Genomic DNA, 113,726 nt, shown 5'->3' on the forward strand with positions numbered 1-113,726 from the left:
GAGCCTAGGCGCTGCGGCGCTCGATCATCAGCGCCAGACGCCCGCCGATCTGATCATCCTCGACATCGGGCTGCCGGACATCAGCGGTTTCGAAACCTGTAAGCAATTGCGCCGATTCAGTGAAGTGCCGGTGATGTTCCTCAGCGCTCGCGACGGAGAAATAGATCGGGTCGTGGGCCTGGAAATCGGCGCAGACGATTACGTGGTCAAGCCTTTCAGCCCACGGGAAGTGGCAGCGCGAGTCCGGGCGATTCTCAAGCGCATGGCGCCGCGCGCGGTGGCCGAGCCGTCGTCGGCGCTGTTTCGCATCGACAGCGAGCGGGTGCAGATCAGCTATCGAGGTGAATTACTGACCCTCACCCGCCATGAGTTCCGCCTGTTGCAATGCCTGCTCGAACAACCCGAACGCGTGTTCAGCCGCGAGCAGTTGCTCGATGCGCTGGGCGTCGCCGCCGATGCCGCTTACGAGCGCAGCATCGATAGCCACATCAAAAGCGTGCGCGCCAAACTGCGGCAGGTGAAGGGCGATGCCGAGCCGATTCAGACCCATCGCGGCCTCGGCTATAGCTATAGTCCGGGGCGCAGCTGATGCCAATGGGGATACGGATTTTCCTGGTCTATGTGCTGTTCATCGGCCTGACCGGTTACTTCGTGCTCAATACCGTAATGGAGGAAATCCGCCCCGGCGTGCGCCAGTCCACCGAAGAAACCCTGGTCGACACCGCCAACCTGATGGCCGAAATCCTGCGCGATGACTTCAAGGCCGGCACCCTCAACCAGAACCGCTGGCCGGAACTGCTCAAGGACTACGGCGAACGGCAACCGGCGGCGAACATCTGGGGCCTGCCGAAGAATCAGGTCAACCACCGCATCTACGTCACCGACGCCAAGGGCATCGTGGTGCTCGATTCCAGCGGCGTGGCGGTTGGCCAGGATTACTCACGCTGGAATGACGTTTACCTGACCCTGCGTGGCCAATACGGCGCCCGCTCCAGCCGTAGCGATCCTGACGATGCCAACTCATCGGTGATGCATGTTGGCGCGCCCATTCGCGATAACGGGCAGATCATCGGCGTGGTCACCGTGGCCAAACCCAATAGCTCGTTGCAGCCTTATGTTGATCGCACGGAGCGGCGACTGTTGGCTTACGGCGCAGGGCTGATCGGTCTTGGCCTGCTGTTCGGCGCGCTGTTGTCATGGTGGCTGAGCCATGCGTTACGGCGTTTGACCGCTTACGCCCAGGCAGTGAGCGAGGGGCGGCGGGTCAAGGTGCCGCATTATCGCGGCGGCGAACTGGACCAACTGGCGACGGCAGTGGAACAGATGCGCACGCAGCTTGAAGGCAAGGCGTACGTCGAGCGTTACGTGCACACCTTGACTCATGAATTGAAGAGCCCGCTGGCGGCGATTCGCGGTGCGACGGAGTTACTGGAAGGCGAGATGCCGTTGGCTCAGCGGCAGCGTTTTGTCAGCAACATCGACAACGAAAGTGCGCGGATGCAGCAGTTGATCGAACGGTTGTTGAACCTGGCTCAGGTTGAACAGCGCCAAGGGCTGGAAGAGCGGGTGAGCGTGCCGCTGGCGGCATTGGTGGATGAACTGTTGATCGCTCAGGCTGCGCGAATCGAAGGCAAACAGTTGCGTGTTGAACAAAGCATGGCGGCGGATCTGACGCTGATGGGTGAGCCATTTCTATTGCGGCAGGCGCTGGGGAATCTGTTGGAGAATGCGCTGGATTTCACTCCGGCTCAGGGTGTGTTGCGATTCACCGCGGAACGGATGGGCGAGCAGGTCGAGTTCACACTGTTCAATCAGGCCGAGGCGATTCCCGACTACGCACTGCCGCGATTGAGCGAACGTTTCTATTCGCTGCCACGTCCGGACAGTGGGCGCAAAAGCACTGGGCTCGGGCTTAACTTTGTCGAGGAAGTGGTCAAGTTGCATGGTGGGCAGATGAGCGTCGGTAATGTTGAGGGCGGGGTTGAAGTCAGGTTGCGTCTGGCTTAGGACCGAGTCGCGGCCATTCGCGAGCAAGCCCGCTCCCACATTTGACCGCGTTTTTCTGAGGGAACTCGACCAAATGTGGGAGCGGGCTTGCTCGCGAAGAGGCCGGCGCAGTCTCCACATAATCTCCATACTCCCCACATAAAGCCCACACACATCCATCCCAGACTTTCCCCATCCAAACAGGGAGAGTCCCATGAACCGCAGCCTGACCCTAAAACTCGGGGCTATTGCCCTGCTGATTCTGTTATTGCTGATCCCGCTGTTGATGATCAACGGCGTGATCCAGGACCGCCAGCAAATGCGCGACGGTGTGCTCGAAGACATCGCCCGCAGCTCCAGTTACAGCCAGCAACTGAGCGGGCCGTTGATCGTGGTGCCGTATCGCAAAGTGGTGCGCACCTGGAAAACTCACGAAAAAACCAACGAGCGCTTTCAGGAGATCCGCGAAGAGCGCGGTCGTTTGTACTTCCTGCCGGAGCGCTTCGAGCTCGACGGCAATGTCCAGACCGAACTGCGTTCACGGGGCATTTATCAGGCGAGGCTGTTCCATGCCGACAACCGCATCAGCGGTCATTTTTCACTGCCGGCACAACTGGGTATCAAGGAAGACTTCGCCGATTACCAATTCGATCAACCTTTCCTCGCCGTCGGCATCAGCGACATTCGCGGCATCGAGAATGCGTTGAAACTCGAACTCAATGGTCAGAACCTGGACTTCATTCCCGGTAGCCAGGTCGGCTGGCTGGGCGAGGGCGTCCACGTGACGCTGCCGGCGTTGGACGCGAAGCAAAATACAGAACTGGCCTTCGGCTTTGACCTGAAGCTGCAAGGCACTGGCCAGTTGCAAATCCTGCCGGTGGGCAAGACCAGCAAAGTCTCGATGACCGCCAATTGGCCGCATCCCAGCTTCATCGGCAACTACCTGCCAGCCCAGCGTGAAATCACCGATCAGGGTTTCACCGCCAATTGGCAGACCTCGTTTTTCTCCACCAACCTGCAAGAAGCTTTGAGCAGTTGCGTATCCCGTAGCAGCTGCGAGGGGTTTTCTGGCCGCAGCTTCGGCGTGAGCTTCATCGATCCTGTGGACCAGTATTTGAAAAGCGACCGGGCGATCAAATATGCGCTGCTGTTCATTGTCCTGACTTTCGCTGGCTTCTTCCTCTTCGAGGTGCTGAAAAGCCTCGCGGTGCATCCGGTGCAATACGCGTTGGTGGGTGTGGCGCTGGCGTTCTTCTACCTGTTGTTGCTGTCGTTGTCCGAACACATCGGCTTTGCCCTGGCGTATCTGCTGTCGGCCAGCGGTTGCGTGTTGTTGATTGGGTTCTATGTCTGCCATGTGCTGCGCAGCGTGCGTCATGGGTTGAGTTTTTCTGCGGGGTTGGCGGCGTTGTACGGGCTGCTTTATGGGTTATTGAGTGCCGAGGATTACGCGCTGTTGATGGGGTCGTTGTTGCTGTTTGGGTTGTTGGGTGTGTTTATGGTGCTGACGCGCAAGCTGGATTGGTATGGGGTTGGGCAGAACAGTGCGAAGCCGGTTGGGTTTGATATTGGAGCGGTGGAATGAGCCGGTGGGTGGGGTTGTGGGAGGATCAGCCGACAGGCTACAAATTAGCCAGGCAGGTTGCTGCACTGTTTCAGTGCATTGAAACTAAACCTTCAAGTCTTCGGCCCATACGTCCAGTCGTACGGGCTGAAGAGTTTGGTCGATTACATTCCACCAGATCTATATAAAAAACGGTTGGGATCCGATGGCATTTTTTCCGCGTTTCGATATTTCGCCATACTTATTTCACTTTTGCGAATGGCTTTTTGTTGATTTTTTAGAATTGTTGGATGGGACGTTCGATTGATCGCATGCATGCCGATTGGGCTGCCTAAGTCGAGCTGGTGCTGTATTCTATTTACGTATTCATAAGTCGAGCGGGAGGTACGTTGTAGATTTTCAATTGGTGTGATGGAAGTTAATATTTCTGGTGATAACTGCTTAGCCTCGGAGCTGATATTTGTGATGGAGGTGAATGAAAATTTATCGTTTTTGACATTCCGGTGGTGCTGCAGTGTGTTCATTTTTTTATTATATATAAGTGAATCAATTTGCCGTGGCTCTCCAAGTTTTGCTGCTTTTTTAAGAGCGTCATTTGCAAATAGTCTGGATGAGCTTAATTGTCCGTAATCAGCGTTAAAAGTGTTGGCAAATTTAGCCTTGTTTGATGTTCTTAATCCTAGACCTCGACCTATTTCTTTCAGGAAGCCCCAAGCATGTCCAGTCGGATCAACCCGATTAATCGGATCGCATTCGCAATACGCATAGGCATTTAACCAGCCCGCTCCAAACGGACTCAAACTATCCGGAATTAAAAATCGCCCCAATCTCGGACTATACATACGATAACCATTACCCAGCGGATAATAACCTGTTATCAACTCCTGACATTCACCGTTAAATCGAAGCTGACTTCGCGGGTCATCGCCCATTGGGCTATCACCGTAGGGGGTATAGGCAATGGCATTATTCTGGGCCGCGTCGACAGCATTCAACACCGAGTTCTGCCGATCAGTTGCTAACAAGATTGTTTTGCGAGAGTGCGTAGGCATTGGCTGATCTCCGAACCCAGATCCAAAAGGAGCAGGTCTCAGTGTCGGAGTTTTTTCAGCCTTTGCCTACTATCAGAACTGCTAGTCTTTTGCCCTTGCCAAACTCAAACCTTCGGCATCGTCGCCAACATCGAAGGTCGCTGGCTCACCTCGAAATACCACGCCGCCAAGTGCGGATTTGCCTCGCGCCACTCCAGATCCGGATGACGCAAATCCAGATACCCCAACGCACACGCCACGCTGATCGCTGCCACATCAAAATGGCTGGTCAGTTCGGCAATCGCGTCTTTTTCCAGGAGCGCCAGGGCACGGCTGATTTTGTCGCGTTGGCCGTCGAGCCACGTGTCCCAGTGTTTTTCCGGGGCGCGCAGGGCGACTTCGTAGCGCACCAGTACGGCGGCGTCCATGATCCCGTCGGCCAGGGAGGCCAGAGTCAGGCGCCGCCAGCGGGCGGAGCCTTCGCGGGGGATCAGCGGGTTGCCGACGTGCTGATGGTCGAGGTAGTCGAGGATTACGCGGCTGTCGTGGATGACGTTGCCGTCGGCCAGGCGCAGGGCCGGGATCTTGCTCAGGGGGTTGTCGTCGATCAGCGTTTTGTCCGGGTCGACCGGCGTGAGTACGCAGTTCTGCAGGGCCACGCGGTTCTGTTGACCGGTTTCGTGCAGCAGCACCATGACTTTGCGAACGAAGGGTGAGAGCGGGTTGTGGTACAGGGTCATGCTCGGGGCGGACATGGCAACGTCTCGGTCGGTGGCAGTGTCGGGCAGCATAGCGCGTTGGAGGGATTGCTCAATATCCCAAAAAAAGCAGACCTTCTGTAGGAGCGAGCTTGCTCGCGATGGTCGTCAACGATGACGCTGTAAACCTGACACCCCACGGTGCTCTCAGGTTCATCGCGAGCAAGCTCGCTCCTACAGGGGATGAGTGTTCAGTGGCGTTGGAGGAGGCCGCGCAAAGCGAGGATGGCCGGGATGCCCAATCCGAGCCAGCTCAGGGCGTCCCATATGCCATCGCCGAGTAGCGCGGCGAACAGTCCTGCTGCGCTGAACAGGGCGATGACTGTGGGGTGGCGAAAACATTCCAGAAGTTCGACTGCCGGGGCTTCATGCCACGCTCTCCGCTTTTTCCCGCATGGGTATGGCAGCCTTGCGCCGCACCACCCACAGGTAAACCCCGCTGCCGAGCACGATGATGGTCAGCACATCCAGTGTCGCCCAGAGGATTTTCATCGGCATGCCGCCGTAATCACCGAAGTGCAGCGGCTGCGACATGCCCATGGCGTCCATGTACCACGGTCGCTCGGCCACGGCGGTGACTTGCAGCGTGCGGGCATCGATCAACACTGGCGTCAGCAGGTGCGACGTCAGGTGCGTGCTGCCTTTCATGAATACCGCGTAGTGGTGCTCACTGGAAAAACGGGTGCCGGGGAAGGCGATAAAGTCCGGCTGCATGCCCGGTGCGACTTCCTCGGCGATGTCGAGTAAGCGGCTGGCCGGTGCCAGTTGCGTCAGCGGCGGCGCGTCACGGTATGGCGCGACCATTGCGCTCAGGCTGTCGTTGCGCCAAGCGGCGATCAGCAAGTCGGCGCAGGCGCTGATGACACCGGTCACACCGACCACCAGGGCCCAGGTCAACGTCACGACGCCGATCAGGTTATGCAGGTCGAGCCAGCGCAGGCGGGTGGATTTGTCCTGGCGCACGGTGGCGAATTTCAGGCGACGCATGAACGGCAGGTACAACACGGTGCCGGAGACAATAGCGACGACGAACAGCAATCCCATGAACGCCAGCAACAACTTGCCCGGCAGCCCGGCGAACATGTCCACGTGCAGACGCAGCATGACCATCATGAAGCCGCCATTGGCTGACGGCATCTCCAGCGCTTCGCCGGTGCGGGCGTCGAGCATGAACGTGTGGGACGAATTCGGTTCGGTGCCGGCAGTGGGCGCCATGATCGCGATTGCGCCGTTGGGCTCGTCTTCGTCGAAGCCGAAGTACTGCATGACCTCACCGGGGCGATGCTTTTCAGCGGCCTGCACCAGCTGCTGCAAATTCAGCTGCGGGGTGTCCGCCGGCATTTGCTTCAATTCGGCTGCATCGCCCAGCAGATGGTCGATTTCGTGGTGGAAGATCAACGGCAGGCCGGTCAGTGCCAGTAGCAACAGGAAGACCGTGCAGATCAGGCTGGTCCAGGTGTGGACGAAGGACCAGCGGCGAATTGTTTTACTTTTCATTTCTTAGCCTTCAGAAATACCAAAGCCGTCCACAAAGGACGGCCTGGGTATTGGGCGTATCAGATCAAGCCGTTACCACTTGTAGGTGGCACTGGCGACGACACTGCGTTGGTCGCCGTAGTAGCAGTAAAAACCGTCGCAGGTGGAGATGTAGTCCTTGTCGAACAGGTTGGTCGCGTTCAGCGCCAGCGAGGCGCCTTTCAGGCTGTTGTCGAGACGACCGAGGTCGTAATGGACCGCCGCGTCGAACACGGTGTAGGCGTTAGCCTTGCCCAACTCGGTATTGGCCTGGTCGCCATAGGTGTTGCCGGTATAGCGAGCGCCGGCGCCGAGGCCGAAACCGTCCAGCACGCCGTTGTGCCAGGTGTAATCGGCCCACAGCGAAGCCTGTTGGTTGGGCATCAGTTGCAGGCGATTGCCTTTGAAATCGCCTTTTTGCACTTCGGATTTGGCCAAGGTGTAAGCGGCGATGACCTTGAGGTTATCGGTCACGTCGGACACCGCTTCCAGCTCCAGGCCTTTGACTTTCACTTCACCGGTCTGGCTGGTGATCGTGACGCTGTCGGAGTTGGTGGTGGTGACGGAGACGTTTTTCTGGGTCAGGTCATACACTGCCGCGGTCAGCAACGTGTTGCTGCCAGGCGGCTGATATTTGATACCCAGTTCCCACTGCTCGCCTTCGGTCGGCTTGAACGAGTCGGTCGGCGTGGCCGTGGCATTGCTGGTCGGCTGGAACGACTCGGCGTAGGACAGGTAAGGCACGACACCGTTGTCGAACACGTAGCTGATCGCCGCGTTGCCGCTGAAGTTCTTGTCGCGCTCAGTATTGGTGGCATCGCCGTGGTTGAAGAACTTGGTGCCGGTGTGCACCCAGTCTTCACGACCACCCAGGGTCAGGCGCCATTGGTCGAGGGCCATCTGGTCCTGGACATACAGACCGGTCTGATGGGTCTTCTGGTTGTAGTCATAGAATGCAGACGAACGCGGTGGACGAACGATCGGCTGTCCGTAGATCGGATTGAGCACGTTGGTGCTCAGGCCATCACCGAAAATCGACGTGTAGTTGGTGTTGTTGCGCTGGTGATCGAGGCCGATCAACAGGGTGTGACCGATGTCTCCGGTGGCGAAGTCGCCCTGGAAGTTGTTATCCACGGCGAACTGGCTAATGTCCTCGTCGACACTGGTGCTCGTGCGACCAACGTTGCCATTGGCGTCGACCTGGGTGAACGGATAGGCGCCGGGAGTGAGGACCTGGAAGGACAGATCGGTTTTGGTGTAACGCAGGTTCTGCCGGAACTGCCAGACATCGTTCAAACGATGTTCGAAGGCGTAACCCAGTGCGTAGTAAGTGCGGTCGTAGAATTCCCAATCCGGGTCGCCCAGGTTTTTGTGATGGGAAATTTCACCCAGTGGTGAATGGATACGGGTGCCCTGGATCGGCAGGAACTGGCTGGTGATGCCAGTATCGTCACGGGTGAATTGCGTGAGCAGAGTGAATTTGGTGTCTTCGTCGATGTTCCAGGTCAGGCTAGGCGCAATGTTGTAGCGCTTATTGTCGATGTGGTCGATCTGCGTGCCGCTGTCGCGTACCACGCCGCTCAGGCCATAGAGGAATTGACCTTCCTCGTCGATCTTGCCGGTACTGGCGAAATTGATCTGGCGATAATTGTCGCTGCCGTACTGCACCTGGATTTCATTGCTCGATTCAGCGCTGGGACGGCGGCTGACCATGTCCAGCAGGCCGCCCGGCGGGTCTGGCCGTACACGGACGAGGCCGGACCACGCAGCAGGGCGAGGCGGTCGAGGTTCCAGGTTTCCTGTTTCGGGTTGGCGTACACGCCTTTTGGCAGTGGCAGGCCATCGAGGAACTGGGTCGGCTCGAAGCCGCGTACGCGCAACCAATCGGCGCGGGTGTCGCTGCCGAAGCTGCTGGCGGTGATGCCCGGCATGTAGCGCACGGCGTCATCGAGGTTGTGCACGCTGCGATCGTCCATCTGCTCGCGTGTTGCCACCGAGATCGAGCGTGGTACTTCGACCAGCGCGGTATCGGTCTTGGTGCCGGTGGCGGTGCGCTTGGCCACGTAGCCTTCTACCGGGCCCCATGCGCTTTCTGTGTCTTGCACACCGATCACGCTGGTCGCCGGCAGGGCCATCACGCCCTCGGGTACGGCCACCAGGGAGTAAGTGCCGGTGCCACTCTGCTCCAGTTGCAGACCGGTGCCGCGCAAGGCTTCGCGCAGGGCGCCGGCCGCATCGTACTGGCCGTTGACCGGTGCCGAAGTCTTTCCAGCAGCCAGCGATGGATTAAACGACAGCGCCAGACCGGCCTGGCTGGCGATCTGGTTCAATGTGCTGGCCAATGGCGCGGGTGGCAGGTTGTAGGCGCGAACGCTGGATGCTTGTTCAGCTGCGATCAGTTGGCTGCTGGCCAAAGGGGTGCAAAGGGCAATGGCAACCGCCAGCAAACCGGGGCGCAAGGTGTCTAGCGAACGGGACATACAGCGGCTCCTGAAAGTGAATACTTCTCAATTGCCTACGTGCCGGACGAGAATCAAAAAGTGATAGGGCGGGATGAAAATAATTTCGAATTAGCAATTGCGGGGAGGTTGAGGGCCTCTTCGCGGGCAAGCCTCGCTCCTACAGATTTTGCGTCGGTCGATGGAGCGACGACATCCTGTAGGAGCGAGGCTGAACTGGCCTAATAATTCCGGACACCTCTTAAGGGCGATATGATTTCGCCAATTTGGAGGTTCCATGAACGAAAGAAAGGTCTATTCGCGCGAGTTCAAGCTGCAGGCTGCCAGCATGGTGATCGATGATGATTGCTCCGTGCCCGACGTCTGCGCATCGCTGGGCATTGGACCTACCGCTTTGCGGCGGTGGGTTGAACAGGTACTCAAGGAGCGAGAAGGACAACCCGTCAAAGGCACCAGAGCGATTACCGAGGATCAACGCCAGATTCAGGAGTTGAAAGCCAAAATCAAGCGTATGGAAATGGAGGCCGAGATTTTAAAAAAGGCTACCGCTCTCTTGATGTCGGATCCCGATCGTTTTCGATGATCGCGGAGCTAAGAGAGTCATTCCCGACGGCCATCCTGTGTCGCGTTTTTGATGTGAAGCGCAGCAGCTTCTATGAGTGGATTCAGCGTCGCGCCAAGCCCAGGATCAAACGCGAGGAGCTCAAAGGGAAAGTGGTTGAGTTGCACAGCGAAAGCCGGGAAGCCATGGGCTCCAGAACGATCAGCAAGAATCTGCAGGCCAATAACATTCCTGCCGGAAGAGGCCTTGTTAGAACACTGATGAGGGAAGCCAACATTGTCAGTAAACAACGCCAGCCTCATCCATTTAGATCCAAAGGCTTTGAATCATTTGTCGCGCCCAATCTGCTCAAGCGCAATTTCAAGCCGACTGCAGTCAATCAAGTTTGGTGCGGCGATGTTACAAGCCTGATGGTCGGTAAGCGCTGGGTTCATCTGGCCATCGTGATCGACTTGTTTGCCCGCCGGGTCATTGGTTGGGCATTTTCTTTGGTCAATGACGCCAACTTGGTGAGTAAGGCGCTACGCATGGCGGCAGAGCTTCGAAAATGCACGCCTGGGTTGATGTTCCATTCGGATCAGGGCTGTCAGTACACCAGTCGCAAGTTTCAAGAAGAGCTCAAACGCCACGGCATTTTACAAAGCATGAGTCATCGTGGGCAGTGCTGGGACAATGCCCCAACAGAGCGTTTCTTCGGCACACTGAAGTCAGAATGGGTCCCTCGTGGCGGCTACGACGTGATCAAGGAAGCACAAACCGACATGGTGCGCTTCTTCATGTACTACAACCGCACCAGGCTCCACAGCTACAACAACTACCTGTCGCCAATAGCTATGGAGCAAAAAGCGGCATAAACACCGTAACCGGTGTCCGGAACTACTTGACCAGTTCAGGCTTGCCCGCGAAGGCGTCACATCATGCGCACCAGAGATCAGGGGTTGGCCTCGGTCTTCGCCGCCACCGTCACCCACCATTGCGTGTGATGTTCGATCTGCACCGGTAGGGTCGGCAGCAGGGCGCTCAGGGCCAGGTCGGTGTCTTTCAGCGGGAAGCTGCCAGTGATCCTGAGGTCGGCTACTTGCGGCGCAACACCCAGATGCCCACGGCGATAGCGACCGAGTTCGTTCACCAGATCTTCCAGCCGTGCGTTGTCCACCACCAGCATGCCGCGAGTCCAGGCGTCTGCACCGAGGTTAACGGCCAGAATCGGCCCAAGGCCGCCGTTGCGGATCAGCACTTGCTGGCCTTCGCGCAGAATCTGTTCGTCAGGGCTGGATTGCGGATGGGCGGCCACCGCGGACTGCAGCACACTCAGGCGCGTGCCCTGTTCTTCGCGCTTGACCAGGAACCGCGTACCCAGTGCGCGCATGCTGCCTTCGCGGGTTTCGACGATAAACGGCCGGGCGTCGCCATGACCGGTTTCGACGAGAATTTCCCCTTCCTGCAGGACGATCAGCCGCTGCTTCTCTTCGAAACGCACGTCCACGGCACTGTGGGTATTGAGGTTGATCAGCGTGCCGTCAGTCAGGCGAATGGTGCGTTGTTCGCCGGTGGCGGTGCGCTGGTCGGCCAGCCAATAGTCGACCGGCAAGTAGTGCTCGCCGGCAAACAATGCAAGACCAATCACGGCGACGACACTGGCCAGTCCGCTGCCGAGCTTGCGCATCCGCCGGCGAATGCCTTCGCGCGACTGCAACAGAGCGGTGCGGGCCGGGCCGCTGGCGACGCTGAAGCGTTGGTCGAGCATGCCCAACTGGCGCCAGGCGCGGGCGTGTTCCTCATGGGCGCAGTGCCATTTGGCGAACTCTTCGCGCTCCACCGGGTTGCCGGAGTCCAGGGACAATTGCCAGGCGATGGCGGCATCAAGTACCTGCGTCGACACCGGCTTGGAACTGACCGGCCTCATGTCGGCTCCCCATACAACGCGATGTAGCACTGACGGATGCCCTGGGCCAGGTACTGGCGCACGCGCGGCACAGACACACCGAGGCGTTCGGCGATTTGCGCGTGGCCAAGGCCATCCAGACGGTTGTAGAGAAACGCTTCCCGAGCCTTGCTCGACAACTTGCCGAGCAGGCGATCAATGTTTTTCAGGTCTTCGAGGATCATTTGCTGCTCTTCCACCGACGGTTGCTCGGCTTCGGGAATCAGCATCAGTTCGGTGAGGTAGGCCTGTTCCAGCGCGGCGCGACGGAAATAGTCGAACAGCAGGCCTTTGGCAATCGCCACCAGAAACGCCCTCGGTTCGCGGGGTTCCTTCAGTTCTTCACGGCCCAGCAAACGTACAAAGGTGTCCTGGCTCAGGTCTTCGGCCCGTTGCGGGCAAGCGACATTGCGCCGAAGCCAGGCCAATAGCCAACCGCGATGGTCACGATATAACGCACCGACGAGCTCACTTTGAGGGCTTGGGACTGACGACACGCAGCATCACCGATTGGGAAATATTAACTAACGAGAATTGTTCGCGATTGTGTCAGAGGCGAGGAGGGTACGCAATTGGCGCTGGTCGGGTGGGATTCAGGAGAGGTACGCGTAGGACCGTGTCATCGTTCTTCGCGGGCAAGCCTCGCTCCTACAGGGTTTTGTTGTTCACGAAATAAATGGACGACCCAAGACCCCGTAGGAGCGAGGCTTGCCCGCGAAGAGGCCGGAACAGGTACCGAAGATCAGAAAGACGGCATATTTTGTCGCCGCTTCCACTGATTCAACCGCTGTTGCAAATTCATCGGGCTATGAACCTGCTGCTGCCGCGCCCGGCTGAACAGGATCAATGCCAGTTCGGCGGTGGCCAGGGCATCGGCGCTGGCGTTGTGGCGCTCGAAGACTTCCAGCTTGAACCAGTCGATCCACTCGTCCAGCCCTGCCTCGCGGATGTTGGCCTGCGGACACAGCAGCGGTGCGATGTCCGCCACATCCAGAAAGGCGTGCTGCAACTTGTAGCCCAGATGATCTTTCAGTGCGCGCCCGAGCATGTGCTGGTCGAACGGCGCATGAAAGGCCAGCAGCGGACTGTCGCCGACGAACTCCATGAACTCGAGCAACGCCTGGGCCGGGTCGCTGCCGGCGGCAATCGCACTGGGCCCCAGGCCGTGAATCAGCACGCTGGGGCTGAGTTTGAGTTCGGCGCATTGCAGGGTGCGTTCGAACTGCTGACTGAAATCGATTGCACCATCCTCGATCACCACTGCGCCGATGGACAACACCCGATCCTTGTTCAGGTTCAGCCCGGTGGTTTCCAGGTCGAGCACCACCCAGCGCTGTTCGCGCAGGCTGCATTCGCCGAGCGCGGTCGACGCCGGCAAGCGTTGCAGACGTTGTTGCAGTTCACCGGTCAGGATCGGGGTGGCCGGGCGCAGCCATGAAAACAGGCTCATAGCTGATACCGCAGGGCCAGACTGCTTTGCAGGCGTTGCGCCTGGCGCAGGGATTCTCGCAGGATTCGCCGATCCAGATGATTGAGACTGTCCGGATCGACCCGGTTGGAGTAGGGCAGATTCTCCCGGGTTTGTAGTTGATGTTGCTGCATGCGGGTTTGCTGAATGAAGTGATACGCCTCTTCGTACGCGGCGCCATCCAGCGGCTCGATGACTTCTTTATCCACCAGTTGGCGGAAACGCTCCAGGGTATTGTTGGCCTCGATACCGTGGGCCAAGGCCAGCAATCGGGCCCCGTCGACAAATGGCGTCAGGCCCTGAATCTTCAGGTCCAGTGTGGCTTTCTCGCCATTTTTCCGCGCCAGCACAAACTCGCGGAAACGCCCTACAGGCGGTCGATTACGCAAGGCGTTCTCGGCCATCATGCGCTGGAACAGACGGTTGTCGCCGACCTGGTCGAGAATCCCGCGACGCAACTGCTCACAGCCTTGCTCGCTGCCCCAGACCACGCGCAAATCGAAATAGATGCTTGAACCCAGCAAATTCTCCGGCGTGGCCTCACGAATGAACGCGCCGAAGCGTCGAGCCCATTCGACCCTGGACAAGCACAGCTCGGGATTGCCGGCCATGATGTTGCCCTTGCACAAAGTGAAGCCACAGAGCGCCAGGCTCTGATTGATTTGGTGGGCGATGGGCAACAACTTTCCGCGAATTTCTGCGGCGTGTGCCGCGTCCCGGGCTTCGAACAGAATGCCGTTGTCCTGATCGGTGTGCAGTGTCTGTTCGCGGCGACCTTCGCTGCCGAAGCACAGCCAACTGAACGGCACGCCGGGGTCGCCTTTCTCCGCCAGGGTCAGTTCGATCACCCGGCACACGGTGTGGTCGTTGAGCAGGGTGATGATGTGGGTGATCTGTGTCGAAGACGCGCCGTGGGCCAGCATGCGCTCCACCAGCTGGCCGATCTCGCCACGCAGTATCACCAGGTTTTCCACGCGTTGGGCGCTGCGAATGGTACGGGCCAGGTGCACCAGATCAACCCGTTGCAGGGAAAACAGATCCCGTTCGGACACCACACCGCACAGGCGCTGATCCTTGACCAGGCAGACGTGGGCAATATGCCGCTCGGTCATGGAAATCGCCGCATCGAAAGCACTGTGGTCCGGGGTCAGGTAGAAGGGCGCTTGAGTCATGTGCCGCTCGATGACCTCGTTGAAATCACCGATGCCGTTGGCCACCACCTGGCGTAAATCGCGCAGGGTGAAAATCCCCAGCGGCGCTTTGTGTTCGTTGACTACCACAATGCTGCCGACCTGCTGCTCATGCATCAGGGTCACGGCTTCACGCAGAGGCGTGGTCGGGCTGCACGTCACCGGATGGCGCATGGCCAATTCACCCAGGCGAGTGTTCAGCGAGTACTGGGTGCCGAGGGTTTCCACGGCTTTTTGCTGGACTTGCTGGTTGACCTGATCCAGCAGGCTGCTCACACCGCGCAGGGCAAAGTCGCGAAACGTGTGGGAAATGGCGAATAGCTTGATGAACGCCAGCTTATTGAGCTGTAGGCAAAAGTGTCTTCGGCGGCCAGGTGTTCGGTACGGGTGGCACGCTCTCCCAACAGCGCGGCGAGAGGGAAGCACTCGCCAGTGGTGATTTCGAAGGTAGTTTCGGTGCCACCCTTGGCCGAATGCGGACGCTCGCCCACCACCCGACCCTGTTTGACGATGTAAAAGTGCTCAACCGGGCCATCGGCGGGCTTGATGATGCTTTCGCCGGGCCCATAAAAACGCAACTGACATTGCTCAACCAGGTACGCCAGATGGGCGTGCTCCATCTGATTGAAGGGCGGGAACCGCTGAAGGAATTGCAAAGTGCCCTGGATGTTCTGCAACACCGCAGTTTTCCCTGCCTGTGTGAAGGCGTCCGCATTACTCATAACCATTACCGCAGTCTTTTTTGGATTTGTTGTTGTCGGATGACTCACCCATGGTCGACCCCTGCGGTCTGGGTGCCCATTGGACGTAAGTCTAGGTAGGTAATCAGTGTGATGGAATGTCGGAAAAACCTTACGCAAATGCGGGAAAAATCGCTCTATTCTGCGCTTGGAAAATTGTCCGACGAAGTGCACATTGAAGGTCTGCTTAGCGATGTCTCACCAATGTGCTAGGGAACCGAACTGAACATGTAGAGAGCGCCATGTCCGACCACGATATTTTGAGTGACGCCGAGCGCGAAGCGCTGAGTGCCGTCATGCTGGAACCCGACCTGCCGCCGCAGCGGGTGCTGATCGTTGACGACGACAAGGACGCCCGAGAGTTGCTGTCAGAGATTCTGGCGTTGGACGGCATTCGTTGCATGACAGCGGCCAGTGGTGAAACTGCACTCAAGATGCTGGAAGAGAAACCCTCGATCGGCCTGGTGATTACCGATCTGCGGATGAGAAATGTCGATGGCCTGGACCTGATCCGCCAGGTGCGCGAATCGGTGCGGGCGGCGATGCCGTTTATCATTGTTTCCGGCGATGCCGATGTAAAAGATGCCATCGCCGCGATGCATTTGAGCGTGGTGGACTTTCTGCTCAAGCCCATCGATACCGTCAAGTTGCTGGGGTTGGTCAAACATGAGTTGGGGATGGAGTCTTAAGCAAGATCGTTCCCATGCTCTGCGTGGGAATGCCTCAATGGACGCTCCGCGTCCGCTTCGGCAGGGACGCGGAGCGTCCCGGGCTGCATTCCCACGCGGAGCGTGGGAACGATCAACACAGGATCGTGAATGACCGCCATTCTGTAGGAGCGAGGCTTGCCCGCGAAGGCAGCGCCGCAGGTTCCAAGCGAACAAAAAAAGCCCTGATCGAAAGATCAGGGCTTTTTCATGTCCGGCACCAGCGCTCAGTTACAGGCCATTGGCAGCCTTGAACTCGCGACGACGACGATGCAGAACCGGCTCGGTGTAGCCGTTCGGCTGTTTGGTGCCTTCGATCACCAGTTCGACCGCCGCCTGGAAGGCAATGTTGCTGTCGAAGTTCGGCGCCAGCGGGCGATACAGCGGGTCGTTGGCATTCTGACGGTCAACCACCGGCGCCATGCGCTTGAGGCTTTCCATCACCTGATCTTCGGTGACGATGCCGTGACGCAGCCAGTTGGCGATGTGTTGGCTGGAAATACGCAGCGTGGCACGGTCTTCCATCAGGCCGACGTCGTTGATGTCCGGCACTTTCGAACAGCCGACGCCCTGGTCGATCCAGCGCACTACATAACCAAGGATGCCCTGAGAATTGTTGTCCAGTTCGTTCTTGATCTGCTCGGCAGTCCACTGCGGGTTGACCGCCAGTGGGATGGTCAGGATGTCGTCCACTGACGCATGTGCACGTTTGGCCAGCTCGGCCTGACGGGCGAACACGTCAACCTTGTGGTAGTGCAGCGCGTGCAGTGCAGCGGCGGTTGGCGAAGGTACCCAGGCGGTGTTGGCGCCGGCCAATGGGTGAGCGATTTTTTGTTCGAGCATCGCCGCCATCAGGTCAGGCATGGCCCACATGCCTTTACCGATCTGCGCACGGCCTTGCAGGCCGGTGCTCAAACCGATATCGACGTTGGAGTTCTCGTAGGCGCCGATCCATTTTTCCGCCTTCATGTCCGCCTTGCGCACCATCGGGCCGGCTTCCATCGAGGTGTGGATTTCATCGCCGGTGCGGTCGAGGAAACCGGTGTTGATGAACACTACACGCTCGCTCGCCGCCTTGATGCAGGCCTTGAGGTTGATCGTGGTGCGACGCTCCTCGTCCATGATCCCGACTTTGAGGGTGTTGCGCGGCAGGCCCAGCACGTCTTCGATGCGCCCGAACAGCTCGTTGGTGAACGCGGCTTCTTCAGGGCCGTGCATCTTCGGCTTAACAATGTAGACCGAGCCGGTGCGCGTGTTTTTGCGCGACGTATTGCCATTCAGGTTGTGCATGGCCGCCAGGCACGTCACCAGGCCATCGAGGATGCCTTCCGGCACTTCGTTGCCGTCTTTATCGAGGATCGCGTCGATGGTCATCAGGTGACCGACGTTGCGCACGAACAACAGCGAGCGACCGTGCAGGCTCAGTTCGCTGCCGTCGACAGCGGTGTAGGTGCGGTCGGCGTTCATGGTGCGGGTGAAGGTCTTGTCGCCTTTGGCGACTTCTTCAGACAAATCACCCTTCATCAGGCCGAGCCAGTTGCGGTAGATCACCACTTTGTCATCGGCATCGACGGCGGCGACGGAGTCTTCGCAGTCCATGATGGTGGTCAGCGCGGCTTCCATCAGGATGTCTTTGACGCCGGCAGCGTCGGTCTGGCCGACCGGGGTGCTGGCATCAACCTGGATTTCGAAATGCAGGCCGTTGTTTTTCAGCAGGATCGCGGTCGGTGCCGAGGCTTCGCCCTGGAAGCCGATCAGCTGTGCATCGTTGCGCAGGCCAGTGTTGCTGCCACCTTTCAGGGCGACCACCAGTTTGCCGTCGACAATGCTGTAGCGGGTGGAGTCGACGTGGGAACCAGCTGCCAGTGGCGCCGCTTCGTCGAGGAAGGCGCGGGCGAAGGCGATGACCTTGTCGCCGCGAACCTTGTTGTAGCCTTTGCCTTTTTCCGCGCCGTCAGCTTCGCTGATGGCGTCGGTGCCGTAGAGCGCGTCATACAGCGAACCCCAGCGGGCGTTCGAGGCATTGAGGGCGAAACGGGCGTTCATCACCGGTACCACAAGCTGTGGACCGGCCATGCGGGCGATTTCGTCATCGACGTTTTGCGTCGTAGCCTGGAAATCGGCCGCTTCTGGCAGCAGATAACCGATGTCTTGCAGGAAGGCTTTATAAGCCACGGCGTCGTGTGATTGACCGGCACGCGCTTGGTGCCAGCCGTCGATACGAGCCTGGAAATCATCGCGTTTGGCGAGTAGGGCTTTGTTCTTCGGTGCCAGGTCATGAATGACCTTGTCGGCACCGGCCCAGAACTGATCGGCGCTGAGGCCGGTTCCGGGAATGGCTTCGTTGTTCACGAAGTCGAACAGGACTTTGGCGACCTGCAGGCCACCGACTTGAACGTGTTCAGTCATTGCTTGCCTCACTCTGCTCAGCTATTTCGCTTTTCAGCTCTTCAATTTAACAATGAAGCCCCTGGCATTTAAACCACAAACCCTGCGACCAGTGCATGCCATTTCTGACGGCTGGGTTGGGACCAGTCAAAGGCTTTTAATGCCTTGCTGACGGGGCTTTCAGGGATGTGACTGCGCCTGTGGCAGACATCGAACCAACGTTATGTAGTGCGCGCTGCGGCATACTACATGATGAATTGCGCTTGTGAAAATCAGACTAATTACGTCGTTCTGCGACCCCATGACGCATTGCGGTCACGTCGGGGATCGGGATGTTCTCAAAAAAACATGAGATTGTTCCAGTTAAATATAAAAAGTTGTACACGATTTGTGGTTTTCTGTTCTGTCGGTGGTGCGCCATTCGCCTGTAGGAGCGAGGCTTGCCCGCGAAGGCGTCAGACCTGTCAGCGCAAGATGAACCCTTGCCTATACTTGCCTTTCCATAACAAAAATCATGACCAGAGGGCTGCGCCATGGATCACCTCGTACTCACTGTTTTCGCTCCGGACAAGCCCGGGCAGGTTGAGCGCATTGCCCAATGCATTGCCGAGCATGGCGGTAACTGGCTGGAAAGCCGCATGTCGCGCATGGCTGGGCAATTCGCCGGGATTCTTCGGGTGGGCGTTCCGGCCGAAGGCTACGACGAGCTGGTGAATGCACTGCTAGCGTTGTCTGCCCAAGGCATTCGCGTGATGATCGCCGAAAGTGGCATCGAGCAATCCTGCACCTGGAAACCGATTGCCATGGAACTGGTGGGCAATGACCGGCCGGGGATCGTGCGCGATATCACCCGGTTGCTGAGCGAGCAGGGCGTCAATCTGGAGCGGCTGGTAACGGAAGTGCGCCCGGCGCCGATGAGCAGCGAGCCGCTGTTCCATGCCGAAGCGATCCTTGCGGTGCCGTTGACGCTATCCCTGGACGTGCTGCAATCACGTCTGGAAACCCTGGCCGACGACCTGATGGTGGAATTGGTTCTGCGCAGTGAACCTTGATCGTGTTATCCAGATTTAACGTGCACCTGCCTGTGGATAACCTGTAGAGACAGCCCGCCAGGCCACATCCGCTGTGGCTTGGCGAGTGTTGATCAAAAAATCACCACTATTCAGTGACTTGCGCACAAACGCCGGGGATGACGCTGTGGATAACCTTGGGACGGAACGATACAGGCCACGCGAATTCTGGCCTGTAGGGTTTTGTACGTTTTTTGATCAGCTGCGACGGCGCAGACTTATCCACGCATCAATGCTGTAAACCGCCAGACCGGCCCAGATAAAGATGAACGCCGTCAACGTGCTGGATGACAAGTGTTCGCCAAACAGCAGCACGGCTTGCAGCAACACCAGCGTTGGCGCCACGTACTGAAGGAATCCCAAGGTGGTGTAGGGCAAATGCCGGGCAGCGGCGTTGAAACACACCAGCGGTACCAGCGTCACCGGGCCAGCGGCCACCAGCCACCAGGCCTCGGATGTGGTCCAGAACTCGGCTTGGGCGCTGTGGGCGGTTGGATTGAACAGCAGCCACGCGATGGCAATCGGCACCAGCATCCAGGTTTCCACCACTAGGCCCGGCAGCGCCTTGACCGGTGCTTGCTTGCGGATCAGTCCGTAAAACCCGAAGGTCAGAGCCAGCACCAGCGAAACCCACGGCAGACTGCCGACCTGCCACACCTGTTGCGCCACACCGATGGTCGCCAGAGCCACGGCAATCCACTGCATGCGTCGCAGCCGTTCGCCGAGGATCAGCATGCCCAGCAGTACGTTCACCAGTGGGTTGATGTAGTAACCGAGACTGGCTTCGAGCATGCGTCCGTTGTTCACTGACCAGACGTAGGTCAGCCAGTTGGCCGCGATCAATGTACCGCTCAAGGCCAGTATCGCCAGCCGTCGCGGATTCTCGCGCAGCTCGCGCCACCAACCCGGGTGCTTCCAGACCATCAGCAACAAGGCACCGAACAGCGCCGACCACAGCACGCGGTGGATGATGATCTCCACGGCGGGCACGCTGGCGATAGCTTTGAAGTAGAGCGGGAAAAGTCCCCAGATGATGTAGGCGGTCAGGCCCAGAATGTACCCGCGACGCGGGTTGGCAGCTTGCATGCAGAATCCTTGCTTAGGCAGCTAACAAAGAAACGATTGTATAGATGTATGAGGCTTTTTGTAGGAGCGAGGCTTGCCCGCGAAGAACGATAATGCGGTTTGTCTGTGGTACCGAGTTATCGTTCTTCGCGGGCAAGCCTCGCTCCTACGGGGGGTGGTTTTCAGAAGAGTTTTAGGGGTTCTTCGTTGAGTGCCGCAAGTTGTTCACGCAACGCCAACACCTGATCACCCCAATACCGCTCGGTGCCGAACCACGGAAAGCTGCGGGGGAATGCCGGGTCGTCCCAGCGGCGGGCGAGCCAGGCGCTGTAGTGCATCAGGCGCAGGGCACGCAAAGGTTCGATCAGCGCCAGTTCTCGCGGGTCGAAGTCGTGGAACTCGTTGTAGCCGTCCATCAATTCCGACAGCTGCCCCAGACATTCCTGGCGGTCACCGGCCAGCATCATCCAGATGTCCTGCACTGCCGGACCCATGCGGCAGTCGTCGAGGTCGACGATGTGGAACATCTCGTCGCGGCACATCATGTTGCCGGGGTGGCAATCGCCGTGCATGCGGATGTTCTGGTGCGGCGTGTCGTTGTAAACCTGTTCCACACGCTTGAGCAGATCGCGGGCCACGGACTCGTAGGCTGGCAGCAGGCTCTTGGGTACGAAATTGCCTTCGAGCAATGTAGTCAGCGAGTCATGTCCGAAGTTTTTTACCGCCAGTGCTTCACGGTGCTCGAAGGATTTGGTGGCACCGACCGCATGCAGTCGACCCAACAGTTGCCCCAGTCGATACAGCTGATCGAGATTGCCCGGCTCCGGCGCACGACCGCCCCGACGAGGAAACAGGGTGAAACGGAAACCGTTGTGTTCGTGCAGGGTTTCACCGTTGTGGATCATCGGCGCAACGACCGGCACCTCGACCTCAGCGAGTTCGAAGGTGAATTGGTGTTCTTCCAGAATCGCTTCGTTGGTCCAGCGTTGCGGGCGATAGAACTTGGCGATCAGTGGCTCGGAGTCTTCGATGCCGACCTGATAGACGCGGTTCTCGTAGCTATTGAGCGCCAGGATGCGGGCGTCACTCAAGAAGCCGATGCTTTCGACGGCATCGAGTACGAGGTCTGGGGTGAGGGTTTCAAACGGGTGGGCCATGCTGACTCCTGCGCGCAGCAGGCTGCTGCGTCCGGCCAGGCATGGTAGCGCAGACGGGCCGTCTTTAGTGGGTGGGGTTGGGATGTGGGGTGTTTGGGCTGACGCCTTCGCGGGCAAGCCTCGCTCCTACAGGGAGGTGTATACGATCTGTAGGAGCGAGGCTTGCCCGCGAAGAGGCCGGGTCAGGCGCCGACGATCCCGCCATCCTCACGGGTAATGGCAATCACCGATGACCGTGGCTTGCCGTTGGGCAAGTGCTCGGGGAAGGTCGAGCCACCGTTTTCACCTGGATGCTGAATCCCGACAAACAACGTCTTCTGATCCGGCGAGAAGCTGATGCCTGTCACCTCGCAGCCAATCGGCCCGACCATGAAACGGCGAATTTCGCCGGTCGCCGGGTCGGCGCAAAGCATCTGGTTGTTGCCCATCCCGGCAAAGTCCCCGGCATTGCTTGCATCGCCGTCGGTGAGAATCCACAAGCGTCCGGCGTCGTCGAAGCCCAGGCCATCCGGGCTGTTGAACATGTTCTGCGGCGTGATGTTCGGCGAGCCGCCCTTCGGCGTGCCGGTATGCACTTGCGGGTTGCCGGCGACTACGAACAAATCCCAGGCAAAGGTCTTTGAGCCGTGATCGTCGCGGTCGGTGTGCCAACGCAGGATTTGCCCGTAGACGTTCTTCTCCCGTGGATTTGGTCCACCCACCGGTTGCCCGTCTTCGCCGCGTTTGGCGTTGTTGGTCAGAGTGCAATAAACCTGACCATCCTTGGGACTCACCACGATCCATTCCGGGCGATCCATGCGCGTGGCCTTGACCACGCTGGCCGCCAGGCGCGCATGAATCAGCACCTCGGCTTGATCGGCAAAACCGCTGCCGGCATCGATACCGTTTTTGCCATGGCTCAGTTCGATCCATTCGCCCTGGCCTTTGGGGTGATCGGCGTTGCCGTCGCCGGCGTCGAAGCGCGCTACGTACAAAGTGCCCTGGTCCAGCAGGTCGTGGTTGGCCTTGGGGTTTTTGTGGTTGATCTTGTCGTGGCTGACGAATTTGTAGATGAACTCGCCGCGCTCATCGTCGCCCATGTACACCACGGCATGGCCGTCACTGGTTTCAGCCAGGGCGGCGTTTTCATGTTTGAAGCGACCCAGCGCGGTGCGCTTGACCGGGGTCGATTGCGGATCGAACGGGTCGATCTCGACCACCCAGCCGTGGCGGTTGAGTTCGTTGGGATTGTTCGCCAGGTCGAAGCGCGGATCATGTTGATGCCAGTTGATGTCTTTGCTGGCCGCCACCGCACCGTAGCGTTTCTGTGCGGCGTCGAACTTTTGCTCGGCATTGCTGCTGCCGAAGCAGTCGGTGAAGTTCTCTTCGCAGGTCAGATAGGTGCCCCACGGTGTCTTGCCGTTGGCGCAATTCTGGAAGGTGCCGAGGACTGTTTTACCGTGCGGATCGGCACTGGTTTTCAGCAGATCGTGACCGGCGGCCGGACCGCTCAGGCTGATCGGCGAATGACCATGAATACGTCGGTTGAAGCGCGAATCCTGGACGAACTGCCAGTGACCGTTGTTGCGCTGCACTTCGATCACCGTCACGCCTTCGGCGGCCAGCGCCTTGCGCACTTCTTCGGCCGATTGTGGTATGCCGCCATGGGGGAAGAGGTAGCGGTAATTGGTGTATTCGTTGTTGATCGCCATCAGCGCCCGGTTGTGGTCGTCGGGAAAGGCGAACAGGCTCATGCCGTCGTTGTTGTCGCCGAACTGGACTTCCTGATGCCCGGCGCTGCCATTGCCGCTCGGGTCGAAGGCCGGGCCGTTCTTGTGCAGGGGCTGGCCCCAACTGATCAACACCGAAGATTTGTAGCCGGGCGGCAGGCTGATGCTGTCAGCGGTGGCGGCGGGGATGCTGTCGAAACCCAGCAATTGGCTGGTGCCAGCGCTGACACTGGCGGCCAGCACACTACGGCTCAGCAGATTACCGCCAAGAAACATCGCGGCGCCGCACAGGGCGCCGGCGCTGATGAATCCACGACGGCTGAGGCCGACCATTTGTTCGAGGTCGGTGGTTTGGTTTTCTTCCAATAGGCTCACATCAGGCTCCCTGCGGTTTTTGCAGTCACCTTAATGATGCTTGATGAAAATTTTGTTGCAGTGCGTTTACAGCGGCGTGCCTAGCAGCACGTTGGACGGTGAAAATTGCACACTCACCGGTTTTCCGGCACTCAGTCCCCGGGATCGCAGATGCTCGGGTTCGGCCAAGGCGCAGAGTGTCTGGCCATTGGGCAGGCCGATGCGCACCTCGCTGGGGCCGTTTTCGGCGTCGAGAATTTCTTCGACAGTGCCTTTGAGGCAACTGTATCCGGGTGTTGCGATGTCGTCGGCTCCCAGCAGGTCGAGCCAGCCGGCCTTGATCAAAGCCACCACTTCAGTGCCCGGTTGCAGCTCCAGGCGCAGGGTGCTGTCGTGGGTGATTTGCGCATCGATGCTCAAGCCTTCAGCCAGTTCAAGGCGAATCCTGTCGTTGTGTCCCTGGGTTTCGATGGCCGCAATCTTGCCGTGCAACTGATTGCGCGCGCTGGTGCGCAGCATCAAGCGGCTGAGCAGGTCGAGGTCGCTGGCGTCTTCGGCGGCTTCCAGCACCTGGGCCTGTAACGCTTGCAGCTTTTGATACAGGCGCAAAACCCGCTCGCCTTCGCTGGACAGCTTGGCGCCACCACCGCCCTTGCCGCCGACACTGCGTTCCACCAGTGGTTTGTGCGCGAGGTTGTTGAGTTCATCGATGGCGTCCCAGGCGGCCTTGTAGCTCAGGCCTGCGCTTTTCGCCGCACGGGTGATCGAACCCTGTTCGGCAATGTGCTGCAACAGGGCGATGCGTTGTGGGCGGCGGACGATGTGCTGGGACAGCAGCGTGGGCAAGGACATGGCAGGGCGCTTTGTTTGTGTCGGTGGTGAGGACGTTGGCTGCTGGAGGCACGGGAGTCAAGTCGAGCCACAATCCCTGTAGGAGCGAGCGTGCTCGCGATGGTCGATAACGATGACGCGGGAAGCCTGTTTCCCCGTGGCGCTCTCGGGTTCTTCGCGAGCATGCTCGCTCCTACAGGATTGGTTTCAACCGGGTTTGGGAGTGCGGGCCAGGCAATAGACGTCGACCCGGGCGGCGCCTGCGTCCATCAGCAGGCGGGCCAGTGCCTGCGCCGTGGCGCCGGTGGTCAGCACGTCGTCCACCAATGCCAGGTGAAGTCCTTTGAACGATGCGTCGGGTGCTAGCGCAAAAGCATTGCGCAGGTTTTTCCGTCGTTCGTTGGCGTTCAACGCTTGTTGCGCGCCGGTGTCCTGAATTCTCAGGAGCAACCGTTCGTCGCAAGGTAAGTCAAGGCGGGTGCTGAGCCAGCGCGCCAGCATCGCGGCCTGATTGAACCCCCGTTGGCGCAGTCGTCGTATGGCCAGTGGTACGGGCAGCAGCAAATCGGGCCGCGGCAGATCATCATTGAAGCGATGTTGCAGCGCCTGAGCGACAAGTTCGGCAAGCAGGTGGCCAAACGGCCACTTCGCGCTGTGTTTGAAGCGGGTGATCAGGCTGTCTATCGGGAAGCTGTAAGACCAGGGTGCTATGACCCGTTCGAAGGCCGGCGGTAGCTTCAGGCATTGCCCACAGGTCAGGCCCGCCGCGGGTAATGGCAGGGCGCAGGTCTGGCAGTGATCGCCGAGCCAGGGAAGCTCGGTTTCGCAGGCCATGCACAGAGGCGTGGCGCCATCGGCGTCCTCATCGCAGAGTAGGCAGGATTGTTTGTTTTTTAACCAGATGTAAACCTGCCCTTCGTGTCGTGGTTGACAGCGCATCGCTCTTCCTTAAATATGCCGAACATCCGTGTAGCGTCTGTGGCTATTCCATCCCTCAGCCGCTTGCCCAGCATAAAACCTTGCCCTGCTTAAAACAAAGGTAACGCCCATGAGCGCCAGCACCACTGCAACCCTGCGTCATGACTGGTCTTTGGCCGAAGTCAAAGCACTCTTCGTTCAACCATTCAATGACTTGTTGTTCCAGGCGCAGACGGTGCACCGCGCGCATTTCGACGCCAACCGCGTCCAGGTATCGACACTGTTGTCGATCAAAACCGGCGCCTGCCCGGAAGATTGCAAATATTGTCCGCAGTCCGGTCACTACAACACCGGTCTGGAAAAAGAAAAACTGATGGAAGTGCAGAAGGTCCTCGAAGAGGCCGCTCGTGCCAAGGCCATTGGTTCGACCCGTTTCTGCATGGGCGCGGCGTGGAAGCATCCGTCGGCCAAAGACATGCCATATGTACTGAAAATGGTCGAAGGCGTGAAGGCTCTGGGCCTGGAAACCTGCATGACCCTCGGTCGTCTCGATCAGGAGCAGACCGAAGCGCTGGCCAAGGCCGGCCTCGATTACTACAACCACAACCTCGACACCTCGCCGGAGTTCTACGGCAGCATCATCACCACCCGCACCTACGGCGAGCGCCTGCAAACGCTGGCCTACGTGCGTGACTCGGGGATGAAGATCTGCTCTGGCGGCATCCTTGGCATGGGCGAGTCCCTCGATGACCGCGCCAACCTGCTGATCCAGTTGGCCAACCTGCCGGAGCATCCGGAGTCGGTGCCGATCAACATGCTGGTGAAAGTGGCCGGCACGCCGTTGGAAAACGCCGACGACGTCGACCCGTTCGACTTCATCCGCATGCTCGCTGTCGCCCGGATCCTGATGCCGCAATCGCACGTACGGCTGTCTGCCGGCCGCGAAGCCATGAACGAGCAAATGCAGGCCCTGGCCTTCTTCGCCGGTGCCAACTCGATTTTCTACGGCGAAAAACTGCTGACCACCGCTAACCCTCAGGCCGACAAGGACATGCAGCTGTTCGGGCGCTTAGGGATCCTGCCGGAAGCCCGCGAAGAGCATGCCGATGAAGTGCATCAGGCGGCTATCGAACAGGCGCTGGTGGAGCAGAAGAGCAGCGAGCAGTTTTATAACGCCGCTGTTTGATCTTTCCCCCGCCCTGTAGGAGCGAGGCTTGCCCGCGAATGAGACGCCGTGGTCTTTCTGACCGATCGCGGTGAGGCCTTCGCGGGCAAGCCTCGCTCCTACAGAGGTTATTTGTGTTTCCTTCTCGCGAGGCCTGCATGTCTTTCGATCTCGCCGCACGCCTGGCTGCCCGTCGTGCCGAAAACCTCTACCGCCAACGCCCGCTACTCGAAAGCCCGCAAGGCCCGCAAGTCGTGGTCGATGGCCAGCCGTTGCTGGCGTTCTGCAACAACGACTACCTGGGTCTGGCCAATCACCCGCAAGTGATTGAAGCCTGGCGCGCGGGTGCTGCGAAGTGGGGCGTCGGTGGCGGTGCCTCGCATCTGGTGATCGGCCACAGCGCCCCGCACCATGCCTTGGAAGAAGCCCTGGCCGACCTGACCGGGCGCCCGCGAGCGCTGCTGTTCAGCACCGGTTACATGGCTAATCTGGGCGCGGTCACGGCGTTGGTGGGGCAGGGCGATACGGTGCTCGAAGACCGCCTCAATCATGCCTCGCTACTGGATGCGGGGTTGTTGTCTGGCGCGCGTTTCAATCGCTACTTGCACAACGACTCGACGAGCCTGGCCACACGCCTTGAAAAAGCCACCGGCAATACGCTGGTGGTTACCGACGGCGTATTCAGCATGGACGGCGACATCGCCGACCTGCCGGCGCTGGCCCGGGTAGCCAAGACCAAAGGTGCGTGGCTGATGGTCGATGATGCTCACGGTTTTGGTCCGTTGGGCGCCAACGGTGGCGGCATCGTCGAGCATTTCGGCCTGAGTATGGAAGAGGTGCCGGTTCTGGTAGGCACCCTCGGCAAGGCGTTCGGTACGGCGGGGGCTTTTGTCGCCGGCAGCGAAGAATTGATCGAGAGCCTGATCCAGTTCGCCCGGCCCTACATCTACACCACCAGCCAACCTCCGGCCCTGGCTTGCGCCACGCTGAAAAGCCTGGAACTGCTGCGCAGCGAGCATTGGCGTCGTGAACATCTGCAGACCCTGATCCGCCAGTTCCGCCACGGCGCCGAGCAGATTGGCCTGGAGCTGATGGACAGCTTTACGCCGATCCAGCCAATCATGATCGGCGACGCCGGGCGCGCGGTGCGCTTGTCGCAGATGCTGCGCGAACGCGGTTTGATGGTGACTGCGATCCGCCCGCCAACCGTGCCTGCCGGCAGCGCCCGTCTGCGCGTGACGCTGACCGCCGCCCACAGCGAAGCACAGGTGCAGCTATTGTTAGAGGGATTGGCCGATTGTTTCGAGCAACTGGGACCGGAGCCAAGCGATGCGTGATCAACTGATTCTGCTGCCCGGTTGGGGCCTCGGGATTTCGCCGCTGGAACCGTTGGCGGTGGCCTTGCAGGGCCTGGATGAACACCTGCGCGTGGAAATCGAGCCATTGCCGGAACTGGAATCGAGCGACCTTGAAGAATGGCTCGATGAGCTCGACTCAACGATCCCTCAGGACGCCTGGCTCGGTGGTTGGTCTTTGGGCGGCATGCTTGCGTCGGAGTTGGCGGCGCGTCGTGGCGATCGTTGCTGCGGCTTGTTCACTCTGGCGAGCAATCCCTCTTTTGTCAGCCATGAGCAGTGGCCGAGCGCGATGCCCGGGGAAACCTTCGATGCGTTTCTGGCGGGCTGTGCCGCCGATCCGCGCACGACGCTGAAACGCTTTTCGTTGCTCTGTGCACAAGGTGCCGAAGACCCGCGTGGGTTGTCGCGATTGCTGCTTGGTGGTGCGCCGCATAGCGCAGCGCCCGTGTTGATAAGCGGTCTGGAAATGCTCGCGCAACTGGATACCCGGCAAGCCTTGCAAGCCTTTCGCGGTCCGCAATTGCATTTGTTTGCCGGCCTCGATGGTTTGGTGCCGGCCGAAGCGGCGGGGGACCTGCTGACGTTGCTTCCCGATGTAGAGATTGGCCTGATTGAACAGGCCAGCCACGCGTTTCTTCTGGAAGACCCCCACGGTGTGGCGGGGGCGATCCAGGCTTTTTGCATGAGTGCGGCGATGACTGATTTATCCCTTGTGCTTCCCCCTCCAAAGCAGCCCGGCGGTTTGCCCGACAAGCGCCAGGTAGCGGCCTCCTTTTCCCGTGCGGCAGCGAGTTACGACAGCGTGGCCCAATTGCAGCGTGATGTTGGCAGTCAACTGCTGCGCCGTTTGCCGGAAGATTTCGTACCGGAGCGTTGGCTCGACCTGGGTTGCGGCACCGGGCATTTCAGTCGCGCGCTGGGTGATCGGTTCCCTGCCAGTCATGGGGTGGCGTTGGACATCGCAGAAGGCATGCTCAATCACGCCCGACCATTGGGCGGCGCCACGCACTTCATTGCCGGGGATGCCGAGCGATTGCCGATGCGCGACTCGACTTGCGATCTTATCTTCTCCAGTCTGGCGGTGCAGTGGTGCGCGGATTTCACTTCGGTGCTCAGCGAGGCCCATCGCGTGCTCAAACCTGGCGGAATTTTCGCGTTTGCTAGTCTGTGCGTGGGCACGTTGTTTGAACTGCGTGACAGTTGGCGGCAGGTGGATGGCATGGTTCATGTCAACCGTTTCCGTGAATTCGCGGTTTATCAGCAGTTATGCGCGGCCAGCGGTTTGCAGGCGATCAGTCTGCAAACCCGTCCCCATGTGCTGTATTACCCGGATGTGCGCAGCCTGACCCATGAACTCAAGGCCCTGGGCGCACACAACCTCAACCCAGGTCGGCCGGGCGGATTGACTGGCCGGGCGCGGATTCTGGGTTTGATTGAGGCTTATGAGCAGTTTCGTCAGGCCCAGGGCCTGCCGGCGACTTATCAAGTGGTGTACGCCATGATGGAGAAACCCTTATGAGATCAGCCTATTTCATCACCGGCACCGACACCGATGTCGGCAAAACCACGGTGGCCACCGGTTTGCTGTACGCCGCGCGGTCGGCAGGCCTTAGTACGGCGGCGGGTAAACCGGTCGCCTCGGGTTGCGACGTGACGCCCAAGGGCTTACGCAACGCTGATGCGCTGGCGCTGTTGGCTGAATGCTCGGTGCCGTTGACTTATGCACAGGTCAACCCGGTGGCGTTCGAGCCCGCAATCGCCCCGCATCTTGCGGCGCGCGAGGCGGGTGTGACGTTGACGGTGCAGTCGTTGTTGACGCCCATGCAGCAGATTCTCGAAATGCAGGCCGATTTCACCTTGATCGAGGGCGCCGGCGGCTGGCGCGTGCCTCTGGCGGATCAGGACAACCTGTCGGACCTGGCGATGGCGTTGGATCTGCCGGTGATTCTTGTGGTCGGCGTGCGTCTGGGGTGCATCAGCCATGCGTTGTTGACGGCTGAGGCGATTGCTCAGGACGGTTTGCAACTGGCGGGGTGGGTGGCCAACATCATCGATGCGAAGACCTCGCGCCTGGAAGAAAACCTGGCGACCCTCGCCGAACGAATCCCGGCGCCATGCCTTGGGCGGGTGCCGAAACTCAAAGTAGTGACGGCCGAAGCAGTGGCGGAGCATCTTCAGCTGGATTTGCTGGACTGAAGTTTTGGAAAGGGCTTTGTCTATGATAAGGCACTGTGCCATTAGTGTTTTTGACGGGCGTTTCTCAGGCGGGTCTGCTTCAATGGCCGCTGTTGATCCTTTACAAGGACGAGTTCTCCCATGGAAATCTCAGGAAACACCGCTTTTTATGCCGGTTTGAGCACTATTCAGACAGGGCAGAACCGCGTCGATCAAGCCGCCGGGCAAATCGCCAACAATACGCTCGAGCGTTCGGTCACCAGCCAATCTTCCGAGCTTCAGGCTGATCGCCTGCGTTCGGTTGATCGCAGCCAGCAATCGGACCTGACCAGCAACATGGTGGAAATGGCCCAAGGCAAACTGCAGGTGGAGTTGGGCGCCAAGGTCGCCAAGGCATCCGATGAAGTGCTCGGTACGCTGATCGATACCTTCGCCTGATTCTCTTCCCTGAACCTGCACCACTGACGCCGCGATCATTCGCGGCGTTTTTCTGCGTAAGTCCTTCTCTGCAAACTATTCTTTCCTACACGGCGTGTTGCTTGTTCAGCGCCATTGCACGGCTGCGCGTCCCTGCATGGCATGGGGCGATGACGAGCGGCAAAAGATCGAAGCTTGACAAGCTTTTGGCGTAAACGTATGTTTCAAACAACTGTTTGACCGCCACAACAAATCCACGCGGTCGTTCATTCACGGTTACATCAGCAGAGGTTTATCGCTATGCCTGACTACAAGGCCCCCTTGCGTGATATTCGCTTCGTTCGTGACGAACTGCTCGGCTACGAAGCGCACTATCAGAGCCTTCCGGCTTGCGCAGACGCAACTCCGGACATGGTTGACGCCATTCTCGAAGAAGGCGCCAAGTTTTGTGAGCAGGTGCTGGCTCCGCTGAACCGCGTGGGCGACCTCGAAGGCTGCACCTGGAGCGAGTCCGGCGTTAAAACCCCGACTGGCTTCAAAGAGGCCTACAAGCAATTCGTCGAAGGCGGCTGGCCAAGCCTGGCACACGACGTGGAGCACGGCGGTCAAGGCCTGCCGGAGTCCCTCGGCCTGGCTGTAAGCGAAATGGTCGGCGAAGCCAACTGGTCGTGGGGCATGTACCCAGGCCTGTCCCATGGCGCGATGAACACCATCTCCGAGCACGGCACGCCTGAGCAGCAAGAGGCTTACCTGACCAAACTGGTTTCCGGTGAATGGACCGGCACCATGTGCCTGACCGAACCTCACTGTGGTACCGACCTGGGCATGCTGCGCACCAAGGCCGAACCACAGGCCGACGGCTCCTACAAAGTGTCCGGCACCAAGATCTTCATCTCGGCCGGTGAACACGACATGGCCGATAACATCGTCCACATCGTGCTGGCCCGCCTGCCGGATGCACCGGCCGGTACCAAAGGCATCTCGCTGTTCATCGTTCCGAAGTTCCTGCCGAACGCTGATGGTTCGATCGGCGCCCGTAACGCAGTGTCCTGCGGTTCCCTGGAACACAAGATGGGCATCCACGGCAACGCCACCTGCGTGATGAACTTCGACGCGGCCACCGGTTTCCTGATCGGCCCGGCGAACAAAGGCCTGAACTGCATGTTCACCTTCATGAACACCGCACGTCTGGGTACCGCGTTGCAAGGCCTCGCCCACGCTGAAATCGGCTTCCAGGGTGGTCTGAAATACGCTCGTGATCGCCTGCAAATGCGCTCGCTGACTGGCCCGAAAGCACCGGAAAAAGCCGCTGACCCAATCATCGTGCACCCTGACGTACGCCGCATGCTGTTGACCATGAAGGCGTTCGCCGAAGGCAACCGTGCGATGGTTTACTTCACCGCCAAGCAGGTCGACATCGTCAAGTACGGCGTGGATGAAGAAGAGAAGAAGAAAGCCGACGCACTGCTGGCTTTCATGACGCCAATCGCTAAAGCCTTTATGACCGAAGTCGGTTTCGAATCGGCTAACCACGGCGTGCAGATCTACGGCGGCCACGGCTTCATCGCCGAGTGGGGCATGGAGCAGAACGTTCGCGACAGCCGCATTTCCATGCTGTACGAAGGCACCACTGGCATCCAGGCACTCGACCTGCTGGGCCGTAAAGTGTTGATGACTCAAGGCGAGGCTCTGAAAGGCTTCACCAAGATCGTGCACAAGTTCTGCCAGACCAACGAAGGCAACGAAGCGGTCAAAGAGTTCGTCGCACCGCTGGCTGCTCTGAACAAGGAATGGGGCGAGCTGACCATGAAGGTCGGTATGGCCGCCATGAAGGATCGCGAAGAAGTGGGCGCGGCCTCGGTGGACTACCTGATGTATTCCGGTTACGCCTGCCTGGCCTACTTCTGGGCCGACATGGCGCGCCTGGCGGCCGAAAAACTGGCTGCTGGCACTTCCGACCAGGCGTTCTACACCGCCAAGCTGCAGACTGCGCGCTTCTACTTCCAGCGCATACTGCCGCGTACCCGCACTCACGTTGTAACCATGCTGTCGGGAGCCAACAACCTGATGGACATGAAAGAAGAAGACTTCGCACTGGGTTACTAAGCCTTAATACAGTCCTTAAAAAAACCGCCGCTCCCTCGGGAGCGGCGGTTTTTTTTTGCTCGGTCGTCAGACCCATGATCACCATGGCGTTGGGGCTAAAGGACCGACACCGCCTGGAGAATTCGCGCCCTCTCCGTTACGTATGAATGGCAGGTGCCAGAAATCGTTCGGTACAACGGGATCGCCAGGCTTGACGCCTTCCGGAAAGATGAACTCAAACACGGGCGCCACGTACTGTCCAGCGACCAATCCATTGGCTACCGTCAGCCTGCTGGCGTTCTGGATGCAACTGTCTACGACGGTTTGTGAGGCCGTTTGCTGTGGAACACACAGTGAGCGCGCAACTACACGCAAGGTTCGGGTCGGCTGACTGAGAAGGCCAGTGGGTGCCTTGGTCGCCCGTATCCTGGCGCGTTGTGGCTGAGGTCCGACGTTCTGCGTGGTAATACCGCCCGAGGCGCCCAGGCAACTTGCCGCAAGACCCAGGGCAGGGTCGCATTCACCAGTCATCTCAAAGGGTGTAACCCAGCGATTGGTTTGTACGCCTGTCGACGGATTGACATCTATCAGATAAATGTCGACCGGGGTCTTTATATCGGTTGTCGAGGCTTCAAGAACCAGCCGGTCCTGCGTTTCCTGAGCTACACCGTTGATGGCTGTTGCCGCTGGGTCCGCAGTGCCGATACCGAACTCCCCGATAGACAGGTAGCTGGGCTGGGTACCGGGCTGAGTGTAGATGCCGACGTTGGCTTCAATCGTATGCGCAGAGATGAAGTCCGGAGCTCCGGATGTGGTTGATTTGAACAGTGTGCCGGAATAGCTGATGAAGTCGCCCACCTCGAACGGTGCCTGTTGCGTCGGGTCTGGGTCCGTTGCAGTGCGCGAAGCATCGCTGAATCTCTTCATGACGTATTGGCTGCAATAGGTCTGGCCCGTCACCGGAGGGGAAAGCTCTCCACTGACAGGAGGAGTTACGCCAGCCTGGCTGAAATTACGGCAGTTATTGGTCGTTGTCGGGGTGACCACTTTCGGGCGGTTTTTCTGTGGGCAGAGTGCGTCTTCCCCGGAAATGCTGCGCGGCACGCACATCGGGTAGCCGGTGGCGGCGTGGATAGTCGGGTTCGCATCATCGACGGAGAAGCGTGGGTCGGGGCTTTGGGCGCGGCCAAAACGTCCATTCGGGTCGTTGATCTGGATGATCGTCGGTTGCGACGGGTTGCCACTGTCAACTTCGAGGTTGCCATTGGTGAAGTCGATCCGGGTGATGACCCCACTACCAGCGTTCGCTGCTTGCTGGGAGACAAAAATCAGCCCGGCTATTTGCTTGTTGGAGACAGTATTACCTACCACGTGGATCTCGAACGAGGGATATGAAGTCGGTCCCTTGTTGAGTGCCAGCGATCCGCCCTTGACGAATTCTGCCCAGGTCAGGGTGTTGGCCGGCATCTGCATAATCGTATTGCAAGGGACGGTAATGGTAACGCCGTTCAGTTGGACAGTACCCCCAAACGCCCAGGATCAGTGGTGCCAGGGCAATTAACATTAGTGGGATCCAGCGTCATGTTCTGGATAAAACCTGTAACGTCAAAGCCATGAATTGCAGTGGGGTTTGCGAAAACCGGATCAGGCAGCGTGGGTGTCGTGAATGGCGAGGGCGCGCCCTTGACGGGTTTCGCCGTACCCCCTTTAGCAAAGGCATCACCTCCCCCAGCAACGGTCAGTGCGACAGCGACGACACTGGCGAGCAGCGCGTAGCGACCGAAAATACCATTTAAGGGCTTGGGGAGCGGTGGTGTCGCGAGCGCTCTTTCGTGTACGAATAAGCTCATGGTTCTCTCCAATATATTGCAGGACCTGTTGCCGGCCAATCGATTCACGGATCTGCTGCTGCGCTGAATCCTGCGCAAGAAAAGCGCAAAGCTGTGAGTGTCGAAGGGGCTCGATCCAACGGGATAAGTGCCTGTGTACGGTCGACACTTACCGTTCGGATGCTTTCATCCTGCATTGCGTCGGCCGGTTACGGACGCAATCGCTATAGACATTTCCTTGAGCCTGAGGCCTGCAAAGCAGTTGGCGTGCCTGAATGGAATAATTAGTCACAAATAGTCGCCGGCGCACTAGAACTGCGGGCTGCGCAGTCAGGGAGGATATTGCGCACAACACTGCCGAATTGATATTCACCAATATAGGGGGGATATATACCCATGTTCGGGAACCTGCGGAGTTGAAGTTGTGGTGCTCGCTGGGTGCGCTCAGTCATAAGTACTAATTGAGAAGTATTGTCTATATCTACGCCAGGTGGGAGAGGCGTTACAAGAAAAATATACTGAGGTGTTAGTTGTAAAAATTGATTGTGTTTCGATATGAAAATAAACATAGCTTGCGCGGTGCAACTTGCGCACGAGTGGAGTATCTGTATTTGATTTCTGTTTCTCCCTTGCACAAAGTTAGATTGGTAGGCGGTCTCTTAGATGTCCGCTTACCCTGTGTTGTATGAGTTAGCAATTACTCTGCCAGTTTATTTATAAACGCCGGTTGGTGCGCTAGGCCCTTTAAATATTGGCCTTTGCGATGTACTGATGAACGCCCTGTATGTGTTGTTGGGGAATGTTCCCCGATAGTGGGGGAAACTACACCGGAATTGAGGGGTAAGTGAAATTACTGTTGAGGCTGATTGCCCAGCATTCTCGTTCGGCAATTTTTAACTGGGGCAGAATTAAAAAATATTGAAATTTGGCTGTTGAAATTTTTTGTTACGGCTAGAGTAGGTTAAGCACCCCTCGGAGGTGCGACATAACAATAATTAATCAAGCCTGAGCCAAGAGAGTACTTTGCCTGTTATGCCTTGCTGTGCCAGGCCAACTTGTGTTGGTGTTATTACGGGTGCGAGCATTAGGTTTCATGGCGATGAGTTCATCTCGCAACAGGAGAATCACGGAGCCTGGCTACTCCGTACTGGGAGAATGTCATCATGGATAAGTACTTGAGCATCTTTCGAACCACTCGTAAGTCCCATGCGATGGCGGGCGCTCTGCTTGCCATCGGTCTGCCGGTCGTGAATGCCTGGGCTGCTGACCCGGTAGTGGTCAATCCGGTAGTGCCAGACGTGCCCTCACTGCAATCGCTGCGCGGTATGACGCCACCCGACCCGTCGGGCACCGAAGGCGGGCGCAAAGTCGATCTGATGACGGACTACGTGCTCAACCGCTCGGCAGCGGTTCTGCTGGGCAAAGCGCTGTTCTGGGACATGGATGTCGGCAGCGATGGTTCTACTGCTTGCGCCTCCTGCCACTTCCACGCGGGCGCCGATCATCGGACTACCAATCAGATCAACCCCGGCCTGGCGAATACCAACGCGAACGTCTCGTCGATCTTCAACAAACCGTTTGCCGCCTCCAACATTCCGGGGGACGTGTCGAGCTACACTACCAAATCCGGTGGCAAGGGCGGGCCCAACTATCTGCTGAAGAAAAACGATTTTCCGACCCATGTATTGGCCGATCCAATGGATCGCAACTCGGCGATTCTCTATTCGACCGACGACGTGATCGGTTCACAAGGCGTATTCGACGCCAACTTCGTCAAGCCTCAACAGACTCGTTTCGATAAATGCATCCAGCAACCGGACGGCATCTTCCAGGTAGGCGGCATCAATGTTCGCCGCAGCACCGGGCGTAACGCGCCGACGGTGATCAACGCTGCGTTCAACGTGCGCAACTTCTGGGATGGTCGGGCCAACAATGTGTTCAACGGCTTCTCGCCCTTCGGCAATCGCGACCCCGATGCCGGATCTACGTGACCAAGGACGCCAGCGGCGTGGCGCTCAAAGTACGACTGGCGCTTAAAGATGCTTCCGCCGCCTCGCAATCGGTAGGGCCTCCAGGCAGCCCGGTGGAAATGTCCTGCGGCGGTCGTACCTTCGCTGACATTGGCCGGCGCATGCTCGACTCCCTGATGCTCAGGCAGCAGCGGATCTCCTCAACCGATTCAGTACTGGCATCAGTGTCCGGCGCCCGTCGGCCGACGTACCGCGAGCTGGTTAAGGCTGCGTTCCAGCCACGCCTGTGGAACGCCACGCAGCAGGTTTCCTTGGGCGGCGCGCCGTACACCCAGATGGAAGCGAACTTCCCGTTGTTCTTCGGGTTGGCGATCCAGATGTATGAGTCCACGCTGATCTCGGACCGGGCACCATTGGATGCCTATTTGCAGGGCGATCACACGGCTATGAACGACCAGCAGGTCCAGGGCATGAACCTGTTCCTGGGTAAGGGCAAGTGCATCAGTTGCCACGGTGGCGCGGAATTGACCAACGCCGGCAGCCGTTTACTGTTCCAGCCTCGGGAACGTATCGAGCGCATGGTCATGGCAGATGGCCTGACCACGTTGTATGACAACGGCTTCTACAACACCGGGGTGCGTCCGGCCTCGGAAGACTTGGCGGTCGGTGGGTCGGATGCCTGGGGCAACCCATTGTCTTTCACCCGCGAGTACAACACCGTACTGAAGGGTGGCTCGATCCCTGACCCGCTGGATGTCGATGTGTGCACCTTCGAAGCGCGTTTGAGTCCGGCGATTCCTTGTGACCCAACGCTCAAACCCAATGTCGGTTTCCGCGACTCTGTCGATGGCGCCTTCAAGACTCCGACGTTGCGCAACATTGCGCTGACCGGGCCCTACTTCCACAACGGCAGCCGCGCGACGCTGCAGCAGGTCATGGAATTCTACAACCGTGGCGGCGACCGGCGTGGCGAAGATGCGAGTAACACCAGCGGATTCGACCACCCGGCGGTCAATCAGCACAACGCCTCAAATCTTGATCCGGACATGACCCGACTGAACCTCACCCCGGATGAAGTGGATGCACTGGTCAAGTTCATGGAAGTCGGGTTGACCGACCCTCGGGTCGCATGGGAACGGGCACCGTTTGATCATCCATCACTGATACTCCCACAGGGCGAAAAGGGTGACGAAAACGCCGTTGTACAAAAAGCGGCCGGTCCGAATGTCACCACCCGCCAGGCGCTGGACGCCAATATCTTGCTTCAACCGGTCGGTGCCGAAGGACGCACTGCTCTACAAGGGCCGCTGCAACCGTTCAACAACGACCTCTAACATTACTCCCCTTGCGTCACTGGCGACTCTGATGGTCGCCAGTGACGATCTTTTACAAATACCTCAGTATTTTCACTCAGCAAATCCGGATTTCTGCCGTTAAAGTGCTGGGCACAATGCCATCAATCGCTTTGACGGTCGGAGCTTTACCCTTGCCGCGTTCTTCCGCTGTACGTTTCAGTCATTTCCTGCCGTCATTACTGCTGTTGCTGGCGGGGCTCGCGGCTGCGTACGTCAAGGATCTGAACGTGTTCTTCACGTCACTGTTCAACGTGCTACCTACCCTGGTGCTGTTGCTCGGTGGTGCTTACTGCGCGGTTTACCGACGTCAACGTGAGCTGTTTCTGATGGTCACGGTGTACATCGCCTACTTCCTGCTCGACACCCAGACCGACTATTACCGCGACAACGGCAAGGTTCGCGAAGACGCCGCGGTGGTCTTTCATTTGTGCTGCCTGCTGCTGCCGCTGCTGTTTGGTGTGTTCGCCGCATGGCAGGAGCGAACACATCTGTTCCAGGACATGGTGGCGCGTTTCGCGGTGTTGCTGGCGGTGGGCAGCGTGGCGTTGGGGCTGGAGCAAAGTTACCCGCAGGCGTTGCTGATGTGGTTGTCGGAGATTCGCTGGCCGGCCTTGCACGGCGCCTGGATGAGCCTGATCCAGTTGTCGTATCCGGTGTTCATCGCATCATTCCTGCTGTTGGCCGGGCAGTATTGGCGCAACCCGAGACCGCTCCACGCTGCGCAACTGGTGGGCTTGCTCGGGCTGTTCTGGATGCTGCCGAAAACCTTCATTCTGCCGTTCACCCTGAACATCATGTGTAGTCAGGTGATGTTGATGATCGCTGCCGCCGTTGCTCATGAGGCCTATCAAATGGCCTTTCGTGACGAGCTGACGGGGCTGCCGGGGCGCCGCGCCCTGAACGAACGTATGCAGCGCCTGGGGCGTAACTATGTGCTGGCGATGAGCGACGTCGACCACTTCAAGAAATTCAACGACACCCACGGCCACGATGTCGGTGACCAGGTGTTGCGACTGGTCGCCAGCAAACTGTCGAAAATCGGAGGCGGCGGTAAGGCGTATCGCTACGGCGGTGAGGAATTCGCCCTGGTGTTTGCAGGCAAGACCCTCGAAGAGTGCTTGCCGCATCTCGAAGTAATCCGCGAATCCATCGCCACCTACAACATTCATCTACGCAATCAGGACAGCCGTCCGCAGGATGATAGTCAGGGGCGTCAGCGCCGCTCCGGTTCCGCCGCTTCGAGCGTGTCGGTCACTGTCAGCATCGGCGTCGCCGAGCGGGTGGAGCAACGCACCCCCGAGGAAGTGCTCAAGTCCGCTGACCAGGCGCTCTATAGCGCCAAGGGCGCCGGGCGTAACTGCGTGGTGGCATTCGGGCAGAACCGCCGCGGGGCCGTGCGCATGGACGCCGCTGCGGTTGGGTGATGATGGCGCATTCAGCGTATATACAGTGATTGTGAGGCGTGATTGCCAGCAGTAGGTTGAAGAAATCTGCCGCCGGAGAAATGACCATGCCCGAGTACAAAGCACCCCTGCGCGACATGCGCTTTTTGATCGACCACGTCTTCGATTTCACAGCAACTACGCGGCGCTGGGTGCTGCGGACGCCAGCCCGGACATGATCAGTGCGATCCTCGAGGAAGGCGCAAAATTCTGTGAGAACGTCCTGTCGCCACTCAATCGCAGCGGCGACGAAGAGGGCTGCCATTTCGACAATGGCGTGGTGACAACACCTGCAGGCTTCAAGCAGGCTTTCGCACAATATGTGGAAGGCGGCTGGCATGGCCTGGCGGCGGATCCGGCTTACGGTGGCCAGGGTCTGCCCAGCTCTTTGGGGCTGGTCATCAGCGAAATGGTAGCTTCAAGCAACACATCGTGGGGCATGTACCCCGGCCTGACCCACGGCGCCATGTCGGCGATCCACGCCCATGGCACCGAAGACCAGAAACAGACCTACCTGAGCAAGCTCACCGCCGGCCAATGGACCGGCACCATGTGCCTGACCGAAGCCCATTGCGGCACCGATCTGGGCATCATCAAGACCCGCGCCATACCCCAGGCCGATGGCAGTTATGCGATCTCCGGCAGCAAGATTTTCATCTCAGCCGGTGAACACGACATGAGCGACAACATCATTCACCTGGTGCTGGCGAAACTGCCGGATGCACCGGCCGGGACCAAAGGCATTTCGCTGTTCATAGTGCCCAAGTTTCTGCCCGATGCCGGGGGCGAAGCAGGCGCGCGCAATGGCGTGTCCTGCGGTTCCATCGAGCACAAAATGGGCATCAAGGCCTCGGCCACCTGCGTGCTGAACTTCGACGCAGCCAAGGGCTTTTTGATCGGTGAAGCAAACAAGGGCCTCAATTGCATGTTTACCATGATGAACCACGCGCGGCTGGGCACCGGCATGCAGGGTTTGTGTCTGGGCGAGGCGAGTTTCCAGGGGGCGATCAAGTACGCCAACGAGCGTTTGCAGATGCGCGCGTTGACCGGCCCGAAAGCGCCGGAAAAAGCCGCCGACCCGATCATTGTTCATCCGGATGTACGCCGGATGTTGCTGACCATGAAGGCCTTCAACGAAGGCAACCGGGCACTGACCTATTTCACCGCGCAGTTGCTGGATGTCGCCCATCTGAGCTCCGATGAAACGGCGCGTCAGGACGCCGAGGACCTGTTGGCGTTTCTGACTCCGATCTGCAAAGCCTTCATGACCGAAACCGGCCTGGAAGTGACCAATCACGGCATGCAAGTGTTCGGCGGCCATGGCTTTATTCGTGAATGGGGTATGGAGCAGTTGGTTCGTGACTGCCGGATTGCACCGATCTATGAAGGCACCAACGGCATTCAGGCACTGGACCTGCTGGGGCGTAAAGTCCTTGGCAGCCAGGGCAAACTGCTGCGTGGCTTTACCAAAATCGTTCACAAGTTATGCGCGGTTAACGCCGAGCATCCGCAATTGGCCGAGTATGTGGCTCAGCTCAATGAGCTGAATCAGCAATGGGGTGAATTGACGACCCGGGTTGGCATGGCCGCGATGAAGAATCCGGATGAAGTCGGCGCCGCATCGGTGGATTATCTGATGTACAGCGGCTACATCATTCTCGGCTATTTGTGGTTGCGAATGGCATTGGTGGCGCAGGCACAGCTTGAGTCAGGCAGCGGTGACGCGGATTTCTGCCGGGCGAAACTGGCGACCTGCGAGTTTTACTTCAAGCGACTGTTGCCCCGCACTTCCGCGCATCGGGCGGCGATCGAGGCGGGGAGTGATTGTTTGATGCAGCTGCCGGCGGAGTTGTTTGCGCTCTGACGCCTCCCCCTGTAGGAGCGAGCTTGCTCGCGATGGTCGTGAACGATAACGCGTAAAACCAGATGCCAAACGGCGCCTTCGGGTTTTTCGCGAGCAAGCTCGCTCCTACAGTCGTCGTCGAACGCAAATTGTGTGACCGACAAAAAACTGTAGGAGCGAGGCTTGCCCGCGAATGCATTCTGAAGGTCACTACGCCAGTGACTAAAAATTACAAATCGGTCATGTGCTGACCCTATGTGTTACAAAAGTTGTTGGGTTACACTCGGACCCATCCAAAGCACCATTCCTGTGAATCACCTGTATTAGATCTTGCGAGGTTTGCCATGGCTGACTACAAAGCGCCCCTGCGCGATATGCGCTTCGTCCTCAATGAAGTTTTCGAGGTCGCCAAACTTTGGGCCGAGCTGCCGGCGCTGGCCGATACCGTCGATGCTGAAACGGTCGAAGCCATTCTCGAAGAGGCTGGCAAGGTCACCAGTAAAAGCATTGCTCCCCTGAGCCGCGCGGCGGACGAAGAGGGCTGCCACTGGGCAGACGGAGCTGTCACCACGCCGGCCGGTTTTGCGCAGGCTTATCAGACCTACGCTGAAGGCGGTTGGGTCGGTGTCGGTGGCGATCCGGCCTACGGCGGCATGGGCATGCCCAAAGCGGTTTCGGCTCAGGTCGAAGAAATGGTCAACTCCGCCAGCCTGTCGTTCGGTCTGTACCCGATGCTGACCGCCGGGGCCTGCCTGTCGATCAACGCCCACGCCAGCGAAGCGCTGAAAGCCGCTTACCTGCCGAACATGTACGCCGGTATCTGGGCCGGCTCCATGTGCCTGACCGAGCCGCACGCCGGCACCGACCTGGGGATCATCCGCACCAAGGCCGAGCCCCAGGCCGACGGTTCTTACAAGGTCAGCGGCACCAAGATTTTCATCACCGGCGGTGAACACGACCTGACCGAAAACATCATTCACCTGGTACTGGCCAAGCTGCCGGACGCACCGGCGGGGCCCAAAGGCATTTCGCTGTTCCTGGTGCCCAAGTTCATGGTCAATGCCGATGGCAGCCTGGGCGAGCGCAACCCTTTGAGCTGCGGTTCGATCGAACACAAGATGGGCATTCAGGCCTCCGCGACCTGTGTGATGAACTTCGACGAAGCCGTGGGTTATCTGGTCGGCGAGCCAAACAAAGGTTTGGCGGCGATGTTCACCATGATGAACTACGAGCGTCTGGGCGTTGGCATCCAGGGTCTGGCCACCGGCGAACGCTCCTATCAGAACGCCGTCGAATACGCCCGGGATCGCCTGCAAAGCCGTTCGCCGACCGGCGCGCAGAACAAGGACAAAGTGGCCGACCCGATCATCGTCCACCCGGACGTGCGTCGCATGTTGCTGACCATGAAAGCCTCGAACGAAGGCGGCCGTGCCTTTTCCACTTACGTCGCCATGCAACTGGACACCGCCAAGTTCAGCGAAGACGCCACGACGCGTAAACGTGCGGAAGACTTGGTGGCGCTGCTGACACCCGTCGCCAAGGCGTTTCTGACCGACCTCGGCCTGGAAACCACGATCCACGGCCAGCAGGTGTTCGGCGGCCATGGCTACATCCGTGAATGGGGCCAGGAGCAACTGGTGCGCGACGTGCGCATCACCCAGATCTACGAAGGTACCAATGGTATTCAGGCGCTCGACCTGGTCGGGCGCAAGATTGTTGGCAGCGGCGGGGCGTTCTATAACCTGTTCGCCGACGAGATTCGTCACTTTACCGCGACTGCCAGCGCTGACCTGGCGGAGTTCACCAAACCGCTGAACGATGCCGTGACAACCCTCGATGAACTGACCGCCTGGTTGCTTGACCGGGCGAAAAACAACCCGAATGAAATCGGCGCGGCGTCGGTCGAGTACCTGCAAGCTTTCGGTTATGTGGCCTATGCCTACATGTGGGCACTGATGGCCAAGGCTGCCATGGGCAAGGAAGCGCAGGACGACTTCTACGCGAGCAAAATGGGCACCGCACGTTTCTACTTTGCCCGCCTGCTGCCGCGGATTCACTCGTTGAGCGCATCTGTGAAGGCGGGAAGCGAGTCGCTGTTCCTGCTGGACGCAGCGCAGTTCTGAGAATGTAACGGCATGTAAGCATTCTCTTACATGCCGTGCTGCTGTTCTCCCATAGAAGCAAATTGGATCCACAGCTAATCTACTTCACATGGACGTAGCGCAGGAAGCGCAAAGCAACAACACGGACACGTAGGATTCTGCCAGGATGGCGGAATGAAAAGGATGTCAGGGAAACAGTCTGCAAAGCCCCGCTTCGGCGGGGTTTTCTTATGCCTGCGAAAAAGTATTCAGTTCAGGCCATCCAGTTCCGAAGCGCTATTCAAGCGTTCATCCGGCCGATTCATCACTTCCTCAAGCAAAGTACTCAACAACGCCAGCGAGGCTTGTTGTCGTTGCTGTTGACGTTGTGCGGTTACATTCCGGGGATCGTGCATGCGGTGTATATCATCGCCAAGCGTTGAGTTCAGCTGCGTCAGGTAAATCGCTTTCGCGGGCAAGCCTCGCTCCTACAAGGGTGCCATAAACCTGTAGGAGCGAGCGGTGCGACGATTCGACTTGCCCGCGAAAGGAAGCCACAGTTTCTGAGCCAGGCGCAGACTTCAGTCCACCTGATCCATCACCCGCCGATAAAACAACCACTCCTGCTCCAGCGCATGGGCCTGATTGCCGGCCTTGCGGAAGCCATGGCGTTCGTCCGCATAGTAATGGGCCTCGGCCAGAATGCCATTGTTCTGCAGCGCTTCAACCATGTCGCGGGTCTGCTGCGGCACTACCACGGCGTCCAGTTCCCCTTGAAAGAAGATCACCGGCACGCAGATGTTGCCAGCGTGCAGCAGCGGCGTTCGTGCGGCGTAGCGCTCGGCGTCTTGCACGGGATCGCCGATCAACCAATCGAGGTAGTCGCCTTCGAACTTGTGCGTTGACCGAACCAATGCAACTGGGTCGCTGACCCCATACAGGCTGGCGCCGGCCCGAAACACGTTGTGGAAGGCCAGCGCGCACAGTGTGGTGTAACCACCGGCACTGCCGCCGCGAATGAACGCCTTGTCGGCATCGATCAATCCGCGATCGGCGAGATGGCTGACCACCGCGCAGGCGTCTTCGACATCGACATCACCCCAACTCAAATGCAGAGCCTGGCGGTAAGTACGGCCGTAGCCGCTGCTACCACGGTAGTTGAGGTCGGCCACGGCGAAACCGCGTTGGGCCCAGTACTGGATGCGCGGGTCGAGCACCGGATAGCACGCCGAAGTCGGGCCGCCGTGGATGAAAACCACCAGTGGCGGTTTTGCTTCGCCTGTCATTGCCGGGTAGAAGAAACCGTGGGCTTCGCCAGAACCGCTTGGATAGCGCAGGGTTTGCGGGCGGCTGATCTGCTCGGCGGGCAATGGGCTGATGCCACCAGCCAGCACCTTGACCTGCCGGGTCTGGCGGTCGATGGCGATCACCGACGAGGAACTGATCGGCGATGCCGCGATGCAATAAATGAATTGCTTATCCAGGGCGAGACTGCGCAAGCGGGTGTAGTCGCCAGTGAACTCTTCACAAGTTTCCCCGCAAATACCCAATCGACCGAATCCGCCTTCGGTCCAACTCGCCAGATAGCGGTCTTCGCTCAGCGGCAACCAGGTGCATCCACCGAGCTGCCAAGGGGCGGGACCATAATCTGCGCCAGCGCTCGGCAAAGGGGTCAGACCGTTTGCCGATTCCACCCAAGGCTGCCAGTAACCGCCACGATCCGTCAGGCAAAACAATCGACCGCTGTTATCAAATCGCGGTTGCTGCAGGGACTCTTGAATCCCGTCACCGGCCACGCAACGGGCTGGGCCAAAACCACCGTCGCTCTGGCGTTCGGCAACCATCAAACGGGTTGCGGTCCATGGCTGATCCGGGCGACTCCACTCGATCCACGCCAGGCGTTGCGAATCAGGACTGAGGGTTGGGGCGGCGTAGAAGTCGGCGCCTTCGGCCAGCAAATGGCGCTTGCCATCAGCCAGATCGATCACCACCAGACGATGCCGGTCGCGGTTCTCTTCAACCGCCAGGATTTGCCCGTTGGCGAACTGCAAGTCGCCATAGCGGCATACACCGGATGTCAGCACCTCGGGTGCCTCGCGCAGTAGCGATTGACGATATAGCTGCTGGTCAGCCTCGTTGACGAAAACCACCCCGTCATCGGTCAGACAAAACGCACCACCGCCATATTCGTACACCCGGCTGCGCACACTGAATCCCGGCGGCGTCAGGCAGTTCGCGACGCCATCGCGCCAATGCCAGATGCGACATGCAGCATCTTCAGGGCGGTATTCGTTCCAGAACAGGCCATGTCGGCCTACCTGCAGTTCAGCAAAATCGATGCCGGCCGCAACGGCCTTGGCAGCGCTGAAGGGTTCAGCTTTTGGCGATAAGGCGTGAGTTTCGTTCATTGCGAAAGGCCAGTTGTTCGATGGACTGGGTGGCGTGCTCGGCTTCTTCGCGAGCCTTGAGGATCACGTCGTGATGGTGCGATTTGCTGCACACCGGGTCGGCATTGCTCGCGTCACCCGTGAGCATAAACGCCTGGCAGCGACAGCCGCCGAAGTCTTTTTCTTTCTCGTCGCAGGAACGGCACGGCTCGGGCATCCAGTCGTAACCGCGAAAACGGTTGAAGCCGAACGAGTCGTACCAGATGTGCTGCATGCTGTGGTCGCGCACGTTGGGAAATTGCACCGGCATCTGTCTGGCACCATGACACGGCAGCGCCGTTCCGTCCGGCGTGACGGTCAGAAAAATACTGCCCCAGCCGTTCATACAGGCTTTCGGACGTTCTTCATAATAGTCCGGCGTGACAAAAATCAGTTTGCACGGATGCCCTTCGGCTTCGAGTTTCGCGCGATATTCATTGGTGATGCGCTCTGCTCGAACGAGCTGTTCCTGGGTCGGCAACAGCCCGACCCGATTGAGCTGCGCCCAACCGTAGAACTGGCAGGTGGCGAGTTCGACGAAGTCCGCCTCAAGGGCGATGCACAGCTCGATGATGCGGTCGATCTTGTCGATGTTGTGCCGGTGGGTGACGAAATTCAGCACCATCGGATAGCCGTGGGCTTTCACTGCGCGGGCCATTTCCAGCTTCTGCGCGAAGGCCTTTTTCGAGCCGGCGAGCAGGTTGTTCACCTGTTCGTCGCTGGCCTGGAAACTGATCTGGATATGATCGAGGCCGGCCTTTTTAAAGTCGCTGATTTTTTGCTCGGTCAGGCCGATGCCGGAGGTGATCAGGTTGGTGTAGAAACCCAGCTGGCGCGCCTCGGCGATCAGCTCGGCGAGGTCCTGGCGCACCAGCGGTTCACCGCCGGAAAAACCCAACTGCGCCGCGCCCATTTCCCGCGCTTCGCGAAACACCTTGATCCACTGCTCGGTGCTCAATTCCTTGCCTTGCTCGGCGAAGTCCAGCGGATTGGAGCAGTACGGGCATTGCAGCGGGCAACGATAGGTCAGCTCGGCCAGCAGCCATAGCGGCAGGCCAATTTCCGGTTTGGGCGGTAACTTGTCCGACACGTGGTCAGGCAAGTTCGATCCAGTGCTGAGCACGAGCGACCTCCATGAATTGCTCGATGTCTTCACCGAGCTCCGGCACGCCGGGAAACTGCTTGTCGAGCTCGGCGATGATCGCCGTGACATCGCGTTGGCCATCGATCAGGCCGCCGATCAGCGCGGCGCTTTCATTGAGTTTAATCATGCCTTCCGGGTACAGCAGCACGTGGCCTTTCTGTGCCGGTTCGTATTGGAAACGGTAACCGGTACGCCAGCTCGGAGTCTTTCTGCGATCGAAACTCATAACGTAATTCCTTTATGCCAGACCCGTTGCCCGGTCACGCTGTGATACGGCGGGCGATTCAACTCGTAAGCCATGCTCATGGCATCGAGCATGCTCCAAAGAATGTCCAGTTTGAACTGGAGAATTTCCAGCATGCGCTCCTGGCCTTCACGCGTCGTGTAGTGCTGCAAGGTGATCGCCAGACCATGCTCGACATCCCGTCGCGCCTGGCCCAGGCGTGTGCGGAAATATTCGTAGCCGGCCGGGTCGATCCACGGGTAATGCTGCGGCCAGCTGTCCAGGCGCGACTGGTGGATCTGTGGCGCGAACAGTTCGGTCAGCGAGCTGCTGGCGGCTTCCTGCCAACTGGCGCGGCGGGCGAAGTTGACGTAGGCGTCGACGGCGAAACGTACGCCGGGCAGTACCAGCTCCTGGGAGCGCAGCTGATCCGGGTCGAGGCCGACCGCCTGGCCCAGACGCAGCCAGGCTTCGATGCCGCCGTCCTCACCGGGGGCGCCGTCGTGGTCCAGCAAGCGCTGAATCCACTCGCGACGGATCTCGCGGTCCGGGCAGTTGGCCAGAATGGCGGCGTCCTTCAGGGGAATGTTCACCTGATAGTAAAAGCGGTTGGCGACCCAGCCCTGGATCTGCTCGCGGGTTGCCCGGCCTTCGTACATCGCCACGTGGTACGGGTGATGGATGTGGTAATAGGCGCCCTTGGCGCGCAGGGCGGCTTCGAATTCGGCGGGGGACATTGGGGTGTCGGTCATTGCGGTTCTCCGGGTATTACCGGTGGATTCTTGGGTGTCGGGTCGGACGCCTTCGCGGGCAAGCCTCGCTCCTACAGGGATTGATGGTGTCCTTGTAGGAGCGAGGCTTGCCCGCGATGAGGCCATCCGCTACAGCACAATACTCATGCCGTCATACGCCACTTCAACCTGGCGCCGATCCAGCTCCGCGCGTTCCGGCGAATCCTCATCGAGAATCGGGTTGGTGTTGTTGATGTGGATAAGCACCTTGCGCTGCGTGGGCAATTGCTCAAGCACTTCGAGCATGCCGCCGGGGCCGTTCTGCGCCAGATGCCCCATCTCACGACCGGTGCGGGTGCCGACGCCACGGCGCTGCATCTCGTCGTCGTCCCACAGCGTGCCGTCCACCAGCAGGCAATCGCTGCCAGCCATGATCTTCAGCAACGACGCATCGACCTTGCCCAGACCGGGTGCGTAGAACAGTTTACCGCCGGTGCTCAGGTCCTCGACGACCAGGCCGATATTGTCGCCCGGATGCGGGTCGAAACGGTGCGGCGAATAGGGTGGCGCGGCGCTGCGCAATGGCAACGGTGTGAAACGCAGGTTCGGGCAGGCCGGGATGCTGAAGCTCTGGTCCAGTTCGATGCGGTTCCAGGTCAGGCCGCCGTTCCAGTGGGTCAGCATGTTGAACAGCGGGAAACCGGTGCTCAGGTCTTCATGGACCATGTCGGTGCACCAGACCTGATGCGGGCAACCTTCGCGCAGGCTGAGCAGGCCAGTGGTGTGATCGATCTGGCTGTCCATCAGGATGATCGCGCTGATGCCTGTATCACGCAGGGCGCGGCCCGGTTGCATCGGGGCGAAGCTCTGGAGCTGGGCACGGATGTCCGGGGAGGTGTTGCACAGCACCCAATTCACGCCGTCATCGGAAATCGCGATGGACGACTGGGTCCGTGCCTTGGCCCGCAGGCTGCCGTCGCGAAAACCTGCGCAGTTCACGCAGTTGCAGTTCCACTGGGGGAAACCGCCGCCAGCGGCGGAACCTAAAATCTGGACAAACATGGGTGCTCCATCATTGCAACGCTGAAAATAAGTAACGCTGAAAATAAAAGTAACGCTGAAAATAAAACGCCTCGGCATAACCGAGGCGTTGAACTGCATTTCTGCCAAGGCAGAGCTTAGCGGCTGGCGAAGTACATGGTGACTTCAAAGCCGATACGCAGGTCGGTGTAAGCAGGTTTGGACCAGGCCATGGGAGCGCTCCTTCAGGTGATGGGACAGTTGAGACCTATACATATAGTCCACCTCCAGTGGGAGATGTTCAGATAGTTAGGCAGCTATGCTACTTAAAATTTCAAAGGAAATGGCTGCAAATGTTCGAGAAAGTTAATTGCAGCCTTTGTAATGATCAATTTGCCACTTGCCAAGGTGAGCCGGGGCACGGCCCGCTGGACAGGCAGCGCCAACCACCTTCGGCTTGAATCAGGCGTTGGGCGGCGGCGATGAGTGCAGGTCGATCAAGTAAAAGAATCGCCTCGGGCAGTTGCACTAGATAATCCGACGAGCGGCCGGCCAGTTTGCCCTGCCAGAGCAGTTCGGCGGCTTGGGCGTTGGACAAGGCGGCGCTGGCGAACTGATCGGCCAGGGCTTGGCGCAGGGTGAGGAAACTGGCGTTATCGAAGTCGCGGATCATGTCCGGCAAACCATTCAGAAACTGTTCGATGTGTTGCAGCAGATCCGGTGGCGCGACGCTCGGCGATTGCACACCAAAAAGCAGCCCGGTTTGCCCGTGCAACTGGCGCAATGCGCTGAACACCGCGTAGCCAAGTTGAAGCTCTACCCGCAAGCGTTGGTAGAACGGGGTTTGAGAGATGTGAGCGAGCAAACGCCACGCCGCTTCGTCGACGATGTCCGTCGAGGCTGTCGGGCAGAACAGCAGCAACGCGCTTTCGCTGGAGGCGGTTTCAACGGTGCTCCAGAGGTGGTGTGCATGAATTGATGGCGGTGGGGTGAGCTGATTGTCAGGTGTGCCGGGGATGCGGCTCAACGCCAGGCCCATTGCTGCTTGGGTCTGAGCCGACAGGCCAATCGCCAGTCCGTCCCAGCGCGAACTCGACCAGAGTTGTTGCGCGTCATCCAAGTCAGTGGTCCGCGCAAGTATGTGAGCGGGAAGTGCCTTGAGCAGTTGCCGGATCGGCATCAATGCTGACTCATTCTGTGTGAATTTGACATCATGATTTGCCAGCGTTTTCAGCACATGTTCCAGAACTGTGGGCATTGGCTCCTGGAGTCCGGTCATCGTTAGTAGCCATTCGTTGGCCGATGCGTTGAACGAAAAATCCACGCCCGCTTGCCGAGCTTCTTCGCGCAGAGGTTGCAGGTTGTTTTCCAAACGCGATTGGAGACTACCGCTTGGTGCCGAGTCCAGGCGCCAGCGCACATACACCGCACCTTCAGCGCTGTTGTCCGGCAATGCCTGGCTAAATTGCATCGGCGAGCGTTCGCGCCGACTACGCGAGCGATCCTGGGCAAAGGTGCGTAGGCCACGGTGGGCGCTGGTCTGGCCGCGAATCAACCCGGCGTTGGTTGCCGGCGCTTCGGATCGCAAGAATGGATTGGGCGACGGCAGTTGCCATTCACCGGTGAAGTTATCCACAGCGCCGATTTGTTGCAGGATTTCCTTGAGGGCATTCACGCCTTGTTCAGATAGCCCGCCTTCGCGCTGTTCACTGTCCAGTCGCGCCAGTTGCAAGGCGCCGCTGACTTGCTGCTGGCGCTGGAGCAAGGCGCTGTATTCGTTGCTTAACCCGCTCCAGTCTTGCCGGGTGAAGTAGCTCAGCCAATCCAGCAGCAGTTCGCGAATCACTGTTGGCGGCGCGTTGGCGTTCAGTGTGAATTCGATGTGCAGCAAGGCTTGACTGGCGAATTGATACAAGGGTGTTGCTTTCAGGCTGTGGGCCCAACCGCGGTTTCGCAATTGCGCCATCAGTCCACCGGGTTTCGCGGCGTTCAGCCAATGGCACAGGAAGGCCAATGCTCCAGGAGATGAATCGGGCAGAGCTTCGAGCGCAAACAACAGGTCCAGCCGACGCTCGTTCACCTGTTGATAACTTCTGTTCGCAGCGTCCATCAACGGCGCAGGCGCTTGTTGCGCGATGGCTTTGCCTTCGGGAATGGCATCAGCGAATGACTGCGCCAGAGATTTCAATTCTTCGAGCGGTTGCGGACCGGTCAAGCTCAGAGTCATTTGCCCGATCTGATAAAACCGCTGATAGAAACCTTTCAATGCCTGCTGAAATTCGGGTTGTGGCACCGGCAGGCTGTCACGGTTTCCGGCATGAAAGCCCCTCAGCGGATGAGCGTCAGAAAGCCCATCGAACAGCGCCAACTGCTGTTGGGCTGCCGCATCTTGCGACCAGGCGACAAACTCTGCGTGTAGCACCTCCCGTTCCCGGCGCTGATCGTCCGCATTCATGCGCGGATGGGCGAGCATGTCTGCCAGACGCTCCAGCCCGCCGCTGAAAGCCTGAGGCGGTAACTCGAAAACGTAGTCGGTGGTGCGTTCGCTGGTCCGCGCGTTTACCTGTCCGCCATGACCCTGGACGTAGGCCATTAACCCTTGGTCTGCGGGAAAACGCTCAGTCCCCAGAAACAGCAGATGCTCAAGAAAATGCGCCAGACCGGGCCAGGCCAGTGGTACATCATGGCTGCCGGCAGCGACACGCAACGCCGCAGCGCTGCGCTTCAATTCGGGCGCATGGCGCAGCGTCACCCGCAGACCATTGGCCAGGGTTTCAGTGTGGGGGCGAGGGTGATTCAGCGCAGGCATGAGCACTTCCAGAACAGTGAAGTGCCAATGCTAGCGGATTAGCGCTTGTTCAGCGCGTCGTAAAGCTCGGGACGGCGATCGATGAGGTAGCGATTGGCAGCGCGGGAATCGACCATCAACTGACGATCCAGCTCACCGACAATCAACGCTTCATCTAGGCCGGCCTGGGCGATACGGCTGCCATCCGGCGCCGCGATGCTGCTCTGGCCGCAATAGTGGATATCGCCTTCATGCCCGCAATAATTGGCGTAGGCCACGTAACACTGATTTTCGAAGGCGCGGGAGCGAACGGTGACGTCGGCGATGAAATCAAAGGGAATCATGTTCGCCGTCGGCGCCAGGATCAGTTCGGCACCGTCGAGGGCCAGGCGTCGGGCGTTTTCCGGGAACTCCAGGTCGTAGCAGATCAGGAAGCCGAGCTTCCAGCCGTTGAGTTCAACGACTGGAAATTCGTCAGTGCCGGGGCTGAACATCGAGCGGTCAAGATCACCGAACAGGTGGGTCTTGCGGTAATTGCAGACGCGCTCGCCCTTAGCGTCGATCAACTGCACTGCGTTGTAGATCTGCCCGTCCTCGGTGCGCTCGGGATAGCCGTACAAAATGGCGATCCCGGCGGTCCGGGCAATGCGCGCAACCTGCTGCGCCGATTCACCGTTGTGCACTTCGGCCAGCACACTGACGGCGTCCACACCGATGTTGTAACCGGTCAGGAACATCTCCGGCAGCACCAGTAAATCGGCGCCTTTGGCTTCCTGCGCCAACTGCTGAAGGCGTTGTAGGTTGCCGGCGACATCCAAAGGCAGTGGTGGACATTGGTAAAGGGCTACGCGCATTTCGGATTCCTCTTACTCGGGCAGGGCGATCGGTCCGATCTCGTTGAACACATCACCTGGACCCGGATTCTCGGCGTGAGTTGCACCGCCGAAATGTTTCATGATGCCCCACACCGCGTTGAGCGACGTCTGCACCGCACCTTCAACCCAGGCCGGCGTCCACGAAACGTCGTCGCCGGCGATGAAAATCCCGCGCTGTTCTGCCGGCATGTCGTCCTGCATGAAATGCGCGTACATACGCTGGTTGTAGCGGTAGTGTCCGGGCAGGGCGCCTTTGAATGCACCGAGAAAATGCGGGTCGGCTTCCCACGATACGGTGATCGGGTCGCCGATGATTCGTGCGGCGATGTCGACTTTCGGGTAGATCTTTTTCAACGCATCCAGCGCCAGTTTTACGCGTTTTTCCACCGGGTGCGGCAGCATTTTCAGCGCGTCGCTCATCCATGAATACGACAGGCAAATCACCCCTGGCTTGTCGTCACCGTTGTCGAACAGATAAGTGCCACGGGTCAGGCGATCGGTGAGGGTCATGCTCATCAGGTCGCGGCCGGTTTCCGGGTCTTTGTCTTTCCAGAACGGACGGTCGACCATCACGAAAGTTTTCGACGATTGCATGTAGCGGGTGCGGTCTAGGGCCATCCACATCTTTTGCGAGAAAAGGCTTTCATCGCATTCGATCTGGGTGGTCAGCAGCCAGCTCTGGCAAGTGGTCAATACCGCGGCGTATTCACGGGTGTCGCCGTTGTTGTCGGTGACCGCAAAACGGCCGTCCGGTGCGTGGGCGATTTTCTTCACCCCGGAGCGTGGGGCACCGCTGTGCAACGACTTGAGGCTGGTGCCTTGCGGCCAGTGTACGCAGCGCTCCGGTACATGGCGCCAGATGCCCTGTGGCACTTGTTCCACGCCACCGACCACCAGATGCTGGTGATCGTCGCAGTTGGTCATCACGACGCGGAAGATTTCCAACATCGAGTTGGGGAAGTCCGAGTCCCAGCCACCGGTGCCGAAGCCGACCTGGCCGAATACTTCGCGGTGATGGAACGACAGTTTGGCGAATGCTTTAGAGGTGGCGACGAAGTCGTAGAACGTGCGGTCGTCCCACAACGGCACGAGGGTGTTCCACAACTCCTTGAGGCGCGGTACGTCGCGGTCGCGGATCGCTTGCTGGATATCTGAGAACTGCGAGCCGGCTTCCAGGGCATCGGCCCAGGCGTCAGCCACTTCCTGGAACAGTGCAGGAAGATCAGTCAGTTTCTGTGCGTAATGGGTTTTGCCTTCCAGATCGATGACGGTGCTGCCGGAGGCAGGCGTCAGCGGGTTAGGGAAGGGCTTGGTCTCAAGACCCAGCTTGTCAACGTAGTGATAGAACGCGGTGGACGACACCGGAAAACGCATACCGCCCAACTCGGCGACGATGCCGTCGGTGCCGTTGAACGCTTGGGAGCGCAGGCGGCCGCCCATTTTTGAAGCTTCATAGACGACGGGCTTAAGGCCGAGCTTCATCAGTTCGTAAGCGGCCACCAGCCCTGCGATACCTGCGCCGACAATCGCCACTTCGGCGCCGTGATTGTGCTCGGGAATGCTCCCCAGGCCGGCCGGGTGTTCGATCCAGTCGTCGAAGCCGAAAGGAAAGTCAGGACCGAAAATGGTGACTGGCTTTTTACCGTCTGCAGGATGGCGATTGTTCTTGTTCATGGCTGACCTTGCTGGCGATCGGACGCGGGGGTGAGCGTCTGAGTATAGGAAAAGATGCCAGCCATTCTAGAGAGCGTAGAACACGTTAATAAGACGCAAAGTGTCGTCGTTTTGCTAATTAACTGATCAATATGACGATCTATAGATACACAATGCCCATTGTAGGAGCGAGGCTGCCCGCGAAGAGGCCCAACCATTAGCTAGAGATATCCCAATCAAACTCAAACCGGCTGCCCCCGATCAATCTTGCTGCTCAAAATGATCGATGTAGTCGTCTTCTCCACCCCATCCACACTGCCAATTTGATCCAGCAACTGATCCAGTTGCTCTGGCGAATCAGTACGCAGCCACGCCACATAGTCAAATTCGCCGCTCACCGCACATAACTGCTGCACCTGAGCCATGGCACTCAACCTGCGCAACACTTCCTTGCCGGAGCGCGGCTGCACCGTGATCCCGACATAAGCCTGCAACCCACCATCCACCACCCGCTGGCCGAGGCGCACACCATAACCAGTGATCACTTTGGCTTTCTCCAGCCGTGCCAAACGCGAAGTCACGGTGGTGCGGGCGATGCCCAGCTGGCGAGCGAGCATGGCCACGCTTTCGCGGGCATTGATTTGCAGGGCGGCAATCAACTGGCGGTCGATTTCGTCAAGAACGGGCGGGCGAGTGTCAGGCAAAGGGGCATCTCCAGCGGCACAGATCGTTGGGCCAGCATGTTACAGGCACAGCCCACGCAACGGATGTTTGATCGGTCGATCCAACATGTTCGTCAACGGCATGCGCCTGGGCAACAACATGATCCCGCGTGACAAGATAGGCGTCGGGGCCAGTGGTATCGAAATAGGCGTGGTGCCGCAGGAAGGCACGCCATTCGGCGCCATGCGCGAACGGCTGCAACCACACTCTGTAGGAGCGAGGCTTGCCCGCGAAGAAACGCGGTGATTCAGGCAAGCCGCGTAGCATTCTTCGCGGGCAAGCCTCGCTCCTACGGGGCAGCGCAGCGACAGGATGGACAGCTACAGTCACTCGTAGTCGAATGAGAGACCCGAGGATCCGAGGCGATGGACGTGAAGAAGATGCCTGCCGCTGTGCGGGAACATGCCTTGCAGATCGCCCACCACGAAATGGGGCATTACGTCGTGGCTCGGACGCTGGGGTTTGAAACGGGTGGCGTTACCCTGACAGTAACCATGGACCTGCGGCATAAAGGAGGTGCTTCAATCAGTTTGGTGCGGCCAATTTCGTCGATGGAAGCAATGAAGGAATACCTGGAAGCCAGGATAATGGTCCTCTTCGCGGGCACGATGGCGCAGACATTACCTTCAGCCCATACGCACGAAAAACATGTCGATAAATCGCAAGCGGCCGCGATCCTCAATGGCGTGCTTGGCGCGGAACGGGATGACGCGAAAATCCGGGAGTTGCGGCATCTGTTGCGCAACATCACCTATCCCGATACCGATCCGGCGGCGTGCGATAGCATCACGGCCGAGCTGAAAGCGATCAATGATCGCTTGTGGTTACGGGCTCAGGACATCGTCGAGGCGTTGGCCGAAACGATTACCGAACTTGCAGAGACGCTGGTAAGCCGCTTGGTCCTTGTGGAGCAGTGGGGCAGGCCTGCGGATACCTATGAGGTTGTGTTGACGCGTGAAGTGCTTGAACGGATGAAGCCCCTGTAGGAGCGAGCTCGCTCGCGTAGGTCGTAGACGATAACGCGTAAAACCAGATACCCAGCGGCGCTCTTGGATTACTCGCAAGCAAGCTTGCTCCTACAGGGGCGTTTTTGACGCTGCTGTGATTACGTGTTGTTCGGTTGGGCTGCTTTCTTTTTCGTTCCGACTGACCGTCGTGTCAGCACCTTAACCACATCATCGACTACCGCTTTGCTCATCGCCGTCAGGTAATGCGCAGCCCAGGCGTGGGTGTCTTGGGCGTAAGCGGCATCCACGGTCAGGGATTTGGCGAGGAAAAGCAGGTCGGATGCTTGGGCCAAGGCGTCGGCAATTGGGACGTCGCGGCATACATGGAATAGCGGCTGGTTCGAGCAGTAGAGGAAGGGGGTGAAGCCGATGGTTTTCAGTTCTGAGGGTGACGTTGGATTTGCTTTGTTCATGGTTTTACTCCCTGGTTGAGAAGCTGCCACTTTCGTTTCCAAGCGAAGGGGTGGCAGCTGTACGCAGGTTGGAAAACCGGGAACCAGAGAAACCGGCACGCCCGAAGGCGTCCCACGCACAGCTGCCATGACACAAGATTGCAGTCGTAAAAACGTCTGCAGTCATGATCGAGCGCTATTGCGTTGTGGTTCGACGGGTTTCCAAGCCCGGTCACTGAATGTTCAGCGACGCCTGGAGACTATCCCGTCGAATAAAAGCGCAACAAGGCGGCAAAGTGCCCAAATGCAAGATTCGGAGTTTGCCTACAAGGTCTTACGGCGTCATCCGATATTGCGACGCCTTAATTAAACAAGCCAAATCCGGCGAGCGATTTTACAGGTCAGTGACGGTCCTGGGCGGCGGAGCCACACGCCAAAACACCCGAAGTGTCAAGCGATACGTTTCAAGCGAGTGGCTAATGGTAAACAATCTGCCGGAAATCATCGTTAACAAATGCCGCCGGAATCAGGGTAGTCGTCCATCCACTGGAACTCATACATTTATTCCTTTGAGGTTATATTCCTTTGGTGGCATATTTGTATGAAATGGGACGTTGAATATACCGATGAGTTTGAAGCCTGGTGGAATCGCCTCAACGACGCTGAACAGGACTCGGTCCAGGCCACGGTCATGATGTTGGGCGATGATGGACCGCACTTGGGATTTCCATACACCAGCGATATCAAAGGGTCGCGGCATGGCAACCTCCGTGAGTTGCGGGTGCAGCACGCTGGCAAGCCTTACCGTGTGTTGTATGCCTTTGATCCGCGACGCTGTGCAATCCTGCTGATCGGTGGTGACAAAACCGGTCAGGATCGTTGGTATCTGGAGCATGTACCGTTGGCCGAACGTCTATACGACGAGCACTTGGAAACATTGAAGAAAGAGGGCAGTGACAATGGCTAAAAAATTTGCTGATTTGGTGGCGCGGCGCTCTCCTGAGTCTCAAGCGCGTGTGGACGCTCTGCACCAGAAGCTGCGGGCAGAAATGCCGCTGCACGAGTTGCGTCAGGCCCAGGCATTGAGTCAGGACACGCTGGCCAAGACACTACATGTCAATCAGGCCGCTATCTCCAAGATGGAGCGACGTACTGACATGTACATCAGCACGCTACGCAACTATATCCGCGCCATGGGCGGTGAGCTGGAAATCATCGCAACCTTTCCTGAGGGACAGGTAAAGATCGAGAACTTTGCCAACTGAACAGTCAGACACGAAAAAGCCGCGCATTGCGCGGCTTTCTTGTTTGGTGGGCCCACACGGACTTGAACCGTGGACCAAAGGATTATGAGTCCTCTGCTCTAACCAACTGAGCTATAGGCCCTCAGTAGGCCGCGGATTATAGCGACGGTTTCGCGGCTGTGCTATCCGAAAAATCCAATACGGCTGTACGAAGAAACGTCGCGGCGAATTCGTCCGGGGGCAGAGGCACACTGACGATGTAGCCCTGGATCTGTTCACAACCCTCAAAGGCCAGAAATTGCTGCTGTGCCTGGCTCTCCACGCCTTCAGCAATAACAGTGAATTGCATGCTGCGGCCGAGCGCGATGATGGCGCGCACGATGGCGGCGTCGTGGGGATCATCCGGCAAACCGCGAACGAAAGACTGGTCAATCTTGAGTATGTCGAGTGGCAGGCGTTTGAGGTAGCTCAGGGACGAGTAACCGGTACCGAAGTCATCGATCGCCAATTGAACACCAAGGTGCTTGAGTTGATGCAGCACACTCAACGCTTCTTCCGCCTGGCTCATGATGAAATTTTCGGTGATTTCCAGTTGTAGGAATTCGGGTTTGAGGCGGTAGTCCTTGAGTAATTGCTCGATGCGCCCGAGCAGGTTCGGCTGGCGCAATTGAGCGCCCGCGAGGTTGACCGACAGCGGGCCAAGGCCCACGTAGGATTTGTTCCACTCGTGCATTTGCCGGCAGGCGGTCTCCAGCACCCAGTCGCCGATTTGCAGGATCATGCCGTTTTCTTCGGCCAGGGAAATGAAGTGTTCCGGCGGCACGTCGCCAAAGGTCGGGTGGCGCCAGCGGATCAGCGCCTCGGCACCCACCAGGCGATAGTCGTGGAGGCTGATCTTCGGTTGGTAGCACAGGTGCAGCTCATTGCGCTCAATGGCGCGTCGCAGTTCGTGTTCCAGCGCTACGCGTTCGCTGGCTTGCGCGGTGAGGTCGCAGGTATAGCTTTCGACCCGGTTACGGCCTTTGGCTTTGGAACGGTACATCGCCGCGTCGGCGTTCTTGATCAGCGTGGCCACGTCGCAGCCGTCCTGTGGATAAAGGCTGGTGCCGATGCTGGAACTGATGAAAAACTCGTGCTCACCCGCCTGGAACGGTGCGGTGAAGCAATTGAGCAGCTTCGTGGCAATGTTGTCGGCATCGCTGGGTTGCTGCAAGCCAGGTAGCAAGATGATGAACTCGTCGCCGCCCAAGCGAGCCACGGTGTCGATATCGCGCAATTGTTCCTTGAGTCGTACGGCAATTCCCTTTAGCAGCAGGTCGCCGACCGGGTGGCCGAGGCTGTCGTTGATGTGTTTGAAGCGGTCCAGATCAAGGAATAGCACCGCGCCCTGGCCTCCGTTTTCTCTCTGGGTGTTGAGTGCGGTCAACAAACGGCTTTCGAACAGCGTGCGGTTTGGCAGGCCGGTCAGCGGGTCGTGGTGGGCCTGGTAGTCGAGTTTGGCTTGAGCGTGCTTGAGGCTCGAAATGTCAGCGAACACCGCCACAAAGTGGGTGATGAACCTATCCCGGTTGCGCACTGCGCTGATGGTCAGCCAGCTCGGGTACAGCTCGCCATTTTTGCGCCGGTTGGAGATCTCGCCTTGCCAGTGTCCTTCGGCGGTCAGTTGATGCCACATGGCGGCGTAGAACGCGCTGTCATGCAGGCCCGAGGCAAGCAGGCGCGGGGTATGGCCCAGCGCTTCGCTTTCGCTGTAGCCGGTGATCTCGGTAAACGCACGGTTGACGGCGCTGATGTGTTGCTGGGTGTCGGTGATCAATACGCCTTCGGCGGTGCTCTCGAATACCGTAGCGGCCTGTTGCAGTTTTTCCTGCATCAGGTGGCGCTCGGTGATGTCCCGGGCGATGGTCAGCATGCAGTCTTCTTCGCCGATCGGCAGTGGACGACTGGATACTTCGCAGAGCCGAATTTGCCCGTCGCTGCGGCGGATATGGCAACTGAAGTCACGGACGAAGCCATCGCGGTGCAGCAGGTCAAGCATCTGTTTGCGTTCGTTGAGGTTGACCCAAATCCCCAGATCCAGCGCCGAGCGATCCACCGACATCGCACTGTTGAACCCGGTGATGCGGCTGAAACCTTCGTTGACTTCCAACAGCAAGCCATCGCTCTGCCGGGACAGCAGCAAGCCGTCCGGGGAGGCGTGGAACGCCTTTGCGAACTTCTCTTCGGAGGTTTGCAGTTGCTGCTGGGTTTCCTTGAGCTGGGTGATGTCGCGCACAACCACCACCAGCGCCGGGGTTGTGTCGAGGTCGAAGGGTTCTGCCGAGATCAGGCCGGTAAACACTTGGCCATTGCTGCGGCGAAAGGGCATCTCCAGGTTGCGAATGCTGCCGGCCTGCAGACGCTGCAACAAACCCGGCCCCACACCGGGAATGCCCCAGATGTTGAGGTTGGTGGCAGTCTGGCCGATGACGTCTTCGGCCTTGAGGCCGATCTGTTCTTCGAACGCTTCGTTGACCTCCAGCAGGCAGCCGTCGCAGAGACGCGCAATGACCAGAATGTCGGGGCATTGCTGGAACACCGAAGCAAATTTCTGTTCCGACAAGCGCAGGGCTTCTTCGGTGCGCTTGGCCTCGCTGATGTCGATCATCAGCCCGCGCATTACCGGCTCATGGCCGTGCTCGATCAGGCTGACGATATCGCGGACCCACAAGCAACGCCCATCAGCGGTGATGACCCGGTAGTCGAGGCTGTGATCGCGTCCGGCCAACACTTCGTGATCGCAAAAATTTTGCGCGCGGGTGAGGTCGGCTGGGTGAATGATGTTGCGCCAGAAGCCTGGAATCAGCCAGTGAGAGAGGGGGTAACCGAGCAAATCCTCGGCGTGTGGCGACACATAGCTGTAGGTGAAGTCGCTCATTCGCGCTTCCCAGGCGATGGCTGACAGACTCTCCACCAGTCCGCGGTAGTGATATTCGCTGCTGCGCAGTTCTTGCTCCAGATCGACCCGGCGGGCAATTTCAGAGCTCAAACGGCGGTTGATCCGGATTACCACGGCCAGCACGATGATCAGCAGCAGTAGTCCCGGTAGGCCATAGACCAGCAGATCGGACCAGAACGTTCGATGATCGAGGACGTTCCCGACCCAGTGTTCCTGAATGGCGCTGACTTCTGCTGGAGTCATGTCCGCCAGGACTTTGTCCAGAATCCCAACGAGAATCTTGTTGTCCCGCGGAACGCCCATGGCCAATTGATAGCGATAGGGGGTTTCGCCACTGACATACAGCCCCTCCAGCCTGAGCTGGCGCAAACTCCAGACGCTGGAGGCGAGATCGCCTACCACCGCGTCCACTTTATCGGTGGCCAGCGCTTGCAACGCCGAACTGACGTTGGGCAGGGCCACCAGATTCAGGTCGGGATTGTGGGTACGCAGCAGCTCATGGGGTGCGTAGTTTTCCACCACGGCGATTTTCAGACCGTACAGGTCCTGGATTTTTCGCGGTTGGGGACCGCCGACATGGGCCAGGATGACAATCGGGAAGTCCAGATAGGGGCGGGTGAACGACAGGTAAGCTTGACGTTCCGGAGTCGACATGATGCCTGGCAACAGGTCCAGCTTGCCTTGTTTGGCCTGATCCAGCACCACCGTCCAGCTTACGGGCTCGATGGGTGTGAGTTTGATGGCCAATCGCTGACGAATCAGGTTGATATAGTCTGCTGCAAGGCCCTGGTAACGCCCCTGATCGTCGCGAAACTCAAAGGGTGGCCAAGACGCATCGACACCCAGGCGCAAGTCCGGGTGGGCCGCAAGCCAGCTACGTTCCTCGTCGGTAAGAGTCAGCGCGCCAGCCGTTGCGGTCCAGGTCATCAGCGACAGCAAAAAAAGCACGGTCGGCAGTCTGGGCATAACGGTCTCGTTATGGCTCGGGGAATGTTTCGAGTGTAGACGGGCAAATCGGCGGGAGGGGCATAGCGGGGGGATTTAATCTGCATAAAGCAAAACCCCCGGCCTGGGCCGGGGGTTTTGTGATCACTCGTCGAGGAAGGAGCGCAGATGCTCGCTTCTCGTCGGGTGGCGCAGCTTGCGCAACGCCTTGGCTTCAATCTGACGAATCCGCTCACGGGTCACGTCGAACTGCTTACCAACCTCTTCCAGCGTGTGGTCGGTATTCATGTCGATACCGAAGCGCATGCGCAGTACCTTGGCTTCACGGGCAGTGAGGCCGGACAGCACTTCGCGAGTCGCTTCTTTAAGGCTCTCAACGGTTGCAACATCGATTGGCGACTGCATGGTCGAGTCTTCGATGAAGTCACCCAGATGGGAGTCTTCGTCATCACCGATCGGGGTTTCCATGGAGATCGGTTCTTTAGCGATCTTCAACACCTTGCGGATCTTGTCCTCAGGCATTTCCATGCGTTCGCCCAGCTCTTCCGGAGTCGGTTCGCGACCCATTTCCTGCAACATCTGACGGGAAATACGGTTGAGCTTGTTGATCGTCTCGATCATGTGCACCGGAATACGGATGGTGCGGGCCTGGTCGGCGATCGAGCGAGTGATCGCCTGACGGATCCACCAGGTGGCATAAGTCGAGAATTTGTAGCCGCGACGGTATTCGAACTTGTCTACCGCTTTCATCAGACCGATGTTGCCTTCCTGAATCAGATCGAGGAATTGCAGGCCACGGTTGGTGTACTTCTTGGCGATGGAGATCACCAGACGCAAGTTTGCTTCAACCATCTCTTTCTTCGCGCGGCGGGCCTTGGCCTCACCGATCGACATGCGACGGTTGATGTCCTTGATCTCGGCGATGGTCAAACCGGTTTCGGCTTCCAGCGCGGTCAGCTTCTGCTGGCAACGAATAATGTCCGGTTGCAGGCGACCAATGGCTTCAGCGTATTTGCTTTTGCCTTTGGCCAGTGCATCGGTCCAGCTTTCGTCGATTTCATTGCCTGGGAACTGGCGCAGGAAATCGGCACGCGGCATACGCGCATCACGAACGCAGAGCTGCATGATTGCACGCTCTTGCTGACGCAGACGATCCAGGGCACTGCGAACACGCTCGACCAGGCCTTCGAATTGCTTCGGCACCAGTTTGATCGGCATGAACAGCTCGGCCAGGGCCAACAACTCGGCAATCGCAGCCTTGTTGTGGCGACCGTGCTTTTTCAGGGCCTTGCGGGTGATTTCCATCTGATCGGCAACAGCGCCAAAACGCTGCGCAGCGATGATCGGATCCGGACCGCTTTCGGCTTCTTCTTCGTCATCCGAGGCTTCGGCGTCTTCGTCATCCGAGTCGTCGTCCGCTTTTGCGGCCTTCGCGTCGATTGGCGGTGGCACTTCTGCTGCAGGTGGCGCAATGCCGTCGTCCGGGTCGATATAACCGCTCAGGACGTCGGACAGGCGGCCACCTTCGGTGGTGACGCGAGTGTATTCGGAGAGAATATGGTCAACCGTGCCAGGGAAGTGCGCAATTGCGCTCATCACTTCACGGATGCCTTCTTCGATACGCTTGGCGATTTCGATTTCGCCTTCACGAGTCAGAAGCTCAACCGTCCCCATTTCGCGCATATACATGCGCACCGGGTCAGTTGTGCGACCGATATCGGTCTCCACCGCAGCCAACGCAGCGGCTGCTTCTTCCGCAGCGGCCTCGTCGGTATCGGCGTCGGCCAACATAAGGGCGTCCGCATCCGGAGCACTCTCGTGTACGGGGATCCCCATGTCGTTAATCATGCGGATGATGTCTTCCACCTGCTCTGGATCTGAAATATCCTCGGGCAGGTGGTCGTTGACCTCGGCGTAAGTCAGATACTTCTGCTCACGACCCAGTTTGATCAACTCAATAATACGAGACTGCTGTTGCGCTTTTCCGGACATAACACCCTATCCACTGAAGGTCTTGGCGGGCAAAAAACAAGCCGAGGATTATACCTGAGCTATGACCTCACGCGCCAGTTGAGGTCGGGTTTGATGCGGAAACATTGCGACTTAAAAGGTCGCGCAGTTGATTTTTCTCTTCGGCACTCAATTCGCTTTGACGTGCTTTTCGAAGAAGTTGTTCCAGGTTTCGCTCGCGTTGACGAGCTGACAAGCTAGTAATGGTGTCGAAAAACTGTAGTTCAAGGTTGTCTCCGTCAATCAGCCATTCCTTTTCCGCCAGCGCCTTGAGCAGTCGTCCTTGCTCCGTGCCGTGCCAGCGTGCAATCAACTGAATTGAGTTTAGCTTGGGATTCTTCTGTACGGCTTCCAGTAGTGCCACCAACAGCTGTGTGTTGGTGTGGTCCTCGGCGGCAAAGTGCCCGGCGTCTTCGACTTTCTCGGCCAATTGCGGGTGATGCAGTAGCGTTCGCAATGCCGCCAGGGTAGGGGGCTCTACAGCAGCTGGCACCCTTGGTGCGCGGGGTAGATCACGATCACCGCCCCGTTTGCTGTTCTTGTCCCAGGGCTTCTTGTCCCATTGCTTGCCGCCGGCGCCGGGTTTCTTCGGCGTCCATTCCTGCGGCAGCACATACATTTCCTGTGCCTGCGGCTGATGGTAGTCGCTGTAGTCAGGCATTGCGTCGTAGTCAATGCCCGGGTCGTAGGCAGGCGGCGCTTCCTGCGGCGCGCTATGGGCCAGCTGACTGACGGTTTCGCTGCTCAAGCCGGTGATCTCGGTCAGGCGCTGGCGCATCAGAATGCGCAGGTTGGCGCCGGGTACTTTGTCGATCAACGGCGCCGCGAGGGTGGCCATGTGGGCCTTGCCTTCGAGCGACCGTGGATCGGCTTCTTCGGTTAGTTGCTGGAAGAAGTAATCCGCAAGCGGCTGCGCATGCTGATTGATCCGCGCGCGGAAGGCGTCGGTGCCTTCGGCGCGAATCAGGGTGTCCGGGTCTTCGCCTTCTGGCAGGAACAGGAATCGTGCGCGGCGGCCGTCCTGCAGGCTTGTCAGTGTCGCTTCCAGCGCGCGCCAGGCGGCGTTGCGGCCGGCTTGGTCGCCGTCGAAGCAGAACAGCACATTCGGCACCACGCGAAACAGACGCTTCATGTGTTCTTCGCTGGTAGCGGTGCCGAGGGTCGCGACGGCATTGCGTAGCCCCTGCTGGGCCAGGGCGATGACATCCATGTAGCCCTCGACGACGATGATTTCGTCGAGATTGCGGTTGTTCTTGCGTGCTTCGTAGAGGCCGTAGAGTTCCTGGCCCTTATGAAATACCGGGGTTTCGGGTGAGTTCAGGTATTTCGGTTTGTCGTCCCCGAGCACTCGGCCACCGAAGGCGATGATGCGCCCGCGGGTATCACGGATCGGGAACATCACGCGATCGCGGAAGCGGTCGTAGCGTTTGCCGCTTTCGGCGTTCTCGATCAGCAGGCCGGCGTCGATCATGGCTTTCTGCTGAAGGGTGTCGCTGCTCAAGTGCTTGAACAGATTGTCCCAGCCCGGCGGAGCGAAGCCGAGGCCGAAGTCGCGGGCGATCTCGCCAGTCAGGCCGCGGCCCTTGAGATAATCCACCGCTGCCTTGCGTGCGGGATGGCTCTTGAGCGCCTGCCGATAAAAGTCGGATGCGGCTGTCAGCAGCGGATACAGCGGCGAATCGGTTGGCTGGCGCGGCTTGTGAGAGCGGCCGCTTTCTTCCCTTGGGACTTCCATGCCGGCCGCTTTGGCCAGGTCCTCGACTGCCTGGGGAAAGTCCAGATTGTCGTGATCCATGATGAAGCCGAGGGCATTGCCGCCGGCGCCGCAGCCGAAACAGTAATAGAACTGCTTGTCGGGGCTGACGCTGAATGACGGGGTTTTCTCTTTGTGAAATGGGCAGCAGGCCGTGTAGTTCTTGCCGGCTTTTTTCATTTGCAGGCGCGAGCTGACCACGTCGACGATGTCGGTGCGGTTCAGAAGGTCGTCAATAAAGCTCTGGGGAATTAGCCCGGCCATGGCGTTCTCGTCGTCTGCGCTGAAAAGGACCCGAATCGAAGGGCGGCCGAACGCGGGTCATTGTGTAAGGCGCGCAAGGTGTGCGGCTCGACCAGTGTCGTCTGCGTAATCGCTATCGGGAAGTGTATCTGCCGAAAATCCACTGACGTTAATTCCAATCAGTATTCGACTATTTGAAAGTGTTGCGCTGAATCCGGCTGCGACCAGTCAATGGTCTCGGATAGCTCATAATTTGGCACGCAAAAGATGCCTGGGCTGATCGTCGTGAGAGGAATCAGTGGGGTGTGCTCGTCAGTAGCCTTGAAAGGCTCGTCAGAAAAGACGTGCACCGCTGGCAAAAGAGCCAGGTCTGACGCGGTAAAGCAGATTTTTGTCTCGGTCGCGTCTGCGGCTTCGACAGTGAAGCATCAAGCGTTTTACGCAAATGCCATAAGCCCGGCTGAGGGCCGGGCTTGGCAGAAGCTTGCTACGATCGTCTGTGTATTAGTACAGACGAACGGCGCGGCGCTGTTCGCGCTGAACTTTCTTGGCGTGACGCTTAACAGCGGCTGCTGCTTTGCGCTTACGCTCAGAAGTTGGCTTCTCGTAAAATTCGCGGCTACGAACTTCAGCCAGTACACCGGCTTTTTCGCAGGAGCGCTTGAAACGACGCAGAGCTACGTCGAAGGGTTCGTTCTCTTTTACTTTGACGGCTGGCATCCAGAGCTACCTTCATTCATTACCGGGGTCAACATCCTCGCGGCAAAAGAGCACTTGAAGACGTCGGTTTTTAAGGGTTGCGGATGTTAACCCCTCATCGCTCGGAATGCAAAGCCTCTGATCGAAAACCGCTGGTCGGGGCATCACGCGACGACTATTATGCGCGCCTTCGAATTCAGCCTAAACAAGGCGCAAACCCATGCTAGTACTGGGATTAGAAACCTCCTGCGACGAAACCGGTGTCGCACTTTACGACAGTGAGCGCGGCCTGCTCGCCGACGCGCTGTTCAGTCAGATCGACCTGCACCGCGCCTACGGCGGCGTAGTACCGGAGCTGGCCTCGCGCGATCACGTCAAACGCATGCTGCCCTTGATTCGTCAGGTGTTGGCCGAAGCTGGCTGTGTGCCGACCGAGATCGACGCCATCGCCTATACCGCGGGTCCTGGCCTTGTGGGGGCTTTGTTGGTGGGGGCTTCTTGCGCTCAGGCGCTGGCCTTTGCCTGGGGCATTCCGGCGTTGGGCGTACACCACATGGAAGGTCACTTGCTGGCACCCATGCTGGAGTCGCAACCACCGGAGTTTCCGTTCGTCGCTTTGTTGGTGTCGGGTGGTCATACACAGCTGGTTCAAGTCGACGGAATCGGTCAGTACACACTTTTGGGTGAGACTCTGGACGACGCCGCAGGCGAAGCCTTCGACAAGACCGCGAAGATGATGGGCCTCAATTATCCGGGTGGCCCGGAAATCGCTCGTTTGGCGGAGCAGGGCGTTGCAGGGCGTTTCGTCTTCCCGCGTCCGATGTGCGACCGCCCTGGTCTGGATTTCAGCTTCAGCGGTTTGAAAACCTTCGCATTGAACACCTGGCAACAATGCGTCAGCGCCGGGGACGACGGTGAGCAAGCCCGTTGCGACATCTCGCTGGCGTTCCAGCAGGCCGTGGTGGAGACTTTGACCATCAAGTGCAAGCGTGCCCTCAAAGCGGCCGGCATGAAGCGCCTGGTGATCGCAGGGGGCGTCAGTGCCAACAGGGCATTGCGCACTTCTCTGGAAAAAATGCTCGGCGACATGAAGGGCGATGTTTTTTATGCCCGTCCGCAGTTCTGTACGGATAACGGCGCAATGATCGCGTTCGCCGGCTGCCAGCGCTTGCAGGCCGGTCAGCAGGAAAGTCTGGCGATCAGCGTGCAGGCGCGCTGGCCGATGGAGCAGTTGACGCCATTGTGATTAGTGGTGCTCAAGTCCGGCATCTAAAAATGCCGTTCGCGCCCGGCAAACAGGTCGCGTAGATTGCCGCGATGACGCCAGACAATCAGTCCCGTGAGGGTGCTCATGGGCAGCAGTGCCGCGGGCTCTTGCCAGGCGAGCAGCGGCAAGGTCAACGGCGTGGCGATCAGGGCGGCCAGCGAGCTGGTACGGGTGAGGTAGAATGTCAGCAGCCAGGCGCAGACTGCCAGCAACGCTGCTGGTGGATACAGGCCCAGCAACATCCCGGCAGCGGTGGCGACACCCTTGCCACCGCGAAAGCGGAAGTAGAGCGGGAACAGGTGGCCGATGACGGCGCAGACGCCGATCCAGGCCTGATCCTGTAGCGAAAGGCCAGCCACACCGGCGATCAGAACGGGCAACAGGCCTTTGCAGAGGTCGCCGAGCAAGGTCAGGATGGCGAGCTTCTTGCCAGCCAGGCGCAACATGTTTGTGGCACCGGCATTGCCCGAGCCACTCATTCGCGGATCGGGGTTTCCGGTCAGGCGGCTGAGCAAAATGGCAAAGGACAGAGAGCCGAGCAGGTAGGCGAGGATCGCCAATAACCAAAACATGCTAACTATTCCGGGCGAGGACGCCCTGATTCTAACGGCGCAATGCGCCCTTGTCGTGTAGCGGAGAGAAGTGCTTGGACAGAGTGTTTATCGAGGGCCTGGAAGTCGACACCGTGATCGGTGCCTACGACTGGGAGCGAGGCATCCGACAATGCTTGCGACTTGATCTGAGTTTCGCCTGGGATAATCGTCCGGCCGCCGCCGGCGACGACCTCACCCTGGCGCTCGATTACGCGAGTGTTTCGTCACGCATCCAGGCCTTTGCCGAGCAGGCGCAGTATCAACTGGTCGAGACCTTTGCCGAGCGCCTGGTTGAGGTGCTGATGAGCGAGTTCAAGATCACCTGGATGCGCCTCAAGTTGACCAAGCCAGGTGCAGTGCCTGCCGCTACGGGTGGCGTGGGTGTGGAGATCGAGCGCGGATGTCGCTGACTCAGGTATACCTCGGGCTCGGTAGCAATATCGAGCGCGAATCCCATTTGCGGGCCGGCCTGGATGCCTTGGCGGGTTTTCTGGTGGATATCCATTGCTCACCGGTCTTCGAAAGCCAGCCGGTGGGGATCAAAAGTGGACCATTCTTCAATTTTGTGGTGTCGGCATTCACCGATCTGCCGCTGATGGAGCTGGATCGCCGGCTGAAATTCATCGAGGCGGACAATGGTCGCTACGCCCCGGATCGCAAGGGTTTGCCGCTGGACATCGATGTGCTGTTGTTTGGCGATCTGGTGGGCAACTTCGATGGATTGACTCTGCCTCGGGCGGAAATTCTGAAAAATGCTTTTGTGTTGTGGCCGTTATCACTGATTGCACCGGATCGGGTGCATCCTGGTGTAGGCAAAAGCTTTGCGGCTTTGTGGAGTGACGCGCAGATTGATCAGGTGTTGGCGCCGGTGGCGTTTGAGTGGTGTGGTGAGCAGCTGACACCGTCGAATTTGTTGTGATCCTGCTGCCGCCTTCGCGGGCAAGCCTCGCTCTTACAGGATATGCGCCAGCCGAAAGAGGAGCGCTGACCTGTAGGAGCGAGGCTTGCCCGCGAAGCTCTTCAGGCTGAGGCCGCCTCCTTGTAAACCTTCAATGCCTTTAGGCGCTCACGCTTTATCGCCTCACCCAAATCAGATCCTTTAAATCCCTTCTCCAGCAACGGCTGGACCGCCACGCTACGAGCCGCAGTCGCCGCTCCGCGCAGATAATCAGCCTGTGGATAATCTTTCTGTTCAAAGCCTTTGCGTCCACGGGCGTCCATCTCGCACGCCGCGATGAACTCCTCGAACCGTTGCGGTCGACGGTAAACGTCGAAACTTTGCAGCAACTCCAGCAAAGTCGATGGCTTCAGTTCCAGGGCCCGATGGCCATGAGTGTGATATTCGCCCACCAGCAGCGCCAGCTCCTGACAATCCCTCGGTGCCTTGAAGCGTTCGTTAACCGCTTTAATCAGCTTGAGTCCCTTGAACTCGTGGGCAATGTGCCGTGGCCATTCCTCTTCGGGTGTAAGTCCTTTACCCAGGTCATGCAGCAGGCCGGCCCAGCGCACGGTCAGCGGCTGTTTGTATCGCGCCGCTTGTTCCAGCACGCCCAGGATGTGCGCGCCGGTGTCGATTTCCGGGTGATGTGCCTCCGGTTGCGGCACCCCAAACAGTGCATCGATTTCCGGCATCAAGACCTTGAGCGCGCCACACGCACGCAGCACTTCAATGAACACCTGTGGCTGGTTTTCCATCAGTGCGCGGGAAATTTCTTTCCAGCTCCGTTCCGCCGTCAGGGCTTCAAGTTCACCTGATTCACTGAGTTGGCGCATCAGCTCCAGCGTTTCCGGAGCGACTGTGAAACCCAAATCGGCATAACGCGCGGCAAAGCGGGCAACGCGAAGAACCCTGAGCGGATCTTCGGCAAATGCAGGGGAAACGTGGCGAAGAATTCGCGCTTTAAGGTCGCGCTGGCCGAGGTAGGGATCGGTCAGCTTCTGCTGATCGTCCTCGGCCATGGCATTGATGGTCAGGTCCCTTCGAATCAGGTCTTCTTCGAGGGTCACTTCGGGGCTGGCATGAAAAGTGAAACCGCCGTAACCGCGCCCGCTTTTGCGTTCGGTCCTGGCGAGGGCGTACTCCTCACCAGTTTTCGGATGAAGAAACACCGGGAAATCCGCGCCTACCGGGCGAAAGCCCTGGGCCAGCATTTCCTCGGTGGTGGCGCCGACCACTACCCGGTCAATGTCAGTGACAGGTATGCCCAGCAGGCGATCGCGTACCGCACCGCCGACTTTATAGATCCGCATAAAAAACCTCCGTTAGCTCGACAGGATAACCGTTGCGTCGAGCCATCGGAGGCGCAAACAGAATCAAAGATGGATGACGGCCAGGTCCAGGCGGCCGTAATCGCCCTCACTGTGCTCACCTCTGGGCGGAACATGGTGGGTTTTCATCACCTGATCCCCTTGCAGGGTCTCCAGGTGAATGTCGAAGCCCCAGAGGCGGTGCAGGTGCTTGAGCACTTCCTCGGTGGACTCTCCCAGCGGTTTGCGGTCGTGTTGCTGATGGCGCAGAGTCAGAGAGCGGTCGCCGCGCCGGTCGATGCTGTAGATCTGCACGTTGGGTTCGCGATTGCCCAGATTGTACTGGGCCGCCAGGGTTTCACGGATGATCCGGTAGCCTCCCTCGTCGTGAATCGCCGGGACCAGCAGATCGTCCTTCTGGTCGTCATCGAGAATGCTGAACAGCTTCAGATCACGGATCACTTTGGGTGAAAGATACTGCAGGATGAAACTCTCATCCTTGAAACTGCTCATGGCGAACTTGATGGTCGACAGCCAGTCGGTGCCTGCAATTTCCGGGAACCAACGGTAGTCTTCTTCCGTAGGCTCTTCGCACATGCGACGGATGTCGCGGTACATGGCAAAACCCAGGGTATAAGGGTTGATGCCGTTGTAGTAGGGGCTGTCGAAACCGGGCTGGAAGACCACACTGGTGTGGGACGTCAGGAACTCCATCATGAAGCCATCGGTGACGAGGCCTTCGTCATACAGGTCGTTCATCAGGGTGTAGTGCCAAAACGTGGCCCAGCCTTCGTTCATCACCTGGGTTTGGCGCTGTGGATAAAAATACTGGGCGATCTTGCGCACGATCCGCACGATTTCCCGTTGCCACGGCTCCAGCAGCGGCGCATGTTTTTCGATGAAGTAGAGGATATTTTCCTGCGGTTCGGCGGGGAAGCGCGCGTTGTCCTTGTCGCTGTACTTGTCCGCGCCTTTTGGAATGGTCCGCCACAGATCATTGATCTGTTTCTGCAAGTGTTCCTCCCGATCCTTCTGCCGGCGACGTTCTTCTTCGGCAGAAATCGGATAAGGCCGTTTGTAGCGGTCGACCCCGTAGTTCATCAGGGCGTGGCAGGAGTCGAGCAGGTCCTCGACCGCGTCGATGCCGTGGCGCTCTTCGCACTGCATGATGTACTGCTTGGCGAACACCAGGTAATCGATGATCGAGCTGGCGTCGGTCCAGGTGCGGAAAAGGTAATTACCTTTGAAAAAGCTGTTGTGGCCGTAGCAGGCATGCGCGACGACCAGCGCCTGCATGCAAATGGTGTTTTCTTCCATCAGATAAGCGATGCAAGGATCCGAGTTGATCACAATCTCGTAGGCCAGCCCCATCTGGCCACGAGAGTAGGATTTCTCTGTGCTGAGGAAGTGTTTGCCATAGGACCAATGGTGATAACCCAGCGGCATGCCGACGGAGGCGTAGGCGTCCATCATTTGTTCGGCGGTGATCACTTCAATCTGGTTGGGGTAAGTGTCGAGTGCATAGCGAGCCGCAAGACGACTGATTTCGCGGTCGTAGGCCTGGATCAGCTCGAACGTCCATTCGGAGCCGGTGGAAATGGGTTGGCGCTTCTGCTCTTTGGAGGTCATGTCACTAACCTGCGCTGGAAGAGTTCACGGAAGACCGGATAGATATCTCCGGCCGAGACCAGTTGTTGCTGGGCAAAAGTGTCAGAAAAGGCTTCGGCGATGCGCTCGTACTCGAACCACAGGGCCTGATGTTCGCGTGGGGTGATCTCAACGTAAGTGTAGTACTGCACGAATGGCATGATCTGGTTGATCAGGATGTCCCGGCAAATCGGTGAGTCATCGTTCCAGTTGTCGCCGTCGGAGGCCTGGGCGGCGTAGATGTTCCACTCGTTGCTCGGATAGCGCTCGGCCATGATCTCCTGCATCAGTTTCAAGGCGCTGGAAACGATGGTCCCGCCGGTTTCGCGGGAGTAGAAGAATTCTTCTTCGTCCACTTCGCGGGCGCTGGTGTGGTGGCGGATGAACACAACGTCGATCTTGTCGTAGTTACGCTTGAGAAACAGGTATAGCAAGATAAAAAAACGCTTGGCGATATCCTTGGTTGCCTGAGTCATCGAGCCGGAAACGTCCATCAGGCAGAACATTACCGCCTTCGAGCTGGGGTTGGGTTGCTTGATGAGCAGGTTGTATTTGAGGTCGAACGTGTCGAGAAACGGTATGCGATGAATACGCGCGCTCAGCTTTTCGATTTCTGCTTCGAGTTCCTGAATATCGCCGAAGTTATCGGGTTCTTCCTGTTTCAGTCGCAGAAGTTCGTCTTTGGCTTCACGCAGTTTCGCGCGGCTGCTGCCTGACAGGGCGATTCGCCGTGCATGGGCTGAACGCAGGGTGCGGATGATGTTGATCCGTGATGGGTTACCCTCGTTGCTGATCCCGGCACGCACGGTCTTGAAGGTGTCGGTGCCGGTCAGGTTACGCTTGACCAGATTTGGCAGCTCAAGGTCCTCGAACATGAATTCGAGGAACTCTTCCTGGGTGATCTGGAAGACAAATTCGTCCATCCCTTCACCTGAGTTGCCGGCTTTGCCAGGCCCTCTGCCACCGCCGCCTCCAGGCGGGCGCGCAATGTGCTCGCCGCTGGTGAACTCCTTGTTGCCCGGGTGCACGACGGTCTGCTTGCCGCCACGGCCGTGGTGAAGCACCGGCTCGTCGATGTCGCGGCCGGGAATGCTGATTTGTTCGCCGTGCTCCATATCGGTGATGGAGCGCCGACTGACCGCCTCTTCGACAGCCTTTTTGATGTGATCACGGTAACGCCGCAGAAACCGCTGACGGTTCACCGTGCTCTTGTTCTTTCCATTGAGACGTCGGTCGATCACATAGCTCATGACTGCTCCTTAGAAGCTGTCCTGAAAGGGGCGAGCGCTCAAGCAGCCGCGAACCAAGTGCCAAGGGATGTACACGCTCCCCCAAGCGCTGAGGATACCGCCTGAACCTCGCTACCGACTTTCGAACACCTTCCTGAGGCCTGTGTAACAGAAAATGCGTGAACAGGCCTCGGGCTGACGACAACCGGTCTGACCGGCAGCGGGTTATTGTGATTTTCTGACCCGCAGGTACCACTCGGACAGCAGTCGCACCTGTTTGTCGGTGTAGCCCCGCTCGACCATCCGTGTGACGAAGTCGTTGTGCTTCTGCTGGTCTTCTTTGCTGGCCTTGGCATTGAAGCTGATGACCGGCAGCAGGTCCTCGGTGTTGGAGAACATTTTCTTCTCGATGACCACCCGCAGTTTTTCGTAGCTGAGCCAGGTCGGATTCTTGCCGTTATTGTTGGCACGGGCGCGCAGTACGAAGTTGACGATTTCATTGCGGAAATCCTTCGGATTGCTGATTCCGGCCGGTTTCTCGATTTTTTCCAGTTCCTCGTTCAATGCCACGCGGTTGAGGATTTCGCCGGTTTCCGGGTCGCGGTATTCCTGGTCCTGAATCCAGAAATCGGCATACAGCACATAGCGATCGAAGATGTTCTGGCCGTACTCGCTGTAAGACTCGAGGTAGGCGGTCTGAATCTCCTTGCCGATGAATTCGATATAACGTGGCGCCAGGTATTCCTTCAGAAAGCGCAGGTAGCGCTCGCGGGTTTCGGCCTGGAACTGTTCCTGTTCGATCTGTTGTTCCAACACGTAAAGCAAGTGCACTGGGTTAGCGGCTATTTCGTGAGGATCGAAGTTGAAGACCTTCGACAGGATCTTGAACGCGAAGCGGGTCGACAGACCGTTCATGCCTTCGTCGACACCCGCATTATCGCGGTATTCCTGGATCGACTTGGCCTTGGGATCGGTGTCTTTGAGGTTCTCGCCGTCATACACGCGCATTTTGGAGTAGATGTTGGAGTTTTCCGGCTCTTTCAGGCGAGAAAGCACGGTGAACTGGGCGAGCATCTTCAAAGTGTCGGGCGCGCAATGGGCTTTCGCCAGCGAGCTGTTGAACAGCAGTTTGTCGTAGATCTTCACTTCGTCGCTGACCCGCAGGCAGTACGGTACTTTGACAATGTAGATCCGATCGATGAACGCTTCGTTGTTCTTGTTGTTGCGGAAGGTATGCCATTCCGATTCGTTGGAGTGGGCCAGCAGGATCCCGGTAAACGGAATCGCACCCAGACCTTCGGTACTGTTGTAGTTGCCTTCCTGGGTGGCGGTCAGCAGTGGGTGCAGCACCTTGATCGGCGCCTTGAACATTTCGACGAATTCCATCAGGCCCTGGTTGGACCGGCACAGTGCGCCCGAATAGCTATAGGCGTCGGCGTCGTTCTGTGGGAATTCTTCCAGTTTGCGGATATCGACCTTGCCCACCAGTGCCGAGATGTCCTGGTTGTTTTCATCTCCAGGCTCGGTTTTTGCGACGGCAATCTGGTTGAGGATCGACGGGTAGAGTTTCACTACGCGGAACTGGCTGATGTCGCCACCGAATTCAGCCAGGCGCTTGGTCGCCCAAGGCGACATGATGGTGTTGAGGTAGCGTTTTGGGATGCCGAAGTCTTCCTCAAGGATTGCGCCATCTTCAGTGGCGTTGAACAAACCCAGAGGCGATTCGAATACCGGTGAGCCCTTGATCGCGTAGAAGGGCACTTTTTCCATCAGTTGCTTGAGCTTTTCGGCCAGGGACGATTTACCACCACCGACGGGGCCGAGCAGATAGAGGATCTGTTTCTTCTCTTCCAGACCTTGAGCGGCATGGCGGAAATACGAAACGATCTGGTCGATGCATTCTTCCATCCCGTGGAAGTCTTCAAAGGCCGGATAGCGGCGGATTACCTTGTTGGAGAATATTCGGGACAGCCTCGAATTGGTCGAGGTGTCGAGCAGCTCCGGCTCACCGATGGCCAGGAGCAGACGCTCGGCGGCGGAAGCGTAGGCGCTACGGTCCTTTTTGCACAGTTCCAGATACTCTTGCAGCGAGAGTTCTTCCTGGCGTGTGGACTCGAAACGTTGTTGGAAGTGGCTAAAGATACTCATGACGTCACCTCGCTCGATACGTGGAGCCGACGCCGGATCACTCAGTCGATGCTGGCAGCAACCGAACAGGCAGTCGCTGTTTACCCCCCAGAACTCTTTCGAAGCTAACTACTCCGAAAGCTACTCCCGATGATCCGCGCGCCGGTGTACCGGCTCTCCCCTGTTTTGGATGGCCTGGGCTTAAGGATAGTTGGGAATTCGGGAGGTAAAGGCGAGATACGTAATTAGTTGTGGCAGACCGTTCGTCTGCCACCGCGCTAGCCCGCGCAAGCCGGGGGCTTGCGAGTTACAAAAAAATTATTCGGAAGTGCCTTGCGCTGTTTCCGAAGGATAAGTCGTACGCCATAGCTCAAAACCACCATCCATGCTGTAGACGTCGGAGAAGCCCTGACTGATCAGGTAGGCGGCAGCATTTTGACTGGAATTACCGTGGTAGCAGACCACCACAGTGGGTGCGTCGAGGTCCGCGGCACGGATGAAGTCGGAGATCGAATGGTTGTCCAGATGCGTGGAGCCAGCGATGTGGTTCAGTGCGTAGGTTTGCGGATCGCGGATGTCGACCACCACTGCGCCTTGTTCACGCAGGGCATGGGCCTGTTCCGGGGGAATACGTTTGAATTCGCTCATGGCGGGCTCCTGTGGCTCGGCTGAAAGCGCAGTCTAGCGCGGGGCGCTGGCTGACGATGGTTCGGAAATTGGCAGTGTGACTGGTGGCTTGGCGTGGCCATGCTCGTCGCAATTGCAGGACAGGCGCTCGTCGCTGTCGACATTCATCATGGTCAAGGCGCCGCCCCAGACGCAGCCGGTGTCGAGGGCTGTGATACCCGCTTCGACGACTTTGCCTTCCAGCGCAGCCCAGTGGCCGAAGATGATCTTAAGGCCTTTGGTCTTGCGTTCCTTGTGCAGGAACCAGGGCTTGTAACCCGGTGGTGCGCTGTCGAGACCTTCCTTGCTCTTGAGGTCAAGCTTGCCTTCGGCAGTACAGAAACGCATCCGGGTAAAATAGTTGGTGATCACCCGCAGGCGTGTCACGCCTTTAAGATCGTTGTCCCATTTCGCCGGATCGTTGCCATACATCCCGTCTAGGTAGGGCGGGAACAGGTTGTCGTCGCGAAGGGCTGTCTCAACCTCAGCGGCGCACTTCAGGGCTTTGCGCAGCGACCACTGCGGCGGAATGCCGGCATGCACCAGCGCCACATTACGTTGTTCGTCGTAATGCATGAGTTTTTGTTGGCGCAGCCAGTCCAGCAGCTCGGCGCAATCTGGTGCTTCGATAATTTCTCGCAGGGTGTCGGCTTTCTTCAGGCGTTCGATGTTCTGTCCTGCGGCCAGCAAATGCAGGTCGTGGTTGCCGAGAACGCAAACCAGCGATTCGCGGATGCTATAGAGGAAGCGCAAGGTATCGAGCGATTGCGGGCCACGGTTGACCAGATCGCCTACCAGCCACAGGCGGTCCTTTGCCGGATCGAACGCGACTTGTTCGAGCAGGCATTGCAGGGCTTCCAGGCAGCCCTGCAGATCACCGACGGCATAGGTCGCCATCAGTGCAAGGCTCCGGGTACTGCCAGACGAAACGGCGCGATGACGGCGTCGAAATGCTTGCCGTCGTCGGCGATCATCTCATAGCTGCCTTGCATCGTGCCCACCTTGGTGGTCATGACCGTGCCGCTGCTGTAGGTGTGACTCTTGCCTGCTTCGATCAATGGTTGCTGGCCAACCACGCCCGCACCACGAACCTCTTCGACATGCCCGTCGCCATCGGTGATCACCCAGTGCCGTGACAACAGTTTGGCCGGTATAAGGCCATTGTTTTTCACAGTGATGGTGTAAGCAAAGGCAAAGCGGTCGTGTTCGGGTTGCGATTGTTCCGCCAGATAGCGGGTGACGACGCTGACGTCGACCTGATAGCGAGGATCGGACATGCAAGAGGCCTTTAAAACGAAGCGGGACGCGGGGCGTAGCTGATGGAGTTCAGTCTAGGCCAAGTATCGGGTAGTAAACCAGACATGGGCGCTGGTGTCCTACCCGATAACGACTCGGTTCTGTCAGGCGTCTGCTGGTTTGTGCAGGTCTTGTTCGCTGAGCTGGTCGGCCAGGCGCACGAAGGCGGCCAGATCGAGTTGCTCGGGACGCAGGCTGCCGTCGACGCCGGCGGCTTCGATTTCAGCGTTACTGAGCAGCAACTTGAGCGTATTGCGCAGGGTCTTGCGACGCTGATTGAAGGCTTCCCGTACGACGCGCTCCAGCAGCCTGTGGTCCTTGGCTGGATGCGGCAGTACGGTGTGAGGTACCAGGCGCACGATGGCCGAATCGACTTTCGGCGGCGGGTTAAACGCGCCTGGGCCGACATTGAACAGATGCTCAACCCGGCAGTGGTACTGGACCATGATCGACAACCGGCCCCAGTCACCACCGCCAGGCCCCGCCGCCAGACGCTCAACCACTTCCTTTTGCAGCATGAAGTGCATGTCGCGAATCAGGTGTGAGTTATGCAGCAGGTGGAAAATCAGCGGCGTAGAGATGTTGTACGGCAGATTGCCGACCACGCGCAGGCTGCTCGGTGCGGCGCTCAGGCTATTGAAGTCGAACTTCAGCGCATCGCCCTGATGCAGGTTGAAGTTGCTCTTGCCGGCGAACTGCTGGTTGAGGATCGGGATCAGGTCCTTGTCCAGTTCCACTACGTCGAGCTGCGCACCACTGTTGAGCAGGCCTTTGGTCAACGCACCCTGGCCCGGGCCGATTTCCAGCATCCGGTCTTCAGGTTTGGCGTGGATGGAGCGCAGGATGCGGTCGATAACGCCGGCATCGTGCAGAAAGTTCTGGCCGAAGCGCTTGCGCGCCCGGTGTTGGTATTGCTCGGTCATAAACGGGTCTCGGCCATCTGGTAGGCGGTTTCCAGGGCGACCTGCAGGCTGCCGGTGTCGATCTTGCCGCTGCCGGCCAGATCCAGGGCGGTGCCGTGGTCGACCGAAGTGCGGATGATCGGTAAACCGAGGGTCACGTTGACTGCCGCGCCGAAACCTTTGTATTTCAGCACAGGCAAGCCCTGGTCGTGGTACATCGCCAGCACTGCGTCGCAGTGCTCCAGATATTTGGGGTAAACAGAGTGTCGGCGGGCAGGGGACCGCGCAGGTCCATGCCTTCGCCGCGCAGGCGCTCTAATGTGGGTTCGATGATATCGATTTCTTCATGGCCCAGGTGTCCGCCTTCACCGGCATGGGGGTTAAGGCCGCACACCAAGATGCGTGGCTGGGCGATGCCGAATTTTTCTTGCAGATCGGTGTGCAAAATTCGCGTGACCCGCTCCAGGCGCTCCGGTGTGATCGCGTCGGCAATTTCGCGCAGGGGCAGGTGGGTGGTGACCAGTGCCACGCGCAAGCCGCGCGTGGCGAGCATCATCACCACTTGTGCCGTATGGGTCAGGTCGGCGAGGAATTCCGTGTGCCCGGAAAAGGCGATCCCGGATTCATTGATCACGCCCTTGTGCACCGGGGCGGTGATCATCCCGGCAAAATGCCCGTCCATACAGCCTTGGCCGGCTCGGGCCAGGGTTTCCAGAACGAAAGCGGCATTGGCTTTGTCCAGTTGTCCGGCGACAACCTTGGCGTTAAGCGGTGTATCCCAGACATACAGGCTATTGGCGGGTGCGGGTACGTCCGGCCAGTTGTCCGGGGTGACCGTCAGCAAGTCGACAACCACACCCAGTTGCACGGCCCGCTCAAGGAGCAGGTCGCGACTGGTAATGGCATCAGGGGATATGGCTGGGCTTGCGAGGCGAGCAGCAGGCACAGGTCGGGACCTATGCCGGCTGGTTCGCCGGGTGTCAGCGCGAAACGTTGGGGTTTCACTGCGCTGCCTGGTCGGTGCCAGGGAGTTTGATTTCTACGTACGCTTCGTCACGAATCTGACGCAGCCAGGTTTGCAGCTCTTCGTCGTACTTGCGGTTGCGCAGTACGGTCATTGCTTGCTGCTCACGAGCCTGGGTAGTGCTGTCGGTGGCGCGGCGGCCAAGGACTTCCAGTACGTGCCAGCCATATTGCGTCTTGAACGGCTTGGACAGCTGGCCTTGTGGGGTCTTGGCCATTACTTCGCGGAATTCGGGAACCAGTGCGTTCGGGTCGATCCAGTTCAGGTCGCCGCCGTTAAGGGCGGAACCCGGATCTTCCGAGAAGCTTTTCGCCAGTTCGCCGAAGTCTTCGCCGGCTTCGATGCGGGTATAGAGCGACTGAGCCAGAGCCTTGGTTTTTCTTCATCGCGGATCGGACTTGGTTTAACCAGGATGTGGCGCACGTGCACTTCGTCCCGTACCTGAGACCCACCGCCACGTTTGTCGGTGATCTTCAGGATGATGAAGCCGCCCGGTGTACGCATTGGCTGGGTGACATCACCAACAGCCATGGTGCTCAGCAGGCGATCGAACGGCGGAGGCAGTTGAGCGGCTTTACGCCAGCCCATGTCGCCACCTTCCAGTGCGGTTTCGCTGGCGGATTTGGCAATGGCCAACTGGCCGAAGTCAGCACCTTGCTTGATCTGCTGGTAAACCGCGTCAGCCTGTTTGGCGGCATTCTGAATCGCGTCGGAGTTTGCACTTTCCGGCGTAGGAATCAGGATGTTGGACAAACGGAACTCTTCGGACAGCTGCATCTTGCCGAGATCGGATGCCAGGAAGTTTTTCACTTCCTGCTCGGACACCTGGATGCGTTCGGCCACGCGGCGCTGGCGCACGCGGCTGATGACCATCTCGCGACGGATCTGATCACGTGCATCGTCGTAAGACAGGCCGTCGTGAGTCAGGGCTGCGCGAAATTGTTCAACAGACATGTTGTTGCGCTGGGCGATAGTGCCGACAGCCTGGTTCAGTTCTTCATCGGTGATACGGATGCCGGAGCGTTCACCGATCTGCAATTGCAGGTTCTCGACGATCAGGCGCTCAAGCACCTGTTGCTCCAGTACGCTGGCCGGCGGCACGGCAGAGCCGCGCTTGGCGATGGTTTGCTGAACTTCATGAACGCGCTGGTCCAGTTGGCTCTGCATGACCACGTCGTTGTCGACGATGGCCACCACTTTATCGATGGACTGTACCGCGGCGTTGGCCGCGGTACCCAGGAACAACGCGCCCAGCAACAGCGGGCGCAGACAATCAGAAAGCTTGGTCTTCACGTTCACGATAACCTTGAATGCCTTTGTCGAGGAAACTCTCTACTTTGGCGCCGGTAAGGCCGCCGAGTCCCTTCAGAACAATTTGGAGGAAGACGCCATGGTCGCCTTTTTCGTTTTGCGGTGCTTCCTGACTGAATTCGTCATAGGCAACCCAGTAACGGTTGATCAGGCGTAGTTTCCAGCAGCAGTTGTCGTACTCGAAACCACCGAAGGCTTCCAGTGTACGGTTGCGGTTGTAGTCGTACTGCCAGCGGCTGATGGCATTCCATTGCGGCACGACCGGCCAGATCACCGAGAAGTCGTGCTGTTCGATCTTGTAGTAATCCTTCACGAAGCCAGGAGTTCCAGGGGTGCCATAGTCACCACCGCCCACGGACCACTTACCAGTGGTCTGGTCATAACGGACCTGGTCATTACGATAGCGATAGCCGGCGTTGATGACCTTGTTCGGGTTGTCTTCAGGTTGGTAGTGGAACATCGCGCTGCCCGAGCGAGGGCTGCGGCTGTCCGGGTCCCAGTTGTAGTCGGCAGTGGTACGCCAATCGCGGTTCCAACGGTATTCATATTCCAACGCATAAGGGGAAACGTTGGAGTGCGCATCAGCGCGGGTATTGGCATCGATGCCGGGCAACTGGACTTCACGATCCTTGAAGTACATGGCTTGGCCCACGCTGATGCGTTGACGCTCGAAGCCGTTGTCTTCAATCCAGCGGTTGGTCACGCCCAGCGACAGTTTGTTCTCGTCGCCGACACGGTCGGAGCCCGAGAAGCGGTTGTCACGGAACAACGATGCATAGTTGAAGGTGTATTCGCCGGTGTCGAAAACAGGAATATCTGACTGGTCTTTCTCGGGAACATAGAGATAGTACAGGCGCGGTTCAAGTGTCTGGCGATAGTTCTTGCCGAACCATTGAGTGTTGCGATCGAAATACAATCCGCTGTCGATGCTCGCGATCGGTACGCCACGGCTCTGGTTGCTGCCGAATGTGCCATTGAGACGGTCGCCTTCGGCGCCTTGGCCGGCGATGTCGGCTTTACCCTTGGCATCAAGATCCAGTTGATATTGGGTGTATTGATACTTGAGCGATGGCTTCAGGAAGCCATAGGTGGCATTCATCGGATAGCTGATAGTCGGGGCGACATTCAGGCGATCACCATTGGCTCGGGCCAGGCCAAAGACGTTGGTATCAAGTCGAGGTGTTCCGACAGTGCCATCTGCATTGAGCGGTCCACCGTCTTGGTCAATGAAATTGCCGGTTTTCAGGTCCCGATCAAACCGCACGAGTTCAGTGTTGTAGCTGAAATCCAGGCCACCCGGATGAACCGGAAGCGCACCATCGAAGGTGATCTGCGGCAAGCGGTCATACGGCGTGATGTTCGACACAGTCGCCAGCTGATAGGCCTGAGCATTCACGCGGGCGGTGTAGCTGTCGCCACGATAGGTGACCGAGCCCTGCTGGTTCACGTAATCGGCACTTTTTACCCCGATCTGGTCAGTCTGCAGATCCTGGAAGTAATAAGGATCGCTGATCTTGGTGTAATCGACCTGAGTGAAGACTCGCGAATCCAGACCGCCCTTGTGCTGCCAGTTATACATGTAGCGGGTTTTTTCGTAGTCGGTCTGTAGCTTTCGATCAGTGTCTTCGTCGTTGAGGTAAGCGGCACCGAACTGACCTTCACTGGACTTGGTCAGGTAACGGAACTCACCTTCCATCAACAGGCCATGCTTGGCCATGTAGCGCGGGTACAACGTGGCATCGTAGTTGGGCGCCAGGTTGAAGTAATACGGTGTAACCAGCATAAAGCCAGTTTCGCTGCCGGTGCCGATGGTCGGCGGCAGGAAACCGGATTGACGACGGTCGTCGATCGGGAAATAGATGTACGGCGTGTACAGGACTGGAATGTCCTTCACCCGCAGAGTCACGTTGGTCGCGGTACCGAAGCCGGTAGCCGGGTTCAAGGTGATGTTGTTGCCCTTGAGCTGCCAGGCGTTACTGTTCGGTTCGCACGTGGTGTAGGTGCCATCCTTGAGGCGGATGATCGCGTTCTCTGCACGTTTGGCATACAGCGCGTTACCGCGGATACGGGATTTGTGCATCACGTATTCAGCGTTGTCGACCTTGGCTTCGCCGGTATCGAGCTGCACGTCGGCATGGTCGCCCACGATCAGCGCACCGTTGTCGCGAATGCGTACGTTGCCAGCCAGTTCGCCACGGCTCTCGGCCTGGTACAGGTTGGCTTCGTCGGCTTCGACCTGCATGCTGCCCTGGCGCATGACCACGTCACCGGCCAGAGTGGCGACTTGTTCATCTTGCTTATAGCGAGAGGCTTTCGCGCCGATAAAGGTTGGCGCGTCACTTTTACTCGTCTTGTCATTCATACCAGGACGAATCGGTTCGATATAGGAACCAGAGCAATAAGGACCGGTTTCGGCCAATTGTGCTGCAGTGAGTTGCTCGCGGGGAACCCAGTCGAGGTGACTGTAGTCTTCGCTACGCGACTTCAGGCCGCGGCCCTTGGACTCGGTAACAAGTGCGGTCTTTGCGCCAGTGTCTTCGCTGGAGCCATTTTCGGCCGGGGTCTCGCCGGTTGCGGAGACTGCGCTACCGTCATGGACAGGACGCGGAGGCAAAGCAGCCGCCGTCGACTTTTTTGGCGCACAGGCCCAGGCACCCGAAGCAGAGACTGAGCAGTCATACTGTTCCGCGGCGACCACGAAGGAAGTGGCTAGAGGTTGCAAGGCCAGCAAACTGCCGGTTACCAACAACGGAAATTTTTTACGAAACGCGGGGGATTTCAATGCCATCTTATTAGTCCGGGCTTCCTGCGTGCCATCTGCCCGCGGTGTGGGCCGCACGCCTCTCGATGGTCTGAAAAAGATGCTGGATAATAAAGCATGCCCCGCTTGACGGCTAGCGCCGTCGGAGACCCTTGCAATGCCTGACCAAGATGTACGTTTGCAACACCTGAAAGTATGGCTCGATGAACAATTGGCGATCCTTTTTACAGAGCAGGGTTGGGGTGTCGTCCCCCGGCCACATTGACCGCGGCCAGTAGCGACGCGAGTTTCCGGCGTTATTTTCGTTGGGAGGGCGCGGGTAAAAGCTTCGTCGTGATGGATGCGCCGCCGCCCCAGGAAAACTGCAAACCTTTCGTGGATATCGCTTTTCTACTGGCGAAGTCCGGAATAAATGTGCCGAAAATTTATGCCGAAGACCTTGAGCGCGGTTTTCTTCTGCTCAATGATCTGGGCAACAAGACGTATCTGGACGTGATTGACAACGAAAACGCCGACAATTTGTTCAACGATGCCCTGCAAGCGCTGCTGGCCTTTCAGCAGTTGCCAATGGTTGCGCCGTTGCCGAGTTATGACGTCGCGCTGTTGCGTCGTGAACTGGAGTTGTTCCCCGAGTGGTACGTGAAGCGTGAACTGGGCATCGAATTCGACGCGGCACAGCAAGTGCTCTGGCAACAGGTCAGCGATCTGCTGATCGACAGCGCCCTGGCCCAGCCGAAAGTCCTGGTGCACCGCGACTACATGCCGCGCAACCTGATGCTCAGCGAGCCGAATCCCGGTGTGCTGGATTTTCAGGATGCTGTCTACGGCCCGGTGACCTACGACGTGACATGTCTGTTCAAGGATGCTTTCCTCAGCTGGCCCGAAGAGCGCGTGCGCGGTTGGCTGGAAAGTTACTGGCAGCAGGCCGCTGCGCTGAATATTCCGGTGCAGCCGGATTTCGAAGATTTCCTGCGCGCCAGTGACCTGATGGGGGTGCAGCGTCACCTGAAAGTGATCGGGATCTTCGCTCGCATCTGCCATCGCGATGGCAAACCGCGTTACCTGGGCGATGTGCCGCGTTTCTTTGCCTATATAGAAGCAGTGATCGCCCGCCGTCCTGAACTGGCTGAACTGGATGTGTTGCTTGCCAGCTTGCGTGCCGGGGTGACGGCATGAAGGCGATGATCCTGGCGGCAGGCAAGGGCGAGCGCATGCGCCCGCTGACCCTGACCACGCCAAAACCGCTGGTTCGCGCAGGCGGGGTGCCGTTGATCGAGTATCACCTGCGTGCGTTGGCCGCTGCCGGTTTTACCGAGATCGTGATCAACCATGCCTGGCTCGGCCAGCAGATCGAAGACTATCTGGGCGATGGTTCGCGCTATGGCGTGAGCATCCAGTATTCGCCGGAAGGAGAACCGCTGGAGACCGGCGGCGGGATATTCCGCGCGTTGCCGTTGCTGGGAGATGAAGCCTTTGTGGTGGTCAACGGCGACATCTGGACCGATTACGACTTCAGTGTGCTGCATCAGCCGATTGTCGGCCTTGCTCATCTGGTGCTGGTCAACAACCCGGTCCATCACCCGGCTGGGGATTTCCAGCTGATCGACGGGGAGGTCCGCGACGGCCAACCGGGCGCTGCCACCCTGACGTACAGCGGAATCGCCGTGCTGCATCCGCAACTGTTTGAAAGTTGCTGTGCCGGGGCGTTCAAGCTGGCGCCGTTGCTGCGTGCCGCGATGGCGAACGGGCAGGTGTCCGGTGAACGTCTGAACGGGCTGTGGGTCGATGTCGGCACTCACGAGCGTCTGGCTGAAGTTGAAACCTTGATTGAAGCGAGGCGCTGAGATGTTGTGGCCAGGGACTCTGATCGGAGCCGGAGCGGGCTTTGCCATTGCCAGCATTCCGGGGGCCATGCTCGGCGGCTTGTTGGGTCAGGCGCTGGATAGGCGCATGCACTTGCAAAGTTGGGCGCATCTGCGTGAAAAACTCGGCGGTCGTCCTGTACTGCGCAACGATGAATTGCTGTTCGTACTGTTAGGAAGGCTGGCCAAGTGCGACGGGCGGGTAGTAGATGGTCATATCCAGCAGGCGCGTCAGGAAATGCGCTCGCTGGAAATGAACGAGCCGGCTCAGCGTCGGGCGATTGCCGCGTTCAATCGGGGCAAGTCGGGCAACGACCGGTTGCGCGGTTACCTGCGTCGACTGAGTGCTCAGCCCCATGCGGCCGAAGGGGTGTTGCGCGCTTGTTGGCGAATGGTTTGGGCCGATGGCCGGGCTGGCGCCAGTGAACGCGAGCTGATCGCTCAATGGGGCAAATGGTTGGGATGGACGCCGCATCGGGTGCAGGCGCTGGCGACTGACTATGAACCACATAGATGTCCACAGGTCAGCAGTACGGTGACCTATCAGGATGCATTGCGACTGTTAGGGGTGTCTGCCACCAGTGAACCGGCACAGATCAAACGCGCATACCGGCGCCTGCTCAGTCGTCATCATCCGGACAAGATTGCGGGCAGCGGGGCGACTGCGTCGCAGGTGCGCGAGGCTACCGAGAAGACGCGTGAATTGCACAACGCCTATACGCTGATTCGTCAGCGGCGGGATTTTCGTTAGCAGTCGATGCGGTGCTGTTTGGGAGAGCGCCATCGCGGGCAAGCCACGCTCCCACAGGTTTTATGCCGTTCCCAAAAATTGCGTACGACTCAAATCCTGTGGGAGCGTGGCTTGCCCGCGATTAGGCGACTCGATCTGTCAGTCCGCCGCATTCTGCGGATTCAACCAACCCCGCACCCGACGAACCAACTGTTCCTGTTGTGCCTTGGTATCACCTGGTAATGCTTTGAGCGATACCTGGCTGAATGCGGAGGTCTTCAAGCGTTTGCTGGCTTGCAACCGAGCCAGCGCCGCGTTGCGATCCAGCGGTTTGTCCATATAGAAGATGTCAGCGGTGGGCAGCTTCAGGGTAGGCGCAAGTTCGTCCAGCGCAGGTTTTGCCTGGACAGGTGTCTGCGCGGCGACCATGACAAACCGTTCGACTTGCGACGGTTGCTTCTCGCTCAGATAGCGCGCAGCCCAATAAGCGCCGGTGCCATGACCGAGTACGACGATGCTGCGAGCACTTTGCTGTTCGGCGAACGCGATAGCCGCGTCGATGCGGGCGAAGATTCGCTCGGCATCAGCCCTGGCCTGTTCCTCGCGGGTATCGGCGACGGGCTTGTCGGCCACGTCCGCTTCACCACCGGCCGCCTGTTCGATGGGGGCAGCGGTGGTCGAGTCCTTGCTGCCGGCGTCTGGCGTCTTGGGCGTTGGTGGCACTTCGGCAGCGCGTGGCGCAATGACATCGCTTTGCAAATCCGGCAAGGTGATACTCAGGCTGCTCCATTTTGCATTCGGCAAATTGCGCCGCAACGGGCCGATAGCTTGCGGCCAGTCAACGGTTTCACCGGCGCCCGGGATGATAATCACTGCACCTTTTGGATCGGCGGTGTTGGCCGGTTTCCACAAGGCCAGGAAACTATCGCTGCCTGCTTGCAGTTGCTGCTGTTCCTGGGCCGCGATTTTTCGCTCCAGTGCCGTCGCTTCTTCCTGACTACGCTCAGGCAGCGGCTGACGTTCCACCGGTTTTTCTTCGGCGGCCCTTTCCGTGACATAAGGCGTGGCGGCTGGTGTCGAGCCGGCAGCCTGGACGGAAAAAGCGCACGGCAGGATCAGCGACAGGCACAATGCTGGCAGTGCCAGGCGGTAGACAGGGGGCATCGGATATTCCAGGCCAGAAGTTATTCCGGCAGCCTAATGGGTTGGTCAGTGTTTGTCAGGGTGTGAGAGTTCGATGAGGCGTTTTCACTATCTGTGGGTTATCGGCTGGATGTGGTTTCCCTTGATGGGTTGGGCGGCGGCCGCACCCCCGGCGCACGTTGTTGCCTTGTCGCCCAAACAACAGCAGTGGCTGACGCAGCAGAGCGAGCTGCGAGTGGGGCTGGTGTTGCAAGCGCCCTACGCGCAATACGATCGCCGCTTGCAGCGCCTGTCCGGGGTGAACGTCGAGCTGATGAAATGGCTGGCCAGGGCGCTCAAGGTCGAGCTGAGCTGGCGTAACTTCCCCGACCTTGAACAACTGGAGGCCGCCACGCGCGCGGGTGAAATCGACATCGCCCCGGGTTTGACACAAACCCCCGGCGGTCTGCGTCTCTGGCAGTTTTCCGATCCGTACATGCGAGTGCCGCAACTGGTGGTCAGCGACCAGAAAAGCACCGGTGCGGTGGAGCTGGAAAAACTCGACAGCCAAACCCGCGTTGCCGTGCGCATGCCCAGTGCCACCGCCGATTATCTACGTGGCAACTATCCGCACCTGAACCTCCAGGGCGTTCCAATCGAGCGCCAGGCGCTGCAACTGTTGTTGAGCCAGCAAGCCAGTTACGCCGTGGTCGATGAGGCGCAATTGGGGCGTCTTTCCATCGAGCCGGAATTCGCCGGGCTGGTGGTGGTGGGTGACATCGGCTTACCGCAGTTGCTACGGGTGGCCACTCGGCGCGACAAGCCGGAGCTGGCCGGCATCATTGCAAGCGCACTGCGGGTTATCCCTGCCAAAGATCTGGAAAACCTGCACAACCAATGGCTCCAACCCAAGTATCCGCGGCTTACCGAGTCACCGGGTTTCTGGCAAAACCTATGCCTGCTGCTGTTGGTGCTGGCGCTGAGCAGTATGGCCATTGTGTTTTGGCAGCGCCGTCAGCAGCACAACCTGGAGCAGCGACTGACAGCGGCGCAGGAGGACATTGCCTTGCGCGTCGCCAGCGAGGAAGCACTGCGGCTCACCAAGTTTTCCATCGACCAAAGCACCGTCGGCATCCTTTGGGTCAACTGGGACAGTCACGTGCGTTACGCCAATCGCGCGGCCGAAACCATGCTCGGCTATCCGCCGGGGGGCATCATCGATCGGCCATTGATCGACTTCGAGCCCGGCCTGCACATGGACCGCTGGTTGAGCCTGTGGAAACGTGCCAGGGCCAGTGACGAGTCGCCACAAAGTTTCGAAACCAATTGCCTGCGGGCCGATGGCAGCATCCTGCCAGCGGATGTCTCGCTGAGCTTCCTGCGCTTTCGCGATGGCGAGTATCTGGTGGTCTACCTCACCGACGTCACCGAACGCCGCCGCGCCCTGGCCGCGTTGCAGGAAAGTGAAGCGCGGTTGCAAGGGATCGCGGCGAATGTGCCTGGCCTGGTCTTCCGCCTGGAGCGAGCGCCGGTGACAGGCCAGATTGACTTTGCCTATATCAGCGAAGGCAGCGAAAGCCTGGTGGGTTACTCGCCGGCGACTCTGGCTCATCGCGACAAAGGCTTGCGTAGCCTGGTGCATCCGGACGACAAGGCCAGCTATCACCACACCCAGGATCATGCTCTGGATACCGACAGCGACTGGTCATGGCAAGGGCGAATTCTCACGCGCCAGGGCGAACAACGCTGGGCCGAAATCAAGGCGATTACCCGGCAACTCGAGGATGGCGCCTACGTCTGGGACGGAATTGTCTGGGACATTAGCGAAAGCAAGCGCATCGAACTGGAACTGGCCAGCTCCCGTGAACAGCTGCGGGAATTGTCCGCGCACCTGGAGAGCGTGCGCGAAGAGGAAAAGGCCCGCATTGCCCGGGAAGTTCACGATGAACTGGGTCAGATGCTGACAGTGCTCAAGCTGGAAACGTCCATGTGCGAACTGGCCTACGCGCAACTCGATCCGGGACTACATGAGCGCTTGAACAGCATGAAACGCTTGATTGCCCAGCTGTTCCAGTTGGTACGTGATGTGGCGACGGCGTTGCGCCCACCGATTCTTGATGCCGGGATCGCGTCTGCCATCGAGTGGCAGGCCCGCCGTTTCGAGGCGCGAACGCAGATTCCGTGTCTGGTGCAGGTGCCAGACAATTTGCCGGTGCTCAGCGACGCCAAGGCGATCGGCTTGTTTCGAATACTTCAGGAAGCGCTGACCAATATCATGCGTCACGCCCAGGCGCATACTGTGGAGCTGACACTGGCCCTTGAAGGCGACGAGTTGTGCCTAAGTGTCAGCGATGATGGCGTAGGATTTGTCGCTTCAGCTGGCAGGCCGACATCCTTTGGGGTGGTAGGAATGCGCGAGCGGGTGCTGATCATGGGCGGGTTATTGTCGCTTGAGAGTGAGCCGGGGGAGGGCACGACTTTGATTGTGCGCGTGCCGTTGGATTGAAAGAAGATCGCAGCCCATCAATGAGGAGTAGAACGTGATCCGTGTACTGGTAGCCGAAGACCACACCATCGTCCGCGAAGGCATCAAGCAATTGATCGGTCTGGCCAAGGATTTGCTGGTGGTGGGCGAGGCGAGCAATGGCGAACAGTTACTTGAGACCCTGCGGCATGTGCCCTGCGAAGTGGTACTGCTGGATATCTCCATGCCGGGCGTGAACGGCCTGGAAGCGATTCCACGGATTCGCGCGCTGCATAATCCACCGGTGATACTGGTACTGTCGATGCACGACGAGGCGCAGATGGCGGCGCGGGCGTTGAAGGTTGGCGCTGCCGGCTACGCGACCAAGGACAGTGATCCGGCCTTGTTGCTGACGGCTATCCGCCGGGTTGCGGCGGGTGGGCGCTACATCGATCCGGACCTGGCCGATCGCATGGTCTTCGAAGTCGGCCTGACCGATTCGCGACCGCTGCATTCACTGCTCTCGGAACGTGAGTTTTCTGTGTTCGAGCGCCTGGCTCAGGGCGCCAACGTCAACGACATCGCCCAACAGTTGGCGTTGAGCAGTAAGACCATTAGTACCCACAAGGCGCGATTGATGCAGAAGCTCAACATCACCTCGCTGGCCGAGCTCGTGAAGTACGCGATGGAACACAAGCTCCTTTAAAATTACCCAATTGATGGATTTATTGCGGTTTTCCTACAGGGATTTCGCGTCGCCATATCCATTTGCGACATACCGGAAAACGCGCTTTTGCTTTGACTTGCGGCTTGTAGCTGACAACTTGCCAGTGCCTCTATCCAAACGCGCCATCCTTGTAGGGCAATCCCTACCCCCAACCTTCCATCCGGCTGAGGCGATTCTCTCCTGCGTCCCGATTTGCGCCGTCCCCAGCGTCCACTAGGCTTAGTCCACAGCAGTCATCAACAACAAAGGTGCGGGTATGAGCCAGGTCGATTCAAGTGCAGGGGCCAATGATGTTCTGGTCAGCTTTCGTGGAGTGCAGAAGAGCTACGACGGCGAGAACCTGATCGTCAAAGACCTCAACCTGGACATTCGCAAAGGCGAATTCCTCACCTTGCTCGGGCCGTCCGGCTCCGGCAAGACCACCAGCCTGATGATGCTCGCCGGTTTCGAAACACCGACGGCAGGCGAAATCCTGCTGGCCGGGCGTTCCATCAACAACGTGCCGCCGCACAAGCGCGACATCGGCATGGTGTTCCAGAACTACGCGTTGTTCCCGCACATGACCGTCGCCGAGAACCTGGCGTTCCCGCTGACCGTACGCGGCTTGAACAAGAGCGATGTCGGCGACAAGGTCAAGCGCGTGTTGAGCATGGTGCAACTCGATGCATTTGCTCAGCGCTATCCGGCACAACTGTCCGGCGGTCAGCAGCAACGTGTCGCGCTGGCTCGTGCGTTGGTGTTCGAGCCGCAGCTGGTGCTGATGGACGAACCCCTCGGTGCACTCGACAAACAGCTGCGTGAACACATGCAGATGGAAATCAAACACCTGCACCAGCGTCTGGGCGTAACCGTGGTTTACGTGACCCACGACCAGGGCGAAGCCCTGACCATGTCCGACCGTGTGGCAGTGTTCCATCAAGGCGAGATCCAGCAGATCGCGCCACCACGCACGCTGTATGAAGAGCCGAAAAACACCTTCGTCGCCAACTTCATCGGCGAAAACAATCGCCTCAATGGCCGCCTGCACAGCCAGACTGGCGATCGCTGCGTGGTCGAACTGGGCCGTGGTGAGAAAGTTGAAGCGCTGGCGGTGAATGTCGGCAAGACCGGCGAGCCGGTGACCTTGTCCATCCGCCCGGAGCGCGTGAGCCTCAACGGTTCCAGCGAGTCCTGTATTAACCGCTTCTCGGGAAGGGTGGCGGAATTCATCTATCTGGGCGACCACGTCCGGGTTCGCCTGGAAGTCTGTGGCAAGACCGACTTCTTCGTGAAGCAACCGATTGCCGAGCTCGATCCCGGGCTCGCCGTCGGTGATGTGGTTCCGCTTGGCTGGCAGGTCGAGCACGTTCGTGCCCTCGACCCTCTTCTAGAGGCGAACTGATCGCCCCGGCTTCAACAACACCAACCCTGCACGTGGAGAACAATAATGTTGAGATCCCTGAAATTCACCGCTCTGGCACTGGGCATGATGGGGGCTGCGAGCGCAATGGCCGCAGGCCCGGACCTGACGGTGGTGTCCTTTGGCGGGGCGAACAAGGCTGCGCAGGTCAAAGCTTTCTATGCACCGTGGGAATCGGCGGGCAACGGCAAGATCGTGGCGGGCGAGTACAACGGAGAAATGGCCAAGGTAAAGGCCATGGTCGACACCAAGAGCGTGTCCTGGGATCTGGTGGAAGTTGAATCCCCAGAACTGTCCCGTGGTTGCGATGAGGACATGTTCGAGCAACTCGATCCGGCACTGTTCGGCAAGACTGCAGACTATGTCAAAGGCGCTATACAGCCTTGCGGCGTCGGCTTCTTCGTGTGGTCGACCGTATTGGCCTACAACGCCGACAAGCTGAAATCCGCACCGACCAGTTGGGTGGATTTCTGGGACACCAAGCAGTTCCCGGGCAAGCGCGGCCTGCGTAAAGGCGCCAAGTACACCCTGGAATTCGCACTGATGGCCGACGGTGTTGCACCCAAAGACGTCTACAAAGTGCTGGCCAGCAAGGACGGTCAGGACCGTGCGTTCAAGAAGCTCGATGAGCTCAAGCCAAACATTCAGTGGTGGGAAGCCGGCGCACAGCCGCCGCAATACCTTGCCTCCGGTGACGTGGTCATGAGCTCGGCCTACAACGGCCGTATCGCTGCCGTGCAGAAAGAAAGCAATCTGAAAGTGGTGTGGAACGGCGGTATCTACGACTTCGACGCATGGGCCATTCCGAAAGGTCTGGATAAAGCACGCGCTGAAGCGGCGAAGAAGTTCATTGCCTTCTCGGTGCAGCCGCAGCAGCAGAAGACCTACTCGGAAAACATCGCCTACGGCCCGGCCAACACCCTGGCCGTACCGTTGCTGTCCAAGGATGTCCTGAAAGACATGCCGACCACCCCGGAAAACATCGCCAACCAGGTGCAGATCGACGTCAGCTTCTGGGCTGACAACGGCGAGCAACTGGAACAGCGCTTCAACGCCTGGGCTGCGAAATAAGACCGCACCGCGGGCTTATCCACTCCCGTAGGAGCGAGGCTTGCCCGCGAAGACGTCAGCACATTCAACATCAAAGTTGACTGACACGCCGCCTTCGCGAGCAAGCTTCGCTCCTACAGGGTGATGTGTAGTTATCAAGAACAGAGGCGGCCTCGCGATCAAATGAGGCCACCTCTGTAACGATCAAAAGATTTCCGGAGTACGCCATGGCTATCGCCGTTCCCGTGAACGCGGGCACTGACCCCACCTTGAAGCAGCGGCTCAAGCACGCCGAGCGGATCAACCGCTGGAAGGCCCAGGCGTTGATCGCGCCTCTGGTGCTGTTTCTGTTGCTGGTGTTTCTGGTGCCGATCGTGGCGCTGCTCTACAAAAGCGTCGGTAACCCGGAAGTAGTCGGCGGCATGCCGCGCACCGTGACGGCTATCGCCAGTTGGGACGGCCGTGGCCTGCCCGCTGAACCCGTTTACAAGGCGGCCGCCGAAGACCTCGCCGAAGCCCGCAAGAATCAGACCCTGGGTGATTTGTCCAAGCGCCTGAACATGGAGTTGGCCGGCTACCGCAGCCTGCTGACCAAAACCGCCCGCGCCTTGCCGCTCGCCACCGAACCGGCCTCTTATAAAGACGCGCTGGAAGGTCTCGACGAGCGCTGGGGCGATCCGGCCTACTGGCAAGCCGTGCGCCGCAACACCAGCAGCATCACGCCTTACTACCTGCTGGCCGCTGTCGATCACCGCATCGATGACCTCGGTGAACTGGCTCCGGCCACCCCCGACCAGGCGATCTACCTCGACATCTTCGCCCGCACCTTCTGGATGGGTCTGATCATTACCGTGATCTGCCTGGTACTGGCCTATCCGTTGGCGTACCTGCTGGCAAACTTGCCATCGCGTCAGAGCAACCTGTTGATGATTCTGGTGCTGTTGCCGTTCTGGACGTCGATCCTGGTGCGTGTCGCGGCGTGGATCGTCTTGCTGCAATCGGGTGGCTTGATCAACAGCGGCCTGATGGCCATGGGCATCATCGATAAGCCGGTGGAACTGGTGTTCAACCGCATCGGTGTCTACATCTCCATGGTGCATATCTTGCTGCCGTTCATGATCCTGCCGATCTATAGCGTGATGAAAGGCATCTCGCCGACCTACATGCGTGCGGCGATTTCCCTGGGTTGCCATCCATTCGCCAGTTTCTGGCGAGTGTACTTCCCGCAAACGTATGCCGGTGTCGGCGCCGGTTGCCTGTTGGTGTTCATCCTCGCTATCGGCTACTACATCACCCCGGCGTTGCTGGGCAGCCCGAACGATCAGATGGTCAGCTACTTCGTCGCCTTCTACACCAACACAAGCATCAACTGGGGCATGGCGACCGCACTCGGTGGGCTGCTGCTTCTGGCGACGGTGGTGCTTTATCTGATTTACAGCTGGCTGGTGGGCGCGAGCCGCCTGCGCCTGAGCTAAGGGGAGAATGAAATGCTGAGTCCTTATATGTCGCCCATCGAGCGGGTGTGGTTCTACAGCTTGCGGATTCTTTGCGGCCTGATTCTGTTGTTCCTGATCCTGCCGGTGCTGGTGATCATTCCGCTGTCGTTCAACTCCGGGAGCTTTCTGGTCTATCCGCTGCAAGGTTTCTCGCTGCACTGGTACCAGGATTTCTTTGCCTCGGCGGAATGGATGCGTTCGTTGAAGAACAGCATCATCGTGGCCCCGGCAGCGACGGTGCTGGCGATGATCTTCGGTACGCTGGCGGCGATCGGCCTGACCCGGGGCGATTTCCCGGGCAAACCGCTGGTGATGGCGCTGGTGATTTCGCCGATGGTGGTGCCGGTAGTGATCATCGGTGTGGCCAGTTACCTGACCTTTGCTCCACTGGGATTTGGCAACAGCTATACCTCGCTCATCGTCGTGCACGCCGTGTTGGGCGTGCCGTTCGTGATCATCACCGTGTCGGCGACGTTGCAAGGTTTTAACCAAAACCTGGTGCGCGCCGCTGCCAGCCTGGGTGCTTCACCGCTGACGGCGTTCCGGCGGGTGACCTTGCCGTTAATCGCTCCCGGCGTGATTTCCGGTGCATTGTTCGCCTTCGCCACTTCGTTCGATGAGGTGGTGGTGACGCTGTTCCTCGCAGGTCCCGAGCAGGCGACCCTGCCACGGCAGATGTTCAGCGGTATCCGCGAAAACCTCAGCCCGACCATCGCCGCCGCCGCGACGCTGCTGATCGCCTTCTCGGTGATTCTGCTGCTGACCCTGGAATGGCTGCGTGGGCGTAGCGAAAAACTGCGTACCGCCCAGGTCTGACACCAGTCTTTGTATCTGACGCCGGCCCTGTAGGAGCCGGCTTGCTGGCGAATGGTGCAGCGCGGTGCGTCTGATGCACCGCTTTCGCTGCGGTGCGGCGATCCGACAAGCCAGCTCCGGTCATGGTTGTGGAAGCCGCGGGGATCGAGCGTCTGATGCGCAATAATCCGCGCAAACAGAGTGCTGTCGATATCGAGAAAATCTACCGCGCGGTGTATTAGGCAAAGCCCAATCATCGCGGTCACGGTGCGCGCGTCAAAGCATGAGGTATACAATGCGCGCCATCGTGATTTAGCTCAGAAAAGGTGCGTCATGCAGCCCTTCGTAATTGCTCCGTCGATTCTCTCCGCCGACTTCGCCCGCCTGGGTGAAGAAGTGGACAACGTCCTGGCCGCTGGCGCCGATTTCGTGCACTTCGATGTCATGGACAACCACTACGTACCCAACCTGACCATCGGCCCGATGGTTTGCTCGGCACTGCGCAAGTACGGCGTGACCGCGCCTATCGACGCGCACCTGATGGTCAGCCCGGTGGACCGTATCGTCGGCGACTTCATCGAAGCCGGCGCGACCTACATCACTTTCCACCCGGAAGCCACGCAGCACGTTGACCGTTCCCTGCAACTGATCCGCGAAGGTGGCTGCAAGTCGGGCCTGGTGTTCAACCCGGCGACGCCGCTGGACGTGCTCAAGTACGTGATGGACAAGGTCGACATGATCCTGCTGATGAGCGTCAACCCGGGCTTCGGCGGGCAGAAGTTCATTCCCGGCACCCTCGACAAACTGCGCGAAGCGCGTGCGTTGATCGATGCGTCCGGTCGCGACATCCGCCTGGAAATCGACGGCGGCGTGAACGTAAACAACATTCGTGAAATCGCTGCGGCGGGCGCCGACACGTTCGTTGCCGGTTCGGCGATCTTCAATGCCCCGAACTACCAGGAAGTGATTGAAAAGATGCGTTCCGAACTGGCGCTGGCGCGCCCATGAGTGGTTTTGAGCAGCTGTTTCCGGGAAGTCTGCCAAGGCTGGTGATGTTCGATCTGGATGGCACGTTGATCGACTCGGTCCCCGACCTCGCGGCGGCTGTGGATAACATGCTGCTCAAGCTCGGGCGTAAACCTGCCGGCATCGAATCGGTGCGCGAGTGGGTGGGCAACGGCGTGCACATGCTGGTGCGCCGGGCCTTGGCCAACCACATCGACGCCGAGGGTGTCGATGAGGTCGAAGCCGAGCATGCCCTGGAATTGTTCAACGGCTTTTATGAAGACGGTCACGAGCTGACCGTGGTCTACCCCGGTGTACGCGATACCCTGAAATGGCTGCACAAGCAGGGTGTCGAGATGGCGCTGATCACCAACAAGCCGGAGCGCTTCGTCGCGCCGCTTCTGGACCAGATGAAAATTGGTCGTTATTTCCGCCTGATCATCGGCGGCGATACCTTGCCACAGAAAAAACCCGACCCGGCAGCGCTGTTTTTCGTGATGAAAATGACCAACATCCCGGCGTCGCAATCCTTGTTCGTCGGCGATTCGCGCAGCGATGTGCTGGCGGCGAAAGCGGCGGGGGTCAAGTGCGTGGCGTTGAGCTATGGCTATAACCATGGCCGGCCGATTGCCGAAGAGTCGCCGACGCTGGTCATCGACGATCTGCGCAAGCTAATTCCCGGTTGCCTGGATCCGGCCGCTGAGATAACGTTGCCCGACGCTGTTCAACCCCCTTCTGGAAACGCCATCGTGGTGGTCACTCGCAAACTCTGGATGAAAGTTATCAAGGCCTTGGCCCGCTGGCGTTGGCGCGCCTGACTTGTTCCTGGCCGGTTATCCGGCGCGTTTGCATACCTGACTGTTAGACCCTCAAGCCACGAGGCACATATGATCCGCGAAGAATTCCTGCGTTTGGCCGCTGCCGGCTACAACCGCATCCCGCTTGCCTGCGAAACCCTGGCCGACTTCGACACGCCGCTGTCGATCTACCTGAAATTGGCCGACGAGCCCAACTCCTACCTGCTGGAGTCGGTTCAGGGCGGCGAGAAGTGGGGCCGTTACTCGATCATTGGCCTGCCGTGCCGCACTGTGCTGCGGGTTCATGATCATCACGTCAGCGTGACCGTTGACGGCGTCGAAACCGAAAGCCATGACGTCGAAGATCCACTGGCCTTTGTCGAAGCCTTCAAGGCCCGTTACAACGTACCGACCATCGCCGGCCTGCCGCGCTTCAACGGTGGCCTGGTGGGATACTTCGGTTACGACTGCGTGCGTTATGTAGAGAAACGCCTGGGCAAGTGCCCGAACCCGGATCCGCTGGGCGTGCCGGACATTCTGCTGATGGTTTCCGACGCGGTGGTAGTGTTCGACAACCTCGCCGGCAAGATGCACGCGATCGTCCTGGCCGACCCGGCGCAGGAAGAAGCCTTCGAGCAAGGTCGCGCGCGTCTGGAAGAGCTGCTGGAAAAGCTCCGCCAACCGATCACCCCGCGCCGTGGCCTGGATTTCAGCAAGCAGCAAGCGGCCGATCCGGTGTTCCGCTCCAGTTTTACCCAGGACGATTACGAAAAAGCCGTCGACACCATCAAGGAATACATCCTGGCCGGCGACTGCATGCAGGTCGTGCCGTCCCAGCGCATGTCGATCGACTTCAAGGCTGCCCCCATCGATCTGTACCGCGCCCTGCGTTGCTTCAACCCGACGCCATACATGTACTTCTTCAACTTCGGTGACTTCCACGTCGTCGGCAGTTCGCCGGAAGTGCTGGTGCGGGTCGAAGACAACCTGATCACCGTGCGTCCGATTGCCGGCACTCGCCCACGCGGGGCTAACGAAGAGGCTGATCTGGAGCTGGAAAAAGACTTGCTGTCGGACGCCAAGGAAATCGCCGAACATTTGATGTTGATCGACCTGGGTCGTAACGATACCGGTCGTGTGTCGGAAATCGGTTCGGTGAAGCTCACCGAGAAAATGGTCATCGAGCGTTATTCCAACGTGATGCACATCGTGTCCAACGTCACCGGCCAATTGAAGGCCGGTCTGACGGCGATGGATGCACTGCGGGCAATCCTGCCGGCGGGCACGTTGTCCGGCGCACCGAAAATTCGTGCAATGGAAATCATTGACGAACTGGAACCGGTCAAGCGCGGTGTCTACGGCGGTGCCGTCGGTTACTTCGCCTGGAACGGCAACATGGACACCGCCATTGCGATCCGTACGGCGGTGATCAAGAACGGCGAACTGCATGTGCAGGCTGGTGGCGGCATCGTCGCCGACTCGGTGCCCGCGCTGGAATGGGAAGAAACCCTGAACAAGCGCCGCGCGATGTTCCGCGCCGTTGCCCTGGCTGAACAAACTCCACAAGGCTGAGCCATGAACTGACCCGCCTGCTGGCCGCCTTGATCGATCAAGAGCAGGCCGCAGCGGGACGTTCGTTCGAAGGCTGCATTAGAAGTCAGTGAATTCAAGAGGTTTTTAACGCCATGTTGCTGATGATCGATAACTACGACTCTTTTACCTACAACGTTGTGCAGTACCTTGGTGAGCTGGGCTCCCAGGTCAAAGTCGTACGCAACGATGAGCTCACCGTTGCCGAAATCGAAGCACTCAACCCTGAGCGCATCGTCGTTTCCCCCGGTCCTTGCACCCCGACCGAAGCCGGCGTCTCGATTGACGTGATCAAACATTTTGGCGGCAAACTGCCGATTCTCGGTGTATGCCTGGGCCATCAGTCCATCGGCCAGGCCTTTGGCGGTGATGTAGTCCGCGCCCGTCAGGTCATGCATGGCAAGACCAGCCCGGTGTTTCACGAAGACAAGGGTGTCTTCCAAGGCCTGAATAATCCGCTGACGGTAACCCGCTATCATTCATTGATCGTCAAGCGCGAAACCTTGCCTGATTGCCTCGAACTGACCGCCTGGACCCAGCTCGAAGACGGTTCGGTCGACGAGATCATGGGCCTGCGCCATAAAACCCTGAACATCGAGGGCGTACAGTTCCACCCCGAGTCGATCCTGACCGAGCAGGGCCACGAACTGTTCGCGAACTTCCTCAAACAAACCGGCGGCACGCGCTAAGGACCTTTCATGAATATCAAGACAGCCCTGAGCCGTATCGTCGATCACCTCGACCTCAGCACCGAAGAAATGCGCGATGTGATGCGCGAAATCATGACCGGGCAATGCACGGACGCGCAGATCGGCGCGTTCATGATGGCCATGCGCATGAAGAGCGAAAGCATCGATGAAATCGTCGGCGCCGTGTCGGTCATGCGCGAGCTGGCGGATAAGGTCGAACTCAAGACCCTCGACGGCGTTGTCGATGTGGTGGGCACTGGCGGCGACGGTGCCAATATTTTCAATGTTTCCACAGCTTCTTCTTTTGTCGTGGCAGCGGCTGGTTGCACTGTAGCCAAGCATGGCAACCGTGCAGTCTCGGGCAAGAGCGGCAGTGCCGACTTGCTGGAGGCGGCGGGCATCTATCTGAATCTGACCCCGGTTCAAGTGGCACGCTGCATCGATAACGTCGGCATCGGTTTCATGTTTGCCCAGACTCACCACAGTGCCATGAAGTACGCCGCTGGCCCACGCAAGGATCTGGGCTTGCGCACCTTGTTCAACATGCTTGGCCCGCTTACGAATCCGGCTGGCGTGAAACATCAGGTGGTAGGCGTATTCACTCAAGCGTTATGCCGGCCGCTGGCCGAGGTCTTGCAGCGTCTGGGCAGTAAACACGTGCTGGTGGTGCATTCGAAGGATGGCCTGGACGAGTTCAGTCTGGCCGCGCCGACTTTCGTGGCGGAATTGAAAAACGACCAAATCACCGAGTATTGGGTCGAGCCGGAAGATCTGGGCATGAAGAGCCAGAGCCTACATGGCCTGGCGGTGGAAAGCCCGGCGGCGTCGCTTGAGTTGATTCGCGATGCTTTGGGCAAGCGCAAGACAGAAAACGGCCAGAAAGCTGCCGAGATGATCATGCTCAATGCCGGCGCGGCGTTGTACGCTGCCGATCATGCCAGCAGTTTGAAAGAGGGTGTTGCCCTGGCGCACGATGCGCTGCACACAGGCCTCGCTCGGGAAAAACTCGAGGAGTTGGGTGCATTTACCGCGGTATTCAAAGTGGAGAATGAGGGATGAGTGTACCGACGGTTCTGGAAAACATTCTGGCGCGCAAGGCCCTGGAAGTTGCCGAGCGTAGCGCTCGCGTAAGCCTTGCCGAGCTGGAAAGTCTGGCCAAGGCGGCCGATGCACCCCGTGGTTTTGCCAAGGCGCTGATCGCACAGGCCAAGCTGAAACAGCCTGCAGTCATTGCTGAAATCAAGAAAGCATCGCCGAGCAAAGGCGTGATCCGCGAGAACTTCGTTCCTGCCGATATCGCCAAAAGCTACGAGAAGGGCGGCGCGACCTGTTTGTCGGTACTTACCGATATCGATTATTTCCAGGGCGCCGATGCGTATCTGCAACAGGCTCGCGCCGCGTGCAAATTGCCGGTGATCCGCAAAGACTTCATGATCGATCCGTACCAGATCGTCGAAGCCCGTGCCCTGGGCGCCGACTGCGTGCTGTTGATCGTCTCCGCCCTTGATGACGTGAAAATGGCCGAACTGGCGTCGGTGGCCAAAGGTGTCGGCCTCGATGTTCTGGTGGAAGTCCACGATGGCGATGAGCTGGAGCGGGCTTTGAAAACCCTCGACACTCCGCTGGTCGGCGTGAACAACCGCAACCTGCACACCTTCGATGTCAGCCTGGAAACTACCCTCGACCTGTTGCCGCGTATTCCGCGTGATCGATTAGTGATCACCGAAAGCGGCATTCTCAATCGAGCCGATGTCGAATTGATGGAAATCAGCGACGTTTACGCGTTTCTGGTCGGCGAGGCGTTTATGCGTGCCCAGAGTCCGGGTACTGAGTTGCAGCGTTTGTTCTTTCCTGAGCGCGGCGTTCCCGTCAGTGGCTCGACCCTGGACTGATTACTTACAGACCGAATCGACCCCATTCGCGAGCAAGCCCGCTCCCACACTGAATCTGCGGCATTCACAGAGCCAATGTGGGAGCGGGCTTGCTCGCGAAGAGGCCCCAAAATTTCATAAAGACCTCATGCCTTGCGGAGCTGTTCATGAACCAGCCCACCAACCTGACAATCGAAGCCGGCCTGCAAGCCGAACAGGATTTGCTGGCGTCGGTCTGTGCCGGCGACGCGGAGTTCGGCCTGTTGTTCTGGCAACCAAGCGATCGGGCGCTGGTCATGCCGCGCCGTTTGAATCGCTTGCCGGAATTCGATCTCGCCTGTGAAGTTTGCGCCGATGCCGGTTGGCCAGTGCTGTTGCGCGAAACCGGTGGAGAGCCGGTACCGCAATCAGCCTCGACGATTAACATCGCACTGGTTTATGCGCCACCGCGCAGCGAAGGTGATCTGAACCGCATCGAATCCGGTTACCGGCGTCTGTGCGATCCGATCTGTCAGTTGCTGGATGAGTTGGGTGGCACTTCGTCGCTTGGCGAAATCGAAGGCGCGTTTTGCGATGGCCGCTTCAACGTCAATCTGGATGGGCGCAAAATGGTCGGCACCGCTCAGCGCTGGCGCCAGAGTCAGGGTGGGCAACGCCCGGTAGGACTAGTGCATGGTGCAATGCTGCTGGATAACGAGCGCGAATCGATGGTCGCTGCAGTCAATCGATTCAATGAGGCTTGCGGTCTGGAGCAACGGGTGCGGGCTGAAAGCCACATTGCCTTACACGAGAAGTTCACGGCGCCAGATGCGCTGGCGCGTCTCGATGAACTCTACCGACTAATGCTGGTGCAGATGTTCGGCTCTTGAGTTTTCGAGCTTAGCGCGTGCCGAAGACCACCATGGTCTTGCCTTTGACGTCCACCAGGTTGCGCTCCTCAAGGTCCTTAAGGACGCGACCGACCATCTCCCGCGAACACCCGACAATCCTTCCGATTTCCTGACGTGTCACCTTGATCTGCATACCGTCGGGATGAGTCATCGCGTCTGGCTGCTTGCACAGTTCCAACAGGCAGCGAGCGACGCGACCGGTTACGTCGAAAAATGCCAGATCACCAACCTTGCGGGTGGTGTTGCGCAGGCGTTGTGCGATTTGCCCGCTTAACACGTAAAGAATGTCTGGATCGTGCTGTGAAAGCTCACGAAATTTTGCGTAGCTGATTTCCGCGACTTCGCATTCGACCTTGGCGCGCACCCAGGCGCTGCGCTCCTGCTCCAGACCTGCTTGCTCAAACAGCCCTAGCTCACCGAAAAAGTCCCCGGCGTTCAGGTACGCGATGATCATTTCCCGGCCGTCGTCATCCTCGATCAGGATCGTGACCGAACCTTTAATAATGAAAAATAGCGTTTCCGAGCGGTCGCCTGCACAAATGATGTTGCTCTTGGCCTGATAGCGACGGCGCTGACAATGCATCAACAGCTTGTCGAGGTTCTTGATTTTGGGTGTGGGGGCAATAGCAACCATGGTTGTATCCCGAAAAGACTGCACGGTGTGTTTGGTTTTTTTATGAATTGCGGAAGTTGCGGCAAGCTGGCACTGCGCCAGTGAATTGGCGGCAGCTTAACAGACACTTCCTGCAATATTCGAGAATTTACCTACAAGGCGGATGGTTACGTCCCAGGAAGGCGAACGCTGTCAATCAAGGGGCCTGTGCTAAGCTGGCGACCCTTTTTTATACAGTGGAGTCTTGGCGATGAAGGCACGCATCCAATGGGCTGGCGAAGCCATGTTCCTCGGCGAATCCGGTAGCGGTCATGTCGTGGTCATGGACGGCCCGCCCGATGCTGGTGGTCGTAACCTGGGTGTCCGGCCGATGGAAATGCTCCTGCTGGGTGTTGGCGGTTGCAGCAATTTCGACGTGGTCAGCATCCTCAAGAAATCCCGCCAGGCGGTCGAGAGCTGTGAAGCCTTCCTCGAAGCCGAGCGCGCAACTGAAGATCCGAAAGTATTCACCAAGATCCACATGCACTTCGTGGTCAAGGGCCGCGGGCTGAAAGAAGCCCAGGTCAAGCGCGCCATCGAGTTGTCGGCCGAGAAGTATTGCTCGGCGTCGATCATGCTTGGCGCGGCCGGTGTCGAAATTACCCACGACTACGAAATCATCGAGCTCGGTTGAATCGACATTCAACTATCATAAAAGCAGTGCAGACTCTGGCGATCCCTGGCTGACGTCTGCATAATGCGCCACTTTTTTCAGGGTAGTGGCCAGTCAGCCGACAGGCCGCGCACCCGAACGGACAACCAAAATCGCCATCGCGAAGAGGTGTTAACCGTCCTACGCAGGTGCGTCGTTCGCATCTGACGGGCATGCTTGATCACGCGGCCGGGCCGCAATACATAGAGAGTTTTTAACGGTGAAAAGCAAACTCAAGCTCCACGGGTTCAATAACCTGACAAAGACCTTGAGCTTCAACATCTATGACATCTGCTACGCGGAAACCCCGCAAGACCAACAGGCTTACGTCGAGTACATCAATAAAGAGTACAACGCCAAGCGCCTGACGCAGATTCTCACAGAAGTTGTCGATATCATTGGTGCCAACATCCTGAACATCGCCAGTCAGGACTACGAGCCACAGGGCGCCAGCGTCACGATTCTGATCTCTGAAGAGCCGGTAACCCCGACCGACAGCCAGATCGAAGAGTCTCCGGGCCCGTTGCCCGAAATCATCCTGGCCCACCTCGACAAGAGCCACATTACGGTGCACACCTACCCGGAAATCCATCCGGTTGACGGTATTGCCACCTTCCGTGTGGATATCGACGTGTCGACTTGCGGGGTCATTTCACCGCTTAAAGCGCTCAACTTCCTGATTCACCAGTTCGATTCGGACATCGTGACTGTGGATTATCGTGTTCGCGGCTTTACCCGTGACGTTGAAGGCAAGAAGCACTTCATCGACCACGAGATCAACTCGATTCAGAACTACCTTTCTGATGACACTCGCGACGCGTACCAGATGACCGACGTGAACGTGTACCAGGAAAACCTGTTCCACACCAAAATGCTGCTGAAGAACTTCGAACTGGATAACTACCTGTTCGGCGACGCCACCAGCAACCTGTCTGCCGAGCAACGCGCTCAGGTGACTAAGCGTGTGAAACACGAAATGCTCGAAATTTTCTACGCGCGCAACATGTCGAACTAAGATCTTCGAACACAAAAAAGGCGACTACCTCACGGCAGTCGCCTTTTTTATTGCCCGCAAATAAGCCTTTGTAGGAGCGAGGCTTACCCGCGGAGAGGCCCTTCTTGACGACACAGCCTTCAGATCCGATAAGTACTCTTGGTCATAACCTTGGCCATCAAACTCATGCCAAATTTCACCGGTGCCGGAAAACGGAAACCGCCAGCCTCCAGTGCACTTTCGGCATGCTGCTCTTCATCTACGCGCATCTGCTCAAGAATCGCCCGGGACTTTTCATCCTCTGCCGGCAGTTGCTCAAGGTGCTCGTTCAGGTGTTTACATACCTGATCTTCCGTCGCCGCGACAAAACCCAGGCTGACTTTGTCGCTGATCAGCCCCGCAACCGCTCCAATGCCGAATGACATGCCATAAAACAGCGGATTGAGAATGCTGGTGTGGCTGCCCAGCTGCTGAATGCGTTGCTCGCACCAGACCAGGTGATCGATTTCTTCTTCGGCGGCATGCTCCATGGCGGCACGCACTTGCGGCAGCTTGGCGGTCAAGGCCTGCCCCTGGTACAGCGCCTGAGCGCAGACTTCACCGGTATGATTGATGCGCATCAGGCCGGCAACGTGCCGGGTGTCTTCGTCGCTCATTTTTGCATCCGGCTGCACGATGGCGGGTGACGGACGGAACGGCTGGCCGCTGAAGGGCAGCAAGGTACGCATTGCCGCATCGGCTTGCAGCAGAAGACGGTCAATCGGCGAGTAGTGACGTTGGGTAGTCATGCTGACCTCCGGAGGAATCTCGGCGGCCAGTTTAACCCAATCGACCGGGGAAGGTTTGCGCTGGGTCATAGGCTCCCAGTTGATTCATTTTGACCCAAAAAAAACGGTCTGTAGGAGCGAGGCTTGCCCGCGAAGAACAATAACGCGGTCTATCTGGAGGACCGCATCGCCCCCTTCGCGGGCAAGCCTCGCTCCTACTCAGGACGATGGGTGAATCAGCCCGGAGGCCAGTGCATCTGACGCTGACCCAGCACGTGCATATGAATGTGATAGACGGTCTGCCCCCTAGGTCATTGCAGTTCATGACCACACGGAAGCCTTCTTCGCAGCCTAATTCGAGCGCCAGGCGCTGGGCGGTGAACAGAATATGCCCTGCCAATGCCTTGTCGTCTTCGGTCAGGTCGTTCAGAGTTCGCACCGGTTTTTTCGGGACCACCAGAAAATGCACCGGTGCCTGTGGGGCGATGTCGTGGAAGGCCAGTACCTGGTCGTCCTCGTAAATGATCTTCGCCGGGATTTCCCGGTTGATGATCTTGGTGAACAGAGTATCCACAGCTGTTTTCTCCGTTGTTTGGGCTGGCCTGAGTGTACCCATGGGGAATGCACCAGCCCAGTGTTTTCCCGTAGGACAATTCAGCGTGGGCAGTAAGCTTTGTTTACGATGCCTGCGATTGTCCGGGTCAGCCAGCGTGTGCTGAAACGGGGCAAGGCGGCGAACCAACGGTTGCGTCGCCCAGGAATAATGATTGCGCGATCTTTTTCCAGGGCTCGAACAGTGTAGAGCGCGACTTCCTCCGGGCTCATTAGCAGTTTGCTGTCAGCCAGTTTGTCTGTGTTCAACTGCGCGGTGCGGAAAAACGCTGTGCGGGTTGGGCCGGGACAAAGCACCGAGACCTTGACCGCGCATTTTTTCAGCTCGACGCGCAACCCTTCGGAAAAGTGCAGCACATACGCCTTGCTGGCGTAGTAGGTACTCATCCAGGGGCCGGGGTGGAAGCCTGCGACCGACGCCACATTCAGGATTTGCCCGCCACCCTGCAACGCCATGCTGTTGCCGATTGCATGGCACAGGCGGGTAAGCGCCAGAATATTTACTTCGATCAGGTCCTGCTCGGTCATCCAGTCCTGCGCCAGAAATGGACCGCAAGTACCGATGCCGGCGCAGTTCACCAATAGATCGATCTGTCGGTCACCTTCCTCCAGCTCCAACAGGAATCCGGACAGCCGCAACGGCTCGCCAAGGTCGCAGGCGCGGAACAACACTTCCACACCAAACCGTTGAGTCAGTTCAATCGCAATACTTTCCAGCTGATCACGCTGTCGGGCCACCAGAATCAGGCTGCGGCCACGGCGGGCCAGCGCTTCGGCCATGGCCAGGCCGATGCCGCTGGAGGCGCCAGTGATCAGAGCGTAACGGGTCATGCAGTTCTCCATCGCAACAGCTCCGCGCCGCGCCGCAGGTGTCACGGGCAGGGAGCGCTGTTCATTCTTGCGCAGAGTCTACAGGGGGCTGGGCTTCTTCGGCTGCATCGTCGACGGAATTTGCTGCTGGTTCAGACTCGACGTCGATTTCATCGGTGATCACCGAGCCACTTTCGTAGCTGCTTTCCAGGCTGCTTTCATATTCCTGCTGGATCGTGGAGATCCCGCCGACCATTGCGCCGACAAAAACAGACCAATAAACACGATCCACAGTGAGCACAGCACTTTGACTGCTGTGCTGTTGGGTGGGGGAGGCGGGCCATAACGGTTGGCACCGGTGTTGCCGGGCATGATCATGATCACCAGCGGAAAGAAACTGCCCACGAAGGGTACGAGGTTCAGCAGACAGAGCCATCCCGACCAGCCGATATCGTGCAGGCGCTGAACGCTGAACAGAATGCTGACGATCATAAATGCGAGGAACAGGAAGAGCGCAATGATGCCGCCGATGATCAGGCCTGTGGTGGAGTCGCCGCTGACCAGCCCGAGGCCGATGAGTGCGAACACGCCGACAATGGGCAACGTGACCAGGCTAAGCACCATGGTCCAGGCCAGGAAACGCAGGCGGCCGATCCTCCCTTCGACGCTGAGCGGCTTGAGTACGGCGAACCCGGGTAGGCTTTCGCCGACGTTGGCCTGGGGCGGCGCATAGGGTGAATCAGGTTCCTGTGCAGCGTGGCCGTGTTCATGAACGTCCGACAGATTCAACTCGACCGTCGTTTCGGTTTCGATCCGGGCGTCGATGCCGGTTTTGCTAAGCGCCTGTAGATAAGTTTGTGCATCGCTTTGAGACAAATCGCGCTTGAGTGCGACGGCGCGACCACTGAACAGACGCTCGATGGCGGTGACATCGCTTTTGAACAGGCCGGCCAGGTTGAGCTTGGCCGTGTTGATTTCGACACCGGGCTGCAGAGCACCGTCGAAAACGATCTTGTAACGGGGTTCGCTCATGGTCGAGGCATCCTTGTCGCCAGTTTCTGAAAGCGCTGAGTGTGGGGCCAGCCAAGCGTAGCTGGCCCGGGTTTCTTTCAGCGTGGCCAACGCATGGGTAGTTGCGCAGCCTGTTCCAGGGCCTTGCGGTACTCGGCGTCGAGGCGCGCGACCAGTTGATCGACGCTTGGCAAGTCATCGATTTCACCGACGCCCTGGCCCGCGGACCACACGGTTTTCCAGGCTTTGGCTTCGTCGCTCAACGGCTTGAGCTTGGACCCGAAGTTGACCTCGCCCTTGTTTTGCAGCGCCAACATATCGAAACCGGCGGCCTCCAGGCTCTGGCGCATGAAACTCGCCGGTACGCCCGACACTACTGGAGTATGGATGATGTCTGCGGCTCTGGAAGTCAGCAGCATCTCTTTGTAAGCCTCAGGCGCGTGACTTTCCGTGGTGCCGATAAATCGCGTGCCGAAGTAGGCCAGATCCGCACCGAGCAATTGCGCAGCGAGAATTTCGTGACCGTGGTTCAGACAGCCGGCCAGCAACAAAGTCTTGTCGAAGAACTGGCGGATCTCGGCGATCAGCGAGAACGGGCTCCAGGTCCCGGCATGTCCACCGGCACCCGCAGCGACAGCGATCAAACCATCCACACCGGCCTCGGCGGCTTTCTCCGCATGGCGGCGGGTCGTCACGTCGTGGAACACCAGGCCGCCATAGCTGTGGACAGCGTCAACCAGTTCTTTTACCGCGCCAAGGCTGGTGATCACGATTGGTACTTTGTGCTCGATGCAGATATCCAGGTCCGCCTGCAATCGCGGGTTACTGTTATGGACGATCAGGTTTACCGCGTACGGCGCGGGGTTCTCCAGTGTCGCCAGCCCTGCTTCGATTTCTTCCAGCCATGCCTTGAAACCGCTGCTCTCGCGCTGGTTCAAGGCAGGAAAGCTGCCCACCACGCCGTTGCGGCAGCAGGCAAGTACCAGTTGCGGATTTGAAATCAGGAACATAGGCGCTGCCACCACGGGCAGGCGCAAACGTTGTTCGAGCAGAGCGGGCAGCGACATTGGAAATACCCCGGTAAGTTGCGCCTGTTGGATTTAGAACGGCCGAACGACGACCAGAATTACGATAGCCAGCAATACCAGAACCGGCACTTCATTGAACCAGCGATAAAAGACATGGCTGCGGGTGTTTTCGTCACGGGCAAAACGCTTCACCTGGGCGCCGCACATGTGGTGGTAGCCGATCAGCAACACTACCAGAGTCAGCTTGGCATGCATCCAGCCACCTTGGCTGAAATAGGCGCCCGGATTAAGGCTGATCAGCCATCCGCCGAAGATCAGGGTCGCGATCATCGCCGGGCCCATGATGCCGCGATACAACTTGCGCTCCATGATGCTGAAGCGCTCTTTGCTGACGGTATCTTCGCTTTGCGCGTGGTAAACGAACAGGCGCGGCAGGTAAAACAGGCCGGCAAACCAGCACACGACGCTGATGATGTGAAAAGCTTTGAGCCACAGATAAAGCATTTTTAGTTATTCCAGGATTCAAGGTAGCCGGAATAGTAGAGGCTTGAGCCTCCGATCGTCACCTTGCCGGTTGTCGCAGGGGCGCGAGGCCCCTATTATCGACGGCTTTCCAGTGGGTTCGTTGAGGGCAGGTTTATGGTCAAGGTCGGTATCGTCGGCGGCACGGGTTACACCGGTGTCGAACTGCTGCGTCTGTTGGCACAGCATCCGCAAGCTGAAGTGGTAGTCATCACTTCCCGATCCGAGGCCGGCCTTGCTGTGGCCGACATGTATCCGAACCTGCGAGGCCACTACGACGGCCTGGCGTTCAGCGTTCCGGACATCAAGACCCTGGGCGCCTGCGACGTGGTGTTCTTTGCAACACCTCACGGTGTCGCGCACGCCCTGGCGGGTGAACTGCTGGCAGCCGGGACCAAGGTCATCGACCTGTCTGCGGACTTCCGTCTGCAAGATGCTGATGAATGGGCCAAGTGGTACGGCCAGCCGCACGGTGCGCCGCAGTTGCTGGAGGAGGCGGTCTACGGCCTGCCGGAAGTCAATCGCGAGCAGATCAAACAGGCACGTCTGATCGCTGTGCCGGGTTGTTATCCGACCGCTACACAATTGGGTTTCCTGCCATTGCTTGAGGCGGGTCTGGCCGATGCTTCGCGCCTGATCGCTGACTGCAAATCGGGTGTCAGCGGTGCCGGTCGTGGAGCCGCTGTAGGTTCGCTGTACTCCGAGACGTCGGAAAGCATGAAGGCTTACGCCGTGAAAGGGCATCGTCATTTGCCGGAAATTCGCCAGGGCCTGCGTCGTGCCGCAGGCAAGGAAGTTGGCCTGACCTTCGTTCCGCACCTGACGCCGATGATTCGCGGCATTCACTCGACGCTCTACGCGACCGTCGTCGATCGCTCGGTGGATCTGCAGGCGCTGTTTGAAAAGCGTTATGCCAATGAGCCGTTCGTCGACGTCATGCCAGCCGGCAGCCATCCGGAAACCCGCAGCGTACGCGGTGCCAACGTTTGCCGTATTGCGGTGCATCGTCCACAGGACGGTGATCTGGTGGTGGTGTTGTCGGTGATCGACAACCTGGTCAAGGGTGCGTCGGGCCAGGCGGTACAGAACATGAACATCCTGTTCGGGCTGGATGAGCGTCTGGGTCTGTCCCACGCCGGCATGTTGCCGTAAGGCTTTATTGCACACAGTAAAAAGGCCCGTTTAGCGGGCCTTTTTGCATTTCGGGCTGGCGATTGAGTTGGTTGATATACCATAACAATAGTTGACCGATTTTCTAGGACAAGCGGATAATGCGCGTCATCACGCATTATGGCGGCGTAACGCCGGGAGATAGTCAGCATGAGCGTCGAATCCTTCACCCCCACGGCTTTGCAATTCACCCACGGTGCCGCGCACAAGGTGAAGAGCCTGGTCGATGAAGAGGGGAATGATCGCTTGAAGCTGCGCGTATTCGTTACGGGCGGCGGTTGTTCAGGTTTTCAGTACGGCTTCACCTTCGATGAAGAAGTGGCCGATGACGACACCATTGTCGAGCGCGAAGGTGTGAGTCTGGTTGTCGATCCGATGAGCTTCCAGTACTTGGCAGGTGCCGAGGTGGATTACCAGGAAGGTCTGGAAGGTTCGCGTTTCGTCATCAAGAACCCGAACGCGACTACCACGTGTGGCTGTGGTTCTTCGTTCTCGATCTGATCAGCGCGCCTGCATCATCAAAACGCCGCATGGCCTCACGGCCCTGCGGCGTTTTGTTGTCTGCGATTTAGTAGGGATACTTATGCGGGGTAGATGGCGCCCAGTACGCGCAAGCCACGTGCACCGGTGACGCTCGGGCGATTGGCTGCGATGCCTTCGAGGCAGCAGTGGGCCAACCAGGCGAAGGCCATGGCTTCGACCCAGTCCGGGTCTACACCGTATGCGGATGTGCTGCTGACTGTCGCATTCGGCAGCAGGCTGGCCAAGCGATTCATCAGTGTAATGTTGTGTGCGCCACCGCCGCAGACCAGCAGGTCCTCAGTGTCCGTTTGGGCACTTTGCAATGACTCGACGACGGTCAGAGCGGTCAGCTCAAGCAGCGTTGCCTGTACGTCTTGGGCGGCAAAGGCTGGCAGCTGTGTGAGGTGCTGCATCAGCCATGGCAGATTAAACACTTCGCGACCTGTACTTTTCGGTCCTTTGGTCACAAAGAATGGATCGCTGAGCAACGCCTTCAGTAGAGTCGATTCGACATTGCCAGTGGCGGCCCATTGGCCATCACGATCATAGTTGTCGCCGCGCTGCTGGTGAATCCACGCATCCAGCAGCACATTCCCCGGACCGCAGTCGAAACCTGCAACAGGCTTGCCGGGCTCGATCAGGCTGAGATTGCTGAAGCCGCCGACGTTCAGCACTGCGCGGTTACCGGCCCGTTCTTCGAACAAGGCTTCGTGAAAGGCTGGAACCAGCGGCGCGCCTTGCCCACCGGCGGCAACATCGCGGCTGCGAAAGTCGCTGACTACAGTGATGCCCGTCAACTCTGTCAGCAGGGCGGGGTTGCCGATCTGCACCGTGAAGCCGCGCGCCGGTTCGTGGCGAATGGTCTGCCCGTGGCTGCCGATCGCGCGAATGTCCTCAGGTTTGAGGCTTTGTTGAGCAAGGAGGGTATGAATCCCCTGTGCCGCCAGTTTCACCCAGTTCTGCTGGGCGATGGCGGAGCGGGCTATCTCGTCCGGACCACTGGCGCACAAGCCAAGCAGCTCGGCTCGCAGGGAGTCGGGCATGGGGATGTAGTGAGTGGCGATCAGTCTGATCACCGGGGCTTGCTCGATCAGAGCAATGTCCAGGCCATCAAGGCTGGTCCCGGACATCACACCTATATAGAGCGCCATGGCTTAACGTTTGCTCGAAGCCAGTTGGGTGGATTTCTCTTGGTCCATACGCGCCATCAGCGGCTGACTCTGCGCCAGGAACCGTGTGCGTTCTGCTTTGGAGATTGGATCGGCCATTGCCACTTTTTGACCCAGCGGATCGACGTGCACGCCGTTGACCTGGAACTCATAGTGCAGGTGCGGGCCGGTAGACAGGCCGGTGGTGCCGATATAGCCAATCACCTGGCCCTGCTTGACATTGCTACCAGTCTGGACGCCTTTGGCAAAGCCCTGCATGTGGCCGTACAGCGTGCGGTAGGTATTGCCGTGTTGAATGATCACAGTGTTGCCGTAACCGCCACGGCGGCCGGCTAGCAATACTTTGCCGTCACCGGCCGCCTTGATTGGCGTGCCGCGTGGGGCTGCGTAATCAACGCCTTTGTGGGCGCGGATCTTGTTCAGGATCGGGTGCTTGCGGCCCATGGAGAACTTCGAGCTGATGCGTGCGAAGTCTACCGGAGTACGGATGAACGCCTTGCGCATGCTGTTGCCGTCAGCAGTGTAATAGCTGCTGTTGCCTTGTTTGTTGGTGTAGCGCACGGCGGTGTAAGTCTTGCCACGGTTGGTGAAGCGCGCAGACAGGATTGGACCGTTGCCGACGGCTTTACCATTGACGACCTTCTGTTCGTAGATCACGTCGAATTCGTCACCCTGGCGAATGTCCTGAGCGAAGTCGACGTCATAGCCAAACACGCTGGCCATGTCCATGGTCAGGCTATGGGAGAGGCCGGCGCGAGCGGCGGACTGTGATAGCGAGCTGTTGATCACGCCATGAACATAGGCGGAGCGCACGGTCGGCTTGGCGGTAATGCGGTTGAACGTATAGCCCTTGTCATTCTTGGTCAGCGTGATGGTTTCGAGGTCACTGACTTTGCTGTGCAGATTGGTCAGTTGGCCTTCGTGATTCAGCTCGAATTCGAGTTTTTGTCCGTGTTTGAGCTGACTGAACTGCTTGGCTTGCTTGTCGCTAGCCAGCACTTCATGCACCGAGGTGGCCGGAAGACCAACTTTCTCGAACAGTGTGGACAGGGTATCGCCTTTGGCAACGATCACTTCCCTGTGGTTTGGCGTCTTCTTTTCTTCGACCGGTGCCGGTGCGGCCTGAGCGGTTTCCTGAGTGTCCTCTGCGCTGTTATCGATCTGCGCGAAAGGAGAAGCTGCCGGCTCAGTTGTGGCTTGGACGGCCTCAGCAGCGTCTTGATCTTGTGTCAGTTGTTGAGCCGGGCTTTCCAATTCAAGGCTGAGGGTCGTCTTTTTGGCTTCAACATCACTGGAAGGGAACACCAGAAGCGCCAGGCTCAGAAGGGCGGCAATGCCACTTGCAGCGAGCAGATGGGTCTTCGGGTAAAGCGGTGGCGCTTTAGACGATTCTTTGGTCATAGGTAATTTGACTTTGAAAAAGATGAATTGGAAAAGATGAATGACATGATGAATATGAAATAACTGTATAAAATATAACCAAATCATCTTTGAAGCAAGTCCGCGGACACTCTGGTCGTGGATTGGCGTCCGTGCGCCGGGCAAACCTTGTATTTGACGCACGTTCTTGTATGGTTGGTTCCCTTTGAATCTGAGCCTTGCGGGTCTGTTATGAAGTCGGTTGAAGAGCAGCTAGCGCTGATCAAACGTGGTGCAGAAGAACTGTTGGTCGAGTCCGAGCTGATTGAAAAGCTCAAGCGCGGTCAGCCGCTGCGTATTAAGGCGGGCTTCGATCCGACCGCGCCGGATTTGCACCTGGGTCACACCGTGCTTATTAATAAGCTGCGCCAGTTCCAGGAGTTGGGTCATCAGGTGATCTTCCTGATTGGCGACTTCACCGGAATGATCGGCGATCCGAGCGGTAAGAGTGCGACGCGTCCTCCGCTTACTCGTGAGCAGGTTCTGGAGAATGCCGAGACCTACAAGACTCAGGTCTTCAAGATTCTTGATCCGGCCAAGACCGAAGTGGCATTCAACTCCACCTGGATGGATCAGATGGGGCCGGCCGATTTCATTCGTCTGACTTCGCAATACACCGTTGCTCGGATGCTTGAGCGCGATGACTTCGACAAGCGTTACACGAGCAATCAGCCAATCGCCATCCACGAATTTCTCTATCCGCTGGTTCAAGGGTATGACTCGGTCGCCTTACGTGCGGATGTCGAGTTGGGCGGTACCGATCAGAAGTTCAATCTGCTGATGGGGCGTGAACTGCAGCGTGGTTATGGTCAGGAGGCTCAATGCATCCTGACCATGCCATTGCTTGAAGGTCTGGATGGCGTGAAGAAGATGTCCAAGTCCTTGGGCAACTACGTGGGTATCCAGGAAGC

89 protein-coding genes, 1 tRNA gene and 12 pseudogenes (2 of these 102 cut by a window edge) are annotated in these 113,726 nt (G+C 58.6%); 47 read left to right on the top strand and 55 right to left on the bottom strand.

Translation table 11 applies throughout. From position 1 onward, the window contains the following. The 3 genes from creB to creD form a co-directional block, all read left to right on the top strand. On the top strand, positions 1 to 589 hold the 3' portion of the coding sequence (creB, locus tag CES87_RS03060; RefSeq protein WP_128604907.1) for a two-component system response regulator CreB. 92 nt of this gene lie to the left of the window's left edge; only the last 589 of its 681 coding nucleotides appear in the window; its start codon lies beyond the left edge, outside the window; it ends in the stop codon at positions 587 to 589. Continuing rightward, positions 589 to 2,007, top strand: a complete 1,419-nt coding sequence (gene creC / locus CES87_RS03065; protein WP_128604908.1) for a two-component system sensor histidine kinase CreC — start codon at positions 589 to 591, stop codon at positions 2,005 to 2,007. Before creB ends, creC begins: the two co-directional genes overlap by 1 nt. Before the next feature lie 193 nt (positions 2,008 to 2,200). After that, complete coding sequence (gene creD, locus CES87_RS03070) at positions 2,201 to 3,571, top strand: cell envelope integrity protein CreD (RefSeq protein ID WP_128604909.1); 1,371 nt, start codon at positions 2,201 to 2,203, stop codon at positions 3,569 to 3,571. Positions 3,572 to 3,714: 143 nt separating this feature from the next. On the opposite strand, the gene CES87_RS03075 is transcribed toward creD, so the two are convergent. The 4 genes and pseudogenes from CES87_RS03075 to CES87_RS03095 form a co-directional block, all read right to left on the bottom strand. Continuing rightward, a complete protein-coding gene (locus tag CES87_RS03075) occupies positions 3,715 to 4,602 on the bottom strand; it encodes an RHS repeat-associated core domain-containing protein (protein ID WP_128604910.1) in 888 nt (295 codons plus the stop codon). Positions 4,603 to 4,706: 104 nt separating this feature from the next. Next, positions 4,707 to 5,336 (bottom strand): glutathione S-transferase, encoded by a 630-nt coding sequence (locus CES87_RS03080; RefSeq protein ID WP_128604911.1) that lies wholly within the window; start codon positions 5,334 to 5,336, stop codon positions 4,707 to 4,709. 369 nt (positions 5,337 to 5,705) lie between these two features. Then, positions 5,706 to 6,836 carry a PepSY domain-containing protein gene (locus tag CES87_RS03090; protein WP_128604913.1) on the bottom strand — a complete coding sequence of 377 codons (1,131 nt, stop codon included), beginning with the start codon at positions 6,834 to 6,836 and terminating at the stop codon, positions 5,706 to 5,708. A gap of 72 nt (positions 6,837 to 6,908) precedes the next feature. Then, positions 6,909 to 9,334, bottom strand: a pseudogene (locus CES87_RS03095) (TonB-dependent siderophore receptor). Positions 9,335 to 9,590: 256 nt separating this feature from the next. On the opposite strand from CES87_RS03095, the gene CES87_RS32815 reads away from it, so the two are divergent. Both CES87_RS32815 and CES87_RS03100 read left to right on the top strand, forming a co-directional pair. Next, positions 9,591 to 9,896, top strand: a complete 306-nt coding sequence (locus CES87_RS32815) for a transposase (protein WP_256590811.1) — start codon at positions 9,591 to 9,593, stop codon at positions 9,894 to 9,896. Beyond that, positions 9,893 to 10,729: an IS3 family transposase gene (locus tag CES87_RS03100; protein ID WP_256590812.1), complete on the top strand. Its 837-nt coding sequence runs from the start codon at positions 9,893 to 9,895 to the stop codon at positions 10,727 to 10,729. Before CES87_RS32815 ends, CES87_RS03100 begins: the two co-directional genes overlap by 4 nt. 77 nt (positions 10,730 to 10,806) lie before the next feature. Here the strand turns inward: CES87_RS03100 and CES87_RS03105 are convergent, their stop codons facing one another. The 4 genes and pseudogenes from CES87_RS03105 to CES87_RS03120 all read right to left on the bottom strand — a co-directional run bounded on the left by CES87_RS03105 (position 10,807) and on the right by CES87_RS03120 (position 15,179). After that, a complete protein-coding gene (locus CES87_RS03105) occupies positions 10,807 to 11,781 on the bottom strand; it encodes a FecR domain-containing protein (RefSeq protein WP_128604914.1) in 975 nt (324 codons plus the stop codon). Then, the gene (locus CES87_RS03110; protein ID WP_128604915.1) at positions 11,778 to 12,296 is read right to left on the bottom strand and encodes an RNA polymerase sigma factor; all 519 of its coding nucleotides are present in this window, start codon (positions 12,294 to 12,296) and stop codon (positions 11,778 to 11,780) included. The genes CES87_RS03105 and CES87_RS03110 overlap by 4 nt, the downstream gene beginning before the upstream one ends. 245 nt (positions 12,297 to 12,541) lie before the next feature. Continuing rightward, positions 12,542 to 13,249: a PolC-type DNA polymerase III gene (locus CES87_RS03115; RefSeq protein ID WP_128604916.1), complete on the bottom strand. Its 708-nt coding sequence runs from the start codon at positions 13,247 to 13,249 to the stop codon at positions 12,542 to 12,544. Further along, a pseudogene (locus CES87_RS03120) lies at positions 13,246 to 15,179 on the bottom strand (putative nucleotidyltransferase substrate binding domain-containing protein). Before CES87_RS03120 ends, CES87_RS03115 begins: the two are co-directional and overlap by 4 nt. A 260-nt stretch (positions 15,180 to 15,439) precedes the next feature. On the opposite strand from CES87_RS03120, the gene CES87_RS03125 reads away from it, so the two are divergent. Then, on the top strand, positions 15,440 to 15,886 hold the full coding sequence (locus CES87_RS03125; RefSeq protein WP_128604917.1) for a response regulator: 447 nt from the start codon (positions 15,440 to 15,442) through the stop codon (positions 15,884 to 15,886). Positions 15,887 to 16,135: 249 nt separating this feature from the next. On the opposite strand, the gene CES87_RS03135 is transcribed toward CES87_RS03125, so the two are convergent. Then, complete coding sequence (locus CES87_RS03135; protein WP_128604919.1) at positions 16,136 to 18,313, bottom strand: malate synthase G; 2,178 nt, start codon at positions 18,311 to 18,313, stop codon at positions 16,136 to 16,138. A gap of 512 nt (positions 18,314 to 18,825) precedes the next feature. Here CES87_RS03135 and CES87_RS03140 point away from each other — a divergent pair. Next, entirely contained in the window at positions 18,826 to 19,344 is a 519-nt protein-coding gene (locus tag CES87_RS03140; RefSeq protein WP_128604920.1) for a glycine cleavage system protein R, read from the top strand. Between the two features lie 216 nt (positions 19,345 to 19,560). Here the strand turns inward: CES87_RS03140 and rarD are convergent, their stop codons facing one another. The 5 genes from rarD to CES87_RS03170 all read right to left on the bottom strand — a co-directional run bounded on the left by rarD (position 19,561) and on the right by CES87_RS03170 (position 25,417). Continuing rightward, positions 19,561 to 20,448, bottom strand: a complete 888-nt coding sequence (gene rarD, locus CES87_RS03145) for an EamA family transporter RarD (RefSeq protein WP_128604921.1) — start codon at positions 20,446 to 20,448, stop codon at positions 19,561 to 19,563. Positions 20,449 to 20,609: 161 nt separating this feature from the next. Beyond that, positions 20,610 to 21,584 (bottom strand): serine/threonine protein kinase, encoded by a 975-nt coding sequence (locus tag CES87_RS03150; protein WP_128604922.1) that lies wholly within the window; start codon positions 21,582 to 21,584, stop codon positions 20,610 to 20,612. A 182-nt stretch (positions 21,585 to 21,766) separates the two neighbouring features. After that, a complete protein-coding gene (locus tag CES87_RS03155; protein WP_128604923.1) occupies positions 21,767 to 23,668 on the bottom strand; it encodes a PhoX family phosphatase in 1,902 nt (633 codons plus the stop codon). 66 nt (positions 23,669 to 23,734) lie between these two features. Further along, positions 23,735 to 24,499: a TOBE domain-containing protein gene (locus CES87_RS03160; protein ID WP_128604924.1), complete on the bottom strand. Its 765-nt coding sequence runs from the start codon at positions 24,497 to 24,499 to the stop codon at positions 23,735 to 23,737. A gap of 186 nt (positions 24,500 to 24,685) precedes the next feature. Next, on the bottom strand, positions 24,686 to 25,417 hold the full coding sequence (locus tag CES87_RS03170; RefSeq protein WP_128604925.1) for a ComF family protein: 732 nt from the start codon (positions 25,415 to 25,417) through the stop codon (positions 24,686 to 24,688). A 109-nt stretch (positions 25,418 to 25,526) separates the two neighbouring features. Between CES87_RS03170 and bioB the strand changes: the two genes are divergently transcribed. From bioB to CES87_RS03205, 7 genes and pseudogenes are all read left to right on the top strand, one after another. Next, positions 25,527 to 26,582 (top strand): biotin synthase BioB, encoded by a 1,056-nt coding sequence (gene bioB / locus CES87_RS03175; RefSeq protein ID WP_128604926.1) that lies wholly within the window; start codon positions 25,527 to 25,529, stop codon positions 26,580 to 26,582. 137 nt (positions 26,583 to 26,719) lie between these two features. Next, positions 26,720 to 27,898, top strand: coding sequence for an 8-amino-7-oxononanoate synthase (gene bioF / locus CES87_RS03180; RefSeq protein ID WP_128604927.1), 1,179 nt, complete (start codon positions 26,720 to 26,722; stop codon positions 27,896 to 27,898). Continuing rightward, positions 27,891 to 28,621, top strand: a pseudogene (locus CES87_RS03185) (alpha/beta fold hydrolase). Before bioF ends, CES87_RS03185 begins: the two are co-directional and overlap by 8 nt. Next, the gene (bioC, locus tag CES87_RS03190) at positions 28,614 to 29,438 is read left to right on the top strand and encodes a malonyl-ACP O-methyltransferase BioC (RefSeq protein WP_128605002.1); all 825 of its coding nucleotides are present in this window, start codon (positions 28,614 to 28,616) and stop codon (positions 29,436 to 29,438) included. The pseudogene CES87_RS03185 and the gene bioC overlap by 8 nt, the downstream one beginning before the upstream one ends. Continuing rightward, positions 29,435 to 30,115, top strand: coding sequence for a dethiobiotin synthase (bioD, locus tag CES87_RS03195; RefSeq protein WP_128604928.1), 681 nt, complete (start codon positions 29,435 to 29,437; stop codon positions 30,113 to 30,115). Before bioC ends, bioD begins: the two co-directional genes overlap by 4 nt. A gap of 120 nt (positions 30,116 to 30,235) precedes the next feature. Next, positions 30,236 to 30,532, top strand: a complete 297-nt coding sequence (locus CES87_RS03200) for a pyrroloquinoline quinone biosynthesis protein PqqE (protein WP_128604929.1) — start codon at positions 30,236 to 30,238, stop codon at positions 30,530 to 30,532. 279 nt (positions 30,533 to 30,811) lie between these two features. After that, a complete protein-coding gene (locus tag CES87_RS03205) occupies positions 30,812 to 32,617 on the top strand; it encodes a phenylacyl-CoA dehydrogenase (RefSeq protein WP_128604930.1) in 1,806 nt (601 codons plus the stop codon). A gap of 78 nt (positions 32,618 to 32,695) precedes the next feature. Here the strand turns inward: CES87_RS03205 and CES87_RS03210 are convergent, their stop codons facing one another. After that, positions 32,696 to 34,063, bottom strand: coding sequence for a hypothetical protein (locus CES87_RS03210; protein ID WP_256590813.1), 1,368 nt, complete (start codon positions 34,061 to 34,063; stop codon positions 32,696 to 32,698). Between the two features lie 41 nt (positions 34,064 to 34,104). Continuing rightward, positions 34,105 to 34,446, bottom strand: a complete 342-nt coding sequence (locus CES87_RS32825) for a hypothetical protein (protein WP_256590814.1) — start codon at positions 34,444 to 34,446, stop codon at positions 34,105 to 34,107. A 1,190-nt stretch (positions 34,447 to 35,636) separates the two neighbouring features. On the opposite strand from CES87_RS32825, the pseudogene CES87_RS03215 reads away from it, so the two are divergent. From CES87_RS03215 to CES87_RS03235, 4 genes and pseudogenes are all read left to right on the top strand, one after another. Next, a pseudogene (locus CES87_RS03215) lies at positions 35,637 to 37,729 on the top strand (cytochrome-c peroxidase). 152 nt (positions 37,730 to 37,881) lie between these two features. After that, positions 37,882 to 39,174, top strand: a complete 1,293-nt coding sequence (locus CES87_RS03220; protein ID WP_128604931.1) for a GGDEF domain-containing protein — start codon at positions 37,882 to 37,884, stop codon at positions 39,172 to 39,174. A gap of 86 nt (positions 39,175 to 39,260) precedes the next feature. After that, a pseudogene (locus CES87_RS03225) lies at positions 39,261 to 41,056 on the top strand (acyl-CoA dehydrogenase C-terminal domain-containing protein). 323 nt (positions 41,057 to 41,379) lie between these two features. Beyond that, the gene (locus CES87_RS03235; RefSeq protein WP_128604932.1) at positions 41,380 to 43,158 is read left to right on the top strand and encodes an acyl-CoA dehydrogenase C-terminal domain-containing protein; all 1,779 of its coding nucleotides are present in this window, start codon (positions 41,380 to 41,382) and stop codon (positions 43,156 to 43,158) included. A 227-nt stretch (positions 43,159 to 43,385) separates the two neighbouring features. Here CES87_RS03235 and CES87_RS32830 read toward each other — a convergent pair. Beyond that, a pseudogene (locus CES87_RS32830) lies at positions 43,386 to 43,502 on the bottom strand (LysR family transcriptional regulator); the annotation flags it as partial. On the opposite strand from CES87_RS32830, the pseudogene CES87_RS32575 reads away from it, so the two are divergent. Beyond that, a pseudogene (locus CES87_RS32575) lies at positions 43,485 to 43,559 on the top strand (YqaE/Pmp3 family membrane protein); the annotation flags it as partial. The pseudogenes CES87_RS32830 and CES87_RS32575 sit on opposite strands and share 18 nt — an antisense overlap. Before the next feature lie 138 nt (positions 43,560 to 43,697). On the opposite strand, the gene CES87_RS03245 reads toward CES87_RS32575, so the two are convergent. The 10 genes from CES87_RS03245 to CES87_RS03290 all read right to left on the bottom strand — a co-directional run bounded on the left by CES87_RS03245 (position 43,698) and on the right by CES87_RS03290 (position 54,680). Beyond that, the gene (locus CES87_RS03245; RefSeq protein ID WP_128604934.1) at positions 43,698 to 45,524 is read right to left on the bottom strand and encodes a S9 family peptidase; all 1,827 of its coding nucleotides are present in this window, start codon (positions 45,522 to 45,524) and stop codon (positions 43,698 to 43,700) included. Beyond that, positions 45,490 to 46,632, bottom strand: coding sequence for a pyrroloquinoline quinone biosynthesis protein PqqE (gene pqqE, locus CES87_RS03250; protein ID WP_178081367.1), 1,143 nt, complete (start codon positions 46,630 to 46,632; stop codon positions 45,490 to 45,492). Before pqqE ends, CES87_RS03245 begins: the two co-directional genes overlap by 35 nt. A 4-nt stretch (positions 46,633 to 46,636) precedes the next feature. Beyond that, entirely contained in the window at positions 46,637 to 46,912 is a 276-nt protein-coding gene (pqqD, locus tag CES87_RS03255) for a pyrroloquinoline quinone biosynthesis peptide chaperone PqqD (RefSeq protein WP_128604936.1), read from the bottom strand. Then, on the bottom strand, positions 46,909 to 47,661 hold the full coding sequence (gene pqqC / locus CES87_RS03260) for a pyrroloquinoline-quinone synthase PqqC (protein ID WP_128604937.1): 753 nt from the start codon (positions 47,659 to 47,661) through the stop codon (positions 46,909 to 46,911). Before pqqC ends, pqqD begins: the two co-directional genes overlap by 4 nt. A 129-nt stretch (positions 47,662 to 47,790) precedes the next feature. After that, positions 47,791 to 48,702, bottom strand: a complete 912-nt coding sequence (pqqB, locus tag CES87_RS03265; protein ID WP_128604938.1) for a pyrroloquinoline quinone biosynthesis protein PqqB — start codon at positions 48,700 to 48,702, stop codon at positions 47,791 to 47,793. Between the two features lie 116 nt (positions 48,703 to 48,818). After that, positions 48,819 to 48,893, bottom strand: a complete 75-nt coding sequence (gene pqqA, locus CES87_RS03270) for a pyrroloquinoline quinone precursor peptide PqqA (protein WP_080591079.1) — start codon at positions 48,891 to 48,893, stop codon at positions 48,819 to 48,821. 155 nt (positions 48,894 to 49,048) lie between these two features. After that, entirely contained in the window at positions 49,049 to 51,469 is a 2,421-nt protein-coding gene (pqqF, locus tag CES87_RS03275) for a pyrroloquinoline quinone biosynthesis protein PqqF (RefSeq protein WP_128604939.1), read from the bottom strand. A 38-nt stretch (positions 51,470 to 51,507) separates the two neighbouring features. Then, positions 51,508 to 52,302 (bottom strand): carbon-nitrogen hydrolase family protein, encoded by a 795-nt coding sequence (locus tag CES87_RS03280; RefSeq protein ID WP_128604940.1) that lies wholly within the window; start codon positions 52,300 to 52,302, stop codon positions 51,508 to 51,510. A 12-nt stretch (positions 52,303 to 52,314) separates the two neighbouring features. Next, positions 52,315 to 53,997 carry an NAD(P)/FAD-dependent oxidoreductase gene (locus tag CES87_RS03285; protein WP_128604941.1) on the bottom strand — a complete coding sequence of 561 codons (1,683 nt, stop codon included), beginning with the start codon at positions 53,995 to 53,997 and terminating at the stop codon, positions 52,315 to 52,317. 221 nt (positions 53,998 to 54,218) lie between these two features. Beyond that, on the bottom strand, positions 54,219 to 54,680 hold the full coding sequence (locus CES87_RS03290; RefSeq protein ID WP_007980298.1) for an Lrp/AsnC family transcriptional regulator: 462 nt from the start codon (positions 54,678 to 54,680) through the stop codon (positions 54,219 to 54,221). Between the two features lie 67 nt (positions 54,681 to 54,747). Between CES87_RS03290 and CES87_RS03295 the strand changes: the two genes are divergently transcribed. After that, positions 54,748 to 54,945 (top strand): hypothetical protein, encoded by a 198-nt coding sequence (locus tag CES87_RS03295; protein WP_128604942.1) that lies wholly within the window; start codon positions 54,748 to 54,750, stop codon positions 54,943 to 54,945. Positions 54,946 to 55,064: 119 nt separating this feature from the next. Further along, positions 55,065 to 55,685, top strand: a complete 621-nt coding sequence (locus CES87_RS03300) for a peptidase M41 (protein WP_128604943.1) — start codon at positions 55,065 to 55,067, stop codon at positions 55,683 to 55,685. 119 nt (positions 55,686 to 55,804) lie between these two features. Here CES87_RS03300 and CES87_RS03305 read toward each other — a convergent pair whose 3' ends face one another. Beyond that, complete coding sequence (locus CES87_RS03305) at positions 55,805 to 56,119, bottom strand: DUF3077 domain-containing protein (protein WP_128604944.1); 315 nt, start codon at positions 56,117 to 56,119, stop codon at positions 55,805 to 55,807. Positions 56,120 to 56,699: 580 nt separating this feature from the next. On the opposite strand from CES87_RS03305, the gene CES87_RS03310 reads away from it, so the two are divergent. Then, positions 56,700 to 57,065, top strand: a complete 366-nt coding sequence (locus CES87_RS03310) for a type II toxin-antitoxin system RelE/ParE family toxin (protein ID WP_128604945.1) — start codon at positions 56,700 to 56,702, stop codon at positions 57,063 to 57,065. Beyond that, positions 57,058 to 57,363: an XRE family transcriptional regulator gene (locus tag CES87_RS03315; RefSeq protein WP_033056226.1), complete on the top strand. Its 306-nt coding sequence runs from the start codon at positions 57,058 to 57,060 to the stop codon at positions 57,361 to 57,363. Before CES87_RS03310 ends, CES87_RS03315 begins: the two co-directional genes overlap by 8 nt. Before the next feature lie 44 nt (positions 57,364 to 57,407). Here CES87_RS03315 and CES87_RS03320 read toward each other — a convergent pair. The 5 genes from CES87_RS03320 to rpsU form a co-directional block, all read right to left on the bottom strand. Further along, a tRNA-Ile gene (locus CES87_RS03320) sits at positions 57,408 to 57,484 on the bottom strand. 15 nt (positions 57,485 to 57,499) lie between these two features. After that, on the bottom strand, positions 57,500 to 61,246 hold the full coding sequence (locus CES87_RS03325; RefSeq protein ID WP_128604946.1) for a bifunctional diguanylate cyclase/phosphodiesterase: 3,747 nt from the start codon (positions 61,244 to 61,246) through the stop codon (positions 57,500 to 57,502). Between the two features lie 123 nt (positions 61,247 to 61,369). After that, on the bottom strand, positions 61,370 to 63,217 hold the full coding sequence (gene rpoD, locus CES87_RS03330; RefSeq protein WP_128604947.1) for an RNA polymerase sigma factor RpoD: 1,848 nt from the start codon (positions 63,215 to 63,217) through the stop codon (positions 61,370 to 61,372). Positions 63,218 to 63,284: 67 nt separating this feature from the next. Then, positions 63,285 to 65,252, bottom strand: coding sequence for a DNA primase (gene dnaG, locus CES87_RS03335; protein WP_128604948.1), 1,968 nt, complete (start codon positions 65,250 to 65,252; stop codon positions 63,285 to 63,287). A gap of 483 nt (positions 65,253 to 65,735) precedes the next feature. Continuing rightward, on the bottom strand, positions 65,736 to 65,951 hold the full coding sequence (gene rpsU / locus CES87_RS03340; RefSeq protein WP_002551877.1) for a 30S ribosomal protein S21: 216 nt from the start codon (positions 65,949 to 65,951) through the stop codon (positions 65,736 to 65,738). 199 nt (positions 65,952 to 66,150) lie between these two features. Here rpsU and tsaD point away from each other — a divergent pair, with 199 nt between their 5' ends. Next, complete coding sequence (gene tsaD / locus CES87_RS03345) at positions 66,151 to 67,176, top strand: tRNA (adenosine(37)-N6)-threonylcarbamoyltransferase complex transferase subunit TsaD (RefSeq protein ID WP_128604949.1); 1,026 nt, start codon at positions 66,151 to 66,153, stop codon at positions 67,174 to 67,176. 23 nt (positions 67,177 to 67,199) lie between these two features. On the opposite strand, the gene plsY is transcribed toward tsaD, so the two are convergent. Continuing rightward, positions 67,200 to 67,769 carry a glycerol-3-phosphate 1-O-acyltransferase PlsY gene (gene plsY / locus CES87_RS03350; RefSeq protein WP_128604950.1) on the bottom strand — a complete coding sequence of 190 codons (570 nt, stop codon included), beginning with the start codon at positions 67,767 to 67,769 and terminating at the stop codon, positions 67,200 to 67,202. A gap of 74 nt (positions 67,770 to 67,843) precedes the next feature. On the opposite strand from plsY, the gene folB reads away from it, so the two are divergent. Next, entirely contained in the window at positions 67,844 to 68,200 is a 357-nt protein-coding gene (folB, locus tag CES87_RS03355) for a dihydroneopterin aldolase (protein WP_015097071.1), read from the top strand. Next, positions 68,191 to 68,709, top strand: a complete 519-nt coding sequence (folK, locus tag CES87_RS03360; protein ID WP_128604951.1) for a 2-amino-4-hydroxy-6-hydroxymethyldihydropteridine diphosphokinase — start codon at positions 68,191 to 68,193, stop codon at positions 68,707 to 68,709. The genes folB and folK overlap by 10 nt, the downstream gene beginning before the upstream one ends. 101 nt (positions 68,710 to 68,810) lie before the next feature. Here the strand turns inward: folK and CES87_RS03365 are convergent, their stop codons facing one another. The 11 genes and pseudogenes from CES87_RS03365 to CES87_RS03415 all read right to left on the bottom strand — a co-directional run bounded on the left by CES87_RS03365 (position 68,811) and on the right by CES87_RS03415 (position 83,027). Further along, on the bottom strand, positions 68,811 to 70,040 hold the full coding sequence (locus tag CES87_RS03365; RefSeq protein WP_128604952.1) for a multifunctional CCA addition/repair protein: 1,230 nt from the start codon (positions 70,038 to 70,040) through the stop codon (positions 68,811 to 68,813). 63 nt (positions 70,041 to 70,103) lie between these two features. Beyond that, entirely contained in the window at positions 70,104 to 71,666 is a 1,563-nt protein-coding gene (locus CES87_RS03370) for a SpoVR family protein (protein WP_128604953.1), read from the bottom strand. Next, positions 71,663 to 72,934, bottom strand: a complete 1,272-nt coding sequence (locus tag CES87_RS03375; protein ID WP_128604954.1) for a YeaH/YhbH family protein — start codon at positions 72,932 to 72,934, stop codon at positions 71,663 to 71,665. The genes CES87_RS03370 and CES87_RS03375 overlap by 4 nt, the downstream gene beginning before the upstream one ends. A 204-nt stretch (positions 72,935 to 73,138) precedes the next feature. Then, on the bottom strand, positions 73,139 to 75,061 hold the full coding sequence (locus CES87_RS03380) for a PrkA family serine protein kinase (protein WP_128604955.1): 1,923 nt from the start codon (positions 75,059 to 75,061) through the stop codon (positions 73,139 to 73,141). A gap of 297 nt (positions 75,062 to 75,358) precedes the next feature. Continuing rightward, the gene (gene glpE / locus CES87_RS03385) at positions 75,359 to 75,688 is read right to left on the bottom strand and encodes a thiosulfate sulfurtransferase GlpE (protein ID WP_128604956.1); all 330 of its coding nucleotides are present in this window, start codon (positions 75,686 to 75,688) and stop codon (positions 75,359 to 75,361) included. Positions 75,689 to 75,721: 33 nt separating this feature from the next. Next, positions 75,722 to 76,603 carry a symmetrical bis(5'-nucleosyl)-tetraphosphatase gene (locus CES87_RS03390; RefSeq protein WP_128604957.1) on the bottom strand — a complete coding sequence of 294 codons (882 nt, stop codon included), beginning with the start codon at positions 76,601 to 76,603 and terminating at the stop codon, positions 75,722 to 75,724. After that, the gene (gene apaG, locus CES87_RS03395) at positions 76,603 to 76,983 is read right to left on the bottom strand and encodes a Co2+/Mg2+ efflux protein ApaG (protein ID WP_128604958.1); all 381 of its coding nucleotides are present in this window, start codon (positions 76,981 to 76,983) and stop codon (positions 76,603 to 76,605) included. The genes CES87_RS03390 and apaG overlap by 1 nt, the downstream gene beginning before the upstream one ends. A gap of 123 nt (positions 76,984 to 77,106) precedes the next feature. Then, positions 77,107 to 77,925 carry a 16S rRNA (adenine(1518)-N(6)/adenine(1519)-N(6))-dimethyltransferase RsmA gene (gene rsmA / locus CES87_RS03400; protein ID WP_128604959.1) on the bottom strand — a complete coding sequence of 273 codons (819 nt, stop codon included), beginning with the start codon at positions 77,923 to 77,925 and terminating at the stop codon, positions 77,107 to 77,109. Next, positions 77,922 to 78,909: pseudogene (gene pdxA, locus CES87_RS03405) on the bottom strand (4-hydroxythreonine-4-phosphate dehydrogenase PdxA). The gene rsmA and the pseudogene pdxA overlap by 4 nt, the downstream one beginning before the upstream one ends. Next, positions 78,906 to 80,221 (bottom strand): annotated as a pseudogene (surA, locus tag CES87_RS03410) (peptidylprolyl isomerase SurA). Before surA ends, pdxA begins: the two co-directional pseudogenes overlap by 4 nt. Beyond that, positions 80,202 to 83,027 (bottom strand): LPS-assembly protein LptD, encoded by a 2,826-nt coding sequence (locus CES87_RS03415; protein ID WP_128604960.1) that lies wholly within the window; start codon positions 83,025 to 83,027, stop codon positions 80,202 to 80,204. Before CES87_RS03415 ends, surA begins: the two are co-directional and overlap by 20 nt. 130 nt (positions 83,028 to 83,157) lie before the next feature. Here CES87_RS03415 and CES87_RS03420 point away from each other — a divergent pair. The 3 genes and pseudogenes from CES87_RS03420 to CES87_RS03430 all read left to right on the top strand — a co-directional run bounded on the left by CES87_RS03420 (position 83,158) and on the right by CES87_RS03430 (position 85,613). Then, a pseudogene (locus tag CES87_RS03420) lies at positions 83,158 to 84,176 on the top strand (aminoglycoside phosphotransferase family protein). After that, on the top strand, positions 84,173 to 84,844 hold the full coding sequence (gene murU / locus CES87_RS03425) for an N-acetylmuramate alpha-1-phosphate uridylyltransferase MurU (RefSeq protein WP_128604961.1): 672 nt from the start codon (positions 84,173 to 84,175) through the stop codon (positions 84,842 to 84,844). Before CES87_RS03420 ends, murU begins: the two are co-directional and overlap by 4 nt. Position 84,845: 1 nt before the next feature. Beyond that, a complete protein-coding gene (locus CES87_RS03430; RefSeq protein ID WP_128604962.1) occupies positions 84,846 to 85,613 on the top strand; it encodes a TerB family tellurite resistance protein in 768 nt (255 codons plus the stop codon). Between the two features lie 138 nt (positions 85,614 to 85,751). On the opposite strand, the gene CES87_RS03435 is transcribed toward CES87_RS03430, so the two are convergent. Then, positions 85,752 to 86,756 (bottom strand): alpha/beta hydrolase family protein, encoded by a 1,005-nt coding sequence (locus tag CES87_RS03435; RefSeq protein ID WP_128604963.1) that lies wholly within the window; start codon positions 86,754 to 86,756, stop codon positions 85,752 to 85,754. Positions 86,757 to 86,829: 73 nt separating this feature from the next. Between CES87_RS03435 and CES87_RS03440 the strand changes: the two genes are divergently transcribed. The 13 genes from CES87_RS03440 (at position 86,830) to CES87_RS03500 (ending at position 101,466) form a co-directional block, all read left to right on the top strand. After that, positions 86,830 to 89,220 (top strand): PAS domain S-box protein, encoded by a 2,391-nt coding sequence (locus CES87_RS03440; protein WP_128604964.1) that lies wholly within the window; start codon positions 86,830 to 86,832, stop codon positions 89,218 to 89,220. A 34-nt stretch (positions 89,221 to 89,254) separates the two neighbouring features. Then, complete coding sequence (locus CES87_RS03445) at positions 89,255 to 89,884, top strand: response regulator transcription factor (protein WP_128604965.1); 630 nt, start codon at positions 89,255 to 89,257, stop codon at positions 89,882 to 89,884. 277 nt (positions 89,885 to 90,161) lie between these two features. Next, positions 90,162 to 91,286, top strand: a complete 1,125-nt coding sequence (locus tag CES87_RS03450) for an ABC transporter ATP-binding protein (protein WP_128604966.1) — start codon at positions 90,162 to 90,164, stop codon at positions 91,284 to 91,286. A gap of 45 nt (positions 91,287 to 91,331) precedes the next feature. Then, positions 91,332 to 92,375 (top strand): ABC transporter substrate-binding protein, encoded by a 1,044-nt coding sequence (locus tag CES87_RS03455; protein ID WP_128604967.1) that lies wholly within the window; start codon positions 91,332 to 91,334, stop codon positions 92,373 to 92,375. 206 nt (positions 92,376 to 92,581) lie between these two features. Continuing rightward, positions 92,582 to 93,829 carry an ABC transporter permease gene (locus CES87_RS03460; RefSeq protein ID WP_128604968.1) on the top strand — a complete coding sequence of 416 codons (1,248 nt, stop codon included), beginning with the start codon at positions 92,582 to 92,584 and terminating at the stop codon, positions 93,827 to 93,829. Between the two features lie 12 nt (positions 93,830 to 93,841). After that, a complete protein-coding gene (locus tag CES87_RS03465; RefSeq protein WP_128604969.1) occupies positions 93,842 to 94,666 on the top strand; it encodes an ABC transporter permease in 825 nt (274 codons plus the stop codon). 312 nt (positions 94,667 to 94,978) lie between these two features. Then, positions 94,979 to 95,653: a ribulose-phosphate 3-epimerase gene (gene rpe / locus CES87_RS03470; protein ID WP_008061583.1), complete on the top strand. Its 675-nt coding sequence runs from the start codon at positions 94,979 to 94,981 to the stop codon at positions 95,651 to 95,653. Then, positions 95,650 to 96,468 (top strand): phosphoglycolate phosphatase, encoded by an 819-nt coding sequence (locus tag CES87_RS03475; protein WP_128604970.1) that lies wholly within the window; start codon positions 95,650 to 95,652, stop codon positions 96,466 to 96,468. The genes rpe and CES87_RS03475 overlap by 4 nt, the downstream gene beginning before the upstream one ends. Positions 96,469 to 96,537: 69 nt before the next feature. Continuing rightward, on the top strand, positions 96,538 to 98,019 hold the full coding sequence (gene trpE / locus CES87_RS03480) for an anthranilate synthase component I (protein ID WP_128604971.1): 1,482 nt from the start codon (positions 96,538 to 96,540) through the stop codon (positions 98,017 to 98,019). A 113-nt stretch (positions 98,020 to 98,132) separates the two neighbouring features. Next, entirely contained in the window at positions 98,133 to 98,726 is a 594-nt protein-coding gene (locus tag CES87_RS03485) for an aminodeoxychorismate/anthranilate synthase component II (RefSeq protein ID WP_128604972.1), read from the top strand. 9 nt (positions 98,727 to 98,735) lie between these two features. After that, complete coding sequence (trpD, locus tag CES87_RS03490; RefSeq protein WP_128604973.1) at positions 98,736 to 99,785, top strand: anthranilate phosphoribosyltransferase; 1,050 nt, start codon at positions 98,736 to 98,738, stop codon at positions 99,783 to 99,785. Beyond that, on the top strand, positions 99,782 to 100,618 hold the full coding sequence (gene trpC / locus CES87_RS03495; protein ID WP_128604974.1) for an indole-3-glycerol phosphate synthase TrpC: 837 nt from the start codon (positions 99,782 to 99,784) through the stop codon (positions 100,616 to 100,618). The genes trpD and trpC overlap by 4 nt, the downstream gene beginning before the upstream one ends. Positions 100,619 to 100,764: 146 nt before the next feature. After that, positions 100,765 to 101,466, top strand: a complete 702-nt coding sequence (locus CES87_RS03500) for a lipoate--protein ligase family protein (protein WP_128604975.1) — start codon at positions 100,765 to 100,767, stop codon at positions 101,464 to 101,466. Between the two features lie 10 nt (positions 101,467 to 101,476). Here the strand turns inward: CES87_RS03500 and crp are convergent, their stop codons facing one another. Then, the gene (gene crp, locus CES87_RS03505) at positions 101,477 to 102,121 is read right to left on the bottom strand and encodes a cAMP-activated global transcriptional regulator CRP (RefSeq protein WP_128604976.1); all 645 of its coding nucleotides are present in this window, start codon (positions 102,119 to 102,121) and stop codon (positions 101,477 to 101,479) included. A 229-nt stretch (positions 102,122 to 102,350) separates the two neighbouring features. On the opposite strand from crp, the gene CES87_RS03510 reads away from it, so the two are divergent. Both CES87_RS03510 and speD read left to right on the top strand, forming a co-directional pair. Continuing rightward, complete coding sequence (locus tag CES87_RS03510) at positions 102,351 to 102,773, top strand: OsmC family protein (protein WP_008061600.1); 423 nt, start codon at positions 102,351 to 102,353, stop codon at positions 102,771 to 102,773. Positions 102,774 to 103,011: 238 nt separating this feature from the next. Further along, complete coding sequence (gene speD, locus CES87_RS03515) at positions 103,012 to 103,806, top strand: adenosylmethionine decarboxylase (RefSeq protein ID WP_128604977.1); 795 nt, start codon at positions 103,012 to 103,014, stop codon at positions 103,804 to 103,806. 119 nt (positions 103,807 to 103,925) lie between these two features. Here the strand turns inward: speD and coq7 are convergent, their stop codons facing one another. The 6 genes and pseudogenes from coq7 to hemJ all read right to left on the bottom strand — a co-directional run bounded on the left by coq7 (position 103,926) and on the right by hemJ (position 108,517). Then, positions 103,926 to 104,573, bottom strand: a complete 648-nt coding sequence (gene coq7 / locus CES87_RS03520; protein ID WP_128604978.1) for a 2-polyprenyl-3-methyl-6-methoxy-1,4-benzoquinone monooxygenase — start codon at positions 104,571 to 104,573, stop codon at positions 103,926 to 103,928. A gap of 215 nt (positions 104,574 to 104,788) precedes the next feature. Next, positions 104,789 to 105,126, bottom strand: a pseudogene (locus CES87_RS03525) (histidine triad nucleotide-binding protein). A gap of 80 nt (positions 105,127 to 105,206) precedes the next feature. Beyond that, on the bottom strand, positions 105,207 to 105,995 hold the full coding sequence (locus CES87_RS03530) for an SDR family oxidoreductase (RefSeq protein WP_128604979.1): 789 nt from the start codon (positions 105,993 to 105,995) through the stop codon (positions 105,207 to 105,209). Between the two features lie 61 nt (positions 105,996 to 106,056). Further along, positions 106,057 to 107,006 (bottom strand): annotated as a pseudogene (locus CES87_RS03535) (DUF805 domain-containing protein). Positions 107,007 to 107,083: 77 nt separating this feature from the next. Further along, positions 107,084 to 108,052, bottom strand: a complete 969-nt coding sequence (locus CES87_RS03540) for a nitronate monooxygenase family protein (RefSeq protein ID WP_128604980.1) — start codon at positions 108,050 to 108,052, stop codon at positions 107,084 to 107,086. Positions 108,053 to 108,085: 33 nt separating this feature from the next. Beyond that, positions 108,086 to 108,517 (bottom strand): protoporphyrinogen oxidase HemJ, encoded by a 432-nt coding sequence (hemJ, locus tag CES87_RS03545; protein ID WP_128604981.1) that lies wholly within the window; start codon positions 108,515 to 108,517, stop codon positions 108,086 to 108,088. Between the two features lie 135 nt (positions 108,518 to 108,652). Here hemJ and argC point away from each other — a divergent pair, with 135 nt between their 5' ends. Next, complete coding sequence (gene argC, locus CES87_RS03550; RefSeq protein ID WP_128604982.1) at positions 108,653 to 109,687, top strand: N-acetyl-gamma-glutamyl-phosphate reductase; 1,035 nt, start codon at positions 108,653 to 108,655, stop codon at positions 109,685 to 109,687. 168 nt (positions 109,688 to 109,855) lie between these two features. Further along, complete coding sequence (gene erpA, locus CES87_RS03555; RefSeq protein WP_007906865.1) at positions 109,856 to 110,206, top strand: iron-sulfur cluster insertion protein ErpA; 351 nt, start codon at positions 109,856 to 109,858, stop codon at positions 110,204 to 110,206. Positions 110,207 to 110,286: 80 nt separating this feature from the next. Here erpA and CES87_RS03560 read toward each other — a convergent pair whose 3' ends face one another. Together CES87_RS03560 and CES87_RS03565 are read right to left on the bottom strand one after the other, a co-directional pair. Then, positions 110,287 to 111,378 (bottom strand): anhydro-N-acetylmuramic acid kinase, encoded by a 1,092-nt coding sequence (locus tag CES87_RS03560; RefSeq protein WP_128604983.1) that lies wholly within the window; start codon positions 111,376 to 111,378, stop codon positions 110,287 to 110,289. A gap of 3 nt (positions 111,379 to 111,381) precedes the next feature. Then, a complete protein-coding gene (locus tag CES87_RS03565) occupies positions 111,382 to 112,797 on the bottom strand; it encodes a peptidoglycan DD-metalloendopeptidase family protein (protein ID WP_128604984.1) in 1,416 nt (471 codons plus the stop codon). Between the two features lie 210 nt (positions 112,798 to 113,007). Here CES87_RS03565 and tyrS point away from each other — a divergent pair, with 210 nt between their 5' ends. Beyond that, positions 113,008 to 113,726, top strand: the 5' portion of a protein-coding gene (tyrS, locus tag CES87_RS03575) for a tyrosine--tRNA ligase (protein WP_128604985.1). 481 nt of this gene lie beyond the right edge of the window; only the first 719 of its 1,200 coding nucleotides appear in the window; its start codon is at positions 113,008 to 113,010; the stop codon falls past the right edge of the window.

The sequence above is a fragment of the Pseudomonas sp. ERMR1:02 genome (assembly GCF_002277815.1).
Lineage (GTDB): Bacteria > Pseudomonadota > Gammaproteobacteria > Pseudomonadales > Pseudomonadaceae > Aquipseudomonas.

What these genes read in the sequence shown, in the direction of transcription:
- CES87_RS03305 (WP_128604944.1), bottom strand. Translation starts at nt 56,119, where the DNA reads ATGAACAAAGCAAATCCAACGTCACCCTCAGAACTGAAAACCATCGGC.
- bioF (WP_128604927.1), top strand. Translation starts at nt 26,720, where the DNA reads ATGTCTTTCGATCTCGCCGCACGCCTGGCTGCCCGTCGTGCCGAAAAC.
- bioD (WP_128604928.1), top strand. Translation starts at nt 29,435, where the DNA reads ATGAGATCAGCCTATTTCATCACCGGCACCGACACCGATGTCGGCAAA.
- CES87_RS03310 (WP_128604945.1), top strand. Translation starts at nt 56,700, where the DNA reads ATGAAATGGGACGTTGAATATACCGATGAGTTTGAAGCCTGGTGGAAT.
- CES87_RS03475 (WP_128604970.1), top strand. Translation starts at nt 95,650, where the DNA reads ATGAGTGGTTTTGAGCAGCTGTTTCCGGGAAGTCTGCCAAGGCTGGTG.
- CES87_RS03235 (WP_128604932.1), top strand. Translation starts at nt 41,380, where the DNA reads ATGGCTGACTACAAAGCGCCCCTGCGCGATATGCGCTTCGTCCTCAAT.
- pqqD (WP_128604936.1), bottom strand. Translation starts at nt 46,912, where the DNA reads ATGAGTTTCGATCGCAGAAAGACTCCGAGCTGGCGTACCGGTTACCGT.
- CES87_RS03450 (WP_128604966.1), top strand. Translation starts at nt 90,162, where the DNA reads ATGAGCCAGGTCGATTCAAGTGCAGGGGCCAATGATGTTCTGGTCAGC.
- CES87_RS03160 (WP_128604924.1), bottom strand. Translation starts at nt 24,499, where the DNA reads ATGTCCTTGCCCACGCTGCTGTCCCAGCACATCGTCCGCCGCCCACAA.
- CES87_RS32815 (WP_256590811.1), top strand. Translation starts at nt 9,591, where the DNA reads ATGAACGAAAGAAAGGTCTATTCGCGCGAGTTCAAGCTGCAGGCTGCC.
- CES87_RS03510 (WP_008061600.1), top strand. Translation starts at nt 102,351, where the DNA reads ATGAAGGCACGCATCCAATGGGCTGGCGAAGCCATGTTCCTCGGCGAA.
- rpoD (WP_128604947.1), bottom strand. Translation starts at nt 63,217, where the DNA reads ATGTCCGGAAAAGCGCAACAGCAGTCTCGTATTATTGAGTTGATCAAA.
- plsY (WP_128604950.1), bottom strand. Translation starts at nt 67,769, where the DNA reads ATGTTTTGGTTATTGGCGATCCTCGCCTACCTGCTCGGCTCTCTGTCC.
- rpsU (WP_002551877.1), bottom strand. Translation starts at nt 65,951, where the DNA reads ATGCCAGCCGTCAAAGTAAAAGAGAACGAACCCTTCGACGTAGCTCTG.
- glpE (WP_128604956.1), bottom strand. Translation starts at nt 75,688, where the DNA reads ATGAGCGAATTCAAACGTATTCCCCCGGAACAGGCCCATGCCCTGCGT.
- CES87_RS03080 (WP_128604911.1), bottom strand. Translation starts at nt 5,336, where the DNA reads ATGTCCGCCCCGAGCATGACCCTGTACCACAACCCGCTCTCACCCTTC.
- creD (WP_128604909.1), top strand. Translation starts at nt 2,201, where the DNA reads ATGAACCGCAGCCTGACCCTAAAACTCGGGGCTATTGCCCTGCTGATT.
- CES87_RS03100 (WP_256590812.1), top strand. Translation starts at nt 9,893, where the DNA reads ATGATCGCGGAGCTAAGAGAGTCATTCCCGACGGCCATCCTGTGTCGC.
- coq7 (WP_128604978.1), bottom strand. Translation starts at nt 104,573, where the DNA reads ATGACTACCCAACGTCACTACTCGCCGATTGACCGTCTTCTGCTGCAA.
- CES87_RS03150 (WP_128604922.1), bottom strand. Translation starts at nt 21,584, where the DNA reads ATGGCCCACCCGTTTGAAACCCTCACCCCAGACCTCGTACTCGATGCC.
- CES87_RS03415 (WP_128604960.1), bottom strand. Translation starts at nt 83,027, where the DNA reads ATGGCATTGAAATCCCCCGCGTTTCGTAAAAAATTTCCGTTGTTGGTA.
- CES87_RS03485 (WP_128604972.1), top strand. Translation starts at nt 98,133, where the DNA reads ATGTTGCTGATGATCGATAACTACGACTCTTTTACCTACAACGTTGTG.
- trpC (WP_128604974.1), top strand. Translation starts at nt 99,782, where the DNA reads ATGAGTGTACCGACGGTTCTGGAAAACATTCTGGCGCGCAAGGCCCTG.
- CES87_RS03170 (WP_128604925.1), bottom strand. Translation starts at nt 25,417, where the DNA reads ATGCGCTGTCAACCACGACACGAAGGGCAGGTTTACATCTGGTTAAAA.
- bioB (WP_128604926.1), top strand. Translation starts at nt 25,527, where the DNA reads ATGAGCGCCAGCACCACTGCAACCCTGCGTCATGACTGGTCTTTGGCC.
- CES87_RS03465 (WP_128604969.1), top strand. Translation starts at nt 93,842, where the DNA reads ATGCTGAGTCCTTATATGTCGCCCATCGAGCGGGTGTGGTTCTACAGC.
- pqqB (WP_128604938.1), bottom strand. Translation starts at nt 48,702, where the DNA reads ATGTTTGTCCAGATTTTAGGTTCCGCCGCTGGCGGCGGTTTCCCCCAG.
- CES87_RS03370 (WP_128604953.1), bottom strand. Translation starts at nt 71,666, where the DNA reads ATGACCTCCAAAGAGCAGAAGCGCCAACCCATTTCCACCGGCTCCGAA.
- trpD (WP_128604973.1), top strand. Translation starts at nt 98,736, where the DNA reads ATGAATATCAAGACAGCCCTGAGCCGTATCGTCGATCACCTCGACCTC.
- CES87_RS03390 (WP_128604957.1), bottom strand. Translation starts at nt 76,603, where the DNA reads ATGGCGACCTATGCCGTCGGTGATCTGCAGGGCTGCCTGGAAGCCCTG.
- CES87_RS03455 (WP_128604967.1), top strand. Translation starts at nt 91,332, where the DNA reads ATGTTGAGATCCCTGAAATTCACCGCTCTGGCACTGGGCATGATGGGG.
- pqqC (WP_128604937.1), bottom strand. Translation starts at nt 47,661, where the DNA reads ATGACCGACACCCCAATGTCCCCCGCCGAATTCGAAGCCGCCCTGCGC.
- CES87_RS03315 (WP_033056226.1), top strand. Translation starts at nt 57,058, where the DNA reads ATGGCTAAAAAATTTGCTGATTTGGTGGCGCGGCGCTCTCCTGAGTCT.
- CES87_RS03325 (WP_128604946.1), bottom strand. Translation starts at nt 61,246, where the DNA reads ATGCCCAGACTGCCGACCGTGCTTTTTTTGCTGTCGCTGATGACCTGG.
- dnaG (WP_128604948.1), bottom strand. Translation starts at nt 65,252, where the DNA reads ATGGCCGGGCTAATTCCCCAGAGCTTTATTGACGACCTTCTGAACCGC.
- argC (WP_128604982.1), top strand. Translation starts at nt 108,653, where the DNA reads ATGGTCAAGGTCGGTATCGTCGGCGGCACGGGTTACACCGGTGTCGAA.
- erpA (WP_007906865.1), top strand. Translation starts at nt 109,856, where the DNA reads ATGAGCGTCGAATCCTTCACCCCCACGGCTTTGCAATTCACCCACGGT.
- CES87_RS03500 (WP_128604975.1), top strand. Translation starts at nt 100,765, where the DNA reads ATGAACCAGCCCACCAACCTGACAATCGAAGCCGGCCTGCAAGCCGAA.
- CES87_RS03565 (WP_128604984.1), bottom strand. Translation starts at nt 112,797, where the DNA reads ATGACCAAAGAATCGTCTAAAGCGCCACCGCTTTACCCGAAGACCCAT.
- CES87_RS03075 (WP_128604910.1), bottom strand. Translation starts at nt 4,602, where the DNA reads ATGCCTACGCACTCTCGCAAAACAATCTTGTTAGCAACTGATCGGCAG.
- CES87_RS03280 (WP_128604940.1), bottom strand. Translation starts at nt 52,302, where the DNA reads ATGCGCGTAGCCCTTTACCAATGTCCACCACTGCCTTTGGATGTCGCC.
- CES87_RS03140 (WP_128604920.1), top strand. Translation starts at nt 18,826, where the DNA reads ATGGATCACCTCGTACTCACTGTTTTCGCTCCGGACAAGCCCGGGCAG.
- CES87_RS03135 (WP_128604919.1), bottom strand. Translation starts at nt 18,313, where the DNA reads ATGACTGAACACGTTCAAGTCGGTGGCCTGCAGGTCGCCAAAGTCCTG.
- bioC (WP_128605002.1), top strand. Translation starts at nt 28,614, where the DNA reads ATGACTGATTTATCCCTTGTGCTTCCCCCTCCAAAGCAGCCCGGCGGT.
- CES87_RS03435 (WP_128604963.1), bottom strand. Translation starts at nt 86,756, where the DNA reads ATGCCCCCTGTCTACCGCCTGGCACTGCCAGCATTGTGCCTGTCGCTG.
- CES87_RS03530 (WP_128604979.1), bottom strand. Translation starts at nt 105,995, where the DNA reads ATGACCCGTTACGCTCTGATCACTGGCGCCTCCAGCGGCATCGGCCTG.
- CES87_RS03460 (WP_128604968.1), top strand. Translation starts at nt 92,582, where the DNA reads ATGGCTATCGCCGTTCCCGTGAACGCGGGCACTGACCCCACCTTGAAG.
- CES87_RS03090 (WP_128604913.1), bottom strand. Translation starts at nt 6,836, where the DNA reads ATGAAAAGTAAAACAATTCGCCGCTGGTCCTTCGTCCACACCTGGACC.
- CES87_RS03380 (WP_128604955.1), bottom strand. Translation starts at nt 75,061, where the DNA reads ATGAGTATCTTTAGCCACTTCCAACAACGTTTCGAGTCCACACGCCAG.
- rsmA (WP_128604959.1), bottom strand. Translation starts at nt 77,925, where the DNA reads ATGACCGAGCAATACCAACACCGGGCGCGCAAGCGCTTCGGCCAGAAC.
- CES87_RS03365 (WP_128604952.1), bottom strand. Translation starts at nt 70,040, where the DNA reads ATGCGGATCTATAAAGTCGGCGGTGCGGTACGCGATCGCCTGCTGGGC.
- hemJ (WP_128604981.1), bottom strand. Translation starts at nt 108,517, where the DNA reads ATGCTTTATCTGTGGCTCAAAGCTTTTCACATCATCAGCGTCGTGTGC.
- creC (WP_128604908.1), top strand. Translation starts at nt 589, where the DNA reads ATGCCAATGGGGATACGGATTTTCCTGGTCTATGTGCTGTTCATCGGC.
- CES87_RS03125 (WP_128604917.1), top strand. Translation starts at nt 15,440, where the DNA reads ATGTCCGACCACGATATTTTGAGTGACGCCGAGCGCGAAGCGCTGAGT.
- CES87_RS03105 (WP_128604914.1), bottom strand. Translation starts at nt 11,781, where the DNA reads ATGAGGCCGGTCAGTTCCAAGCCGGTGTCGACGCAGGTACTTGATGCC.
- crp (WP_128604976.1), bottom strand. Translation starts at nt 102,121, where the DNA reads ATGGTTGCTATTGCCCCCACACCCAAAATCAAGAACCTCGACAAGCTG.
- CES87_RS03115 (WP_128604916.1), bottom strand. Translation starts at nt 13,249, where the DNA reads ATGAGCCTGTTTTCATGGCTGCGCCCGGCCACCCCGATCCTGACCGGT.
- CES87_RS03375 (WP_128604954.1), bottom strand. Translation starts at nt 72,934, where the DNA reads ATGAGCTATGTGATCGACCGACGTCTCAATGGAAAGAACAAGAGCACG.
- apaG (WP_128604958.1), bottom strand. Translation starts at nt 76,983, where the DNA reads ATGTCCGATCCTCGCTATCAGGTCGACGTCAGCGTCGTCACCCGCTAT.
- CES87_RS03205 (WP_128604930.1), top strand. Translation starts at nt 30,812, where the DNA reads ATGCCTGACTACAAGGCCCCCTTGCGTGATATTCGCTTCGTTCGTGAC.
- tsaD (WP_128604949.1), top strand. Translation starts at nt 66,151, where the DNA reads ATGCTAGTACTGGGATTAGAAACCTCCTGCGACGAAACCGGTGTCGCA.
- CES87_RS03560 (WP_128604983.1), bottom strand. Translation starts at nt 111,378, where the DNA reads ATGGCGCTCTATATAGGTGTGATGTCCGGGACCAGCCTTGATGGCCTG.
- folK (WP_128604951.1), top strand. Translation starts at nt 68,191, where the DNA reads ATGTCGCTGACTCAGGTATACCTCGGGCTCGGTAGCAATATCGAGCGC.
- CES87_RS03430 (WP_128604962.1), top strand. Translation starts at nt 84,846, where the DNA reads ATGTTGTGGCCAGGGACTCTGATCGGAGCCGGAGCGGGCTTTGCCATT.
- CES87_RS03540 (WP_128604980.1), bottom strand. Translation starts at nt 108,052, where the DNA reads ATGTCGCTGCCCGCTCTGCTCGAACAACGTTTGCGCCTGCCCGTGGTG.
- CES87_RS03300 (WP_128604943.1), top strand. Translation starts at nt 55,065, where the DNA reads ATGGACGTGAAGAAGATGCCTGCCGCTGTGCGGGAACATGCCTTGCAG.
- CES87_RS32825 (WP_256590814.1), bottom strand. Translation starts at nt 34,446, where the DNA reads ATGAGCTTATTCGTACACGAAAGAGCGCTCGCGACACCACCGCTCCCC.
- CES87_RS03200 (WP_128604929.1), top strand. Translation starts at nt 30,236, where the DNA reads ATGGAAATCTCAGGAAACACCGCTTTTTATGCCGGTTTGAGCACTATT.
- murU (WP_128604961.1), top strand. Translation starts at nt 84,173, where the DNA reads ATGAAGGCGATGATCCTGGCGGCAGGCAAGGGCGAGCGCATGCGCCCG.
- pqqF (WP_128604939.1), bottom strand. Translation starts at nt 51,469, where the DNA reads ATGCCTGCGCTGAATCACCCTCGCCCCCACACTGAAACCCTGGCCAAT.
- rpe (WP_008061583.1), top strand. Translation starts at nt 94,979, where the DNA reads ATGCAGCCCTTCGTAATTGCTCCGTCGATTCTCTCCGCCGACTTCGCC.
- CES87_RS03210 (WP_256590813.1), bottom strand. Translation starts at nt 34,063, where the DNA reads ATGCCGGCCAACACCCTGACCTGGGCAGAATTCGTCAAGGGCGGATCG.
- trpE (WP_128604971.1), top strand. Translation starts at nt 96,538, where the DNA reads ATGATCCGCGAAGAATTCCTGCGTTTGGCCGCTGCCGGCTACAACCGC.
- rarD (WP_128604921.1), bottom strand. Translation starts at nt 20,448, where the DNA reads ATGCAAGCTGCCAACCCGCGTCGCGGGTACATTCTGGGCCTGACCGCC.
- CES87_RS03245 (WP_128604934.1), bottom strand. Translation starts at nt 45,524, where the DNA reads ATGAACGAAACTCACGCCTTATCGCCAAAAGCTGAACCCTTCAGCGCT.
- CES87_RS03285 (WP_128604941.1), bottom strand. Translation starts at nt 53,997, where the DNA reads ATGAACAAGAACAATCGCCATCCTGCAGACGGTAAAAAGCCAGTCACC.
- CES87_RS03440 (WP_128604964.1), top strand. Translation starts at nt 86,830, where the DNA reads ATGAGGCGTTTTCACTATCTGTGGGTTATCGGCTGGATGTGGTTTCCC.